Raw genomic sequence first — 115,343 nt, 5'->3', positions numbered from 1 at the left:
ACTAAGGTTCATCTCCTTGTCTTCTAGTCTAGTCATAATTTCTTGAATCACCTCTGTATCTCCACGAACCAACCTTTCAGCAATATCATTGTTACGGTTTGACGGCCAGTGTTTATCTTCATAAGGATGGTGTCTACCGCTGCCAGGTAGATGTTGCAAAATGAACCAAGAGAGAGGAGTAGTACCATGGAATATATGAGAATGGATATCTGCAAATTTTTTCGGGCATGGCTCCACTTCAGAAACAAATATTCCGGCTGCCACGGTTGCAGAACCGCTCCTTAAATCATCCCTAAGCTCAAGGCCATAGGTAAAGTCAAATATCTCACCTCGTAAAGATGCGCTTCGGAGATACGACAGTTCCTGCCTAACAACATCGTCTAATTTTTCAGGTCTTGGGCAATAAAATAAGCATCTAAAAAAATCAGCATCCACAAACTCTTGTAGGCGTTTTATTCTTTCATGTTGTTGTTTGTCAAAAGACTCAAATTTACAATCAGAATCATATACGTTATTTGTACCCTTTGCAGGAAACAAACGTTTAGCCTGGAGCAACCAAGACCATGTATTTGAGAGCATCGGCTCATAATAATTTTGATATTTAACAACTAACCCAAGGTCAGATTGACTGACATATCGCTCCCACTGTTTAGAATACACGTGAGTATCAATTGCCAAATCTATGTAAGTGGGATCACCGTTTTTTGCTAGATCTTCTCTAAGCTCTCCAATCCTGTAGCCTAAACTTTCTTGTTCTTGACACTCCTCATCAAGGGCATCTATTAGAGATTTGGTAATATCCTCTTCATCACGCGGCCTTTTATATAATAGCTTGGCTGAAACAGCTTCATCTATTGAATTAAAATGCTTCAATAAAAGATGAGTTGCATATGGTGACAGCACTGTTTACCCCTTTAAAAACCTAACAGTGATTATTCGGAATGCTGCATAACCTCAATAAACGTGCCCACTCATTCATTGAGGCTATGTAGCCACATCATTTAACTCTATCCCATTGATTCGCTTTGGGGCAAAGAAAATATTGGCAATATGCCCAAAAATCGCGTGTCGATGCGTATTGCTCTACAAAATCATACAGCCCCGAGAGAAGCACTACTCCGCTATGGGAATCAGGCCTTTGACGTTGATGGGTCAGTTAGCAGCCAACAAAGGCAAAGCAGAGATACCCAAAATGGGCAGCAGTCCCAACAAAACAGCCCCTAACTAAGCCCCACACAAACCATCTCCCCACCAAACCACTGCTGCTTAATTCCCCGCTGTTTCTCCAGCAAAAGCGCTAGATAGCCATGCAATGGATCAGAGGCTGACAGCGCGGCAAGGTGCTTACGCAATCGGCGTTGATTGGGAAACTGCTCAGCAGGCACATGCAGCGGCGTGGCGTTTTGGGTGAACCATTCGATGCCGGGCAGGAGTATGTGGGTGGCATTGCTGTCGAGAGCCAGCGTAACGCCTTTAACATCGAAGTCACCGGCGTAGATATGTGTTCGGCGGGTTTTGTGCCAGGCCTCGGCCAGTAAGGCAAAGCCGCCGCCGTAGTGGCTGTCGCCGCGGTAGACGACCAGCGGGTTAACGTAGCCGATTAGCGCTGGTAGTTCCGGCGAGAACTCATAGAAGCTGTCCAGGTTTTCGACCTGGATTAGGGCGCTAAAGGCACTCAGTTTTAGTCCCAGAATATCTACATCGCGAATACCCCGTGACTCACTGGCAAGCCCAGTTGTTGGCTGCGGTGGAAAGCTGACGAGAACCCGCCGCGCACGGGGGCTTTCACGGGTGGCCTTGTCTTCTTCCACGCCTTCCTTTGCTTGTGCGCTGCTGGTCAGGCCGCTGAGGGAGCGACCTAGCGGCGCTATGCGGGCGCTCTCTAGTACGTCATTGATCTGCGCCAGCAACGCGTTATCAAAACGCAGCGCTTTACTGTTGATGCGCGAGGCCAGGTCAATATCGTGCTGGTGGCACCAGGCCACTACGTCGTCTACCCACTGGCGGCGGGGCTTCTCCACCGCGGGCTGGCGGAGAAGTTCGCGGGCGACGCCGTTAAGGCCATTGCGTGCGCGGCTGGGTAGGTTCATACGGCCAGCTGCAGTTCTACATCGTGGATCAGGCGCAGGTGGTTGAATTGACTGGCTTGGCTCTCCTGCTGTTTGAGCCGAAACGCCTTCTGATCGCTTCGCGGCAGACCCTGGTATTCGGAAATCACCTGGAAGAGCCATATCTCATCCGGCCACTCCAGCGGGCTTTCGCGCAGGTACTCAAGGGCGCTGATCGGCTCTGCCTGGGGCTGGTCGATTACGCTTAAATAGAAGTGCTCTACATCCTGCTTAAGTGCCTGCTGGCGGGCGGCAGCCAGGCTGCTTTCCTGGGCTTGGGCCGGGGCCGCTGCTTCAACGGTTTGCGTGGTGTGGCGCGGCTGGGGTAGTTGGTGCAGCAGGTCGGCGAGCAACCGGCTATCCAGATTGCGATCCAGCGCCGGGGCGGCGGCGGCGCTTAGCGGTGCGGCTTGATTGACCAGCCCTGGTACCTCGCTGCGGCGGGCGTAATTGCCCGGCACAAAGCCTGGGTGTTCGCGCATAAAGGCGGCCATGCCGCTGATTAAGCGGCTGCGCGCCTGCTGCTTGCGAAAGCGCGCCATCAGTTCGATCAAGCGCCGCTGCACTTCGCGCAGGCCGGTGTAGTGCTGGCTTAGCTGCTGCTGAAGCTGGCTGATCAACAGTTTGCGCAGGCTGCCATCGCTGCCCACCAGCTCGATCAGTTCGTCGAAGTCGATCAACGCCAAGCCATCCAGCAGCCTCGCGATCTGCTTCTGGGCGCGGTCGTTCTCGCGGATCTTGTCGTTGAGCTGGCTAACAAAACCGAAATCGCTATTCAGCCGCTGCCATAAGCTGTCGATGGCATCGGCGAAACGCCCGTTCAGGTCGTCGACTTCCTGGCGCAGGCGCATCAACTGCTGCTCCAGCCGCCAGTGCTCGCCGCGGCTACGCGCCTCCCGGTAGCTGTGCACCAGGGCGCGAATCAGCTCCAGGGTTTCCGCTACGTCGGCGTTCACATGGCGGCGGGTCTCGTCGGCAAGCATATCGGCGATCAGTTCGCGCACCTTGGGCGCCAGCTTCACACCGCTCTGCTCGTCCGGCCGCCATAGAATGCGCGCCGCCAGCAGTTTGCGTAGCGCGCTATCACTGAGCGATTCCAGCGGCACTTCATCGCGGGTGTAGGCCTGCATCAATGCATCAGCGTGCTTACCGAGCAGCGCCAGCCGTTCACTGCCGGTTTTCAACAAGCGGCTTTCCAGGGCGTATTCTCCGCTCGAACTCACAACAGGGCCTCCTGGGAACCGGAGCCCTCTTCGCTACCCTCTTCAATGGGCAGGTTCTCTTCGTCGCGAATAAAGCGCACCAGATCCACCAGGTAGTCGATCTTGCCGGTAACCACGAATACCTGCCGCTCTGAATGGGGCTGGAGCAGATAGCCGTGCTCTTTCAGGCGCTTGAAGACCTGCTTTACCTGGGCATCGAGCTGGTCACTTTGCGAGCCAAAAAAGCTGTCGGTGGCCAGGCGCTCCAGGCGTTCGCGCAGGCTTTGGTTGTCTTCGCACTTGGCGCTGAACTCGGCAGGTTTGAGCACATCGCCGGGGGCGGCCAGGGTATCCCGGCCCAGCGCTTCTTGTACCAGCTGCAGCCACTCCAGCAGCGGCAGCAGGCTATTGAGGGTATCGCCAAGCTGACGTGACAGTTGATCGCGGGCGTTGTCATTGAGCTGTCGCCAGGCCAGGAAATAGACGCTGCCCTCTTCATTGCTGGCCAAACGGCGGTTAAGCGGCCGCAGGTAGGTATCGATCTCTTCCCGGGTCTCTTCATTGGTGAGATGACGATAGCCGCTCTCATCGCTGATCGGGCAGACAAACTCACCGGCCAGCAGGCGCTCTAGCAGTGGGCCATGTTCGATCATACCGTCACCTCCTGCTGACGTTCCTGGAGCCGCTCGGCCAGGCGGCTTAGCCGTGGTTCGATGCGTTTTAACACCCGCTTGTTGGGGTTGGCCTCATCGCGGTCGATCAGGTAGCGGTTGGCGAACAGCAGCAACACATCGGACTCGGGGTTGGGGAACGCGCCGACGATATGAATGCGGTTGCTGTCGCAGGCGTCGAACAGTTTTTCGACGTTGTGGTACGCCAGGGTGCCAATCTCATCGATGGGCCAGTGAATGGCGATTTCCGCATCGCCGCGCAGCAGGCGGGTAAAGGCGAGCAGGAACTTGCACAGAATCAGATACGCCATGCCGTGGCTGGAGGACTCCAGCAGCTGGCGGTCGTTTTTGATCACCAAATCGGTGCCGCCTTCGTTCAGGTGCAGCTCCAGGCGTAGCAGGCTTTCGAAGCTGTACTGCTGGTCGCTGCGCAGCAAATCGACCACGTCCGCCAGGGCGTTGAGGTAGTCGTCGCTGGGCAGCGTCTGGCCGGATTCGCGCCACTCTTTATAGCGCTGGGCGAACAGCTTCAGCGGCTCCCAGAAGCCCAGTTCATCGATGGTGGACTGGATGCGCACTTCGGCCTTGGTGATGCCTTCCAAGCGCAGGTCATCGGCGACCTCTTCAGAGAGCCGGCGGCTCTGGGCGCTGATGCGGCGGTTCAGATCGCGGAACACGGTGAAGAACTTATCCAGGTCGTCGCTTAGGTTGCGGCCTTCCTGAATCAGCTGCTGCTGTTGATCTTCGAGCAGTTTGAGCATGTCGCGCAGTAGCGGCAGCTGTAGGCGCGGGTTGTCGCTTTGCAGCTTGCTGCGTTCGCTCTCCAGCGCTTCGGCGAAGCCGCTGCTGGCGTCCTTGATCAGTTGGCTTTCGACTTCCAGGCAGCCACGGCGCAGCTGCTCGATGAGCTGGTGGCGATTACCCAGCGCCTGGCGGGCGCGCTCGATGCGCTCGTCCACATCGCCCAGTGGCGTGCCGGGCACCTGGCCGTCGGGCTCAATCGCCAAGCTTTCCAGTTGGGTGAGTAGCGGCTTCAGGGCTTCCAGGCAGGCGTATTCGCTCTCCCGCTGGGTTTTCAGCGTGCTGACCGTGCTTTGGTGGGTTTTACGCGCTGCCTGAAAGTCGTTTTTCAGGTGCTCTTTATCGCGCTGCAGCTTTTGCTCCGCCTGCTCCAGCTCTGCCTCTTGGGCGACCAGCTGCGGCTTGTGCTGCCCCCACTCCACACGCATAAAGCGGGTGTATTCGGTGAGTTCATCCTGGCGGGCGGCGGTGACGCGGATGCGTTCATCCTGGCTGGCCAGCCGCGCCTTGGTCTCTTTTAGCTTGGCGGGGTCGACGCCCTGCTCGGCCAGCTCCTGGCTAAAGGCCTCTTCCAGTTCCTCGCGCTGGCGCTGGTGTTCGGCATTGGCATCGCTCAACTGCTGCTTATACTGGCGCAGCTGGGCCTCCAGGCTATCCACCTGGCTCTGGCCGTCGGCTTTTAGCTCCAGCAACTGGCTTTGGTGGGTCTCGCTGAGGGCGGCGAGCGCCTGCTGCTTCTCTTCGCGCAGCTCGGTTTGCGCCTGCTCCTGGCGGGCTAATGCAGTTTGATGCGCGGCGCGGCGCTCCTGCTGGCGCTTGGTGTGGCGCTCCTGCTGCTGGCGGCGGGCCTCTATCGCAAACTCGACTTCCTGCTCGGCGCGCTTGTGGGCCATGCGGCCCTGATCCTGGGCTTCATCGGCCTGCTGCACCCGCTCGTTATGCTGTTTGAGCGATTTCTCGGCGGCCTGGCTCTCCGTTTGCACCCGCCGTTTGGCGGTGTCCGCTTCTTCGATAGCAGCCAGCAGGCTGGCTTCATCCTGGGCGTAATCCGGCAGGGCAATGGCGGAAAGATCCAGCGCCAGCCCGAACAAGTCATCGCTTGCGCCTTCCGCCAGCTGCGGGGCAAGGTCTCGCCGTTCCAGTAGTTCCGGCGCAATCACCTTACCTAACTGCTGCTCCCAGCCGGGGCGGTGGTAGCGCAGAAAGTGGCGCAGGCTGCCCTGCTCCGGGTCGCGCTGTTGATAGAGTGCGTAGCAGCGCTGCTCGGCGCGCTCCAACTGCTGGCGAAGCTGCACCAGCTGCTGTTCGGCACTGTCGCGCTCGCGTTTGCGGCTTTCAAACTCCCGGCGCAGGCCATCCAGGGTAGCAGCCGATGCGTTGCGCTCCTGCTGGGCCTGATCAAGGCGCGCCTGGGCAAGCTCCGCCTCGGAAGCCTCTTCGGCGGTCTGGGTCGAAAGCGAGAGCTGCGCTTTCAGTTCGGCTAGCTGCTCGACGCCGAGTTCCAGCTGCGCCTGATACTCGCCCTCCAGGCGTTGGCGCTCCTGTTGGTAGCGTTCGTTGAGCTGCTGTTCGGACGCCCACTGCTGTTCACGGCGCAGGGCTTTCTCTTCGACCAGAGCATCGATCAGTTCCTGGGACTCACGGGTCTGGCGGGCCAGCGCCTCGGAAAGCTCGCGCAGCCGACCGTCCAGGCGCGCCTGGCTTTCCTTGAACTTATCCTGAAGAAGCTGCAAATGTTTCTTTAGCTCTTCGTACTGATCCCGCCACTGGGGCAGCGCGTTGATGTCGCGCTCCAGGGCAGGCATATCCGCATCAGCGTATTGCTCGTACTGGGTTTGCAGGTCGTTGAGGCGGCGCTGGGTCTGCTGTAAATCGCTGACCACTTCGCTGTGGCGGTCGTTCAGCTTATCCCGCGCCTCACTATAGTCACTCTCCCGCTGCTGGAATTCTCGCTGGTGGCGGGCCAGTTCGGCATCCAGATCGGCCATTTGGCGCTCGGCCCGCTGGCGGTCATCTTCCAGTTGGGGCTTCAGTTGCCACAGCGTGGCATCCAGATCAGCGAGTTCACGGTCGATACCGGCGAGCCGGGCCAGCGAGGCCTGCAGCGGTTCCAGGCGCATGGATTGGCGCATTTGGGCAATCCACTCCCGCGCCTTGGTGTTGCGAATGCGGGTGACCGGCAGTTCAACGCCGTCCTCTTCGAAAATCGCCGCCAGCATGGTTTTGAGGGTGTCCATCTTGCCCTCTTTGGCGTGCACCGCCGAGACCAGCTTTTCGATATGACGGATGCGCCGCTCGGGTTTAACCAAGCTGAACTGCGCCGCGATCTGGCGCAGCTTCAGGCCGTCGCGGCTGTTGCCGTGCAGTTGGGTAAAGTCGTTCTGGATCACCGAGCGGAATTCAGAGGTCGCGCCCAGCTTGGGCGAGACCGGCGTGCCGTTGCGCCGCAGGCCGCTGGCCCACTGGGTGTAATCCAGCGCCGCCACGCCTGCATCGCTCTCCACCAGATAGTCTTCCGGCTGGTAGGGCGCGCCGACAAAACGGTACTCCACCCCGCCCTCTGCCTTGCGGGTCAGCACTGCCTGGCAGATATTGCCCGCTTCGCGGCGGTACTCGTACACCAGGTAGCTGTTGCGGTGGGGCAGGTAGAATGCATCGAACTTCATGCGCGTCTTGGGCACGACCTTGTTGGGTAATTCGCCGTAGAACACCGGTACCAGACGCTGTAGCGTGGTTTTACCGGAGGCGTTGGTGCCGCAAATATTGGTGTGACCGTCCACACTCAGTTCAACCACCCCTTCCAGGTGGCCGTGAATCATCACGATGCGTAGCAGGTGGGCCATGCCGTGTCCTTTCAATGACGACTTCAAGGGCGATCCGGATCGTTTTGCTGATCGCTGAAAGCAGCCATTTTGCCAGACACCTTGATGGCTTGTCTTACTGATTACCTATTGGTTAGCAGCCCCTCAAAGAAACTCACTGCATTGGCCTCCAGCCCTTCCAGGTAGTAGCCGCCTTCCTGGACCACCAGCGTGGGTACGTTGAGGCCCGCGACCCGGCGGCCCAGCTCACCAAATCCTGGCGTGGAGACAGACACTTTGGCCTGGGGATCGCGCTCGTAGATATCAAACCCCAGCGCCAGCACGATGGCGTCCGGCTCGAATAGGCGGATGGCCTGGCAGGCTTCCTCCATGCGGTCAAAGAACACCGCTTCTTCTGAGCCGTGGGGCATTGGCAGGTTGAGGTTATAGCCCAGCCCAGCGCCCTGCCCGCGCTCGTCTTCAAAGCCGGTTACCGCCGGGTAAAAGTTGGTGGTATCACCATGGATCGAGATATACAGCACGTCGTCGCGCTGGTAGAAAATCTCCTGAATCCCCTGCCCGTGATGCATATCGGGGTCTAACACCACGATGCGCGGATAGCGCGAGGTGAGGTGCTGCGCGGCAATGGCGGCATTATTGAGAAAGCAAAAGCCACCGGCGGAGTCGATGCCCGCGTGATGGCCCGGCGGGCGCGATAATGCATAGGCAAATCGCTCCCCGGCTAACAGAGCCTCAGCCCCGGCGACCGCGCTTTGCGCCGACCAATAAGCGGCTTGCCAGGTATTCTGGCCCACGGGCGCACTACCGTCGGCCAGGTAGCGCCCGGCTTCCGCCAATATGCCGCGCAGGGCGTTGGGCGAACGTACGAAGATATTGGAGATAACCTCTTCCCCCCAATCTTCCCCAAGGGCATGCCAGCGCCGATGGGCACTTTCCAGAAAGCGCAGATAAGCCAGCGAATGCACCGCCCTTAGCGGCGCCACGCCATACTCGATGGGTGCCTGCACATCGAAACCAAGCCGCTTGGCGGCCGCTAGCAGCTGAGTGGCGCGCTCAGGCACTTCCTGGGGAATGCGCATCTTCCCGCGTGAGAAGTAGGTTTGCGGCTGATGAAGCAGTTGGTCAGCGTGGAAGAACGTCTTCATCGGTACTCTATTCATCAGAACTATCCTTCATCAGAACCATCTCCGGTTTCGCCTACACCCTTCACCACGAATTTGCGGGCTACGCCTATGTGGTAGTCAATCGCCTCACGGCAAGCGTCAGGGCTACCACTATCCAGCGCGTCAAGCAGCTTAAAGTGGCTGGTGGCGATGGTATCGGGGGCTTCGTGGGTTTTGGTAATGAGGGTGATGCACAGGCGCAGCTCATGGGTCAGGTCGTCAAAGGCACGCAACAGCCGCTCGTTACCCGCGTAATGCAGCATGAGGCGGTGAAACTGCAGATCTTCTTCAATGCGACGGGTGCCATCGTTACTGGCTGCCGCCTCACATAGCACCTCTACCTGCTGCTTGAGCGCGCGCTGGGCATCGGGCGTATAGCGCTCGGCCAGGCGCTGAATCGCGTGACGTTCCAGGCACAGCCGCAAATCAAATACGTCTTCGAGTTCAACGGCATTCAACGCTCTTACAAAGAAGCCCCGGCGCGGTTTTGAGATCAATAAACCGCGGCTTTCCAACAAACGAGCGGCCTCGCGAACCGGTGCCCGGCTCACACCCAAGTCGCGGGAGAGCTGCACTTCAGAAAGCCGTTCGCCGGGTAAAAAGTGTTGCTGAATAATCGCTTGGGTTAAGAAGTCAGCCACTTGCTCAACGAGATTTTGCTGCTGGATAAAGGCCCTGGGAGCCGCCGTTGGTAAGGCCATCGCATTCACTCATGGGGTATGACGTGTTCTTCCCAGTATGACCAAAAATACTCACTTGTCGACGAACGATTGCCGACTGTCGACAGTTTTACCGTGTGCTGCTATGGTCAAAGTAGGCCTCTAAAAAACCTCACAACAGGGCCTGACGCATCACGCCTCGCTCGCCTAACGACGACGTAACCTCATTACGTGCTAATAACCGAGGAGCAGGAAACATGAAGAAACCTTTAGCGTTGGCTATTTCCGCTGCAGCACTCGCTTTTACCTCCGCCGCCCTGGCCGATGACCCCAAAGAGGGTGGAGTGGTTAACACCATTATCCAGCCGGAACCGCCCGGCCTGGTGCTGGGCATGGTTCAGAACGCACCCACCCGCACTGTAGCGGGCAATATTTACGAAGGCCTGTTGCGCTATACCACCGACCTTGAACCCATGCCACAACTTGCAGAGTCGTGGGACGTTAGTGACGATGGCCGTACCTACACCTTCCATCTGCGTGAAGGCGTTACCTGGCACGATGGCGAGCCCTTTACCGCCGACGATGTGGTGTTCTCCGCCGATGTGTTCCACCGCGAGTTGAACCCCAGCGCCCGGGCGGTGCTGCAGCACGTGGAAAGTATCGAAGCCACCGATGACCATACTGTGGTGTTTACCCTGAAGCAGCCCTTCGGTCCTTTCCTGCTCTCCTTTGAAGCGGGCACCTTCACCATGGTGCCTGAGCACCTGTATGCGGGTACCGATTTCCGCAATAACGAGCACAACGACCACCCTATTGGCACCGGCCCGTTCAAGTTCGACAACTGGGAACGCGGCACCGTCATCGAGCTGGTCAAGAACGAGGAGTACTACGAAGACGGCCTGCCCTATCTGGACGGTGTTAACTGGCACGTCATCCCCGACGGTGCCTCCCGCGCAGTGGCGTTCGAGAACGGCACCATTGATGTATTGCCCAGCGGTACCGTCGAAAACTTCGATATTCCCCGCCTGGCCGAGATGGATAACGTTTGTATGACTGAAGAGGGCCATGAGTACTTCAGCCCCTTCGCCATGCTGTGGATGAACAACCGCGAAGGCCCCACGGCGGATAAACGTTTCCGTCAGGCGGTGATGTACGCCATGGACCGCGAGTTCGCCAAAAATGTACTCTGGAACGGCCTGGGCAATGTCCCGCTCTCCGCCTTTGGCTCCAATGCGCGTTTCCAGAACGATGATCTGGAGCCCTACGATTACAATCCAGACCGCGCCCGCGAGTTGCTGGATGAAATGGGCTACGACGGTGAAGAGATCACCATTCTGCCGCTGCCCTATGGGGAAACCTGGACGCGCTGGGCCGAAGCCGTGCAGCAAAACCTGCGCGAAGTGGGCATTAACGTAGAAACCCAGGCCACCGACGTGGGCGGCTGGAACCAGCGCCTGGGCGATTGGGATTACGACCTCGCCTTTACTTACCTTTACCAGTACGGCGACCCGGCGCTGGGTATTTCACGCACCTACCTTTCCGACAATATTGCCAAGGGCTCGCCCTGGAATAACGTGGAAGGCTACGAAAACGAGCGTGTCGACGAGCTGTTTAACGAAGCCGCCACGGCATTCCCCGATGCAGAGCGCGAAAAACTCTATGGTGAAGTGCAGGAAATCCTGCACGAAGACGTGCCCGTTGGCTGGCTGATGGAGCTGGGCTTCCCGACGCTCTACCGCTGCGATGTGCAAAACCTAGTCACCTCCGGCGTAGGGGTTAACGACGGCTTTAAAGATGCCTGGCTAGACCGCTAGGGCTTAGCCATACCCAGGCGGTCGACACCGCCTGGGTGTTTCAGCTACATCAGGAAGGTGTCTATGGTTTACGCTCGGTTAATTGCCATGCGGCTTTTTAAAGCCGTTATCGTTCTGTTTTTGATCGTTATTTTCAATTTTCTTCTGATTCAAATGGCCCCCGGCGACCCGGCGGCTATTTTGGCTGGGCAAGCGGGCGCTGCCGATCAGGAGTTCCTCAACCAGTTGCGCGAGCGATTCGGCCTTGATCAGCCAATGTACGTGCAGCTGTGGCGCTATGTATCGGGTATTGCCATGCTCGATTTTGGCTACTCCTACCGGCTGGGCGTCCCAGTGTTTGATCTGATCATGGATCGCTTGCCAGCCACTCTACTGCTCACCGGCACCGCTTTTGTGCTTTCGCTGGTACTGGGCATCGTGGCGGGTTCCATGGCCGCAGCCCGGGTTAAAAAACCTTCCGGCTCAATCATTATGGCGCTGGCACTGGTGTTCTACGCTACCCCGCTGTTCTGGGTGGCGCTGATGTCGGTGGTGGTGTTCTCGGTCTACCTGGGCTGGCTGCCCGCCTACGGGCTTTATACCGTCGGGGCCGATCACACCGGGTTTGCGCTGATGCTCGATGTTGCCCAACACCTGGTGCTCCCGGCAACCACGCTGGCGCTGTTCTTTATGGCGATTTACACCCGTATGACGCGTACTTCAATGCTGGATGCCGCCCAGCAGGATTACGTCAAAACCGCCCGCGCCAAAGGCTTGAAGCCCAGCATTATCCAGCGTCGTCATGTGCTGCGTAACGCGCTACTGCCAATTATTACCCTGGCAGGTCTGCAAGCGGGGCAGATGGTCGGCGGGGCCATTCTGACCGAAACCGTGTTTGCCTGGCCGGGCATCGGCCGCTTGATGTTTGAAGCCCTTGAGCAACGTGACTACAACCTGCTGCTGGGTATTTTCTTCTTCTCGGCGGCCTTGGTGATTGTCTTCAACATCATCACCGATTTGGTCTACAGTCTGGCTGATCCACGTATCAAGAAGGGGGCCGCATGAGCTTTTTCGCACGCTTCGCGCAAAACCGTGGTGCCCTCGTCGGCCTGATCATCCTGCTGGTGATTATCGCCATGGCGATACTGGCCCCACTGCTATTTCCTGAGTCGCCCTGGCGCATGGTTCAGCGGCCGTTTTTGCCACCGCTCTCCCAGGATGGCTTCCCCCTGGGCACCGACACCATGGGCCGCAACGTGGCATCCGGCTTGATGCACGGCGCCTGGGTATCGCTGTTGATCGGGCTGGTCTCCACCAGCGTGGCCCTGCTGATTGGCGTTCCCTTGGGGGCGATTGCAGGCTACTACGGCGGCATCATTGATGACGTACTGATGCGCTTTACCGAGTTCTTCCAGACCATCCCCAATTTTGCCCTGGCGATCGTGCTGGTGGCGATTATGCAGCCCAGTATCACTTCGATTGTACTGGCGATTGCGATTGTCAGTTGGCCGCCGGTAGCCCGTTTAGTGCGCGCCGAATTTATGTCGCTGCGCAACCGTGAATATGTGGAAGCGGCGCGTCTGGTCGGCCAGTCCAACACCACGATCATTCTGCGTCAGATTCTGCCCAATACGCTGTCGCCGATTATCGTACTGGCCTCGCTGATGGTCGCCACCGCGATTTTGCTGGAATCGGCGCTGTCGTTTCTGGGTTTGGGCGATCCTAACGTGATGTCCTGGGGCTATATGATCGGCGCAGCGCGCACGGTGATTCGCCAGGCGTGGTGGCTAAGCTTCTTCCCTGGCGTGGCGATTCTGCTCACCGTACTGGCGTTAAACCTGGTGGGTGAAGGGCTAGACGATGCCTTGAACCCCAAACTATCCCGTGAGCGCTAAGGACTTTATATGCCTATTACAGAGAATCAATCGGCTGACACCGTCCTCAGCATTCGCGACCTGAACATTGCGCTTCCTAAAGGGGCGGATCGCGCCCTGGCGGTGGAGGACGTTAGCTACGAGGTTAAGCGCGGGGAGATCATGTGCGTGGTGGGCGAGTCCGGTTCCGGCAAATCGATGGCCGCCAACGCCGTGATGGGGCTGCTGCCCAAGGGCGTGAACGCCACCCATGGCGAGATACTCTTTGAAGGGCAGGATCTACTTGCCCTGTCGGAAAAACAGCACCGCGCCCTGCGCGGGCTAAAAATTGGCATGATCTTTCAGGAGCCGATGACCGCCCTCAATCCGCTGATGCGGGTAGGCGCGCAAATTGCCGAGGTGTTCGAGGCCCACGGCCAGTTCAACGCCAAAGAGCGCCAGGCCCGCGCCCTGGAACTGCTGATCGAAGTGGGCATTCCCCAGCCTGAAAAGGCCATTCGCGCCTATCCGTTTGAGCTTTCCGGTGGCCAGCGCCAGCGGGTCATGATCGCCATGGCGCTAGCGTTAGAGCCCATTTTGTTGATTGCCGACGAGCCCACTACGGCGCTGGATGTAACGACACAGGCGCAGATTCTGGAGCTTATTCGGGACCTTCAGCAGCGGCGCGGCATGTCGGTGATGTTTATCACCCACGACTTTGGCGTGGTAGCCGAAATTGCCACCCGCGTCTGCGTCATGCGCCACGGCAAGATCGTCGAGCTGGGTGACGCCAAGCCGGTGCTTGAGAACCCGCAAGACGCCTATACCCAAGCGCTGATTGCCGCGATTCCCAGTAATGCGGTGCCGCCCCACAGGGAGACCAGCCAAGTCGCCCCGCTGTTGGAAATCAAGCAGCTCAATAAGGTCTTTCGCTCTCGGGGCGGCTGGCTCAAACCTGCTCGCGAAGTGCATGCGCTTAACGATGTTTCGCTCACCCTGGCGCGTGGAGAAACCGTGGGCATCGTAGGCGAATCCGGCTCGGGCAAGTCCACCCTCGGACGCTGCGTGGTGCGCTTGGAGCACCCGGACAGCGGCGAGCTGCTGCTGGATGGGGTGAATCTTTCCCAGCTAAAAGGCGATGCGCTACGCCGGGAACGCCACCGGGTGCAGATGATATTCCAGGACCCTTACGCCTCGCTCAACCCACGCACCAAAGTGGGCATGGCGATAGCCCAGGGGCCAATTGCCAACGGCACGCCCAAAGCAGCGGCGCTTAAACAGGCAGGTGAGCTGCTGGATATGGTGGGCTTGGGCGCCAGCGCCGTGGAGCGTTTCCCCCACGAATTTTCCGGCGGCCAGCGTCAGCGTATCGGCATTGCCCGGGCGCTGGCGCTCAACCCCGAGCTGATCGTTGCAGATGAAGCTGTTTCAGCGTTGGATGTGTCGATTCAGGCCCAGGTACTGGAACTACTGGAGGAGCTAAAACAGCGGCTGTCGCTTTCGCTGCTGTTCATCACCCACGACCTGCGTGTCGCCGCGCATATTTGTGACCGCATCGTGGTGATGCAGCATGGCCGCATTGTCGAACAAGGCAGCGCCGAGCAAATTTTCCTCGCTCCAAAAGAGACGTATACCCAGGACCTGCTCAAGGCGATTCCCGGCCGCGAAGCGCCCGTGGCAGCGACAGCGTGATTTACCGAATGGACAAGATAGGCTAAGGAAAACACATGCAAATAACCCTGGAGGCACTGCGCGCTATTGTGGGCCCACCCAATGTATTGACCGGTGACGATGTGCGCAGCCGCCGCGTGGATTGGATGACCGGCGCGCCCTGCCAAGCTGGAGCGATCGTTCGCCCAGCGGATACTGATCAGGTCGCCGCTGTGATGCAGGCTTGCTACGCCGTGCAGCAGCCGGTGGTCACCCACGGCGGATTAACCGGGTTGGTGCACGGTGCAGAAGCTAGTCCGGATGAGCTGGTGATTTCCCTGGAACGGCTAACCGCGATCGAAGAAATAGATCAAGTCGGCGGCACCCTCACCGTGCAGGCGGGGGCGCCGCTGCAGCGGGTGCAGGAAGCCGCGAAAGAGGTTGGCCTACAGTTCCCGCTCGACCTGGGTGCTCGGGGCAGTTGCACCATTGGCGGCAATATCGCCACCAACGCCGGCGGCGTGCGGGTGATCCGCTACGGTATGATGCGCCAGCAGGTGCTCGGCCTGGAAGCCGTCATGGCCGACGGCCGGGTGGTCAGCTCCATGAACCGTATGCTCAAAAACAACGCAGGTTTCGATTTAAAGCAGCTGTTTATCGGCAGCGAAGGCACGTTGGGGATTGTGACCCGCGCGGTACTGCGCTTGCAGCCACCCACCCCCAGCGAACAAACGGCGATGGTGGCCTGCCCTTCGTTTGAGGCGCTCACTGGGCTGCTCAGCCATATGGGTAAAGCCCTCGGCGGCAGCCTGGGTGCGTTTGAAGTGATGTGGCAAAACCACTACCGGCTGCTCACTGAAACCCTCGGCCGCCACATCCCGCCGATGGCCACCGAGCACCCGTTTTATGTGATCATTGATTCTCTGGGCAGCGACGCCGAGCGCAATGCTACTCAGTTCAGCGAGGCGTTAGAAAGCGCGTTAGAGAGCGAGCTGATCGTGGATGCGGTGATTGCGCAGTCGACTACCCAGCGCGATGGGCTGTGGGCGATTCGTGAAGATATCGAAGGGTTAATCAAAGGCTTGGCACCGCTGTTCACTTTTGATGTCAGCCTGCCGATTGCCGATATGCAGCGCTATACCGATGCCCTGGAAGCGCACCTAACCCAGCGCTGGCCAGAGGCGCGTCTGGTAGTGTTTGGCCATCTGGGCGATGGCAATCTGCATATTTCCGTTAGCGTGGGGAGCGCCGATGTCGAGGTGCGCCGTGACGTGGAAGCCATGGTCTATCAGCCGCTGGCGGCACTCGGCGGTTCGGTCTCCGCCGAACACGGCATTGGCCTTGAGAAGCGGCCCTGGCTGAGCACCTGCCGCTCCAGCGCCGAAATAGAGCTGATGCGCACCCTCAAGCTGGCCCTAGACCCGCTCAATCTATTGAATCGCAGCAAAGTGCTTCAAGAAACGTTTTAAGTTACTCATTAACACTGTTTTTAGGACTTACCATGCCTAGCCAAAGTACGCCCCGTTATCCCAAACACTTAACTGGCGAAGGCCCGCATAACCCCTTCCCAGGTATCAAAGTTTTAGAGCGTCGCATTGGAAAGAAGATCCCCTATCGACTGGGCTCTAATGAAGGCTTGGATATGCCCCACCGCGCCCTGCGCGAACATTTTGGCGATGCTCTGGCTGAACATGTTTACTGCTACGGTGATGCCGAAGCGCTGGGGGTGCGCCAGCGCTTGAGCGCACAGCAAGGTATTCCGCTGGAAACGCTGCTGGTAGATGCCGGTGCCGATAGCTTAATCGCCCTGGCCCTGCGCACCACCTGCGAACCGGGGGAAACCGTAGTGAGCACCGCAGGCACCTACCCCACCTTGGGCTATTTTGCCAAAGGCCAGGGATGCCGCCTGATCGAACCCAGCTATTTTGAGGCGCCTGGCGTGTTAGCCCCCGACCTGGAAGCCTTGGCGTCAACGGCGCATCAGGAAAATGCGCGGCTAGTGTATCTGGCCAACCCCGACAACCCCAGCGGCCACTTACATAGCGACAGCGCCATTCTCAAACTGCGCGAGGCGCTGCCCGATACCTGCTGGCTGCTGCTGGACGAAGCCTATGGGGACTTCCGCGATGATGCCAACAGCGAGTTCGCTGGCAAAGCAATACCGGGCGTAATTCGCCTGCGCACGCTCTCCAAAGCCCACGGCCTGGCGGGTCTGCGCATTGGCTACGCTATCGCCGACCCTGACGTGCTGGCGATGATGATGAAGGTGCGTATTCACTACGCGGTATCGTCATTGACCCTGGCCGCTGCGGAAGTGGTGCTCGACCACCCTGACGAGGTTCACCAACACGTTACCGATGTAAAAGCCCGCCGTGAGCAGTTGGCAGAGCACTTTCGCGCCCTGGGTGCCGACGTGCTCCCCAGCGCCACCAACTTTATCGGCATTCGCCTGCCCAGCGCCGAACTCGCCGCTGAGGTCCATCAGCAACTGCTCGACGAAGGTGTATTAGTCACGCGCCTGACACACCCAGAGCTTGCCAATGTAATACGCATCACGGCGGTACAAGCCGCACTGGAACCGGGAAGATTGGCGGCTCTCGAACAGGCGATTAAAGAAAACGCCTGATTCAATGGGTAAATCTGCTCAGTAGGTGCGAGGGCAGGTTGGAGCGAGGGTCTTTTGTCATGGATGACAAAAGTAGCGCCCATGGACGGGTTCACAGCGCCCTCGCGGAAACCTGCCCTCGCACCGCTACATGCTGATTACCCGCCAGAATACTCCTAAGGCGTTAACCAATGCCTAAAATCATCTAGCTCACCGCGCACCGCCTGACGATATAAGCCCTGCAGTTGAGCAGTGACGCTGTCGGGGCTGATGGGTTCGTTAACGGGCGGTGCGCCCGCGCGACCGCCAATACGACGGCCATCCAGCTCGCGAAGCGGGAGTATTTCGGCGGCGGTGCCGGTTAAAAATGCCTCGTCGGCGGTGTAGAGCTCGTCGCGGGTAATACGCCGCTCCCGCACTTCAATACCCAGCACCTTTTGCGCCAGCTGAATCACGCTATCCCGGGTGATGCCTTGCAAACACGACGTCACTTCCGGGGTATGCAGCACGCCATCGCGCAGCAAGAAGACGTTCGCCGCGGAGGCCTCGGCTACATAGCCTTCCGGGTCGAGCATGATGGTTTCATCAAACCCGGCCTTGATCGCTGTATTCAGTGCCAATATCGAGTTGACGTAGTGGCCGTTGGTTTTTGCCCGACACAGGCTGATATTGACGTGGTGGCGCGCCCAGGAAGAGGTCAGTGCGCGCAAGCCATGGGTCGCGGCCTGGGGGGAAATGTAGGGACCTAAATCCCAGGCAGCGACCATCACATGGGTAGTCAGCCCCTGGGCGCGTAGCCCTAAACCTTCTGCCCCAAAAAACACGGTAGGTTTCAGGTAGGCATTGCTCAGGTTGTTTTTGGTCAAGCACTCGCGCTGGGCATCGATCAGCTCCGCTTCACTAAACGGCAGCGGCATATCCAGCGAGTGAGCACTTTCTGCCAAGCGGCGGGTGTGCTCGGCAGTACGGAATAGATGCGTGCCGCTGGGGCCTGCATAAGCGCGCACGCCCTCAAAACAGCCCATGCCATAGTGAAGCGTATGGGTGAAGACATGCACCTTGGCCTCGCGCCACTCCAGCCATTCACCGTCGTGCCAAATCCAGCCATCGCGGTCATAAAGCGGTGTCATTGTTTGCGTTGCTCCCACTGTTGGCACCAGTCGTCTATCAATGACTGCTGGTGCGGTTGCAGGGCCTGATAGCCCCAAGCGGCAATTTCATCGTTTTGCGGGTCAGGCACGACAATCTGACTATCTGCCAAAGTCTGGATCACTGCGTGACCGCAGAGCGGCACGTAGCCCTCTGAATAACCGCCTTCGTGTACAAACACCAGCTTGCCATCGCAGCAGCGCTCGGCCAGCGTTTTTAGCTGGGCGGTCATGGTGGCGAAGGCCTGGCTGTTGAGCAACATCTTGCCTAAGGGATCTTTGGCGCAGGCGTCGTAACCGCAAGCCACCACGATGAGCTCGGGGTTAAAGGCTTCCAGTGCGGGCAACACCAGTTTTTCCATGGCATACGCGTAGGCGCCCAGGCCGCAGCCTGGCGGTAGCGGCAGGTTGAGATTGGCACCCAGGCCTGCGCCTTCGCCCTGCTCGTCAAAGCTGCCGGTTTCCAGCGGGTAGTTGGCCGCCTGATGGATAGAAACCGTAAAGACTTCAGGCTCGTTATCAAACGCCGCCTGCTGACCGTTGCCGTGGTGAACATCCCAATCAAGTATCGCTACGCGGCTAACCTGCCCCAAGGCCCGGGCGCGCATCACCGCCACGGGGATATTGCCCAGCAGACAGAACCCACGGCCTTGATCGGCTTCGGCATGATGCCCGGGCGGGCGGCATAGGGCGTAGGCGTTGCCCACTTCGCCCAACGCTACGGCTTCCACGGCGGCAATAGCTAAACCGGCGGATTGCGTGGCCGCCGCCCAACTGCCGGGCATGTAGGGGGCGCAGTCGCCTCCATTGCCGCCGCGGGCTTGATCCCCCGCCTGCAGTTCGTCTAAATAGCGCGGGGTGTGAAAACACAGCAGATCATCGAGCGACGCGGCGGATGGTTTCACCACATGAAGCTCGTCAATCAGCCCACTAACTTCGAGAATATTTTTCAGCCGCCGTTTACTCTCCGGGCTTTCCGAAGCGGCCTGGGGCTGCAGGAATTCGCCCGGCGCGGAGAATACCCCAATCGCGCCTTGATCGTGCCAAAAGCAGCGTTCGTGCCAGTAGAAACCGGTTCTGCTCATGCCGTAAAGCCCTGCATAAAGGCGGTCAGGTTGGCGCTTAAGTGCTCAGTGGGGTAGCCACCTTCCTGAACAATCACCATGGGTAGCGAAAGCGCCGCCAGGCGTTTGCCCACCTCGATAAACGCTTCGGTTTCCACCTTGAGCCCCGCGAGCGGGTCATCTTTGTGGGCATCCAAGCCTAGCGCCACCACCACGGCATCGGGCTCGTAGCGCTGCAGGTGATCAATTAACACTGCCAGAGCGTCCAGATAGACCTCGCCGTCGCTACCTACCGGCAAGGGCAAATTAACGTTAGCACCTACGCCTTCTTCGTCGCCCTCTTCATCAGCGCCGCCCCAAAAAAACGGATAGAAATCACTAGGGTCAGCGTGCAGCGACCCCGTCCAGACATCGCTGCGGTGATAAAAAATATCCTGGGTGCCGTTGCCGTGGTGCAGATCCACATCGATGATCGCTACTTTAGCGAAGCGTTCGCGCAGCACCGTGGCGGCCAGCGCTGAATTGTTCAGCAGGCAAAAGCCCCCGGCGCGCTCCGGCCCAGCATGATGACCCGGCGGGCGGCACAGCGCGTAGGCCGTAGGCGCGCCATCAAGCACCTCTTCAGCCGCCGCTTCCGCGCTAGCTGCCGAGGCCAACGCGCCTTGAAAGCTGGTAGCACTCAGCGGGCAGGCCATATCGTGCAGATGCCAGCCCGCCTGCCCAATCGGGTGGCGCGGGTAGTGGTAACCACCGCCGCAGGGGTGAATATTGGGTGCAACAAATTCGGCCGCATTGGGTAGCGCCTGCCAACGGGCGTAAATGGTGTCGAGAAACGTCAGGTAGCGCGGCGTATGGATCTGCTCTAAACGCTTACGCAGCGTTGGCGAATCCGCCTCTTTAGGTGCCGTCAGGGTCAGGCCCGCGCTTGCCAAGCCTTGGGTCAGCAGCTCGGCGCGCACCGGGCCTTCCGGTGAGGGCACGGGTTGACCGCGCAGCAAAAACGTCGGCGGCGCGTGGTAGGCCTGATCGGGGTGGTAAAAGCATTTCATGGTCAAATTCGCAATCCTTGGCAGCCCGTTAAAGTAAAGAAGGAATCCAGGTGGAGAGCGCTGGAAACGCCGCCAGCAACACAATTACTACCAGAAATGATACGTAAAACGGCAGCGAGGCCACAATCGCCCGTTCGTACGGCACGTCGGCTATTCGTGCGGCGGTCATCAGCGTCATCCCCACTGGCGGCGTCACGTTGGAGATATTGAGCACCACGATCATCAGGATCGCGAAGTGAAGCGGGTCAAAACCCAGCTGAATCATCGCCGGTACCAGCACGGGCGCAATGACCACCAAAGCAGGCAGCACATCCATGACAGTACCGATCATCAAGAGTAGCAAACACACCAGCATCAACTGCAAAAAGGCCACATCGCTGAAGGTGGTGATCATGCTGGCTGCATCCCTGGCGATGCCCGAACGGGTAACGAACCAGCCCAATACCGCCGAGGTGGCCAGCAGGAAAAACACCACGCCGGAAAAGCGCACCGTGGTCACCAGCGAATCCCAAATTTTGCGCCAGGTAAGATTACGGTAGAACACCACGCCAATCACAATGGCGTAAACTGCCGCAAAGCCCGAGGCTTCGGTAATCGTGGTGAGCCCCGAGAGAATGCCGCCGAGAATAATCAGCGGCACCACCATGGCGGGTAGCGCCAGCACAAACGACATCACGGCCATCTTAAACGGCGTCGGCGCCTGTTTCGGGTAGTTGCGCTTCCAGGCCAGGAAGAAGCTGACGCCCAGCAGCGCCAGCGCCATCAATAGGCCGGGGATAATGCCACCGGCAAACAGGTCAATCACCGAGATATCCCGCAGCAGCGTGGCGTAGACCACCATCACCACGCTGGGGGGAATAATCGGCCCGATGATAGAGGAGCAGGCGGTAACCGCCGCGGCGTATTCGGCATCGTAGCCCTGCTTTTTCATCTCGGGGATCATGATCTTGCCGATGGCGACGGTATCGGTGACCGCCGCGCCGGTGAGACCCGCAAAGAACACCGAGACCGAGATATTCACGTGGGAGAGTGACCCGCGCACCCGGCCGAACAGCGCATTGTTGAAGGCGATCAATTTATGGGTCAGCCCGCCCTGGTTCATCAGTTCAGCGGTAAAAATAAAGTAGGGCACGGCAATCAGCAGAAAGCCGGAGACGCCGGAGAACATTCGGTCGGCAATGATGCCGAGCATGCGCTCGCCGCCCATGGCAAAGCCACCCGCTAGCCCCGACATGGCCATCACCACGGCTACCGGCGCGCCGATAAACAGCAGCAAGACAAACGCAATAATTGCAGGGATCATGAGCGGCGCTCCCCGTCAGTGGTGTCGATGAGTTCACCAATCACGTCCTGCTCATCGATGAAGTGCTCCAGTAGGGCGAAGCCATGCACCAGATGCAGCAGCATAATCACACCGCTAATGGGTATGACAATGGCGGTGAACTTACTAGGGATTTGGATTTGGGCGGAAACCATATAGACCTGAGTGGCGCTGGTGAAATAGCCCCAGCCATACCAAGTTAGCATTAGTGCAAACAGGCCAATCACCGCCAAACACAGCCCGGCAGCCACTTGCACCATCACGCGGGGCAAGCTGCGAACCAGCAGGGTCATGGCGACGTGTTCGCCATAGCGCAGCGAAATCGTCATGGAGAGAAAGCCGATCCAGGGCAGAAACAGCCGCGCCAGCGAGTAGGTCCAGCTCAGCGTGCTGCCGGTGATCAGCTTATAGAGAAACGCCGTGAACGAGATGCCCAGCATCGCCAGAATACAGCTCACACACACCACGATAGCCACCTGATTGACGAGGTCGCTCACGCGGCGCAAAGGAGTTAGAACGCCCATGGTTTTTCCTCACGCTGGGGCCTCACATCGCCCCAGCGTTTATCGTTCGCTAATCGTTATTGGCCTTGTTTTTTGACCCAGGCTTTATTAGCCCTGCATTTATTGGCCATAGATGCGGTAGTCGTCTTCTGCCAACTGCTGGCCGACACGCTCGACTTCATCAAGCAGCCCTTGTACGCGGGCTTCGTCCATGCCGAAGTCATCGACGATCCACTCTTGCCAAGCGGGCCGGGCAATTTCCGCCATCCGCTCACGCTCGGCGTCGGGCATCAGGTAGCACTCTTCGAAGCGTTCACAGGACTCCACCCAACTCGCGGTAGCCAGGGCGCCCGACATACCGTGGCTCAGTTGAATCGCCTCCCGGGCGGAGCTAATCACCGCCTGCTGATGCTCTTCGGGCAGCGACTGGTACCACGACTCGCTGACCACCCAGGGGGCGCTGTTATACACATGCCCGGTGAGCGTGGTGTAGTCGGTGACCGCATCGAAGTTGAAGGTGGTATTGAGCACCGGCGCATTGAACTGCCCATCGGCAAGACCGGTTTCCAGCGCAGTGATTAGCTCGCCCCAGGGCAGCGGGGTGGCCGAAGCACCTAACGATTGCATGATCGCCACGTGGGCAGGGTTCTCTTCGGTGCGAATATTAAGACCTTCTAAATCTTCGACGGTCTTTATTAGACGCACGTTATTGGTGAAGGCGACAAAACCGCCGCCATCATCGAAGGTGCCCAAGTAACGCAAATCGGCGTCTTCGATGGTGCCGGACATGAAATCCGCGAACCATTCACTGTCAAAGAAGCTCCACGCCTGCCGCCAGTTGGTGAACAGGAACGGTGCCGTGACGACTTGGTAGTCTTCGTAGAAGGAGGACATCGCCCCCGCGGACATAATCGTTGACTGTAGCGTACGCCCGCCCTGCACTTCCGAGCCGTTCTCCACCTCGGAACCTAGCTGGCCGCCGCCGAAGATGGTGACCTCAAGATCCCCGTCGGTGCGCGCCTCTACCAAGTTTTTAAAGTGCACCAGCGCCGGATAGATCTCGTTATTACTCATATCCTCGGGCAACTGCGTGGCAATCACCATTTCATAGGATTGCGCCTGGGCATTGGCGCTGGCAATGGCTAGCGGAAGTGCAGCCAAGGCGGCGAAAAATACTGATTTTTTAGCGTTCATAACACACCTCGTTTTGATTATTGGTCGGTCTTCGTTATGAGTGACGTGGCTACCCACCGGGTATCGATGGTGTTGTTGTTATGGCAATCGTTATGACTGTTCGGGCAGCGACTCCCACACTTCTATCGCAGCGGCTAAATCTTCCAGCGAAGCACCTACCGATTTGAATAGCGTGATGGCCTCCGGTGCAGAACGCCCCGGCTTAACCCCGGTCAGCACTTCAGCAAGCTCCGCTTGAATCTGGTCGAACTGGAACTCGCCCTCTTCAATGGCTTGCAGAATGTCGCCCGCTTCGCCTTTGGCACCGGCGTAGGTATCCACAAACACCTCTGAGCGGCGCAGACACAGCGCATCGGTTTCGCGCATTTGGGGGCGAAACGCGCCGATCAGATCCAAGTGGGTGCCAGGCGTCAGCCACTCACCTTTGATCAGCGGCTGGTTGGAGAGCGTTACGCAGCTGATGATGTCTGCCTCGGCTACCGCTTCTGCGAGTTCTTCCACCACGTGGGTCTCAAAGCGTTCGGCATACTCCTCGGCAATCGCTGCCGCTTTACTGGGATTGCGGCCCCAGATCAGCACACGTTTGATGGGACGCACGCTGGCGTGAGCCTCGATCACCATGGGCGCCAACTTGCCCGTGCCCACCACCAGCAGCGTCTCTGCGTTTTCATTCGCCAAGGCTTGAGCGGCCAGCGCAGAGGCCGCCGCCGTGCGACGTCGGGTTAGCTCGCTGCCATCGATGCAGGCCAGCGGCTGGCCGTGTTTGCCCTCGCTGAGCAAATAAAGCCCAGAGATCGCCGGAATACCATGGTCGGCGTTTTGCGGAAACACATTGACCATTTTGACGCCGATATAGCCCGCCGCTTCCCAGGCGGGCATTAGCAGCATGGTGGCTTCGCCATCTGGCCGGTGCATCGCGTGGTGATGGCGCGGAGGTGACTCCACGCCGTTCACGAATGTTGTATGTAGCCGCTTGATCAAGCCATCCCACGTCAAGTGGCGCGTGACCTCTTCGGCAGAAACAACCCGCATATCAGGCCTCCGGCAGCGCGGCTACCACCATAATCTCAACTTTCCACTCGGGCTTGGCGAGCTGGGCTTCAAGCGCTGCACGCACCGGCGGGCGACCGGGCACGACCCAGGCGTCCCAAGCGGCGTTCATTTGGTCGAACTCCGCCATGCTGGTGACCCAGATTTGTGCTGAGATCAGGTGTTCTTTCGAGGTGCCCGCTTGGGCCAGCAACTGATCGATACGCGCCAGCACCTGCTCGGTTTGGCCACGCATATCCGCCGTGGCATCAGGGGGAACCTGACCTGCGAGATAAACGGTACCGTTGTGAATCGCCACTTGGCTCATACGTGCATTGCTGTCTTGGTAGGTAACGCCCATGGTGTTTTCCTTGAAAGGGGTTGTGTTGATTTAAAAGGGATCATTAGAGACTAGTGCGCTCGCCGACAAATTACTTGCCCGAAGCTGAGGTAGATTTGCCCGCAAGTCATGCAGGCAAGAAAATTTTAGCACTAACGGTTCGGCGAGGGGCTAGCGGTCAGATGAGGGTCTAACGATCTGCAGAAGGGCCTAACGGTCTGAAGAAGGAGCAATCTCGAAATATCGCCGATAGGCGCGGGAAAAGCTGCCTTGATCGCGAAAGCCGACCAGCATAGCGATGTGCCCCAGGCTAAGCGTGCTGTGGCGAACCAAGGTGCGAGCGTGTTCTAAGCGCCTGCGCTGCACATAGGCCAGCGGCGTTACGCCAGTCAGCTCACGAAAGCAGGAGTGAAAGTGCCCTGGGCTTAAGGCACACAAAGCAGCTAACTGCTCCACACGAATCTCATCGGCTAGATGCTGATCCAACCAGGCATCCAAACGGGCAAGATCAAGGCGCTCGCTGATGCAGTGTTGGCCCAACTGTCCAACTGTGGAGGGAGTGGCATCATGCAGATACATGGTCAACGCGCGTAACAGCAGAATCGCGATTTCATTCTGCAGCGCGGGGCACTGCTCAAGCTGATTCGCCAGGGCGTGGGTAAGCTGGTTTAACGCGGGAGGCACGCTGAAAAAGCGCGGCTTATCAAAGAGTCGCTCAATCTCACTGCCCTTTTCAAGCGATGCCAACTGGGCAACGGGTATATCCAGCACTAAGGTACGGTTGTTGCCATCACCCTGGTACTCGTGATGGCGCGACGAAGGGATCAAGCACCCTCGGCGGGCGGTCACCCTTTCCCCCTGGCCCTCCATCGAAAGCTCCGTAACACCACAAGTGGCCAGAATAAGCTGATGGAAGTCGTGGGTATGGGCCACCTGCTCTTGGGCTAAGTTGCGGCTATGTAGCTCAAAAAGGGCCATGGTGGATTACCGTTTTTCGTCGAGTGCTATTGAAGCACTATAAAACGGCTAGACAACAAAAAGCGAGAGCACCGCCCACTGTGCGAAAACGCTCAGCTCGATATGTACAAGCCGGGTGCTGGCTGTCATCCGTCAGTCATGGACTCGGGGTAGCGTGGCAATAAGCTGCCAAAAGAGTCCAAACAACATGCCACAGCGCCGACGCCCCTCTCTCCGCTCTCCTCTCAGTGACCCGGAAGTCGCGATCCTAACCCAATTAGCCAACGGCAATGCCCTGTATCTACAGCGCGAAGCTGATCGCAAGACGCGGCTAACGTCAGCGTTGACGCTGTTCCACTCGACTGCGTCAACGACCAAGACACCGCTGAGCGGTATAAAAATATTGATGATTTCGGATGTCTATTTCCCCCGCGTCAATGGCGTTTCAACCTCCATCGCCAGTTTTCGAGGGGCCCTTGAACGCCTGGGCCACTCGGTTACGCTGATCTGCCCCGACTATCCAGTTGGCCAGGTGGACGAGCCGGGCGTACTGCGCATCCGTTCGCGCCAGGTACCCGGCGACCCGGAGGATCGCATGATGCACTACCGGGACTTGATCGCCCTGAAGCCGCAGCTTGCCGCCGAAGCCTTTGACCTTATTCATGTCCATACTCCCTTTACCGCCCACTATGCCGGTGTAGCCCTGGGGCGTCGGCTCGGGCTTCCAGTGGTAGCGACCTACCACACCCTGTTTGAGGAGTATGTTCAACACTATATCCGTTGGTTTCCACGACGCTGGCTGCGATTTGCCGCACGCCGACTTTCAGTGCACCAGTGTCAGCAGCTCGACGCCTTAGTGGCACCCTCTCAAGCGATGCAGAAAGCACTGACCCACTACGGCGTGACCACTCCCTCCACGGTCATTCCTACCGGTTTGCCGCTTGAGTCGTTCTGCCATCCTCAAGCCCAGGATGATAGCGACTTTCGTGCTCATTACGACCTGCCTACAGATGCGCGCCTGCTGCTTTATGTAGGCCGCGCCGCCTTTGAGAAGAACATCGATTTTCTGATCGATATGCTGCCCAAGGTGTTAGCCGAACACCCCACCACCCGGCTGATTATTACCGGCGAAGGCCCGGCTCATGACTCGCTTGTACGGCGCGCCCAGGAAATTGGCGTGGCAGAATCGGTGCTGTTCCTTGGCTATCTCAACCGCAGCGGCCCACTGCAGGCGGCCTATCGTGCCGCCGACGTTTTTGTGTTTGCATCACGCACAGAAACCCAAGGGCTGGTGCTGCTGGAAGCGATGGCACTCGGCACGCCGGTAGTTTCCACCGCCGCGATGGGCACGATTGATGTATTAAAAGAAGGAGAAGGCTGCCTGATCGCCGAAGATAACCATGACGACTTTGCCACTAAGGTTAACCAGCTATTAAGCGATTACACCCTGCTCCAACAGCTTTCCGAGCGCGCCCAATCCTACGTCGCTAGCTGGCACGAAGATGCCAAAAGCGCCGAGCTGGTTAGTTTCTATAGGACCCTCACGGCCAAGGGTTTTGAGAAGACAGTGAAGTAAGTCTCACAATCTCCGCTGACACCTTGTGGACACATGCAGACATTTAGGAAGGAAAAACTCAAATCGCAGACACAAAAAAGACGCCTAAGCGTCTGATTTTGAATATGGTGCCGGTAGCCAGACTCGAACTGGCACACCCGTAAAGGCGGCGGATTTTGAATCCGCTGCGTCTACCAATTCCGCCATACCGGCAATGGATGCGCATTATACGTAATTAACGAGGTAGGTCAATCACATTGACTGACTTTGTGCTGCCAAAGCGCTATCCTATGCCGCCTGTTTGATCAACGCTAAGAGTTATACGCCATGCAGCGCGCGGATTTTCATTACGAGCTACCCGACGAATTAATTGCTCGCTACCCTTCTGAACAGCGTAGCGACTGCCGTTTGCTGTGCGTGGATGGCCAGAGCGGCGCGTTGGAACACCGCCGCTTTCCTGATTTGCTTGAGCTTTTAGAGCCTGGCGACCTACTGGTGTTTAACGACACCCGGGTAATTCCGGCGCGCCTGCACGGCCATAAGGCCAGTGGCGGCAAAGTGGAGATGCTGTTGGAGCGCCCGCTGGATGCCCACCGCGGTTTGGCGCATATTCGCTCGAGTAAATCCCCGAAGCCCGGCACCGAGCTAATTTTCGAGGGCGATGTTCACGCCATTGTAGAAGGCCGCCGTGATGCGCTGTTCGAGCTGCGCTTTTTAGGCGATACGCCAATGATCGCGCTGCTTGAAGAGCACGGCCATATGCCGCTGCCGCCGTATATTACCCGCGAAGACGAACTCAGCGACCGTGAGCGCTACCAGACCGTCTATGCCCGGCGTGACGGCGCGGTGGCGGCGCCTACCGCCGGGCTGCATTTTGATCAGCCGCTGCTGGATGCCCTTGCCGATAAAGGCATTAACCGTGCCTTTGTAACGCTGCACGTAGGCGCGGGCACCTTTCAGCCGGTGCGGGTCGACAACATCCTTGAACACCATATGCACAGCGAGTGGATTGAGGTCACGGAAGCCACCTGCCAGCAGGTGCGTGAGACCTTGGCAGCCGGTAAGCGCGTGGTAGCGGTCGGCACTACCAGCGTGCGCTGCCTGGAAAGCGCCTGCATGAAAAGTAGCGACGGGCAGATTGCGCCTTATAGTGGCGATACCGACATTTTTATCTACCCCGGTTACCAGTGGCGCTGCGTGGATGCTTTAATCACCAACTTCCATTTGCCCGAATCAACGCTACTGATGCTGGTGTCCTCCTTTGTGGGCTATGACACCATCATGCACGCCTATCAACGGGCAGTGGCCGAACGCTATGCCTTTTTTAGCTACGGCGACGCCATGCTGCTGACCCGCTAGGCATTGCTTTCCCCCTGTACCGTCGCGCCAAACGAACGAGATTAACGAGTTACTTTATATGCGAAACGAATGCTTTATGCGCTTTGAGCGCCTGGCCGACGATGGTCGTGCCCGCCGTGGCCGCCTTCACTTCCCCCGTGGCACGGTGGAGACCCCGGCGTTTATGCCAGTAGGCACTTACGGCACGGTGAAAGGCATGACGCCCGATTCCGTCAAAGAGATCGGCGCCGAGATCATCCTGGGCAACACCTTTCACCTGTGGCTGCGCCCCGGCACCGATGTCATCGAAGCCCACGGCGACCTGCATGACTTCGCCCAGTGGGATAAACCGATTCTGACCGACTCCGGCGGCTTTCAGGTCTTTTCCCTGGGTGAGACACGCAAGATCACCGAGCAGGGCGTGCACTTCCGCTCGCCGGTGGATGGCAGCAAAGTGTTTATGGGCCCGGAAGAGTCCATGGCAGTTCAGCGCTCGCTAGGCTCCGATGTGGTGATGATCTTTGACGAGTGCACGCCCTACCCGGCCACCTTTGACGAAGCCGAGAAATCCATGGAGCTTTCGCTGCGCTGGGCCAAACGTTCGCGGGAAGCCCACGGCGATTCACCTTCCGCGCTGTTCGGCATTATCCAGGGCGGCATGCACCCTGAGCTGCGCGAACGCTCGCTCAAAGGGCTGTTGGAGATCGGCTTTGATGGCCTGGCGATTGGCGGCCTCTCGGTGGGCGAACCTAAAGAAGAGATGATCAAGGTGCTCGACTACCTGCCCACCTGGATGCCGGATGAGAAGCCGCGTTATTTAATGGGCGTCGGCAAACCCGAAGACCTGGTGGAAGGTGTGCGCCGGGGTGTAGATATGTTCGATTGCGTGATGCCTACCCGCAACGCGCGTAATGGCCACCTGTTCACCTCGGATGGCACGGTCAAAATTCGTAACGCCAAGCACCGTTTTGACACCCGCCCGCTTGACGAAGAGTGCGATTGCCATACCTGCAAGAGCTTCTCGCGGGGCTATCTACATCACTTGGACCGCTGCAATGAAATGCTCGGTTCAATGCTCAACACCATCCACAACTTACGTTATTACCAGCGTGTAATGGCTGATTTGCGCGCGGCAATTGAAGCGGGTACATTGACGACCTTTGTGGAAGGCTTCTATGCACGGCGTGGCTTGCCGGTGCCTCCCCTAGCGAATTAATCGCCACACGCCTTGGCGCGTGGTTTAAACTGCGTGGCTATGCTTTTAAAAACCATGCTTTTTACGCTTTATTAAACCAGAGTTTTATTAAACCTAAGCTTTTCTAACCCAGACGTTTTCTAACTCAGGAGTTCTCTGTAATGCTGGATTTCTTCATCTCACCAGCCCATGCCCAAGAAGCCGCCGCTGGCGGTGGTATTGCGCAAATCGTCATGCTGGTCGGCTTCGTACTGATTTTCTACTTCCTGTTGTGGCGCCCGCAGGCCAAGCGCGCTAAGCAGCACAAGCAACTGGTCAGCAACCTGGACAAAGGTGATGAGATCGTCATTGGCGGTGGTTTGGTGGGTCGTATCACGAAGGTGAGCGACGAATTCCTGACCATCGAGATCTCTGAAGGCACCGAAGTTAACGTGCAGAAGAACGCCGTTGCCGCCGTATTGCCTAAAGGCACCATCAAGTCCATCTAAACCCTGTAATACCCCTGCCGAGCCAGTGCCAGCCACCCCGGCAGGGGTGACATGGTATGAATGATGGTGAACTTTGCTGTGCACGGTATGTCCGTGCACAGCATTCCGTTTGTAATTGAAGGCAGGGCTTGCATGCTCAACCGTTACCCCCTGTGGAAGTATCTACTGATACTGGTCGTCCTGGTGGTTGGCCTTATCTACTCGCTTCCCAATCTATTCCCCGAAGACCCCGCCATCCAAATCAGCAGCGCCCAAGGCGATTCGCTGGATGAGCGTCAGATAGACCGCGTCGAAACCGCGCTCAGCGAAAACGATATTGAGGTCAAAGCGCTCGAAGAAGAGAACGGGCAGTGGCTCATTCGTTTACGCCACGACGACGATCAACTCCCCGCACGCGACATTGCCGCCGACCTTTTAGGCGATGATGCAACGGTAGCGCTGAATCTCGCCGAAGCAACGCCCGAGTGGCTGCAGGCGTTTTCCGCCTCGCCCATGACGCTGGGCCTTGATCTGCGCGGTGGTGTCCACTTCCTGCTCGAAGTGGATATGGACGCTGCGCTAACCCAGCGCCTGGAAGTCAACGCCAGCGCGATGCGTGAACTGCTGCGCAGTGAGCGTCTCCGCTACCGCAACACTGAAGTCGGAGAGCGCACGCTGTCGATTGATTTTGCCAGCGCCGAAGACCGCGATACGGCACGTAGCCTGATCAGCCGCGACTTCCCAGAGTTTGAATACAGTAGCGAAGGCGATGGCCGTGCTTCCTCGCTGGTAATGACGCTTAGCGATCAGTCGGTCAGCGAAATTCAGGATTACGCGATCAACCAGAACTTGACCACCTTACGCAACCGGGTCAACGAACTGGGTGTGGCTGAGCCTATGGTGCAGCGCCAAGGACCCAACCAGATCGTCGTGGAACTACCCGGCATCCAGGACACCGTGGCAGCTAAGCGCATTGTTGGCGCAACGGCCAACCTGGAATTCCGTCTGGAAGCTCGCCCCGACACCCCGGAAAACGAAACAGAAACCCTGACGTTTCGTAACGAGCCTGCCCGCACCGCTGAGCTAATGCGCGATGTGATTATTACCGGCGATAGTGTTTCCAGCGCCAGCAACAGCTTTGATGAGAATGGCCGCCCGCAGGTCAATATTGACCTGGATGGCACCGGCGGCACGCTGATGAACCGCGCCACGCGCACCAATATCGGCCGCAACATGGCGGTGCTGTTCATCGAGCATAAGAGCGAAGACACCGTGATCACCGACCCGGAGACGGGTGAAGAGACCATTGAGCGTGAGCCTTACATTGAGCGTGGCCTGATTAGCCTGGCCACGATTCAAAGCGCACTGGGCAACAGCTTCCGGATCACCGGCTTAGACTCGCCAACGGAAGCCGCTGAACTGGCGCTACTGCTGCGTTCTGGTTCCCTTGCTGCTCCCATCTACTTCGTGCAAGAGCGCACGATCGGGCCAAGCCTGGGCGCTGAAAATATAGAGCGGGGCCTGCTCTCGGTACAGATCGGCCTGCTGCTGGTCGTGCTGTTTATGCTGGTGCGCTACAAGGTGTTTGGCGTGTTTGCCAATATCGCCCTGGCGCTGAACTTAACGCTGCTGGTCGCAGTGATGTCGATGCTGGGTGCCACGCTAACGCTGCCGGGTATTGCCGGTATCGTACTGACGCTGGGTATGGCGGTGGACGCCAACGTGCTGATTTTCGAGCGAATACGCGAAGAGCTGCGCAATGGAATGTCGGTTCAGCAGGCGATCCAAGCCGGCTATGAGCGCGCCTTCACTTCCATCGTCGACGCCAACATCACCACGCTGCTGGTCGCCGTTATCCTGTTCTCGATTGGCTCCGGCCCGGTGAAAGGGTTCGCCGTCACACTCTCTATCGGCATTTTGACGTCGCTGTTCACCGCTCTGATGGTGACTCGCGCCATGGTCAACTTGGCCTATGGCAGCAAACCCGTCAAAAAGCTATGGATTTGAAAAGCATGGATCTAATCCACGTGCTTAGCCCAGAACTTAAGAGGTGGTAATGAAACCCCTATCACACCTGCAAATCGACTTTATGGGACGGCGCAACATCGCGTTTGTCGTCTCCGCTGTACTACTTATCGTGTCGATTGGTGCCATCCTGTTCCAGCAGCTCAACCTAGGGCTGGACTTTACTGGCGGTACGCTGATTGAGGTGCGCTACGGCGCTGCGCCGTCCCTGGACGCTATTCGTGTGCTGCTTGAAGAGAGCGGCTTTCAAGATGTCTCGGTGCAAACCTTTGGGGCATCAACCGAAGTCTTGATTCGTCTCCAGCAGGCGTTTGACGCCGATGTAGGCGGCGAGGTCGTTAACCTGCTGCGCTCTAGTGGCGATAGTGTAGATCTTGTTCGCTCTGAGTTTGTGGGCTCCCAGGTAGGCGACCAACTGCGTGATCAAAGCGGCCTGGGCCTGCTGGTAGCACTCGGCGTGGTCATGCTCTATGTCGCCTTCCGCTTTCAGTACAAGTTTGCGATTGGTGCACTGCTGGCATTGCTCCACGACGTGATTATCGTAGTGGGTGTTTTTGCGCTATTTCAGCTCGATTTCGACCTTACCGTGTTGGCAGCGATACTGGCAGTTATCGGCTACTCGTTGAACGATACCATCGTGGTTTATGACCGCGTACGCGAAGCCATCCGCACCTCGCGTATCGACGATATGCCGCAGATCTTCGACGAAGCGATTAACGCCACGCTCTCCCGCACCCTGGCAACCTCGGGCACCACTGTGCTGGTATTGCTCGCGCTGCTACTGCTGGGCGGCGATATGATTGAGAACTTCGCCATTGCGCTGCTGGTCGGCATTGTCGTGGGCACGTTCTCGTCTATCTATATTGCAGCGGCGCTGCTACTACCGCTGAAGTTGTCACGGGAAGATTTGATTCCCACCAAGAAAGAGCTCGATGAAGAAGAGGAAGAGTTGCCTTAACGGCGTATCTTTTTACTCCTCTTATTTAGCCTACAAAAAAGCCCCTGCTGGAAATCCAGCAGGGGCTTTTTTTCATTTTAAAGCTATTGTCTTTAAAAACGATGGCCTTTAAAAACGATGATCTTTAAAAACCTAGCAGTACTGCTTAAAAGTGCGGCGTTAGCTGCTTGATCAGCGCCTTATAGAGACGTGGCCCCGCGGCCATTAACTGCCCTTCCACCTTCACCGTAGGCTGACCGTCCGGCGTTCCCATCAAGGCGCCCGCCTCTTTCAGGAACAGCGTGCCTACCAGCATATCCTGCTCTTCCAGGCCGAGTACAAAAGCGCTATCCACTCGCCCAGTGGCCAGCTCACACAAATCCAGCAACCCACAGCCCGTGGCCAACAGGTTTTCTATCTGCGGGGCAAGCTGCTGTGAAACGGTCAAATAGGCAGGTAAATTGCGCGGGCGCAGCCAAACTTCCGGCAGGCTCATGGCCATACGCGTACCGCTAATGGCGGTAGGCTTACTAACGCGCATGCGCTTGTCGTTGTGCTGGGCGCCGCGGCCGCGGCTAGCGATATATTCGTCGTCGGCGAACGGGCAGATAATCACCGCGTGTTCGGGACGACCTTTGATAAGACACACCACTGAGAGTGCAAAGCCCTTTCCGGCCACGGCTAAATTGGAATAGCCGTGCATCGGTTCAATTTTCCAGACGATATCCGCGCCTTCACCTTCACCCGCGCGGTGCGGGGTAAAGCGGCCAGTAACACCGTGCTGGGGATAACCGCGCTCCAACTGCTGAACAATCGTCGCTTCGGCCTTGCGCGCTGTCTCGTCGAGCAGGCGGTCAAGGTTAAATTCATCGTGTGCGTTTTCTATACGTTCGCGCACGCGCAGAAAGTGTTCAACGGCGCCACGCGCAGCGCGCAGCGTAAATTGGACCATCGGATTCATGGTTGGGCCTTGTCACAGTGATGTTAAAGAACGTGATGCTAATCTTAGAGCAATAAGCAGGCGTAGATGCCGCCTTTGGCGCGCAATTCTAGCAGACCGCTCTCGGGCATACCACCGACTCATGCTAGACTGCGCGCGTTACGCGATAATAATCACCCTCTTTATTGACCGAGCCTTATCATGCTTGAGCGCATTCGCATTGTTCTTATCGGCACCAGCCATCCCGGCAATATCGGCGGCGTGGCACGCGCCATGCACAATATGGGCTTGGCCGATTTGGCCCTTGTCGCCCCCCGCTGTGAAGTGATTACCCAGGACAGCATTTCCCGCGCCTCCGGCGCCGATCACCTGCTTCACCAAGCCAAGGTTCACGCCACTCTTGAAGAAGCGGTAGCTGATTGCACCCTGGCCGTGGGTGCCAGTGCACGTTCACGCACTCTGCCCTGGCCGATGCTCTCACCACGGGAGTTAGCTGACCGGCTGCCCGCTGAGTGCGAGCCGGAAGGCGCTCACGTGGCGCTGGTATTCGGTCGCGAGGACAGCGGCCTGACGAACGCCGAATTGCAACGCTGCCACGCCCACGTGCATATTCCGACCAATGTTGACTTTAGCTCGCTCAATTTGGCCGCAGCGGTTCAGGTGCTTGCCTATGAGTGTCGTATGGCATGGCTAAGCCAAGCAGATGGCCAAGCTGATGCGCCCACAGCCGTAGCAAGTGATGACGATGAGCTGGCAACGCATGCCGAACTTGAGCGCTACTTCGAGCATTTAGAGCGCACGCTGATTGGCATCGATTTCCACGACCCTGATCAGCCACGACAGCTAATGGCGAGACTGCGCCGCCTGTACCTGCGCGCACGCCCAGAGCGTATGGAGATGAATATTTTGCGTGGAATTCTGTCGGCCACTGAAAAGGCTGCCAACACCAAGCCACCCAAGCCGTAACTTATTAGGCTGGAAACGCTAAACTTGAAGTTGACGCGCTACGCCCCAACTTCGCTAATCTTAACGTGACTCCACTATTGATACTCCAAGCACCCATGGTGATATTTCAATAGCTAGACGCCGCCCTTTAACGCCAAGGATCACCTCATGTTTCAACGTTTACGTGAAGACATCAACAGCGTATTTGACCGCGACCCGGCCGCACGTAACTTTCTTGAGGTGCTGACCAACTACCCTGGCCTGCACGCCCTGTTGCTGCACCGCTGCGGCCACTGGCTGTGGAAAAAAAACCTCAAGTGGCTAGCGCGCACGCTGTCGACGTTTTCACGCTGGCTAACCGGTATTGAAATTCATCCGGGCGCCACGATTGGTCGGCGGTTTTTTATTGACCACGGCATGGGGGTGGTCATTGGCGAAACGGCGCTGGTCGGCGATAACGTCACGCTCTATCAAGGTGTCACGCTAGGCGGCACCAGCTGGAGCAAAGGCAAGCGTCACCCCACTTTGGGCGATGGCGTGATAGTGGGTGCGGGCGCCAAAATACTGGGACCTTTTATGGTCGGTGCCGGAGCAAAAATTGGCTCTAATGCCGTGGTCACCAAAGAAGTGCCACCCGGCGCCACGGTGGTTGGCATTCCCGGTAAAATAGTGAAACGTGCCGACCCTGATGAGGAGGAAGCGCTGGACGTCGACCCCGCTCGCCGCGAAGCCATCTGCCAAAAATTTGGCTTTGATGCCTACGGCGTCAGCCAGGATATGCCCGACCCGGTAGCCCGCTCGATGCAGGCCATGCTCGACCATATGCACGCCGTGGATGAGCGTATCGAGCGCATGTGCTCAACCCTGCGCAAGCTAGATGACAACTACCGCGACGGCCAACTGCCAGCGCTGCGCGATGAAGATTTTGCCGACATTCTGGACGAGAACGATACCGGCTGCCCCGGCGTTGGCAAACGCTCGGCTACACCGCCATCAGCTAAGCAAGAGACTGGGCAAGAAGCCGAGCAAGAAACACTGCCGCCGGGTAATGGTTGACCAAAGCACTCAGGCTTTCCCATAATGGCAACACATTTGCCGTTAGTGCGCTGAGCGTTCAGCGTCGAGAGGCTTGCCATGCGCTTGACCACCAAGGGCCGTTACGCCGTTACCGCCATGCTTGATTTAGCCTTGCATGCCCACAACGGCCCGACCAGCCTAAGCGATATCTCTCAGCGCCAAGAGATATCGCTCTCTTATTTAGAGCAGCTTTTTGCTCGTCTGCGCCGTGCAGGCTTGGTCAACAGCGTGCGCGGTCCAGGCGGCGGCTATTTGCTTTCGCAACCTGCGGACGCGATTAGCGTTTCAAAGGTGATTGACGCGGTGAACGAAAGCGTTGATGCCACCCGCTGCCAGGGGCTTTCCGATTGCCAGCAGGGTGACACCTGCTTGACCCACCATTTGTGGTGCGAGCTCTCCGTGCAGATACGCCACTTCCTTGACGATATGACCCTGGCACAACTGATGCTGCGTCCTGATGTCATACGTGTTGCGTCGCGACAGAATCAGCGTGTCGAGGCAGGCATTCTCGCCTCTTCACCCTGACCCCGCGACATAGACCCGTTGACCCTGACCGCTTAACCGCTGGAACGTAACGATGACTACACCCACGCTGCCCATTTACCTGGATTACGCCGCCACCGCGCCGGCGGATGCCCGCGTGGTTGAGGTTATGCAACGCTACCTGACAGTTGACCAGCTATTTGCCAACCCCGCTTCGCGCAGCCATATGCTGGGCTGGCAGGCAGAACAGGTGATTGAGCAGGCGCGCCGTCAGGTGGCCGACACGATTGGCGCCGACCCCAGAGAGATCGTCTGGACCAGCGGCGCCACCGAAGCAGACAACCTGGCGCTGATTGGTTTTATGCGCGCTAACCGCGAACGCGGCCTACACTTGGTGACCTCGACGATTGAGCACAAAGCGATCGTTGACACCGCCCATGCGCTGGAGAAAGAGGGGTTTGAGGTCACTTGGCTAACGCCTGGGCGGGACGGTTGCATTGAACCCCAACAGCTACGCGAAGCGATGCGCGACGACACCGCGCTAGTCTCGCTGATGGCGGTTAACAACGAGCTTGGCAGCATCAACGATATCGCTGCTCTGGCGGCCGTTGCTCATGAGTTTGGCGCGGCTTTTCATACCGATGCCGCCCAGGCGGTGGGGCGTATCCCGTTAGACGTAGTGGCCCAGCAAATTGATCTAATGTCGCTGTCAGGCCATAAAACCTACGGCCCTAAAGGCGTCGGGGCGCTGTATGTAAAGCGCCACCCGGATATCCGCGTTGAGGCGCTGATCCATGGCGGTGGTCATGAGCGCGGCATGCGTTCCGGCACTCTGCCAACACACCAAATTGCGGGCATGGGTGAAGCCTTTGCGCTGATGCAGCAGCAGTACGACGAAGACAACGCCCATATTACGCGCTTGCAGCGGCGTTTTCTGCGCGGCCTTGAAGACGTCGAGGGTGTGCTTCCCAACACGCCATTGGGTCACAAAGAGCCGCGCGCCGTACCCAACATTCTCAACTTGGCGTTTGAAGGCGTCGACGGTGAATCGCTGCTGATGGCGCTGCGCGATGTGGCGGTTTCTACCGGCTCGGCGTGCAACTCGGCCAGCGTCGACCCGTCCTACGTGCTGCTCGGTATCGGCACGCCGCGCTCGCTGGCCCTCTCATCGCTGCGTTTTAGCTTCGGGCGCTTTACCACCGAAGCCGACATTGATCATGCGCTAACGCTCATACGCCATGCGGTGAGCGGTTTACGTACACCGCCCCGTCAAGCGGCTGACTAGCTGACTATTTTCAAGGAGGACGCCTCATGGCAACACTCAATATTACCCCGGCTGCCGCACAACAGATTCGCCACGTGCTCGACGAGCGAGGCCAAGGCCTTGGCCTGCGCGTCTCGGTCAAGCCAAGCGGCTGCTCTGGCTATAGCTACGTGCTCGATTTTGCCGACTCGGTTAGCGACGAAGAAGTCCATTTTGAAGCCCACGGTGCCAGCGTCTATGTCGCCCCCGACGCGGTGGAGATGCTTAATGGCAGCGAAGTGGATTACGTCAGTGAAGGGCTGAACCGCTTTTTCCGCTTCAACAACCCCAACGTCAAAGATGAGTGCGGCTGCGGCGAAAGCTTTACCGTTTAGCCTTTTCGGTCAGGTTTCATCACCGGTATTCATCCCCTGGCTTAAGGGTTATAATCGCGCCCCTAGATATCCAACAACAAGCGCCGACAACGCTCGACGCTTGTTAAAACGCTAGCTGCTTAAACGCTATTAGCCGAATTAATTTCTGGGCCGCCCCGGCTTTCTGGGGCGGCAATTTTGCTTAGCCCCCATTTATGGAGACCATTAACATGGCTACTGAACGCACTCTTTCTATTATCAAGCCTGATGCCGTTGCTAAAAATGCGATCGGTGACATTATCGCCCGCTTCGAAAAAGCTGGCCTGAAGGTCGTTGCCGCGAAGATGGTTCAGCTCTCTGAAGAGAAGGCTGGCGGTTTCTACGCAGAGCACAAAGAGCGTCCCTTCTTTAAAGACCTGGTCGGTTTCATGACCTCTGGCCCGGTCGTTGTTCAAGTGCTGGAAGGTGAAGGCGCTATCGCTAAAAACCGTGATCTGATGGGTGCGACCAACCCGAAAGAAGCGGCACCCGGCACTATTCGCGCCGACTTTGCGGAAACAATCGACGCTAACGCTGTCCATGGTTCTGATTCTCCGGAAAGCGCTGAGCGCGAAATTAGCTACTTCTTTGGCAACGACGAAATCTGCCCGCGCTAAGCCTGTCAGGTAGCGCCGCCGTATCAACTTCCGTTGCCGGCCATTTTGCGGGGGCTAGTCCCCCGCCCCTTTCTATAACGCTGACCGCCATGACCACCAATGTAGCCCAACATACGCCCGCCCCCCATCCAGTCGCCGAAAGCTCAGACGTCGCCCGCACGCCTGCTGCAAAAGCGACGCCGGAGCGCCAAAACCTGCTTGGCATGTCCCGCGAGCAGATGGAAGCCTTCTTTTTGTCGATCGGCGAAAAGAAGTTTCGTGCTGCGCAGCTGATGAAGTGGATTCACCAGGAAGGCAGCGATGACTTTGCTGCCATGACGAATCTCTCCAAACCGCTGCGTGAAAAACTGGCCCGGCTGGCAGAAATTCGTGGCCCAGGGGTGATTTATGAGGGTACTTCCAGCGACGGCACCCGTAAGTGGGTGCTGGAAGTGGAGGACGGTAGCTATGTAGAAACGGTACTGATCCCGGCAGAGAACGGTAAACGCCGCACGCTATGCGTCTCCTCCCAGGTCGGCTGCTCGCTGGACTGCAGCTTCTGCTCCACTGGCAAGCAGGGGTTTCAGCGTAACTTAACCGCTGCTGAAATTATCGGCCAGGTATGGGTCGCCCAGCGCAGCGTTGGCCCGCGCCGTGATACGGCGAACCGCCCGGTGACCAACGTCGTGATGATGGGCATGGGCGAACCGCTGCTCAACTTCGACAACGTTGTGCCCGCCATGAAGCTTATGCTTGATGACAACGGTTATGGCCTGTCCAAGCGCCGCGTGACGCTGTCGACCTCTGGCGTGGTGCCGATGATCGACAAGCTCGGCGATGAAATGGACGTTAGTTTGGCGATTTCGCTGCATGCGTCTACGGACGAATTGCGCAATGAACTGGTGCCCATCAACCGTAAATACAACATTCGCGCGCTGTTGGATGCTTGCCACCGCTACCTTTCCAAGTGCCCGGATAATCGTCAGATAACCATTGAGTACACGCTGATCAAAGACGTCAACGATCAGCAGGAGCACGCCGAACAGCTTGCCGCATTGCTGAAAGAACTGCCGTGTAAGATCAACCTGATCCCGTTCAACCCGTTCCCCAACTCGGGTTACGAAAAACCGTCACGTAACCAGGTTATGCGCTTCCAACAGTGGCTGTATGATTTAGGTTATAACGCCACGGTGAGGACAACCCGAGGTGAGGATATTGATGCCGCCTGCGGCCAACTCGTTGGTCGCGTGAAAGACCGCACCAAACGCAGCGCGCGCTATATCCAGTCAGTACAGCTCGATGCGGACTAAGGTGGAATGTAGAAAACCGGGCTTATCTTGACTTCCGCTTGGCACGGCGCTTTGATGGTCACGGTTTTTATTTAGATTAGCACTGCTGTTTGTGTGTATTGCCTTACTAGCAGTTGGACGTTCACCACACGAGGATTTACATGATCGCTCACCGCAGGCGCCAACACCCATCGCGGGTGCCCATGCTCACCGTGCTTATCGGTAGCTTGTGGCTAGCCGGCTGTGCCTCGTCCAACAACCTTACACCGCCAGCCAACCCCGCGGCGGCAGACGCCTATACCCAGCTTGGCGTCGCCTATCTGGAACGCAACAACCTTCCCCGCGCACTCAACGCACTGGATCGGGCGCTGGAAATTGCCCCACGCCATGCAGAAGCGCTGCAAGCACTGGCATTGGTCTACCAACGCCAAGGCGAAAACGCGCTTGCCGAAGACTATTTTCAACAGGCGGTCAACGCCGAACCTGACTACACTCGCGCCCGCAACAACTATGCGGCGTTCCTGTATGGTCAGGGCCAGTTTGACGCTGCCTGTGAGCAGTTAGAAACCGCATCAGAAGATGCCCAGTACGCCAACCGAGCCCAGCTATTTACCAATTTAGGGCAGTGTTATCTGGCACTGGAAGATTTTGACAAAGCGCGTGCTCGGCTGGAGCGCGCGCAAAGTATTGATCCGCGTAATTCACGCGGCTATTTAATGTTAGCTGAACTCGAATATTCGCAGGGCAATTACTCTCAGGCCTGGGCACCGCTGCAAACTTATTTACAGCTCGCCGACCCCGACCAAGCAGCGCTAAGAATGGCGGTTGATATCGCTCATTCACGCGGCGAGCATAGCGCCGCCGCCGAATATCAGCGCCTGCTTGGCGACGACTGACTGATTGACGCCCTGATCACCGCTTATTTAATCAAGGATGCTCAGCCATGAGCGATACACAGTCACAAGAAAACGTCATTGATAGCTCTAACACAAGCGCCTCCCCTGGCGAACTTCTTGCTCGCCAACGCGAGCAGCTTGGTATTCCGCTCGCCGATGCGGCCCGGGCGTTAAACCTGCGCCCCGCCGTGGTGGGCGGGCTTGAGCAGGATAATTATCAAGAGATTCCCGTCGCCGCTTATCGCCGCGGCTATCTACGCTCTTACGCCAAATACCTGGGCATGGATGACCGGCTGGTGCTTGAGGCTTATCAAGCCCGCAGCGGCGGTACCGACACCGAACGCAAAGTCACCCCGGTCTCCACTGCCAAGCCGCCCTCCCAGGTTGGCGCTTGGCTGTTTAAGCTGGTTACCCTGCTGGTGATTGTGGCGCTTATCGCCGTGACCGTTATGTGGTGGCAGAGCCGGGGCGGCAACGAGCCGCCGGGCTTTGGTTCCACTTCCACGGAAGAGACCGCTCCCGCCACGGCAGAGCCAGCAGATGAACCAGCTGACGCAGAAGAGAACCCTGACTCAAGCTTCACCAGTAGCGATGAAAGCGCGTCGCTGCAAAGTGATGCTGCTCGCGTTACACCTACACAAGACCAGACTCCCAGCGCGCAAGATGACGCTGACGCCATTGCTGGGCTAGATGAGCCATTGCAGGATAGCGACGACAGCGCTACCAATGAAAATGATGAGCTCAGCACGACTGCAGAGACTGCTAGTGAAGAAAGCAGTACTGAGCAAAATGACGCTGATAGCGAGCAAACCGCTGCCGCCGCCCAAAACGCCAGTGCCAATCGGCTTGAGCTGACATTTAACGAGCAGTCTTGGACTGAAATTTTTGATGCGACCAACCAGCGCGTCTTCGTTGGTCTGCAATCGCCCGGCACCTCGACAACCGTCGAAGGCGAGCCACCCTTTCGCTTAACCGTAGGCAATGCCACCGGCGTTGAGCTGCGCTACCAAGGCGAGGAAGTTGATCTTCCCGCTCGCGCAGGCGCCAATAATGTTGCCCGATTCACCTTGGGAGAGTGACACGTCCTATGCACGCCCCTTCTCCGATAAAACGCCGCCACTCCCGCCAGATTCAGGTCGGGAACGTCGCGGTGGGCGGTGATGCCCCCATTGCCGTACAAAGCATGACCAATACCAACACGCTGGATGTCGCCGCGACCGTGGCCCAGATCCAGCAGTTGGAAAAAGCCGGTGCGGATATCGTACGCGTTTCAGTACCCGATATGGACGCCGCCGAAACCTTTGGTCAAATCAAAAAGCTCGTCAATGTACCGCTCGTTGCCGATATCCATTTCGATTACAAAATTGCCTTGCGCGTTGCCGAACTTGGCGTCGACTGCCTACGTATCAACCCAGGCAATATCGGCCGTGAAGACCGGGTACGCGCGGTGGTTAGCGCGGCACGCAACCATGGCATTCCAATCCGGATTGGCGTTAACGCGGGGTCGTTGGAAAAAGACCTGCAGAAGAAGTATGGCGAACCTACTCCGGCGGCGCTGGTGGAGTCTGCCATGCGTCACATCGACTACCTGGATCGTCTCGACTTCCCCGACTTCAAAGTCAGCGTCAAAGCCTCGGATGTATTTATGGCCGTGGCCGCCTATCGCGACCTGGCCGCGCGCATCGAACAGCCGTTGCACTTAGGGATTACCGAAGCAGGCGGCTTGCGCTCGGGTACAGTCAAATCATCGATTGGTCTAGGTATGCTACTGATGGATGGCATCGGCGACACGATCCGCGTCTCGTTGGCGGCAGACCCGGTGGAAGAGATCAAGGTTGGCTTTGACATGCTCCGCAGCCTCAAGCTGCGCTCTAAAGGCATCAACTTTATTGCCTGCCCCAGCTGTTCGCGCCAGAACTTCGACGTCATTGATACCATGAACCAGCTTGAAGAGCGGCTGGAAGACGTGATGACACCGCTCAACGTCTCGGTAATCGGTTGCGTGGTCAATGGTCCCGGCGAAGCCAAAGAGACGGATATTGGCCTGACCGGCGGCAGTCCCGCCAACCTGGTGTATATCGACGGCAAGCCCGCCAGCAAGCTGCGTAACGACCACTTGGTCGACGATCTTGAAAAGTTGATTCGCGATAAAGTACGTGAAAAACAGCAGCAGCAAGACGATATGATTGCCCGCAGCGTTTAATCGCTGGGGCTGGCTGCCAGCCTGGGTGAGCCACGCCTGATGGCAGAATAAGGAGTTTTCTTTGAGCAAGTCCGCCGTTAAAAAGATTCAAGCCATTCGTGGTATGAACGACCTGCTGCCCAGCGAGAGCCCGCGCTGGCAGTTTTTTGAAGCAAAAGTACGCCAGCTAATGCTGCGTTACGGCTTTAATGAAATTCGCACGCCGATCGTTGAGCAAACCGCGCTATTTGCGCGCTCTATCGGTGAAGTTACCGATATCGTCGAAAAAGAGATGTATACCTTCGACGATCGCAACAGCGAGAGTTTGACCCTACGCCCCGAAGGCACCGCAAGCTGCGTGCGCGCGGCCATGGAACACGGCCTGCTGTATAACCAAACCCAGCGACTGTGGTACCAGGGGCCGATGTTTCGCTATGAGCGCCCACAAAAAGGCCGCTACCGCCAGTTTCACCAGATTGGTGTTGAGACCTTTGGTTTTGATGGCCCGGATATCGACGCCGAGGTGATCCTGCTTTCGGCGCGCCTATGGCAAGAACTCGGCTTGATGGAGCACGTCACCCTGGAGCTAAACTCGCTGGGTTCGTCTGAGGCGCGGGCGGCTTACCGCGATACGCTGGTGGCCTACTTCGAGCAGCACCATGACGTCCTCGATGAAGACTCCAAGCGCCGCTTGACCAGCAATCCGCTGCGTATTCTCGACTCCAAAAATCCGGCCATGGCTGAGATGCTCGACGGCGCACCGCAGTTGATGGATCACCTGGATGCCGAGTCCCAGGAACACTTCGAGCAGCTCACCAAGATGCTTGAAGCCGCGGGCATTGCCTATGTAATCAACCCGCGCTTGGTGCGCGGGCTCGACTACTACTGCCGCACCGTGTTCGAGTGGACGACGACTGCGCTGGGCAGCCAGGGCACCGTGTGCGCAGGCGGGCGCTACGACGGGCTGGTCGAGCAGTTGGGTGGCAAACCTACTCCCGCAGTGGGCTTTGCCATGGGCATTGAACGCCTGATCCTGCTGCTCGAGACGCTTGAGCTGATTCCAGAGGACGCCCTTGGCGGCTGTGATGTTTATTTGCTGCCCATGGATGATAGCGCCACCACGGCAGCGATCACTCTGGCCGAGCAACTGCGTAGTCAACTGCCGGAACTGCGTCTGCAGCTTCATTGCGGCGGCGGCAGCTTTAAAAGCCGAATCAAAAAAGCCGATAAGAGCGCTGCTACGATAGCCATACTGATCGGTGAAGATGAAATCGCAGCGCAGTCAGCGACGATCAAATTTTTGCGCGATGGCCGCGAACAGCAAAGCGTTCCTCAAGCCGCATTGGGCCGCACGCTGGGCGAGCTTTTAACGGCTAACGCATAAGCCCTGCAGGCTGCCTGCTTGCATGCGACGGTCTAAACATACGACTTTAGAAGAAAGGAGCCCGCCCGTGGTGGAGCTGAGAAGCGAAGAAGAACAGCTAGACGCCATTAAGCGCTGGTGGAAAGAGAACGGCATGTCGTTGATTGCAGGCGCTGTCCTGGCGGCGGCTGGGGTGTTCGGCTGGAATGCCTGGCAGAACTATCAGCAAGGCCAAGCCGAAGCGGCCTCCATGCGCTATCAACAGCTGGTTAACATGACCGCTGGCAACGAGCTCGACGAAGAGCAGTTGGCAAGCGCACGGGAAATGGTCAGCGAACTGACCGACGAGCATGGCGATACGCTCTACGCCGAACTCGCTCTGCTGCTCGACGCACGCCTAGCGGTTCAGCAAGGTAATTTGGAGGGCGCGCGAACCGCACTGGAAAGCGCAGCCGACTCCTCGCGCCGCTATGTGCAAAGCCTGGCGTGGCTTCGCTTAGCGCGTGTTGAGCTTGCCGACGGCAACCCCACACAGGCGCATGCGCTGCTGGATGAGCCAATTACTGACGCCCTGGCAGCACAGCGTGCTAACGTACGCGGCGATGCGTTCGCCGCTCAAGGCAACACTGATGCAGCCCGCGATGCTTGGGAAACGGCGTTGGAAGTGTCACAAACCCAAGACCAGCCGCTTTACGGCGTGCAGTTCAAGCTTGACGATCTCGGCGCTGAGGAGGCGACACAATGACGTTTGGTATCCCAACAAAACAGCTAGTACGCGCAAGCTTAGGCGCGCTGTCGCTGGCACTGCTAGTCGGTTGCGCTAGTAAAGGCGAGCCAGCTTATACGCCCAAAGAGCTGCGTAGCTTCGACGAAACCTCTTCGCTAGAGACCCAATGGGATCGCAAAGTGGGCGATGGCCTGGGCCATGCCCGTTACCCCATCGCGCCTTCCCGTGAAGGCGACACCGTGTTTGCGGCCGATGTCGAGGGCGTGGTAATGGCGATGGATGCCACTAGCGGCGACGTCAAGTGGGAAATCGACCTTGATACGACTATTTCCAGCGCGCTAACGGCGATTGCCGGTCAGGTCTATCTGGCCACCGGTAACGGCGAAGTGATCGCGTTGGATCAAGGTGACGGCAGCGAAGAGTGGCGTTCGCGGGTATCCAGCGAAGTGCTGGCCGCGCCGCAGGCCAACCAACAACTGCTGGTTGTACAAAGTGTCGATGGCCGTGTGACGGCGTTGGATCGCGCCACGGGTGCAGAACGCTGGGTATACACCAGTTCGCAGCCGTCACTCACCCTACGCGGCACCGGCACGCCAATGGTGATTGATCCAGTCAGCTTTGTTGGCCTGGCCAATGGCCGCCTGGCCACGTTGGATAACCGCAGCGGCCAGCCGCTATGGGAAATGCAGATTGCCACTCCCCAAGGGCGTAGCGAAGTGGAACGCCTGGTCGATCTTTCAGGCCAGCCGATCATCAGCCCCGATGGTCGACTTTTCGTGACCAGCTATAATGGTCGTGTAGTGGCGCTGGAAGCCACCCAAGGCGACGTGCTTTGGGAAGCGGATCTCTCCAGCCGCCATACCCCGATCCTGGTCGGTGACTTTCTGTTTGTGGTCACCGATGACAGCCAAGTCGTCGCCCTCGACGCTAACAGCGGCCGCGAAATTTGGCGCAACGACGATTTAGAAGACCGTTGGTTAACCGCCCCGGCCTTCGCCGATGGCCGTTTAGTATTCGGCGATTTTGAAGGTTATGTTCACCTGATCGACGCTCGCGAAGGCGATATCGTGGGTCGCACTCGCGTGCACAGCTCGGGTATCAGCGTACGCCCGGTCACTGAAGGCAGCACCATTCATGTCCAGGCCAACAATGGTCGCCTGGAAACCCTGGAAGTAACTCCATGACACCCGTCATTGCTTTAGTCGGTCGCCCCAATGTGGGCAAATCGACGCTGTTTAACCGCCTAACGCGCTCGCGTGATGCACTGGTGGCCGACTTTCCTGGCCTCACCCGCGATCGTAAGTACGGCAATGGCATGTTGGGCGATAAGGTCTATACCGTGATTGATACCGGTGGTATCAGCGGTGACGAAGAAGGCATCGATGCCGCCATGGCAGAGCAGTCACTTGCTGCCATTGATGAAGCCGATATTGTGCTGTTTATGGTCGACGCGCGCGCCGGCCTTATCGCCGCGGATCAGGCGATTGCCAACCACCTGCGGGTCAATCAGAAAAAAACCTGGCTGGTGGTGAATAAAACCGATGGGCTGGAAGAGCATTCGGCCATGGGCGACTTCTGGTCGCTCGGCCTCGGCGATCCCTGGCCGATTGCTGCCGCCCACGGGCGCAACGTTTCCACCCTGATCGATGTGGTACTCGAACCCTTTCCCGAGCGTGACGTCAGCATTCCTGCCGACACCGGCAGCAAAGGCGTTCGCATCGGCGTGATAGGCCGCCCCAACGTGGGCAAATCGACCCTGGTCAATCGCCTGCTGGGCGAAGATCGGGTCGTCGTGTTTGATGAAGCGGGCACCACCCGCGATGCCATCGAGATCCCCTTCGAGCGCCGCGGCAAGCCCTATGTACTGATTGACACCGCGGGTATTCGGCGGCGCAAGAACGTGCGCGAAATCGCCGAGAAATTTTCCATCATCAAGACCCTGGATGCGATCAAAGAGTCCCATGTGGTAATCATGGTACTGGATGGCTCCAGCGGCCTGGTGGAGCAGGACTTGCACCTGCTCGACTACGTATTGACCACCGGTCGTGCGCTGGTATTGGCGGTGAATAAGTGGGACGGCCTGGAGACCGAAGCCAAGGATAAAATGCGCACTGAAGTGAAACGCCGCCTGGGCTTTGCGGATTATGCCGAACTGCACTTTATCTCTGCCCTGCACGGCACGGCGGTGGGGGATCTCTACCCCTCGATTGATCGCGCCTTTGACGCCGCTAACGCCCACTGGTCGACCAACCGCCTCACCACCCTGCTACAGGACGCGGTCAGCCAAAACCCACCGCCGATGGTACATGGACGGCGTATCAAGCTGCGTATGGCTCACCAGGGCGGCAGCAATCCGCCGATTATCGTCGTCCACGGCAACCAAACCGAGTCGCTCCCCGAAGCCTACCGTCGCTATTTGACCAACACCTTCCGCAAGGTGCTCAAGGTGCGCGGCACGCCGATTCGCTTTGAGTTTCGCTCGGGCAGTAACCCGTTCGATGACATGGCGGGCGCCAGCGACAAAGAGAAGGCTAAAAAGCGCGAGCTTAACCGCACCAAAGAGGCGCGCAAAAGCCGTCGCTAATCGCTTTATTAGCTGCTATTTGAATTCGCCCGTTTGCACCGACAAGCGGGCGTTTTTGCTTCTAGCCTTCAATAGGCGCCTGAACACGCAAATTGTCTTGACAGAAAATGGCTTCAGCCCTCAAATAGCCGCGCTTGTTAGCCCGAACCTAGTAAGTTTGCATCAGCACCTTACACTTGACGCCATTACCCCACTATTTACGCCCTACTTAAGGGGAGTCTTATGCTTTATATTGCTCGCTACTGGCGACGGCTTACCCTATTTGGCGTTGCCAGCCTACTCACGGGCTGTCTCGCCCTTCCCCAAACAGGCCTGTTTGCGTTTCGTTTGGCGGTGACCTCTCTGGGGGTCGAGGATGTTCGCATTGGCCCTTACAGCATTAATGCAGGGCTGGACACCAGTGATCTAACCAGTCTGATTGCTTCCAGCCTTGGCGCCGGCAGCTTGCCTATACAAGCCACCATCGCCATGGGGCTGGGCTTACCTGCGGGTATGCCCCCAGTGGAAATGTCAGGCTTTCGCTGGGCGCTGGATATGCCTGGGGTTGATCCTGTAGAGGGTAACTATGAGCAGGATGTCACACTGACCTCCGGTGACGATGCCAATTTACGCCTACCGGTAGCCTTTGATGTCCTCGCCACCGATACCCAACGCATGGCCCCCATGCTCGAGCTTGCCAGCCAGTTGGCGTCCCAAGGCGAGCTACCACCCGGCAGTCAACTGGCCATCAAGCCTGGCGATCTGCGCGGTTTAGGTATGCGGTTACCTGCCGGTTTGTTGACGCCCACCATTCGCCTCAATGTAGGCGCGGATGGGCAGTTAGTACCCCAGCGCTGAGGGTTTATTTCTAGGAGCTTGCAGCCCACCGTCTGGTGCCTAGCATTGGGTCAGAGAAGGATGGTTAATTCAGCATCCATACTCACCCTCTAGGTGGGTTATGATGGGGGATTGATTTACTGCTATCAGCGGTTATCTTGTGTCCAAGAAACCCATTCGTCTATAAGGAAACCGTCCCATGCGCTGGCTTCGCCCCCTTGCTATTACCGCGCTATGCGCCTCCATCGCCGCTTGCTCCACCTCGCCTACCGGACGCTCGCAACTGCTGTTGCTCTCCGATAGCGAACTCAATGAGATGGGCCGCCAGGCGTTCACTCAATATCAGCAGAAACTGCCTACCGCCGGCCAAGCCAGTCATCGCTATGTCCAGTGTATTGCCGATGCCATCGTGGCGGAGCTCCCCGCCCAGCAGCAACAGCTAGATTGGCAAATCCGCGTGTTTGAGTCCGAACAACCCAACGCCTTCGCGCTTCCCGGCGGCTATATGGGCGTGAATACCGGTATGCTGGATATTGCTACAAATCAGGATCAGCTTGCTTCCGTTATCGGCCACGAAATTGGTCACGTACTGGCCAACCATGCCAATGAGCGTGCCTCAACCGAGAGCGCTACCTCGTTAGGCCTGTCGGTAATTTCCAGCACCTCGGGCATGCAGTCTGTCGGTGGCCAGCAACTCATGGGCGTGCTCGGCATGGGCGCACAGTATGGCATCGTACTGCCTTTTTCCCGGGCTCATGAGAGCGAAGCTGACGTGATTGGCCTGGATCTTATGGCCCAAGCAGGTTTCAATCCCCGTGAGAGCGTGACCCTTTGGGAAAATATGCAGGCGGCCACAGGCGGCGGTGCGCCCCCCGAGTGGATGTCGACTCACCCTGGCCAAGGCCAGCGCATTGAAGGCCTGCAAGCCAATATGGATCGTGCCCTGGCACGCTACGAACAAGCACGCAGCAATGGCCGCACCCCCAACTGCCCACGCCCTTAACGGCTCTTGAGGTTTAGATGATCAAGTTAGGTTTACTGCTGCTAGTGCTGCCGCTGTTTGTACTAATGGGCGTCTATTTCTGGGAGCTCAACGACGTTCGCGCGTGCCAGCTTAATGGCGGCCATTGGGACTATATCGAGAGTGTCTGTAGCGACACTCAGCAACCGTTCGTCTCCTGGCTGCAGCGCTCGCCGCTGTTAGTCAATGGCGGCATGCTGGTCTCAGTGGCGGGACTGGTAATGAGTATGGTGGGCTTGTACGTTAAACGCGCTAAGTGAAACGCTATTAGCGGAGCGGCATCAATAAAAGAGGGGGCGGATACTGTATCCGCCCCCGCTTTTTAAGTTGTGTTGGTTGGATTCGGCTATGAATAATTGAGCGACTGGCGCAGCATTTCGCGCACGGGTGCGGTTTCGGGGCGCACATTGCGCCATAGAAAGAACGACTCGGCAGCCTGCTCGACCAGCATGCCTAAGCCATCAAGCAACTTCGCACCACGCGGGCCTGCCCACTGTAAAAATACCGTCGGCTCGGGCCCGTACATCATATCGTAGGCCCAGGCGTTGGTATTAAACAACGTATCAGGTAGCGGCGGTAAGTCACCTGAAAGGCTAGCGCTGGTGCCGTTAATCACCACATCAAAGGTACCGTCAATAGTGTCAAAACCGCCGCCAGTAATAGGCCCCAGATCAGCAAAATCGTTGGCCAGTTGATCGGCTTTGGCGGCGGTGCGATTAACCACAACGATTTCGCTGGGTTGCTCCGCAAGCAGGGGCTCGAGAATGCCGCGCACGGCACCGCCAGCGCCTACCACCAAAATACGCTTTCCCGCTAACGCCACGTGGTGATAGGCCAAATCGCGCACTAGGCCAATGCCATCGGTGGTATCGCCGTAGGTACGACCATTGCCCCCCAGGATCAGCGTATTCACCGCCCCTGAACGACGGGCGCGGTGGCTCAGGGTATCGCACAACGCAAAGGCATCGCCCTTGAACGGCACAGTAACATTGGCGCCACGCCCCCCCGCGTCGATAAACGCACGCCAAGCAGCGGCAAAGCCATCCAGCGGCACTTCTTCAGCGGTGTACTCAAGCGCTTGATGGGTTTGATGGGCAAACTCAGCGTGGATCTGCGGTGATTTAGAGTGTTTGACCGGATTACCAAACACGCAGTAGCGATCAGTCATGAGAGCTCTCCGCTTTTTGTTTGACCTGCATCCTCAGCGAATTCGCCGAGCCAGTCGCGGGGGTGTAAGAAATCCTGCAAGCGCGCCTCGGCGCTACCGGGCTCCGGCTCAAAGGCGTACTCCCAGCGCGCCATTGGCGGCATAGACATCAAAATTGATTCCGTGCGCCCGCCGCTCTGCAGTCCAAACAGCGTACCGCGATCCCACACCAGGTTGAACTCCACGTAGCGGCCACGGCGGTAGAGCTGGAAATCGCGCTCGCGCTCCCCCCAGGCGTCGTTTTTACGCCGTTCTACGATGGGCAAATAAGCCGCTAAGAAGCTGTCACCCACTGCCCGTTGCACGGCAAAACAGTCGGCAAACTCACCTTCGTTCAGGTCATCGAAAAACAGCCCACCGACACCGCGGGTTTCATCGCGGTGCTTGAGGTAGAAGTACTCGTCGCACCAAGCTTTATAGCGCGCATAAACATCGTCGCCAAAGGGTGCACAGGCGGCTTTCGCCACTTGGTGCCAGTGAACCACGTCTTCCATCACAGGATAAAACGGCGTTAAGTCAAAGCCACCGCCAAACCACCAAACCGGCGGCTCGCCGACTTTTTCGGCAATAAAGAAGCGTACGTTGCCATGGCTGGTGGGTACATGGGGGTTTTCCGGGTGCAGCACCCAGGAAACGCCCACTGCGTGGAAGCTGCGCCCGGTCAGTTCAGGGCGTGCGGCGGTGGCCGAAGGCGGCAGTTGGGTGCCATAGACATGGGAGAAGTTGACGCCGCCCTTTTCAAACACGCCGCCATGGGTCATTACCCGTGATCGGCCGCCGCCGCCCTCAGCACGCTCCCAACTATCTTCTTGGAACTGGGCAGCCCCATCGGCTTTCGCCAATCCAGCGCAGAGCCGATCCTGCAGATCAAGAAGGTAGCGTTTAACGTCATCAAGGTGCTCGTGGGCCACGGGAACTCCTGGGTGGTGAATAGTGAGTAGAGAATAGTGAGTGGAGAATAGTAAGTAGCTGGAGAGCCGGTTAAGAACGCATGATTTTACCGGTGGCTAGGTCTCTAATAGTACTGGGCTTGGCATTGCCACCTAGCTCGCCCTGCACCACATGGGCCACTTCATCAGCAAAGATTTCCGTGATCTCAGCGGCGCTCATTGCAGGCGGTTCCCCCGAACGGTTGGCCGAGGTTGATACCAACGGGCCACCAAAGGCTTCGCACAGGGCTTTCATCACCGGGTGGTCGGTCACCCGCAGCGCCACGCGCTCATGGGCACCACGCACCAGCCCATGACTGCGGCCATAGTCGGGCACTAGCCAGGTATTGGGTCCCGGCCAGCTTGCCGCCAGGGGAGCGTGCATCGCGAGCGGAAGCTGGCTCAACCAGGGTTGGAACTGGCCAATATTGGCAGCAACAAGGATGACGCCCTTGGCAGGATCGCGCTCTTTCATGCGCATTAGATGGGCCAGGGCTGCGTCGTTTTCGGGGTCACAGCTAAGTCCCCAAACCGCTTCTGTGGGACAGGCAATCACTCCCCCACTACGCAGCGCGCTAATCGCAGGGGCTAGATCGGTCGCCAAACTCATGCTCTCTCCTCACGGTTAACAGGCCTTTAATCGTTTTATCCTATCATGGCCGCGGCAGCCGCACCCAGCCTCCCGCCTGCTGGGCGACCCAGCCCTCTAACTCGAGCATCAGTAGGCGCTGCTGGCAGTCGCTGACCGTCACGCCGGTGGCGTGTACCAAGAGATCAATGGGCGTTGGCGTAGCGGATAAAGACGCTAATAAGGAATCGGGCAATAGCTCTTGCGCGGGTGGTTTCTCCGCCGTCGCCGGTAAAGTTTGCTGCACGGTGTCTTCGGACGGGATAAACGCCTCCGCCCAGTGACCAAGATCGGCGATGATATCGTCGACGCTAAGGGCAAGGTGGGCACTGCCCTGACGCAGTAGTGCCAAGCAGCCGCGGGCCTGTACGTTGTGTAGCGAACCGGGCAGTACAAACAGTTCGCGATTTTGCTCTAAGGTGAGCCGCGCACTGACCAGCGAACCGCTTTTTTCGGTGGCTTCGACCACTAGGGTACCGAGCGAGAGGCCGGTAACGATCCGGTTGCGCCGCGGGAAAAACGCCGGGCGGGCCAGCGTACTTGGTGGATGTTCTGATAGCAGCAGGCCGCCGGGCAGGCGGCTAAGCTGCTCGTGGAGATCACGGTGGGAGGCGGGATAGATCACATCTACACCACAGCCGAGTACGGCGATCGTGCGTCCGCCGGCATTTAGCGCTGCGCGTTGGGCAACGCCGTCAACCCCTAACGCCATGCCGCTGACCACGCACCAGCCGCGACGGGCTAGGTCGCGCGCGAAGGTTTGGGCGTTATGGGTGCCTTCGCCGGTGGGGCGACGAGTGCCTACCATGGCAAGCTTGGGGCCCTCCAGAGCGCTAAGATCCCCCTGGGCCCAGAGCACCACGGGCGGGTCGGGCAACTCATTTAACAGTGCAGGCCAGGCGGGGTGGTCGCGATGCAGCACGTGGCGACTTGGGCCGCTTTGCTGCCACGCCTCGGTTTCATCGATTACTTTTTGCAACGGGCTGCGGGTGGGGTGCTCAAGCCACAGGCGCAACTCGCTGGCAGCACGGCTCGGCAGTGCTGCCAGCCAGCCTTCCGGCCACTGCGGCTGACGGGCGATTAATTGCGCGATTCGCAGCGCGCCCATACCCGGCAACGCATTGACCACCAACCACGCCTGGGCGTCCATACTTCCTCCTTTTAAAGTCTTTGTGTGCCGCCCGTTAGTTCGTCGCTGACGCAACCTCATCGCCCACTTCCAGCACCCGCGATGCCTGCATTACCAGGGCGTAGCTGACGCGATCATAGGGCTTGAACACCATCACACTCCCCGCCTCTGTGCTGGGCAGTTGTACTAGCTCCTGGGTACGTGGGTCGTTGATCAGCTCACCCTGCTGATTGACTCGCAGCACATGACCCGCCTGCAAACCATCCAGGGTGCCGAGATCCAGCGCAACGATCTGAAAACGGCCAATAAAGCGCACGCCACCTGGCACAGCAATAACATGACCTGCGACGGCATTAAGCGGCGCGCGGGGCATAAACTCACGGCTCAGCTCGCGCTCCTCCAGCGGTAAAATAATATCGTTAACTCGCACTTCCTGATGAGAGCTAACGACTTCGAGCTGCGCAATCTCGCCTTCACTGCTGATGTGGCGAGCGATGCCAACGCTGATCAACTCTAAGCCCAGCGGCGTGCCATCCATTGCCAGGTAGGGTTCCGACTGCCGATAGATGCCCAGCTGACCATAGCGTGGCACATCACCACGCACGTATAACCGATCACCCGCACCGCTGATCAAGCGGCGATCGTCTCCCGCCACTACGTAAGCCAGTCCCTGCAACGCCTCGGCATCATCGACAACGCGGTGTTCGCGTAAAAAGGCCTGGGCTTCCTCCAGGGCGATGGGCTCGATCGCTTCACGATGGGGCAATGTACGCACCTGCGGCGAGAGTTTAATCACTGCCTGATCACGCTCCCAAGCGTCGGCATCGATACTCATCAGCATCACTGCACTCAGCAGCAAACCACTTAATGCCCCCCGATAGGGGTGTTGTTTTGCCGCCATCCTGCTCTCCCCAATAAAATGCGTCACTCTTAGTTGCGTCACTCTTAGTTCCATGTCGAAACGCTGCATAAACGCAGTCATTGTGTTGCTGCTGAAACCCTGCGCGTATCAGGCGCCCATGCCCAGAAACGTTGACAGCATGATATAGTGACCCATCATAAAGTACCTAGGTTAGAAGACGCCCGTCACTGCCTAGCTTGACTTAATTTAGACTCAGCATAACGGTGATTGTAACGCCATGGCCAAACTTCCTATTCTTGAATTCCCCGATGAGCGCCTGCGCACCAAGGCCGCTCCGGTGGAAACCGTCGACGATGAGGTACGCCAGCTCGTCGACGATATGCTGGAGACCATGTATGACGCCCGTGGTATCGGTCTAGCCGCGACCCAGATCGATGTCCATCGCCGCGTAGTCGTCATGGACGTCAGCGACGATAACTCCCAGCCGCTGGTGCTCATCAACCCGCGCTATACCCCGATTGGCGACGAGAAAGAGCTGCTTTCGGAGGGCTGCCTGTCGATTCCAGAGCACTACGCCGAAGTGCCGCGCTACCTTAAGGTGCAACTCAACGCGCTGGATCGTAATGGCGAGACCTATGAGTTAGAGGCAGAGGGTCTGCTGGCACACTGTATTCAGCACGAGTACGACCACCTTGAGGGCGTGCTGTTTGTTGACTACTTGTCGCCGCTAAAACGTGACCGTATCCGCAAGAAAATGCAGAAACGCCATAAGCAGATGCAGGACGCCTAACACTTCTCTCATTCAAGCCAGGTAGCCCTCTTTATATGTCACGATTGCGCGTTATTTTTGCTGGCACGCCTGAATTCGCCGCCTCTAGCCTTGCCGCGCTACTGGAAAGCCAGCACGAAGTGGTGGGGGTGTATACCCAACCCGACCGCCCTGCTGGTCGAGGCCGTAAGCTAACGCCCAGCCCGGTCAAACAGCTGGCTCTGGAACACAGCCTGCCTGTCTATCAACCCCAGACGCTAAAACAGCCCGAGGCTCAAGCAGAGCTGGCCGCGCTCAATGCCGACATTATGGTCGTTGTGGCCTACGGGCTGCTGCTTCCCCAGGCCGTATTGGATATACCGCGTTTAGGCTGCGTTAACGTTCACGCCTCGCTGCTGCCCCGTTGGCGCGGCGCTGCCCCTATTCAGCGGGCGATCGAAGCGGGCGATAGCGTATCGGGGGTGACCATCATGCAGATGGATGCTGGCCTGGACACCGGCGCAATGCTTACAGAAGTGCGCACGCCGATTACTACACGCACCACCGGCGGCGATTTGCACGACCGTCTCGCCATTCAAGGTGCCAATGCGCTGATCAACACGCTGGATGCTCTGGCCACCGGCACCGCGCATGCGACGCCTCAGCCCGAAGAGGGCGTTACCTATGCCGCCAAGCTGAGCAAAGCGGAAGCCGAGCTCGACTTTGACCAGCCCGCGCAGCAGCTAGCCAGCAAAATTCGCGCCTTTAACCCCTGGCCAGTGGCCTGGTGCGCGCTGGGCGATGATCGCCTACGTTTGCTAATGGCCAATGTAGAGGAAGGCGAGCATCCTCCCTGCGCCCCCGGCACGCTACTTGAGCATGGCGACGATCACCTGCGCATTGCCTGCGGCACCGGCGGTCGCGACGTGCTGTGCGTGACCAACGCGCAGTTGCCCGGCGGAAAAGCCATGGCCGTGCGTGACTTACTGAATGCACGACACGCGCGTCTGGCTACCGGCACACGGCTTGGCGCTCATCTTGACACTCGTCTTGGTAAACCAGCGGCTCAGGCCAGCGAAGGAGACACACCATGAGCCAAAAGCGCTCCCCTCAAAGTGGCGGCAGTGGCCAGGAAGTCCGCGCTGCGGCGGCTCGCGCGCTGGCCCCGGTGCTCAGCGACCAAGGCTCACTGGCGGGGCTGGATGAGCACAGCGTGGTGGCTCGCGACCGCGGGCTGCTCAAGGAGCTCTGTTTTGGCACCTGCCGCCGTTTACCGCGTCTGGAAGCCTTAGCGGGTGTGCTGCTTAAGCAGCCGTTTAAAAAACGCGATAGCGATGTTCAGGCGCTGCTGCTACTGGGTATTTACCAACTGCTCTACATGCGCATTCCTGCCCACGCGGCGGTAGGTGAAACAGCGGGCGCTGCGCGCTTACTGAATAAGGAGTGGGCCACCCGCGTCTTAAATGGTTGCTTGCGGCGCCTACAGCGCGAATCCGAGGCGCTCCAGGCCCAGGTAGACCGGGATGAGAGCGTAGCGCTAGAGCATCCGCCCTGGCTGCTTAACGCCCTGCGCCAGGCATGGCCAGAGCAGTGGCGCGATATTGTTGAAGCCAACAATCACGCTGGCCCTATGACGTTAAGGGTGAATCAGCGTTACAACGACCGTGAAGCCTATTTAGGTATGCTCACCGAACAGGGGTTGAACGGCCACTTATGCCCCCATGCCCCAGACGCTATCACCCTGGAAACGCCCTGCGATGTCACCGCGCTGCCCGGCTTTGAAGAAGGCCATGTTAGCGTTCAGGATGAGGCCGCCCAGCTTTCTGCCGCACTACTAGGCCCCGCGCTGGCACCGCGTCCAGGTGCCCGTGTGCTTGATGCCTGCTGCGCCCCAGGTGGTAAAACGGCCCACTTGCTCGAGCAGTTTGATATTGCGCTAACGGCTATCGATAGCGACAACCAGCGCCTGGCGCGGGTGGAGGACACCCTCAGCCGCCTCGGCGTTGAGGCGGTGCTTGAGCACGCCGATGCGACCGAGCGCGACTGGTGGAGCGGCACGCCGTTCGATGCCATTCTGCTCGACGCCCCTTGCTCTGGCACCGGCGTTATCCGCCGCCACCCGGATATCAAAAAGCTGCGCCGTAAAGACGATATTCGCCCGCTGGCCAAGCTTCAACGCCAGCTGCTAGATAACCTCTGGCCGATGCTGCGCGAAGGCGGCACACTGCTTTACGCAACTTGCTCCGTACTGCCGGAAGAGAACAGTGAGCAGATTGAAGCGTTTCTCGCCCGCACCCCTGACGCCCATGTCACCACGCCTAACGACGTTGCCTGGGGCATTGCCAACGGCGCAGGTCGCCAGCTGTTTCCGGCCCAGGGCAGTCACGATGGCTTTTTTTATGCCAGACTAGAAAAGCGCACTGCCTAGGCGCCCACTGACGCCGGGGGCAGTGATTTCATGACAAGGAAGGAGATATTATGAGTCATCATACCTATAAGCACGTGGAACTGACCGGCTCTTCCGAGAAGGGTATTGAGGAAGCGGTACAGAACGCTCTGGCCAAGGCTTCAGAGACTATTAAGCACATGCGCTGGCTGGAAGTAATCGATACCCGTGGCCACATTGAAGACGGCCAAGTGGCCCACTGGCAGGTCACGGTTAAAGTCGGCTTTACGCTAGAATAATCCTCACCTGCTTTTCGACGGCGGCTGGTTTACACTGGCCGCCGTCTTTATTGCAGCGCATGATAGACCGTCCCGGTCTTAGGGTATGGTCTCAACAACATCGCGCGCTGGCGCTTTTAATGGAACCGATGCTCAGCAATGAAAATCATCATTCTCGGCGCCGGCCAGGTCGGCGGCACACTGGCTGAACACCTCGCCCGCGAGGAGAACGACATTACGGTCGTGGACACCGACGCCAAAAAACTGCGCGACCTGCACACCAAGCTCGATATCCGCACCGTCACCGGGGCGGGCTCCTACCCCATTGTGCTGCGCCAGGCAGGCTGCGAAGACGCCGATATGTTGATCGCCGTCACCAACAGCGACGAGATCAATATGATCGCCTGCCAGGTCGCCCATACGCTGTTTCGCACCCCGACCAAAATTGCCCGGGTACGCGCCACGGCGTACTTAACCCGCAAAGGCCTGTTCGCCCATGAAGCGATCCCCATTGATGTGCTGATCAGCCCCGAGCAGGTGGTCACCGACCACGTGCGCCGCTTGATCGAGCACCCTGGTGCCCTGCAGGTACTGGAGTTTGCCGGTGGCCTGGTACAGTTGGTCGCGGTGAAAGCGTTTTACGGCGGCCCGCTGGTAGGCCAGGACTTGGCTTTCCTGCGCCGCCATATGCCCAACGTGGATACCCGCGTGGCGGCGATCTACCGCCGCAATCGACCGATTATTCCCCGTGGTGATACGGTCATCGAGGCTGACGACGAAGTGTTCTTCCTCGCCGCCCGCCGGGATATTCGCGCGGTGATGAGCGAGCTACGCCGGGTCGAGCGGGATTTTCGCCGGGTGGTGATCGCCGGGGGTGGCAATATCGGTGAGCGGCTGGCGGAGCATTTGGAGCACAGCCATCAGGTCAAGATCATCGAGCACAGCCTGGAGCGCTGCACCACGCTGTCTGAGCGGCTGGATCGCACCGTGGTGCTCCACGGCAGTGCCACCAGCAAGCGCTTGCTGGAAGAGGAGAATATCGAAGAGTGCGATATCTTCTGCGCGCTGACCAACGACGACGAGGTCAATATCATGTCGTCGCTGCTCGCCAAGCGCTTGGGCGCCAAGAAGGTGCTGACGCTGATTAACAACGCCGCTTACGTGGATTTAGTGCAGGGCGGCGAGATCGATATCGCTATTTCCCCTCAACAGGCGACCATCGGCAGCCTGCTGACCCACGTGCGCCGGGGCGATATTGTCAACGTTCACTCGCTGCGCCGGGGCGCCGCCGAGGCCATTGAAGCCATCGCCCACGGCGACAAGCAGTCGTCTAAGGTGGTCGGCCGCACGATCCGCGAGATTGACCTGCCCGACGGCACCACCATCGGTGCGATTGTGCGCGGCAAGGAAGTCATCATCGCCCACGGCGAGGTGATGGTGGAGAGCGGCGACCACGTGATTCTATTCGTGATCGACAAGCGCCGCATTCGCGATGTGGAGCGCCTGTTCCAAGTCGGTTTAACGTTCTTTTGATAACCTTCGAATCCCTGCCACTGGCTGCTAAAAACAGGAGCATGCGACAACCATGAGTCTGCGGGTTATTTTGCGCATTTTGGGGCTGCTGCTGATGCTCTTCAGCCTTACCATGCTCCCCCCAACGCTAATCTCACTCTGGTTTCGCGACGGCGTGTGGAGTGCCTTTATTAGCGGCATTGCGATTTCGGTGGTGACGGGATTACTGCTTTACTTGCCCAATCGGCACTCGCAAAAAGAGCTGCGTATCCGCGACGGCTTTATTATCGCCGCGATGTTCTGGACGGTGCTGGCGCTGTTTGGTTCGCTGCCGCTGATGCTATTTGGCGAAGGTTCGTTAGGCATTACCGATGCGGTGTTCGAGTCGTTCTCCGGATTGACCACTACCGGCGCCACGGTGATTACCGGCATCGATTTTTTACCCGAATCAATTCTTTACTACCGCCAGCAGCTCCAGTGGCTGGGCGGCATGGGGATCGTTGTTTTGGCCGTTGCCATTTTGCCCACCCTAGGCGTGGGTGGTATGGCGCTCTATCGCACCGAGATCCCTGGGCCACTAAAAGACTCCAAGCTCACACCTCGCATTACCGAAACCGCTAAAGCGCTGTGGTACATCTATGCGACGCTCACCCTCGCCTGCATGATCGCCTATATGCTAGCGGGCATGAGCTGGTTCGATGCCTTAAGCCATAGCTTTTCGACTGTCGCTATCGGTGGTTTCTCCACTTACGACGCCAGCATCGGCTATTTCGATAGCGCCACCATCGAGATGGTATGCGTAGGCTTTATGTTGATTTCAGCGTTCAGCTTTAGCCTGCACTTTATCGCCTGGCGTGAAAAAAGCCTGATGCACTACTTTCACGACCCCGAAGCGCGCTTTTTAATGCTATTTCTGCTCGCCCTGGCCGTGATCACCGTGCTCTCCCTGTGGTTAACCGACACCTACGACACGCTGCGCGGTCTACGGCATGGGGTCTTCCAAGTCGTTTCGGTGGCCACGACCGCGGGTTTTAGTGTCGCCGACTTCTCCATGTGGCCCGGCGCGCTGCCCTTTCTGCTGTTTGTAGCAGCCTTCGTTGGCGGCTGCTCTGGCTCTACCGCTGGCGGTATGAAGGTGATACGGATTATTTTGATCATCAAACAGGGCATGCGCGAAATCATGCGGCTGATCCACCCCAATGCGGTGATTGCAGTCAAAGTCGGCAAGGTCAGCGTTCCCGACAGCATTGCCCAGGCGGTATGGGGGTTCTTTTCGGTCTATGTGATGCTGTTCTTATTAATGCTGGTGGGCGTCATGGCCACCGGGGTTGATCAGGTAACCGCTTGGTCGACCGTGGGATCTGCGCTCAACAACCTTGGCCCTGCGCTAGGAGAAGCCAGCACTAATTATGGCGACATGCCTAGCTTGGCGAAATGGATACTGGTGATAGCCATGCTGCTTGGTCGCCTGGAAATCTTTACGGTACTGGTGCTGTTTACCCCCGCTTTCTGGCGGCGTTAAGCACGTCACGTCTGCCCCCTTATAGACCGATTTGAGAGCTGTTAATGAACCACGAAGCTACATCTCACGAAGAAACCCCGGCTTCTCTGCCGACCACCAGCGGGCCGTTAAAAACGTTCACTATCGGCGAAACCCGCTATACGCTGCTGGGCACGGCACATGTGTCGGCGGAAAGTGCCGACGATGTGCGTGCGCTGTTGGCTAGCGAAGCTTTTGATGCGGTGGCGATTGAGCTCTGCGACGCTCGCCACCACAGCATGTCCAACCCGGATGCCATGGGCGAGCAGGATCTTTTTCAAGTATTCAGAGAAGGCAAGGCAGGCATGGTTGCCGCAAGCTTGGCGCTGGGTGCCTTTCAGCAGCGGATTGCCGACCAGTCTGGCATCCAGCCGGGGGCCGAAATGCGCGCCGCCGTTGAAGAAGCCAGCCGATTAGAACTACCGCTGATGCTGGTCGACCGCGATGTGGGTATAACGCTAAAACGCATTTACAGCAATGTCCCCTGGTGGCAGCGTTTCTCACTGTTTTCAGGCCTTATCGGCAGCGTGCTCTCCCGCCAGGATGTCTCTAAAGAAGATATCGAAAAACTCAAAGAAGGCGATATGCTGGAAGCCACCTTCAGCGAGTTTGCCGCCGAATCCGAAGCGCTGTACACCCCGCTGATTCGCGAGCGCGACCGCTACATGGCGCTACGCTTGGCAGAAGAGGCGCCGCCAGGACGTTACAAGCACGTGCTAGTAGTCATCGGCGCAGGCCACCTTAAAGGCACCGGTGAGCACCTTGAAACCCCTCTGCCCGCCGAACCAAAGGTAGAGCGCGAATTGCTTGAGGCCACCCCGCCGCCTTCCAAGCTTTGGAAAGCGCTGCCGTGGCTGATTACCGCCTTGGTGCTTACCGGCTTTGCGATTGGTTTTTCACGCAATACAGACCTTGGCTGGCAATTGGTGCTTGAGTGGTTCTTGATTAACGGCATTCTATCGGGCGGTGCGACGATTATCGCCCTGGCACACCCCGTTACAGTGATTGCCACCTTCTTTGCCGCGCCGCTCACTTCGCTGAACCCCACCATCGGCGCTGGTTTTGTGGCCGCCGGGGTTGAGCTCTATATGCGCAAACCCAAAGTGCGCGATTTTTCATCGCTGCGCCACGATGTCACGGAGTTGAAAGGCTGGTGGAAAAACCGCGTATCGCGCACCCTGCTGGTGTTTATTCTCGCCACGCTAGGCTCCGCGGTGGGCACCTGGGTGGCTGGATTCAGAATCGCCGGCGCTCTGTTTGGCGGCTAGGCGCCGCATCGCTGCCGTAGGCGGGTCGATTTTGTGATGCAGTCGGCTCGCCGCGTAGCTATCGTTAAATACCTCAAAGTAGTCGTCCAGCACGTCCCCAGCAACCGTATCCCCGCCCTGGCGCAGCAGCTCGATAGCCACTTCCGCCGTGCAAAGGTGCGCTTTTGAGGCCGGCTTGCGCAGCCGGTAGCGCGTCTCGCGCTCGGTTCTCAATGGCAGCACAGGCAACGCATCCAGATAGGCGCTTTTACGGAACATGCGCCGCGCCTGACGCCAAGTGCCATCCAAAATGATAAACACCGGAATGCGCGCCTGCGCTTTCGCCGTGTGAACCGCTTCGATACCCACAACACGATCCGCGTAGTCGGGCTGGTCATCGGGAAAGATCACAAAGGGCGCGTAACGCGGGTCTTTTAGCAACGCAGCCAATTGGGCATCCGGCGCCGTGCGGTACCAGGTAAACACCTGGGTCGTCGTGATCACATCGCGAATCAAACGCCCGGTATTGGTCGGCTTAAAGTGCTCCAGCGGGTGGGTCAACAACCACACCTGGGCATAACTCTCTGCCTTCACCTGATAGGGGCACAGACAGTTCAGCACGGGTAACTGACAGTTATCGCAGCGCGTTACAAAACTGCCCCGCGCTTTAAATTCGCGCCGCGGCAGGCGCGGATGCTCGGCGACTGAATCATGATTAACTAAACCCTCTACAACAGAGCTATCAAAATCAGACATCCGCGCTCCAGAATGTGGAAAAAGGGCGCCGAGTATAAATGAGCACGCCGTCTTTTGACGAATGTTTCCACCACCACCGTAAACCTAAAAAACCACCAACGTTGACACCCAAAGCGCAACGCCGCTAAAGTCTCGTCAACTATTAAAGTTAAAAAGGTTTACACCATGACCGTGCCCCACGAGCGATTTCACGAACAGCGCCACGATTGGACGCTAGAAGAGATCAACGCGCTGTTCGCGCTGCCGTTCAATGATCTGCTGTTTAAAGCCCAGCAGGTTCACCGTGCCCACTTTGATGCTAACGCGGTGCAGGTCTCTACCCTGCTGTCGATCAAGACCGGCGCCTGCCCGGAAGACTGCAAATACTGTCCGCAGTCCGGCCACTACAACACCCAGCTAGAGAAAGAGAAGCTGCTGGAAATTGAAAAAGTGGTCGAACAAGCCAAGGCAGCGAAAGAGGCAGGCGCCAGCCGTTTTTGCATGGGCGCGGCGTGGCGCAGCCCGCGGGATAAGGATTTACTGCTGGTCGAAGAGATGGTTCGTCAGGTGAAAGCGGTAGGTCTGGAAACCTGTATGACGCTGGGGATGGTCGACGGCGAACAGGCCAGCCGACTGGCCACGGCGGGGCTTGATTACTACAACCACAACCTGGATACCTCGCCGGAGTTCTACGGTGAAATCATCACCACCCGCACCTACAGCGACCGGCTTGAAACCCTCTCCAACGTGCGTGATGCGGGCATGAAAGTGTGCTCCGGTGGCATTCTAGGCATGGGCGAAGATGCCAAAGATCGTAGCGCGCTGCTGCAACAGCTGGCTAAGCTCACCCCGCACCCTGAATCCGTACCCATCAATATGCTGGTGAAAGTGCCCGGCACGCCGCTGGAAAATGTCGAAGATCTAGATCCCATTGAGTTTATCCGCGCTATTGCGGTCGCCCGCATCATGATGCCACAAAGCCATGTGCGGCTCTCCGCTGGCCGTGAGCAAATGAACGAATCGACCCAGGCGCTGGCGTTTTTGGCCGGCGCTAATTCGATCTTCTACGGCGACAAACTGCTGACCACTGGCAATCCTCAGGTCGATCGCGACCGAGCTCTATTTGCCAAGCTGGGCCTGCACCCTGAAAAGCGCGAAACCTGCGAAAGCGAAGCTACCCAAGCGGCCCGCCTTGCCCAACAGGCACAGCAGCAGGTGCACGCCGAACGGGTGGCCGAGCTGGCGGTAGACGCCAGTGTCTAAAGCGTGGCAACAGCGTCTGGCCGACGCCCGCGCTGATCGCCAGCAGGCAAATCGTTGGCGAACTCGGCAGGGCGTGGAAAATAGCACTTTGGGCTTTGCCGGTAACGACTACCTGGGTCTTGCCCAAGACCCTCGCGTTTGTGAAGCCCAGGCAGCGGGCGCTCGCCGTTACGGCGCAGGTGCAGGCGCTTCGCATTTGGTCAGCGGTCATCTGACAGTTCACGACGCCCTGGAAGAAGGCTTAGCGCGCTGGACAGGCCGCGAACGTGCATTGTTGTTTTCTACCGGCTATATGGCCAATCTCGGCGTGCTGCAAGCGCTGGCAGATCGCCATACTGCTATTTTCCAAGATCGCCTCAACCACGCGTCGCTAATTGATGGTGCTGCGATGAGCGGTGCCCGCTCGCGGCGTTTCCATCACCGCGATGCCATTGATCTGAAAAGCCTGCTGGCGCGCAGTGAGTGCACTCATAAGCTCGTGGTTAGCGATGGCGTTTTCAGTATGGATGGCGATATCGCCGACATTGCCACGCTTGTCGAAGCCAGTCAGCAGCACAACGCCTGGCTAATGATCGACGACGCCCACGGGGTGGGCGTGCTTGGCGACAATGGCAGCGGCTGCGTGGCCAGCACCTGGAGCAGCACCGAAGTGCCGATTTTAGTCGGAACCCTGGGCAAAGCATTAGGTACCGCCGGGGCTTTTGTAGCCGGAGATGCCGAGCTAATCGAGCACTTGATTCAGTTTTCACGCAGCTATATCTATACCACCGCCCAGCCACCGGCGATTGCCGCCGCTACTTTAAAAGCGCTGGAGATCGTTCAAAGTGAACCGGAACTCCGCGCCCAGCTCAACGCCAATATTGCTTACTTTCGCCGCGAAGCGCTTCTCTTGGGGCTCCCGCTCAGCGATTCGGTCACCCCCATTCAGCCACTGATTTTGGGTGATGAAGTACGCACCCTACGCTGGGCAGCACAACTGCAGCAGCGGGGCATACACGTAGGCGCGATTCGTCCACCTACGGTACCCAGCGGTGAAGCACGCTTGCGTATTACGCTCAGTGCGGGTCATACCCGTGACCATATCGATCAGTTATTAGCAGCGCTAACTACATGTCAGCGTGAGGAGGCCATGTGCCTTACCCACGCCTAGTGCTGCTCTCAGGCTGGGGCATTGACTGCCGTATTTGGCAGTCACTTGAAGCCTACTGGCCGCATGAAACTGAAGCTTTGCCTCTCGATTGGCCGGGTTATAGTGGCGGTGACCGCGATACTCCCGCGCTACCCGCTAATGTAACCATGGCGCAGTTAGCGGAGTCGATGGCCACTGTATTGTCCCACGATACAGTGTGGGTAGGCTGGTCCCTGGGCGGCCTACTGGCGACCGCCCTGCTCGACTACCTCCCCGCCCCGAAGGGGCTTATATTATTAGGCGCAGGCGCCACTTTCTGCGCCGATGATGGCGTTACCACCGCCGAGCTAAAGGCTTTTCAGCGCGCTTTTAAGCGCGACCCCACCGCAACCTGGCAACACTTTTTGTGCTGGCAGGCACAAGGGGAGCCCAGCCCCCGGCAGGCTTACCGGCAACTGCAGGAGTTGCTGGGCGATACACCGCCCGCCGACAGCACCACCTTGGCTACCGGTCTGCAATGGTTGGCGTCGATTGATAATCGCCCGCGCTTAGCGGCTGCCCCTTGCCCGGTTGTACGTCTTGTCGGCGACCATGATCCACTCATCAGCCCCGCCCAGCGCCGCATTAGCGAGACCTTAAGTGGTGTCGGCCACTGCCCGATGCTCTCGCAGCCCCAGCCTCTCGCAGCGGCGATTATCCGTCATGCCACCCAGATGGCTAACGTCAGCACGGCGGTTTTATGAGCGATCTAACGCTGAACAGCGAGGTTAACTGGCAAGCACGGGTCGCCCACGCCTTCTCCCGGGCTGCCCCCCGCTATGATGTGCTCGCCACGGCACAACGCCAAATAGGCGAGATGCTGTGGGGGTCATTACCTTCCCGCGCATTTAACGTGCTGGATATGGGTTGCGGCACCGGCTTCTGGACGCAACGGTTGGCCGAACTTTACCCGAATGCTCGTATAACGGGGTTAGATTTAGCCCCCGGCATGCTGGAACAGGCCCGCCAGCGTTATGGTGAAAGTATCCACTGGCAACCGGGTGACGCTGCGACACTGCCGTTTGGTAAGCATGCCATTGATCTAGTGTTTTCCAACTTGGCGGTCCAGTGGTGCCGCGATATTGGCGCGGTGATGGAGGAGCTTTACCGGGTGCTCACGCCCGGTGGGCAGGCGCATATCACAACGCTGCTACCCGGCACCCTGGAGGAGATCGCCTTTGCCTGGCAGCGCCCCGAAGCGCTGCTGCAAACGCCTGATCGCGCCAGCGTAGAGAGGGCCATCGGTGAAAGCGGTTTAACCATCACCCGCCAGGCGGCCACCGTTGAGCGCTTTTATTACCCTGACTTGAAGGCGGTGATGGCATCTATTAAAGGCGTTGGCGCCCAGATTGCCCGGCCACAAGCCAGCCTTAGCCGAAATGACATCGCCGCCGCACAAGCGCGCTTTGAACAACTCCGCCAGCCGGAAGGCCTACCCGTGAGCTACCACTGCTTAACGCTGCACTTGGGAAAATCGCTATGAATGTCTGGTTTGTGACTGGCACCGATACCGATGCGGGTAAAACCTTGGTGACCAGCGGATTGCTATATGCCGCCCGCCAACAGCATTTGAGCACGCTGGGCTTAAAACCCATCGCCTCAGGCAGCCAAACGACGCCTGAAGGCCTGCAAAACAGCGATGCCCTCGCCCTTCAGCATCAAAGCGTGCCGCCGGTCGACTACGCCACGGTGAATCCTATCGCCTTTGCACCCGCCATTGCGCCTCATCTCGCCGCGCTAGAGGCAGGCAAGCCACTGGAGGTTAGCGCTATTGCTAACTTGCTGCGCGAAACGCTTAGCCAATTGCCCAGAGACGTGAGCCTGATTGAAGGCGCCGGTGGCTGGCGCGTACCGTTAAACGCACAGGAAGATTTCGCCGACCTGGCGATGGCGCTTGAGCTGCCGGTGATTCTGGTGGTCGGCCTAAAGCTGGGCTGCTTGAATCATGCTCGCTTAACAGCGGAAGCCATTCGCGCCGACGGCTTGGTAGTGGCAGGGTGGGCAGGCAGCGTGGTTGACCCCGCCTTTGCGGCTGACACAGCCCGCTTTAAGGCCAATATTGCTCATCTAAACGCCAAACTCGCGGCCCCCTGTTTAGGCATTATTCCCCATCTTGATGCCCCCGACGCCGCGACTGCCGCCCCCTATCTCTCCCTGGAGCCGTTATGAAAACGCCCGTTTGGCACCCCTATGCCCACCTAAAAACCCAGACACCCGCGCCCAAGGTGGTTGGCGGTGATGGCGCTCACTTCGTGCTTGAGCGCGGCGAGCGCCTGCTGGATGCCACCTGCTCCTGGTGGTGCATGATTCACGGCTATGGGCACCCACGCCTTGTAGCGGCCATTCGCGAGCAGGCTGGCGAGCTGTGCCATGTGATGCTTGGCGGCTTGACACATGAGCCCGCCAATCAATTAGCTCGTGAGCTGGTGCGCATTACCCCAGACGGGCTGAATCATGTTTTCTACTCGGACAGCGGCTCGGTGGGCATGGAAGTGGCGATGAAAATGGCCCTCCAATACCAGATACTCACTGGCCACCCCGGCAAGCAAAAGATGCTCTCGCTGATGAAGGCGTACCACGGTGACACCACCGGCTGTATGGCGGTGTGCGACCCGGAAGAAGGCATGCACGGTCTGTTCGCCAGCCTACTGCCCCAGCACCATTTCGCCCCGGCGCCCACGGCCCCTTTTGATGCCACCGCTGAACAGGTCGAACACGACCTTAGCGCCCTGCGTAGCGTACTTGAGCGCCACCATGATGAGATCGCCGCGCTGCTGATGGAGCCGCTTTTACAAGCGGCTGGCGGACTCAATATGACCTCACCGGACTATGTTACTGGCGCCCGTAAGCTGTGCGATGAGTTTGGTGTACTATTGATTTTCGATGAAGTCGCCACCGGCTTTGGCCGCACCGGCAAACTGTTTGCCGCCGACCATGCGGGCGTCACGCCGGATATTATGGTGCTCTCCAAAGGTTTGACCGGCGGTTATTTGGGCCACGCTGCAACCATAGCCACAGATCGCGTCCACGACGCCTTTATCGGCGACACTCCCCTGCACGCCTTTATGCACGGGCCTACCTTTATGGGCAACCCGTTGGCCTGCCGGGTAGCGTTGGAGAGCCTGCGCGTCTTCGAGGACGAGAATTACCTCGGCAAAATTGCGAAGCTCAGCCAGCAGTTGCAGCGTGAGCTACTTGAAGACCAAGCGCTGAACGCACATTCAGCGGTGGCCGACGTTCGAGTACTTGGCGCCACCGCCGTCATTGAAACGCACTCCGCCGAGGAACTAAAAGGCGTGGGAGACTTCGCCCGCGAGCGCGGCGTGTGGATGCGCCCCATTGGCCGCTGGCTCTATACCATGCCCGCTTACATCACTTCGGAAGCAGAAATCAACCAGATTACTGACGTAATGAAGGCTTGGTTTTTGGATTAACAATAAGTGGCTCAAGACAACAGCAAATTACCCTGCTGCTTCCAGCGATTGACCAACGCCGGAACGCCTTCTCCAGCGGTGGTATTGATTGCCAGCACTCCTGGCGGGCTAAGCATATCCGCCTCTGGGTCGACCAATGCACAGGGGGTATCGTAGTCGATGTAGGATAACAGCGATGCCGCAGGCATAACCGCCAGCGACGTGCCCACGACCAGCAGAAAGTCAGCCTGACTGACGAGATCACAGGCCTCGGCAAACAACGGTACCGACTCGCCAAACCAGACCACATCGGGACGCAGCTGGCTGCCTTTATCGCAGACATGACCCAACTCAATACCGCCCTTGGGCAGCGGGTAGCGCATACGCTCATCGATAGAAGAGCGCGCTTTTAGAATCTCACCGTGCAGGTGCAACACCTGACGAGAGCCTGCACGTTCGTGTAGGTCATCAATGTTCTGAGTAATGATACTGACGCTAAAACCGTCTTGCTCCAGTGCAGCCAGCGCTTTATGGGCAGCGTTGGGCTTGGCGCGACGGATCTGTTCACGGCGCTGATTATAAAAATCCAATACCTGTTGCGGGTTGCGCCGCCAGGCCTGAGGGGTAGCGACATCTTCAACCGGGTGGTTCTCCCACAGGCCGTCGCTGGCGCGAAAGGTTTTAATCCCGCTCTCGGCGCTAATCCCCGAGCCGGTAAATACCACCAAATGCGGGCTGGCTGCCATGTTCACCTCGTCGTTTATGTTCCACCGCACCTTAAATAGAGGCCTAATATACTAGTTGGCCGATGTTCCACCGCACCTTAAATAGAGGCCTAATATACTAGTTGGCCGATACTGCCCGCAAAACGCTGCTTGTTACGGTAAGGATAAACATCGATGACGCGGCCATCGATGATGGCCTGCTGCAGCTCCAGCCAGTATTCCGGATCAAATAGCTCGGGGTGCTGCGCCATGAACATATCGCGCAGCGCCTTATTAGCGAACATGAAAGGTCCAAACTCCTCTGGAAAAATATCGTTAGGGCCGATGGACAACGTATCACCTCCCTGGAAGTCATTGCCCTGGGATTTGGGTATATGCCGAAAACGGCATTCGGTGAGGTAGCAGACTTCATCGTAGTCGTAGAAGATCACTCTCCCATGGCGTGTCACGCCAAAATTTTTCAGCAGCATATCACCGGGAAAGATATTCGCCGCAGCCATTTGCTTAATGGCATTGCCGTAATCCTTAAGCACCATCTCCTTTTCTGGGTCGCTGCACTGCTCCAAGTAGATATTCAGCGGTGTCATCATGCGCTCGGTATAGCAGTGTTTGATGATGACTTTGCCGTCTCTAAGCACCACCGTCGAGGGCGCCACTTCCAGCAGATGGGCCAAACACTCGGGGGAGAAGTGATCCTGGCGGACGATAAAATTAGAGAACTCCTGGGTGTCTGCCATGCGCCCTACCCGGTCGTGGCGCTTTACCAGCCGATACTTCTCGCGTACTACGGCGTGGGTCACGTCTTTGGCCGGGTCGAACTTATCTTTAATGATCTTAAAGACGGTGCGAAAGCTGGGCAGTACAAACACCGCCATCACCATGCCGCGCACGCCTGGGGCGATAATAAATTGATCTTCGCGCTTCGCCACCTGACGGTTCAGAGCCCTGAAAAACTCGGTTTTGCCATGCTTGAAGAAGCCGATGGCAGCATAGAGCTCACCTTCTGGCTTATGCGGCATCAACTGCTGCAGGTAATCGACAAACTCTCTGGGCACCGCCACCTCGACCTGAAAGTAGGCGCGGGTGAAGGAGAAGATAATCGACACCTCGTCGGTTTCGATCAGTACCGTATCCAGGTGCAGGCTGGGGTCGCCGCCCTGCTGCTCACCAAATCCCTCGCCATGAAGAACCGGCAGCACCAGCGGTACCTGCTCACCGCCGCCCAGGATTCGCCCGACCAGATAGGCGCCTTTATTGCGATAAAAGACGCTATTCAGTAGCTCAATTTGAGCATCATCGGCGTTCAAAATTGACGGGGGTAAGTGCTGCTGTAAGAAGCTGGCACCTAGGTGGGTATCCTGGTCTATATCGGCAAAGCGATTGTCGAAAGGAGTATCGATAAGCGCCCATTTGAGCGCAGCCTGCCAGTCGCCATTCACCTGTTTGCGACGGCATAGATCAATGCCCGAGCGGTGGGAGGCATCCTCACGGGAGCTATACACAAACATCCACTCGTTGCGGATATGGCGGTGATGGAAAATGGCGCAGAACAGCGAGTTAAAAAAGGTTTCCGCCAGTTCAAAATCGAGCCGATGGCTGATCAGTTCAGCGTAGTGGTTGCGTGCCTCTCGCCAGCACTCACAATGGGACACCACGTCAGGATCGAAAGTACGCTTTAAGCGCCCCAGAGTGACGTCGATTTTTTCCTGATAGAGATTGATGCGCTCCGCCGAAGCCAGTTGGGTATCATGCCACGCCGCATCACGAAAGCGTCGGCTTGCATCCGCCGTGATCTCTTTAAAGCGCGCACGATACTCATCGAAGCCATGCAAAATCGTCGTAGCTAAGCGGTACGCAGGTGCGTGTTTCACGGGCCGGGCTCCTGATTATTTTTACCAGTTTCGCGTAACCGGAAACTACATGCGAGACGACCTTGGTGGGTAGCCAACGTCAAGTTAGCGCAGGAGCTCGATACGGCTAATCTGAAGGCAGAAAGGCCCTGCGGTGCGGTCAGCGATTAAAAAGCCGAGTTGGTGAATCTCGCTTGGCGTTACGGCAGGTGCGTCGCTCAATAACGTTCCTCGCCGCACCGCCTCAAAGGCGCTCCAGGGGAAATGCAGCGTTTCCCAGCGATCCTGAGCAGGCGTAAATTTCACTCGATACGCTGAGGCATGATCCAGGGAGGTACTTTTCAGGCGTAATTGGTAGGTGCGACCATCACCTCGCACGGTTAGCGCTATGCCTTGGGCATCCGCTAGCGTGGGTTCAAAACCGTTGGGGTCGCGGCGAACGGACGCAAAGCCACCGCCATTTTCCAACGACACTTCGCCATGAAACCGGCCTTCACCCTTGATAACGCTAAACCCGCTCTCGGAAACACCGCCCATTACACCATCGTCAACCGCGTACCAGCGCTGCTGTTCGCCAGGATTATTAAAGGTCAGCGTCATAAAGCAACCTCGTAACGATTAATAAAAAAGAAAAAGCCCCTAACGTCTTACCGCCAGGGGCTTATCACAGTAGCCTAATCGTTGGCTCGCTTACAGCTTAGCAGCGGCTACCGGTGCGGGGTCGCTCCCGTCTAGCTCCTCAGGTGAAGCAGACACCAGCGCAAACTCCTCCTCGGCGGTTTTCGCCACCAGATGGTTTTTACTGTAGAAGAAGTAGTAAGCCGCCCCGGCGATAAATAGCACGATGGTGTAGTTAAACGCGCGGGGATCAAAGGCGTAGACCCCGGTTAGTGCGACCAGCGACAGTACCAGCGCAATGCCTGACGTCACCACCCCGCCAGGGGTTTTATACGGGCGTGGCAGATCAGGTTGCTGTACGCGCAGCATAATGTGGCTAAGTGCCATAAGTGCGTAGGAAATGGTGGCACCGACCACGGCCATCCCTAGCATAAGGTCACCTTCACCGCTGAGTGAGACTAAAAAGCCAAATACGCCCGGTACGATCAGCGCCAAATAAGGCACTTTACGCCCGCTGGTCAGCGATAAGCGCTTAGGCAAATAGCCCGCCCGTGAGAGCGCGAACACCAATCGGCTATAGCCATAAATAATCGAAAAGAACGAGGCAATTAGCCCCGCCAAGCCCAGCACGTTAACCAGCGTGGCCAGGGTCGGGTTACCCGCCTCGTTTAGTGCATCCACCAGAGGCACGCCGCTTTGGCCAATCATTTCGGCGCCCGCCGCTCCGGCCAGAAGCACCACGACTAACAGCGCAGTGAATAGCAGAAACAGCATCGCCGCGATAATGCCTTTGGGCATATCACGAGCGGGGTCTTTGGCTTCTTCCGCGGCCAGCGGTACGCCTTCTACCGCCAGGAACAGCCACATACCAAACGGCAGCGCCGCCCAAACGCCGTACCAGCCAAACGGCATAAAGGTGCTGGCGCCCGCTGCATTGGTGGGGGCAATATCAAACAGGTTGGCAGCGTCAAAACTGCCTATCAGCGCGACAGCGGTGGCCAGAATGGCGAACACCGCCAGACCGCTAATCACCATCATGACCTTGAGCGCTTCCCCCACCCCCGCCAGGTGGATACCAATAAACACGGCGTAAAAAATCAGGTACACCAGCGGGCCGTTAATACCGATTAACGCCTCTACGGCGGCACCGATAAAAATCACAATCGCCGCTGGGGCCAGGGCATACTCGATCAATACCGCCAACCCGGTTAAATAACCACCGGCAGGCCCCATTGCCTGACGGGCAAAGCTGTAGCCACCGCCCGCAGCGGGAAGTGCCGCTGACATTTCCGCGAGCGACAGCACCAAGGCTAAGTACATCAGCGCCATCAAACAGGCGGCAATCGCAAAGCCACCCCAGCCCGCTTCAGCGATGCCAAAGTTCCACCCGGCGAAGTCACCGGAAATGACGTAGGAAACCCCCAGTCCCGCCAGCAGTACCCAGCCAGCGGTGCCTTTGCGCAGTTGGCGTTTTGCCAGATACGCCTGATCAATCGATGGTTGTGTCATCTTTTTGCCCTTTCAGTGTGGAACGAAATCGTCGTCAGCGGCGTGCTGTTGTTTACCAACGTTGTTCCATTTTGTTATGTGATCGTTGTTATGGGATATCGCTTTGGGTGACGTTACTCCGCCACCAGGAAGTTACGCGTCGAGCCTGATGCTGAGTCGCCTTCCAACACATCGTCTTCGCTGCGGTCTTTCAACTTAACGCCAGACAATTTGAGCTGGTGGGCCTCTTTTAAGAGTAGGAAAAAGCGTCTGGCGGCCTCCTCTACTTGCAAACCCGCCGGGCGCACGTTGGAAATGCAGTTGCGCCGGTCATCTTTAAGCCCCGTTTCCGGTGCCCAGGTCATATACAGTCCTAAGCTATCCGGCGAGCTTAGCCCTGGCCGTTCGCCGATCATCACCAGCACGGCGTCAGCATTGAGCAGCTCACCAATCTCATCGCCAATCGCTACTCGCCCCTGCTCGACAATCGTTAACGGCGCCAGCGTCCAATCGGCGGCATCACTGCTCAGCATCTGATAAAGCGCACTCAGAAACGGCGCGCTATTCTGCTGCACGGCAAACGCGGAAAGCCCATCGACCACGACCACCGCAAGGTCAAAGCGCTGCTGAGAGGTGGAGGCTTGCTGCAGGTGTTCACGCAGGTATTCACGGCTCTCGTCGTTCAGGCGACGGCCATAGTCGGGCCGCTGCAGATACATAGCGCGATCTTGGGCATGGCTGTGCAGGCGCAGCGGTGCCTCAGACAAATCCAGGGCTTGGGTCAGCTCGGTGGAGAGCGCTTCCACATCCAGCGGACAGTGAACCGCATCCTGGGCTTGGGCGTGAGCTAGCTGAAACGCCAGCAGTTTGCTGGTCGGCAGGCTGACCCCAGCGCGCCCCAAGCCAATGCGCGCGTCGGTAAAGGCATTCAGCCGCTCCCAGGGGTTCTCCACCACGATGGGTGATGACGGATCATGTGCCATGGCGTGGCTCCTTGGGCAGGTGGCGCAGGCTGTTGGCAAAGGCGGCAGGAAGCTGGTCGTTGAGCCGGTGAGTGCTGACATCCTGGAATATCTGCATTTCTTCGAGCCAGCGCTCAAACTCCGGCGCCGCTTTTAGCCCCAGTACTCGCCGTGCATAGAGCGCGTCGTGAAACGAAGTCGTCTGGTAATTGAGCATAATGTCGTCGGAGCCGGGGATGCCCATAATGAAATTGCAGCCCGCCACGCCCAGCAGCGTCAGCAGGTTATCCATATCGTTTTGATCGGCTTCAGCGTGGTTGGTATAGCAAACGTCGCAGCCCATTGGCACGCCCAACAGCTTTCCACAGAAGTGATCCTCAAGCCCCGCGCGAGTGATCTCTTTGCCATCGAACAGGTACTCGGGGCCGATAAAACCCACCACGGTATTGACCAGCAGCGGATTAAACTTGCGCGCCACCGCATAGGCTCGGGCCTCGCAGGTTTGCTGGTCGAGCCCGTGGTGAGCATCGGCGGAGAGCGAGCTGCCCTGGCCGGTTTCGAAATACATCACGTTACGACCCACCGTGCCGCGATTGAGCGACTGCGCCGCCGCCTCGGCTTCGGCGAGAGTGCTCAAGTCAAAACCAAAGCTGCGGTTGGTGGCCTCGGTGCCGCCAATCGATTGGAATACCAGATCCACCGGTGCGCCCTGCTCGATCGCCTCCAGAGTGTTCGTTACGTGGGTAAGCACGCAGGATTGGGTGGGGATTTGATACTTCTGGATTACTTCATCCATCAGGCGCATCAGTTTCACGCTCTGAGCGACGTTGTCTGTCGCGGGATTAATGCCAATCACCGCATCGCCGCTGCCGTATAGCAGCCCATCCAAAATACTAGCGGCAATACCGGTGACATCATCGGTGGGGTGGTTGGGCTGAAGGCGTGTCGAGAGCCGCCCCGGCATGCCAATCGTATTGCGAAAGGCGGTGGTGACCCGGCACTTCTTGGCCACCAGAATCAAGTCCTGATTGCGCATCAGCTTGCTGACGGCAGCGGCCATTTCGGGGGTAATCCCCGCTTTCACTTCCGTTATTACTTCACTGGTAGCATGGTCGGAGAGTAGCCAGTTACGAAAATCGCCCACGGTAAGGTGGCGAATGGGGGCGAAGGCGTCGGCATCATGGTCATCCATAATCAGCCGGGTGATCTCATCCTCTTCGTATGGAATCAGGGCCTCATTCAAAAAAGTGGTCAGCGGGAGTTCGGCAAGAACCATTTGAGCAACCACCCGCTCTTCGGCACTCTCCGCCATTACGCCAGCCAAGCGGTCACCGGAACGAGGCGGTGTGGCTTTGGCCATCAGCTCGGCTAGGCTTGCGAAGCGGTAGCTGCGACTCCCGACCGTGGTGTGATAGGTCTGCGCCATGGAGCTTTCCTTTTTTACGACTGCTCTTTTAATCGCGCTGACTGCGCGTTGAGGTATGAAACTTGCTTGTTTCTACCATAGCGCTATCACTAGAGAGGGAGTATCGAGTTTCGGCAAACCCGTTAATATTTCATAAATTCCAATAGATACAGAAACATAAGGCGTTAACCAAACAATATTGAGCGCTTATAACGCTCCGAGGAGCCTCCCATGACCACGCTTGATAGCGCATTTGCACCAAAAAGATGCATTCAGGAAGCGTTCGATGCCGATGAGCACGCGCAAAACCTGACGCGCTGGCAGCAGGAGTACGACCAGCTTAGCCCAGGAAGCTTCTATGGTCGCCTGGATGAAGTGGCACTTGAGACGATACAGGTGTTTAAGGAGCACACCGGGAAAGCGCTACGACAGCAGTGTCGAGTTTGGCCAGACTCACTGTGGATCGGAATTCCGGCTACGGACCAAGGCGCGCGAATCAATGGTCAAGCGCTGAGCGAGGGCGAGGTCATGTGCCGCCCCGGCGGACGGGATTTTGAACTGGTCACCCCAGAGGCTTTCGATATTTATGGGTTGGTCATTCAGTTGCCTGCGCTAGCTGAGGCGGCCAAACGGCAGGGTGTGAGTTTGGATACATGCTGGCAAATGATGCCGCGTCGCCAAGCGGCTAGCGAAACGATAAACGCCATGTCATTTCTTATCGAACGTTTACTCACCAGCCAAACACTGGCAATCGCTAACCATATTCATCAAGACATTCTACTGATGGCGCTGCTTGAACTGTTGCAAGTCGAGCAGCCTGGAGCAGAGCTGCCACCCAGCTACACTCATCGTAAAGAAGTGGTAGACCGGGTTAAACGCTATGTTGATGAGCACTTGGATGGCCCAGTGACGATGGAGGAGCTTTGTCAGCTCACTCACGTGAGCCGCCGCACCCTGCAGTACAGCTTTACCACCATCCTGGGCATCAGCCCGCTGCAGTTTTTACGCCTGACCCGGTTGAACCGCGTGCGTCGGGCGCTGCGTGCCGCATCACCCGAGCAGTCGGTAACGGAAATAGCCACTTACTGGGGCTTCTGGCATCTAGGACAATTTGCCCACGACTATAAGCAGCAGTTTGGTGAGTGTCCGTCGCAGACGCTCAACCCAAAAGTAACCTTAGTTAAAGGTCGGTAGGTGCGTCGATTCCCGCCCTGGCAGACCCAACTCAAACCAACTGCGATGTGCCTTGCTGTCGACCCACAGGTGGTAGTGCAGTTGCGACATCATCACTGGATCATCTAGAAAATCCAGCCGTTCCAATCGACTCATCCTCTCTGGCCCCATCAACACGGCGCGAGAAACCCGCTCGGCTCGGCGCTGGCGTATGGGTTCGACATCGCGGTGTCGTGATGTGCCTAAAGCAATTGCCAACGCATTAGGCACGGGCTCTACCACCACACGGACAAAGGACGGTGCCGACATTCCTGTGTTCATGCGGGTAAGTAAGCTCACCATGCGCCGCAGCACCCGTGGTGGCTGCGTTTCTTCGGGAATACGGAACAGTCGCTTTTGAAAACTGAGCTGCCCTAGTGAGACACGGCTCGAGAGAGTCGATACCGGGATAGACAGCATCAAAGCAACGACAATGGGCGAGAGCCACCAAAGAAATGTCGGTTCCATAACGTAAACACCCGCTGCCCACACAGCCCCTATTAGCGTTTGGGTCCAGTGCGCGCGAATAGCATCCCGCCACGTCGTGTCGCTGTTTTCCCGCGACGGTGAGCGCCACTGTACTGCCCACCCCATCACTGACGTGAGTACAAAGCGGGTGTGAAACAGCATTCTTACCGGCGCTAATAGCATCGAGAATAGCGACTCAAGAACCATGCTCGCCAACACCTTGAGCGGCCCACCAAATTGGCGGCTGCCCTTTATCCACACCAGCAGTACGCTTAGCAGCTTAGGCAAGAACAGCAGTAACGCCGTTACACCGAACAGCCCCACCGCCAAGGTAGGATTCCATTGTGGCCAAACAGGAAACAGCATTCCCGGCTCAGGAAAGTAGTTGGGGGTGCTAAAGCTGTGCACGGCTAACAGTGCGGTAGAAAGGACTAAGAAAAGGCACCATAGCGGCGCTGAAAGGTAAGACATTAAACCGGTCAGGAAGACGGCACGGTGAACGGGATGAATGCCTTGCGAAAAAAACAGCCGGAAGTTCATCAAATTGCCGTGGCACCAGCGCCTGTCGCGATTGAGCTCATCAAGCAGGTTAGGTGGCATTTCCTCATAGCTGCCTTCCAGTTTGTAGGCAATCCATACTCCCCAACCGGCGCGCCGCATTAGCGCTGCCTCGACAAAATCATGGGACAAAATCTCGCCGGACATTGAGCCTTTACCGGGTAGCGGCGCTAATATGCAGTGCTGCATAAACGGGGCCAGGCGAATAATCGCGTTATGCCCCCAGTAGTGCGACTCGCCCAGTTGCCAAAAATGGAGCCCGGCGGTAAACAACGGCCCGTAAACCCGCGTCGCAAACTGCTGCATGCGTGCATACAAATTGAGGCGCCCAGAAGCGCGTGGTGCTGTTTGGATAATGCCTACCTTGGAGTGCACTTCCATCATTTGCACCAGCCGGGTAAGGCATTTTCCGCTCATGACACTATCGGCATCCAACACCACCATGTAACGATAGAGCGCCCCCCAGCGGCGGCAAAAATCGTCAAGATTACCGCTCTTGCGTTTGACACGGCGCTGTCGACGGCGATAGAAGATCTGGCCGAAAGCATCCAGGTCACGGCACAACGCCAGCCAGGCATAGGTTTCTTGAATGGCAATATCTGGGTCGGACGTATCGCTCAGAATGAAGATGTCGAAATGCTGGCCATTGCCCGTGCTGCGCAGGGACTCCAGGGTGGCGCGCACCCCGGCAAAGACCCTGGCAACATCCTCATTACAGATCGGCACCAGCAGTGCTGTGCGTGCCTCATCATCAATCGGCTCGTCGCCCACTTCGCTGTCAATGGCGTAGCGGTCATGGCTTCGTAATAGCTGAAAGAACCCCATCAACGCGGTCCAAAACCCGGCGGACACCCAGGCGAAGAGCAGCACAAACAGCGATAGGATCGCTATCTCAAGCCACTGCAGACCCTGGCCAGGGAGTACAGTACGCATCTGATTGGCAGCGATAATACTTTGGCCGAAAATCAGCACCAGCAAAATCCAACGACGCCGTCTGGCGACCCACTTCCAGGACGCGGAGGGCGACGCTCTTTTGCGCCGACCAAAATCACCGTTAGCCCAGCGCTTGAAACGTCGACCAATATTCACGAAAGGATTGGTCGACCACTTCTGGGGGGCCAGTGGCGTTCGTTTCATCGGTGGCGCAGTGCGTAGACGCGTAATGCCAGACGCATCCGTTGACAATATCTCTGGCGGCGCTAGCGGCGGCTCTGCATAGGCAAGTGCCAAGCGACGTCCCACTGATAAGGCCGCTGGATCATCACTATTTTCATTCTGCCAATCACCTGCGCCCTCGCTATCTCCACCCAACGCAGTGTGTAGCGCCGCCATATCGTGTTGATCTAGATCACCCACTAATAGCGTGTAGCGCTCCTTTCGATCCTGGGTTTCCAACGCCAATCGCTCTAAATAAAGATCCGTTGGTGCTGTCTGGGAAGGAGATCTTGTTTCAGCCATTAGCGGGCAGCCTATAGTACCAAGTCTCGGACATTTGCTTGCCATCGAGTACTAGCTTGGCCCTGATATCCAAAGGCTGATTGCCATTGTTGCGCTTCACGTTGACGAACACCCGCCAACCGTTGGTCGCTGGGTTATGAACAACACGACTATTGGCTAATTCGCCATTATCGCCAACGCTGGCCTCTACACTCATATTTGCATCACTGGGGATACCGGAAAGCGAGGGCCCGATAAAATCGAGTACGAAAGCGAGCGTACCGTCGGGCTCACGCACCATGTTATCGCGAATCACTTCTCCCCGTGATCGACGCGTCTCTTCAACCCACGCAAGCTGAGGATCAAGGTGACGGCTTTCATCGGTTGTGAACGTAATACGGTAATCGAACGCCAGCGGTGTTTCAGGTTCATGCGTTTCATCAGCCAGCCACATTGATACGATGTTGTCGTTGGTCTCGTTGTCTGTGGGAATCTGGATCAGCTCAACACTACCGGCCCCCCATTCGTTTTGTGGCTCAACCCAGGCGCTTGGGCGCAGATCATAACGTGCGGCAATATCCTGATAATCGCTAAAATTGTGACCTCGTTGCATCAGGCCATACCCGCGTAATTGAGGCGTTGCCTGTCGATTCATCATTAATCTGGCCGGATTGGCTAGCGGGCGCCATGTCCAGCCATTCTGTGCATCATTGATTAATAGGCCATTAGAATCATGGATTGCCGGGATATAGTGTTGTGTCGAAGAGGGCTGCTCTGGGCCGTAAAGGTACATACTGGTGAGTGGTGCTATCCCCAATTTCTCGACCGCCCGGCGCAAATATAGCCGCGACTGTACGTCTACTAAGGTGTCTTCTCCGGGGCGTAACACGAAGCGGTAGGCACCGGTAACGCTAGGCGAGTCAAGCAGGGCGAAAATCGTCAAGTACTGGCTTTCTGAGCTAGGTTCGATGATCCACATTTCGCTAAAGCGAGGGAACTCTTCGCCTGAAGGCAACCCTGTATCAACAGCCAGGCCGCGCCCTGAAAGGCCATAAACCTGCCCTCTGCCAACTGCGCGAAAATAGCTTGCCCCCAGAAAGACCATCATCTCCTCATTGCGATCACCTTCATTGAGCGCATGGTTGATCCTGACACCAGCAATACCAACGCCATCGCTATTCTTCACTTCATCGGAGATACCTAAATCACCGTACGTGAAGTCATCAGGGTTGTAAGCAAAGGCATGCACCTCGCCTTCCTGATCAATGCTGTTTAATTGGATGGCACTGTCATAATGCATCCCTTCATGGATAAAGCTCAGGGTGAAAGGTGCGCCTCTACCGCTCCACACGTCGCGATCTCGCTTGAACTGTATTTGCGCATATTCCGTAAAGCTGAGCTCTCGCAGCTCACTGGGCAACGACGTTTCCGGTGCGCGGTAGCCCTGTTGCGCGAGTTCCTCTGCTTTTTTAACGACATCATCAAAGCCAAACGCAAAAGCCTCAACAGGAAAGCTTCCAATCAGCAGCCCACCTAGAACGGCTAGAGAAAAAAAATCGTTCCGGCGTGAAAATTTACTCTGCGGGGTCGATCCACTCATTTAGCGTAATCCTCCTGTACAATCCTTTGACTGAATTCAAATACGCTTATTTGCCGAATCGACATACGTGATAGACCATTCGATCAGCTAATTGCGTCCTTCTGCTACTGCTCGCCATCGCAAAAACACACGCCATGCGCGCATGTAAAGATTAGATTACATTTTAGGTATAGCATGAGTCTAGACTACTTGGCACCCTGGCTGACCGAGCTTTTTGAAAGGACTGAGACAAAAAATTAGAACTTACTCAATATGTTGAGCAGTGAGGATGGTCGATCTATTAAGCTGGTGGACTACAGGCGTAAGTATTTCTGCTGACAACTGCTGTAAGCTCAGTAACCGCAGAGGCATGCAGAGACTTTCATGGTCTATCTGCCTAGGCTAAATGAGCCAACGTTGGGCAAACTGTGCGGCTGTCAATGGCCGATCAAAGTAGTAGCCCTGCCCCTGAGCACAGCCCATTGCAAGCAATGCTTTGATTTGTTTTTGGTTCTCAATACCTTCCGCAATGGTCTCAAGTCCCAGCGTATTCGCCATGGCAATAATCGTCGCCACAATGACACGGTCATTGTCGCTGGTAAGCATATCGCGGATAAAAGAAATATCGATTTTTATTTTATCGGCGGCAAAGCGTTTTAGGTAGGCAAGCGAGGAATACCCAGTGCCAAAATCATCAATGGAAAGCCCTAACCCTTTGCTCTTTAAAACCTCAGTCATGGCGATCGCCTTTTCAGGATTTTCCATGATGCCGCTTTCGGTAATTTCCAGACTCAGTTGTGACGCCTCAATGCCGAAATAGGCACAACAATGGAGCACGTTGGCGGCCAAGTCGTCCTCTTCAAACTGCTGTGCGGCAATATTAATCGCCAACTGGCCAACCATAGGGTGCCCCTGCTCTCGCCACTCGGCCAGCTGACTGCAGGCTTCTTCAATCACCCAGTTGCCTAGCGCAACAATCATGCCGCGCTCTTCAGCAATAGGTATAAATTTACCCGGCGATACGTCGCCAAGCTCATCATCGTGCCACCTGCACAGCGCCTCAGCGCCAATCAACAAGCCGCTGCGCAAATCCACCTGGGGCTGAAAGTTCAGGCTCAGCTGTTTTTCTGCAATGGCAGACGCCAAGCGTTTGGCAATATGCAGCTGTTCGGCCACAACGCGCCCCATCCAGGACTCGAATACACATACGGAAAGCTTTTGACGTTTGGCTTGATACATAGCAATGTCAGCGTGTTTCAACAGCTCTAAGGGTGTTGCCGCATGCTTGGGATAAAGCGCTAGTCCGATTCCCACAGTGAGTTCGAAAGAGTGTTGCTCAACAATAAACGGCAGCGCGATGCTGTCATACAGCCGCTGAGCGGTGGCTATTGCGCTGTTTTCCTCGTCACCAGGGGACACCACCACAAACTCATCGCCGCCTAAACGTGCTAAATACTGCCCCTCAGTTAGCGACGCTGCAAAGCGTTTGGCAACGTCCTTAAGGACTAAATCACCTAGATCGTGGCCAGCAGTGTCGTTGATCTCTTTGAAATGATTAAGATCCAGTAGCAATAGCGCCAATTCAGTAGTCTGGGTATCGGCAACCACTCGCTCTAAGTGGCGCATAAAGGCAGCACGATTGGGCAATTGAGTGCCGGGATCACAAAAAGCGAGTTGGCGTATGCGGACTTCATCTTGTTGACGTTCAAGCTCTGAAGCTGCCCGTGCGGCAAATATCTGCAATACATTGCGCACAACATCGACATCGGCCAGCGGCTTTTTAAACATTACGCCAATAAGTCCCAACGGCTCACCATGGCTATTATCTAGCCGCCGCCCAACATAACCATTTACCCAGGAAAGCGCCCCGTTGCTTTCAGCGGGTAGCATAATGGCGGCACCCTCATAAACGGTACACTCCTGTTCTAACATCACCTTGTGGCAGGGAACACCGGGGAGGTAGTAGGCAAAATTGCTTTGAACTTGACCATTTACATACAGCGTCAAGGTATGAGCGATATCGGAATCTTGCTCATCCAGCAGTGCAATAAACCCCACTTCGGCGGATAAAGCCTCAGCCATATGGGCGGTCAGTTGGTGCAGAAACGATTCGCCATTTTCAGCCGAAACAGCAGTCGCCACGCTGACAACAGCGTGTTGGAAGCGCTGTTGCTCATTAATGGTATTGATTAAGGCGGAGTTGTGTCGGCCAATGCGCTGCAGCGCCAATTGATTATGCAGCATATGTTCGCGCGCTTGGCCTTCCGCTAACTGACGCGCCAACTCGGCACCAGCCAACGCCGCAGCGATACGTAATACTTCATCGGTATACGGTGGCAGTCTCAAAGCAGAGGAGTGCATTAGCGCAATGACGCCCAAGAAGCCCCCTCCAGGTGCTGCGATAGCGACACCCAAATACCCCTCAACTCTCAAGGCGGCCAAGCGTTGATCATCTGGGAACTGCTGACGAACCTGAGAAGGTACATAAAGTCGCGAGTGTTCGGCGACCTGTTGGCATGGTGTACCTTGTAGCGAATATGGGGCCGTCTCAATGAACTCGCCCTGAGACCATACCGCCAGCGTTGTCAAAATGCCCTGATGGCTATCGACATGTTCAACAACGACATGATTAACTCCAAGGATGTCCGCCAAGGACTTCACAAGGTGTTGAAAAAACCCTTCTTCACTGACGTTAGATAACTTATCCGCCAACTGTCGAAAAATCTCTGGAGCAGAAGTAGGGAGCATGTTATTAAGCGCCTTCGAATTTACACATCAAGCTTCTCACCCGATTTTTTGAAAAGTATTTTTGCAAAAAAAACGCACCCGCTCGCCGCGTAAACATTTTCAGCTGTCGATAAAACATTAAAAATTTATAAAACGAATATTATTTAACACTCAAAAAACTATTACTTTAAAAAATTTTTAATAATTTCAAAAAATCATTAAAAGAACTCAAACATTGCTATTAAAAAACATCATCATCTCGTGTATTTCTCAATCTACGACCAGCTATTCACCTTATAGCTACAGTTTTTTTCATTTCCATACTTAGGGTTGTTTTTTAAATGAACAATTTAATTAACATCGCTCATTATGCATTTCACTAGGTAGCCAAATGAAACAAAAAGTAACCATCAGCATCCAAATCAACCTTAGAAGATGATATTCAACCTAAACAGTCCTTCATGTCAATAGGTCGTTCCTCAACCATCTAGGTCCAATGGAGGGCATTGTGAATAAAACAGAACAGAAGCGGCTGGCGGGCAGTATTGGCCGGGCCATTGCCAAGCAAAGGGTGCGCAGTCAATTGACCCAAGAAGAAGTTGCTGAGCGCTTAGGTGTTGGTAATGAAGCCGTTTCGCGCATTGAGCGCGGGCGGGTGATCCCCAACATTGTGCGTCTAATAGAGCTTGCTGAAATTTTCAACTGCGAAGCAGCGGAGTTGTTTGGGCAAGCAAGTTTTCATATCGATGATCAAACAAGCAGGTTGAAGCATCTTTTAGAGCCTTTAAATCCAAATGATCGCATGCTGGTTATCAACATTGTTGAAAACTTAACCTCACGCCTACAAAAAGGCTAATATTTTATGGCGATAAAAAGCTATCTTTTAAAACATTAAAAAAGATCAATAATCGCAAAAAACCAATTAAAATATCACACAACCTTACTTCCTTATGGATATAAATAAACAAATTTAACAGGGTGAATAGAAATATTTTTACAATTTTTTATAATATTAGCTATACAACAAGGACATACTCCATTGGTTAAATAATTCCTTTCATGCTATAGGTAATTCGATGTAGGTGGTCGACACCTGCTCTTCAGCAATCGCAGCGTTGCGCTGCAAAGAGGCGTTATGTTCAACACCACCGAGTGGAATCGCCTACGCTACAATGTGTACGCTCCTTTCTACGATGCGGTAGTCGCCCGTGCATTTCGCAAACCGCGGCGTATTGCACTTGGCCAAGTGGATTGGGAGCCCGGTATGCGGGTGCTGCTGGTAGGTGCCGGCACAGGACTAGACCTGCCTTTTCTGCCTCATGATATCGAATTGCACGCCACCGATATCGCTCCAGCCATGGTGAAGCGCGCGGCTAAAAGGGCCGAAGCCCTTCGCCGCGATGTTGAGTGTGAAGTAATGGATGCTGAGGCGCTTAGCTACCCAGACGAGCACTTTGATGCCGTCATCATGCATTTGATTATTGCGGTCATGCCAGACCCTCAACAAGGGCTTGCCGAAGCGCACCGTGTACTAAAACCCGGCGGGCAGCTGTGTGTGATGGATAAGTTTCAGCCGGATGAACACCCGGCAGGGCAGGGTCGACGCCTCCTGAACCAGCTAACATCAGCGCTTGCGACCGATATTACTCGTCAAGCGCAGCCACTGCTCACCGAGGCTGGCTTCCAGATTCGTCATGATGAACCGGTACTGATGAGTGGCTTATTCCGTGCACTGCTAGCCTACAAGCCTGTGCCTTCTAAACATTAATCGTGTGACTTTTTACCGCTGCGTGAAGGCTAGCGATCGTTAAGTAAACTATCTAAGCTGTCGCACTACTTTACCGATACCACTCGGATTCAGCGAATGACAGCCCGTTCCCCTAGCCGCACTAGCAAACTGCTTTTTGCCCTGCTTAGCCGCCTCCATTTATATACGGGCCTTTTCATCGGCCCTTTTATTCTCATCGCGGCACTATCCGGTATTGCTTACTTACTGAGCCCACCTCTTGAAGAGTGGCTCTACCATGACACCCTGTATGGCGTTACGCAGGGTGAGCCTCAACCACTTGCTGAACAGATCGCTGCTGCCCAGCGGCACCTGGGCGCCCCAACCATACCCAGCGCAGTGCGCCCTGCACCGACACTAGGCGACACTACCCGGCTAATGTTTAACGAGTCAGGACTGGGGCCTTCTGAACATCGTGCGCTGTTTGTCGACCCTATTTCACTGGAAGTGACTGGTGATACGACGGTTTACGGTACCAGCGGTATTTTACCGCTACGCACAGCGATCGATCATTTTCACCGCCAGCTGTTAATGGGCGAGACGGGGCGTGTCTATAGTGAGCTGGCTGCCTCATGGCTTTGGCTTGCCGCGCTGGGTGGCGTAACGCTGTGGTTTCAGCAACGCCGCGCGCTGAATACTCTCCCAGGGGCCCATACGACCCGCCGCCGACACGCAACGCTAGGGGTAATACTCTCTCTCGGGCTACTGTTCTTTTCGGCAACGGGGCTTACTTGGTCACAGTGGGCAGGGGGTAATATTGCAGAGCTTCGCCATGCCTGGGGCTGGGGCACGCCTAGTGCCTCAACGGCACTGATCGATAGCGATAGCCAAGTAATCGATGAACATGCCGAACATCGCGGCCAGATGGCAATGGTTTCCACAGCCATCGTCTTAGCCGACTTTGACCGGGCACTGAGTGCAGCTCGTGAGGCGGGACTCAGCGCCGCGCGACTTCAACTAACGCCCCCGAGCAGCCCACAGCAAGCGTGGCGGGTAGCAGAAATTGACCGCCAGTGGCCTACGCAGGTAGACCAAGTGGCGCTGCATCCGCGCAGCATGGCGGTGACCGATCAAACAGACTTCGCCAGCTTTCCGCTAGCCGCCAAGCTGACCCGCTGGGGAATTGATCTGCATATGGGAGTGCTATTTGGTATCGCTAATCAAATAGTACTGGCGTTAATCGCCGTCGGGCTGGTGATCCTTATCGCGTGGGGTTATGTCATGGCGTGGCGGCGACTGCGCAAGGCGAGTGGTCAGCGCTTTCCAACGGTAACGGAACCCTGGTTATTGCTCCCACTCCCGGCCAAACTAAGCGTGCTGTTTATCGCTATCGCGCTGGGCCTAGCGCTGCCAGTATGGGGAGTGAGCTTGGCGATTTTCGTCGTGATCGATGCGCTGCGCTGGTATGTTAAAAAGCGCTACACTGTCCGCAACCTGAAACCCCGTCACTCAGATACGTTGAGGTGATCGATGCCAAAAGCCCCCGTTAAGCGCTTTCGCCGCTTACCCGATGATGAGCAGTCGCGCATGATTGAAATGGCTTGGGAGGACCGCACGCCGTTTGAAGCAATCGAAACGCTGTTTGGGCTTGCCGAGCCCGACGTCATTGAGGTGATGCGCCACCAGCTTAAACCCGCCTCGTTTCGTTTATGGCGCAAACGTGTCACCGGCCGCGCCACCAAACACCAGGCCCTGCGCTCGCCAGATGTTCTCCGTGGATACTGCCCGACACAATATAAGCGCTGAGACTCACTAGCAGATAAGACACTGATCCGACCTCCTCCAAAACAGACCCTTCTTTAAACACCCTTATTGTTATATTATCACATAACATAAAATTTAGAGGTGTATTAGTAATGACTGCGTTTTCTCCCCTACCCGTCACCGTTCTATCGGGTTTTTTAGGTGCTGGTAAAACCACCGTGCTCAATCATATTCTCGCCAATCGTGAAGGCCGCCGTGTAGCGGTCATCGTCAACGATATGAGCGAGGTGAATATCGACGGTGCGCTGGTGCGCGGCGGCCCTGGCGAGTCGACTTTGGATGACGAAGTAGCCCTTAATCGTTCCGAGGAACGCTTGGTGGAGATGAGCAATGGCTGCATCTGCTGCACCCTACGCGAAGACTTGCTAATAGAAGTCAGCCAGTTGGCTCGAGAAGGCAAATTCGATTATCTGGTCATTGAGTCCACGGGCATCTCCGAGCCGCTGCCTGTGGCGGAAACCTTCACCTTTGAAGATGAAAGTGGCCAGAGCCTTTCCCATGTAGCACGGTTAGATACGCTAGTGACCGTGGTCGATGGTGCCAACTTTCTTGAACAGTACCGTGAAGCGCAAAGCCTCGCCGAAGCAGGTGAGAGTTTAGGCGAAGACGATGAGCGCAACGTCGCCGATCTGTTGGTCGATCAAATCGAGTTTTGTGATGTGCTACTAATCAGCAAAACTGACTTGATTGATGCAAAAGAGTTGGAGGCGCTCAAGGCTATCCTGCGCTCGCTGACCCCCGACGCGGAGCTGGTGCCAATCACCCAAGGCGGCGTGCCGCTGGATAAAGTACTGGCTACCGGCAAGTTCAATTTCGAGCGCGCCCAGCTGGCACCGGGTTGGCTAAAGGAGATGCGCGGCGAGCATGTGCCAGAGACCGAAGAGTACGGGATTGGCAGCTTTGCCTATCACGCCCGCCGGCCCTTCCATCCGCAAAAATTCCACGACCTGTTGAACCAGGAATGGTTTGGTAAGGGTCTGTTGCGCTCGAAAGGCTTTTTCTGGCTGGCCACTCGCCCTCAAGCCGCAGGTCAATGGAGCCAAGCAGGCGGTATCGCCCACCATGGCCCGGCCGGGGTGTTCTGGAAAGCCATTCCCGAAGAGCGTTGGCCAACAGACCCAGAAACGCGTCAGTTTATTATGGAGAAGTGGCAAGAGCCGTTTGGCGATATGCGCCAGGAACTGGTGTTTATCGGTCAGAACCTGGATAAAGATAAAATGCGTGAAGCGCTGGATGGCTGCCTGCTAAGCGAAGGCGAACTGCTGCTTGGTATGGGCGCGTGGAAGAAACTGCCCGATCCATTTCCGTCCTGGGAATGAGTACCTAGCAGCACTGATTAGGATATCGACTGTTTACTTTGCTTGTTTATCTGGCGTGCAGCCCACTCACGCACCTGGGGATAGGCGCGCTGTTCGAACACAGCAAAGCCATTAAGGCTGCGGGCTTTGAGCGGGGTAAACACCGGCATGGTCAAGCCACACAGAAAATGCGCCACCCGCTGGGCATTGGGCGGCTGGCCGAACTGTTCGGTGTGGCGCTCAATCAGAGGCGTGGCGTAGCGCTGAAAATCGGCCGCCGTTAGCGATGGCTCGGGCGGCGCATCCGGTAGTTTAACCGGGTGGCCATAACACACCGAGCAATGCCCGCAGCGGCCCTGCTCGGCATTGGATGGTGTATCAAAGATGCTATCGCCAAAGGTACTATCGCCAAAGTGCTCGGCTATCCGCCGAGTCAGGCAGCTCTCCGACTCAAACAGCGCCAGCATGGCCTGTAGTCGCTCAATCTCTATCCGCTCCCTATTCAGGCAGTCGTCGTATAGCTGGCTCGCCAGCGTTTCAATGGCAAAATTCGGCTGGCAGATCTCGTAGACATCGGTCATCCGCTTGCCTTCCAGAGTCAGCCAGCCCTTATCCTGAAAATACTCAAGCGCAGCGATCACTCTGTCGCGGGAGGCATCAATGTGCTGCGTCTGCCCCGCCTGGTGCAGGCGGTCAAAATCCACCGTGCCCCAGGTGCGTGCGATGGGAATATTATCGACTAAAAGCCGCACAAAGGCCGCCCGTTCGCCTTCAAAACGGTTTACCAATGCACTAGGATCGAGATGGTAGCGCAGCCGGTACTCAGCTAGAAATGCGAAACGCGGCGCGATAATGCCCTGCATCTCCAGCCGCACCAACAGCGTTTTTAGCGGCAGCGGGCGGATATTGGTATCGCGGGAAAGCGTATTGAGCAGCACCTCCCACTGGCGATCCGGCGCTTGGCCTGCCGCCGCGATCTCTTCCAATAGGCGATAAATGCCCGCATATTCTGGGGTATCGCCATACACAAAGTTTTCCAGCACCCTCAGACCGTCCCGCCCGGCCATGGTCAAGCAGGTGGAAGGCTGGCCATCGCGCCCCGCCCGGCCAATCTCCTGGCTGTAGTTTTCGATGGATTTAGGCAAGTCATAGTGCACCACATTGCGGATATCACCCTTATCGATACCCATGCCAAAGGCAATAGTGGCCACGATGCAGGGCGACTCGCCGCCCATAAACTGGCGCTGAATCTCATCCCGTCGGCTTGAATCCAACCCTGCGTGGTAGGCCTGGGCTGCGATCCCCTGTGCCGCCAGCGCCTTAGCCACCCGCTCGGCGGTTTGTTGCAGGGTGACGTAAATAATCGTCGGCGCTTCGCTACCCGGCTGCATCTGCGGCTTCAGCCAGTTGATCAACTGCTGCTGGCGGTCAGCCATGGCAGGCACCACCAGCAGCTCCAGATTGGAACGGTAAAAACCGGTAGTGATGACGTTGTCCGCTGCGATGGCAAATTTCTCGCCCATATCGGCAATAACGGTAGGCGTTGCCGTGGCAGTGAGCAGCAGGACTTGGGGGATAGCAAAGTCGCGCTGGTAGTCCGGCAGCTTCAAATAATCGGGCCGGAAGTTATGCCCCCATTCAGAGAGGCAGTGAGCTTCGTCGACCACCAGCAGCGATATCTGAACCTGGCGTAGAAAGTGACGGAAGCGCTCGTTCTTGAGCCGCTCCACCGAGACCATCAATATTTTAAGCTCGCCGCTTTTGGCACGCTCCATGACATTCCGGGTGGTGTCGCGGTCTTGGGTAGAGTCAATACTCGCCGCTGCCACGCCGTGGCGGGCCAGAAAAGCGAGCTGATCCTGCATCAGCGCCAGCAACGGCGATACCACCAGGGTTAAGTGCGGCAAATGCAGTGCAGGAAGCTGATAGCAAAGTGACTTTCCCGCGCCGGTGGCGAAAATAGCCGCCGTGGAGTGCCCCGCCAACACCCTGGACACCACCGCCTGCTGGCCGCCACGAAAGTCGTCAAAACCAAATACGTCTTTCAGCGTTTGCTGCGGTGATATAGGGGGCATGAATACTCCTTGATAGCAAAATTCCGGCTTAAAACGCTTTCTCCAGCGCAAAGCGCGGCTGGGTGTGTCCTTCTTTAGTCACCGTTTCAACAAACATGTCGAGCGGGCGCACCCAGAGGCCGTATTCACCGTAAAGGGCGCGGTAGACTACCAAGGGCTCTTCGCTTTCGCTGTGCTGGGCGGTGCCGAGCACTTCGTAAAGGCTGCCTTTGTAGTGGCGGTAAATACCGGGAACGGGGGCGCTCATTGGCTTTCCTCTTGAGTGGCGTTGGAGTCGGCTGGCTGGTTGGCTTTTTTGGCGAGGCGTTCGAGCACCTTTGAAGCGGCGACAAAGCCAAAGGTGCCGGTTAAAAAGGTCGCCGCACCAAAGCCCGAAGCGCAGTCCAGTCGTGTGGTGTCACCGCTACCGGGCTTTTGCAGACACACTTCGCCGTCGGCGCCGGGATAGATCAACTGCTCGTCGGAGTAGACACACTCCACCGAGAAGCGCCGCTTGGGGTTGCGGGAGAAGCCGTAATCCCGACGTAGCCGCGAGCGCACTTTGGATAACAGCGGGTCGTGCTCGGTACGAGTGAGATCCGCGACCTGGATACGCGTGGGGTCGGTTTGCCCACCGGCCGCACCGGTCACCGTGATCGGCATTTTGCGTCGCTTGCACCAGGCGATCAGCGCGGCCTTGGCGATCACGCTGTCGATGGCATCCACCACGTGATCGGCGTCATCGGGGATACGCTCAGCCAGATTGGTGGGCGTCACGAAGGCGGTGTCAGCCACAATCTCGATTTCCGGGGCAATCAAGCGGCAGCGCTCGGCAAGCACTTCCACTTTGGGCTGCCCAATAGTGCCATCCAATGCGTGGAGCTGGCGGTTAACGTTGGAAACGCAGACGTCGTCCAGGTCTATCAGCGTCAGCTTGCCAATGCCCGAACGGGCCAGCGCCTCTACCGTCCAGCTACCCACGCCGCCTACTCCAACCACGACCACATGAGCACGGCGAAATGCCTCTGCAGCGCGCTGACCATACAGGCGGCGAATACCGCCAAAGCGAAATTCATAATCGCTCGACGCATAGCCACTTGAAGCATGGTCGCTCGACTCTGAAACAGGAGAGATAATGGTCTCATTCAATGACATAACGGCAGGCTCACAGTGCTTGCAAGGCGGAAGGCGTGGCAATGGGCGGCGTTCGCGCGCTATCCAGCGGTAAATGCCCTGCCCAGCCAAGCTGATTAAACAGCGCGATCATTGTGTCATCCAAGGCGCAGCTCAATTGTACACGCTTGTCTAACAGGGGATGGTCAAAAGCCAAATAGGTCGCGGCGAGCAGTAAGCGTGGCGCGCCCATCTGGTCGGCAAAAAAGCGGTTGTGGACACTTTTACCGTGCTTGGCATCGCCAATAATCGGATAGCCCCGCCGCGAGAGGTGACGGCGAATTTGATGGCGGCGCCCGGTCATCGGCCGCGCTTCCACCAGCGAATAGCGCGCCACCGGATAGCGGTCGACTTGTACTGGCAGTTCAACGCTATCAAGGAGGCGAATATCGGTCATCGCTGGCATGGCGGGCATTTCCGCCTTGGGGCGTGTGCCATCCTCCTCCCGCAGCGGGTAATCCAAACGTTCGCTTTCCGGCGCTTTACCGCGCACCACCGCCAAATAGCGCTTCTCCACCTGCCGCTCACTAAACGCTTCGCTGAGCAGGCCAGCAACGGCTGAAGATAGCGCAAACACGATCACTCCCGAAGTCGGTCGATCCAGCCGGTGAACGGGATAGACCCGCTTGCCAAGCTGGTCGCGTAGGCGCTGAAGTAGAAATTCGGTTTCACCACGCGCCAACGCCGAGCGATGCACCAAAAGCCCTGCCGGCTTATGCACTGCAACGAGATGCTCATCCTGATAGAGGATGTTGAGTGGCGTCATAACGCTCCCTGGAAAAGCTGGCGACAAAAATGTCGTTCATTATAAAAACAGCCCGCTATTGTCGTGGCTGGGCCGCGAGATGTCATCTTCTCGCTATGCCCTCATCCCCCACCGCTTAGTTATGAGGCGTCTGAATATCAGTCAACACTTGTGGATTTGGTAAAAGCGGTAATTTACCAGGCGGAATGTGCTCTTTAATAAACGCTAAGAAAACCTGAGTGGCACTCGGTAAGGTTCGATTAGCGAGGGTCTGAACCTCGATAAAGCGTGAATCCATGCCCTGGTCACGAATAGGAATAGCGACCACTCGGTGTTGATGAATGCGATAACGAACAGAGATCTCGCCGGCAAGCGCCACCCCTCCTCCCAGCATGGCAAAATTAATTAAAGCCTCGGTGTAGTCACTGCTAAAAATGGATTCAAATGCTAGGTTTTGGCGACTACAGCAGATATCGAACAACTGGCGCAGGGTCGTTTCTGGCGAGGGCAGCGCCAGCGGATAGCGCTGCAGTTGCGCTAACGTTATGTGTTTTTTTGCAGCTAGTTCATGGCCAGGAGAAACCAGTGCCATAATCGGCGCTGGTTGTCTCAAAGAAACAGTAATATCTGCTTCAGGCTTTAGGCTGAAGGTAATGCCGATGTCCGCATCGCCCTCCCTGACATGACGGGTCGCCTGTGCAGGTGATCCCACCATCAAGTGAAAATGAATGCCGCTGTAGCGCTTTCGAAAAGCCGCAATGGCTGCAGGCAAAAAATCCACGGCAAACCCTTCTGAGCTGGCGAGACGCACCTTGCCACGCTGTAATCCCCGCAGTGCCAGGATTTCACTGCCTATTCGGTCGGCTTCCAGCTGCATATGGCGGGCATGTACCGCCAATAGCTCGCCTGCAGCACTCGGTACCATGCCACGCGCTCGGCGTTCGAACAGCAACGTGTCCAATTCACTTTCGAGCCGGGCTATCTGTCGGCTGATCGCCGAGGGCGCCACATTTAACTTGCCCGAGGCTTCACTAATGGAGCCGCAGCGAACCACTTCTAAAAAATAACGTAACGCGGTTTCTTGTAGCACCCGTGGATTCATTGTGCCTCCCTTCTCCATCAGAATTGCCGAAACGGCAATGATAAGTTCTAAACATTGCACTGGTGGCATGACTGATTAATAGCTTAGTTTTAATTCAAGGCGGCGGCTCATCTAAAAAACAAGAAGCCCTGCCAGTACGCCAAACGCTCATAACCTTCTCTTATTAAAAAACGAGGTATGGCATGCAAACATCTAGAACTCTTTGTTGCGTTACGTCACTTGCTTTACTCAGCATCGCGACACCTGCTTTAGCAGGCAAGGCCAACGATACACTGGTCTATGCCTCTGATAGCGAGCCTGAAAACGTTAGCCCCTACCACAATAATCTGCGTGAAGGCGTTATCCTCGCCCATTTGGCTTGGGATACACTGATCTACCGTAACCCGCAAACCAACGAGTATGAGCCGCGTCTGGCCACCGAGTGGGAATGGGCAGATGATAAGACCCTTGATCTTGTGCTGCGCGAAGGCGTGACCTTTCACAACGGCGAGGCCTTCAACGCCGACGATGTGGCATTTACCTTTAACTATGCGGTATCCCCCGAATCACGGGTAGTAACCCGACAAAATGTTGACTGGATCGAAAGCGTTGAGAAGCTTGATGAGTATCACGTTCGCATTCACCTTAAAGAACCTTTCCCCGCCGCCCTTGAGTACCTTTCCGGCCCGATGCCAATTTATCCCGATGAGTATTTCCAGGAAGTGGGTATTGAGGGTTTTAGTCGTGAGCCCGTGGGTACCGGGCCTTACCGGATAACCAACGTCCGCCCTGGGGACGGCGTCAGCCTGACACGCTTTGATGATTACTTTGCCGGCAGCCCGATTGGTCAGCCCGAGATTGGCAATATAGAGTTCAAGGCCATTGCCGATGCAGACTCACGTATGGCGCAATTAATGTCCGGGCAAGTCGACTGGATTTGGCGCGTGCCGTCGGATCAAGCTGAGTCGTTAAGCGGGATGCCACAGCTTAGCGTGCTAGGCGGCGAGACCATGCGGGTCGGCTATATCGGCTTGGATGCGGCCATGCGGGAAGAGTCGCCGTTAAATGATATCCGCGTGCGTCAGGCCATTAACCACGCCATGAACCGGGAAGGCTTGGCTAATGATCTAGTGCGCGGTGGCAGCCAGCCTCTTTATGCCCCCTGTTTTCCCACCCAGTTTGGCTGTGAAACAGAGAACGTCATCGAGTATGAGTACGACCCCGAAAAAGCCCGCGAACTACTCGCCGAGGCCGGTTACGCCGATGGCTTTGACATTGACCTTCATGCCTACCGTGAACGTGAATACGCCGAAGCGATGATTGGCGACCTACGTGCAGTGGGCATTAATGCCAACCTGCGCTTTATGACCTCCCCCGCGCTGTTGGAGCTTCAGCGCAACGGTCAAACCGATATGGCTTTCAAAGCCTGGGGTTCCTTCTCTATTAACGATGTATCGGCTTTCGTTAGCGTCTATTTCACAGGCGGCATTGACGATCTCTGGCAGGACACCCAGGTGCAGGAGTGGCTACAAGTCGCCGATACCTCGGTAGATCCTGATGTGCGCTTAGAGCACTATCAAAAAGCATTCGCCCGCATTTCCGAGCAAGCGTACTGGGCGCCGCTGTTCTCCTACTCCACCTATTACGCTCACACCGCTGATCTCGACTTCACCGCCTACCCTGACGAACTCCCCCGTTTCTACGAGGCGAGCTGGAAGTAACGGCGCCTGATCGACTTAACGGCAGCCGTGGCAATCTCGCCACGGCTCGCTTTCCGCAGCGAGGGAGTGATGCTTTATGTGGGCATTTGTTTTCAAGCGCACGCTGATAGCCCTTAGCGTCGCGCTGACTATTTCGGTGCTCTGCTTTAGTCTGCTGCAGCTCTCAGGGGACTTGGCGCTTTCCATAGGCGGCCCCGAGGCCACCGCTGAACAGGTTGAGCAAATCCGCGTTGAGTACGGTCTGGATCGCCCGGTGCTTGAGCAATTTACCACGTGGCTATGGGGGGCGGTTCAGCTCGATTTTGGGCGCTCTTACTACTATCAGAGCGAGGTCATGGATCTGGTGGTCGAGCGCCTACCGGTAACGATGACCCTAGGAATATTAGCGTTGGCGATTGCACTAGGCGTGTCTATTCCCCTCGGCGTTGTGGCCGCGCTGAAGCGCGGCAGTTGGATAGACCGCACGGCCATGGCGATTGCGGTTACCGGCCAGGCAATGCCCAACTTCTGGTTTGGCTTAACGCTAATCATCCTGTTTGCCGTCAAGTTGCAGTGGTTTCCTGCGGCGGGTAGCGATAGCTGGCAAGGCTTTGTACTGCCCGCCGTAGCGCTGGGCTATTACGCCACCCCCGCCATGATGCGGCTAACCCGCAGCGGCATGCTGGACGTCCTGGAGGCAGACTACATCCGCACCGCACGGGCCAAGGGGCTGCGCACCGGCACGGTGATCTTCAAACACGCGCTACGCAATGCAGTGATTCCGGTGGTGGCGCTGGCCGCTGTGGAGCTGGGATTTATGCTCGGCGGTTCGGTGGTCATCGAGACCGTCTTTTCGCTGCGCGGGCTGGGGCAACTGGCCTGGAACGCGATTTCCCGAAATGACTACCCGGTGGTTCAAGCCATCGTCCTGATCATTGCGCTGTTCTATATCGTGCTGACGCTGCTTGCCGACATTCTCAACGCAGTTTTAGACCCACGCCTACGCGCGCGCTAACGGAGAACACCATGGCACACACCCTTTCCCCGCCGGTGGCGGCAGAGCAACACTTCGTCGGCAGTTGGCAATCGCGTTTACTGCGCAGCACGCTCAATAACCGCAACTTAACCATAGGATTATTGATCATTACTTCACTAGGGTTGGTGGCGCTTCTGGCCCCTTGGCTAGCCCCCCATGATCCCTATTTACAGAACACCGCTAACCGCATGGTGCCACCTATTTGGCACGAAACCGGTAGCTGGACGCACCCATTAGGCACCGACCGCCTCGGCCGTGACTACCTGAGCCGACTGATTTATGGCACCCGGATTTCACTCTTTATCGGGCTGGTGGTTGCGCTGATTTCAGGGCTGATTGGCACCACTCTTGGCGTGCTGGCAGGTTACTTCGGCGGTCGCGTCGATGCCGTAGTGAGTTACCTGCTCACCACTCGCCTGGCCATGCCCGTGGTTTTAGTGGCGCTGGCCATGGCTTCGCTGATGGGGGGATCTATGCTGAGCGTTACGCTGCTACTGGGGCTGCTGCTGTGGGATCGCTTTGCGGTCGTTGCACGCTCGGCGACTCAGCAATTGCGCGATGCTGAGTATGTGCAGGCAGCCCAGGCACTGGGCTGCTCGCTGCCGTATATTTTACTGCGCGAAGTGCTGCCCAATATCGCTGGCGCGTTGATTGTGGTCGCCACGCTTGAGGTCGCCAACGCCATTTTGCTCGAAGCAACGCTGTCGTTTCTGGGCATGGGCGTGCAGCCACCATCCCCCTCCTGGGGGCTGATGATCGCCGAAGGCAAAGCCTATATGCTCTTCCAACCCTGGGTGATTACGATTCCCGGCAGCGCACTATTTATTCTAGTGCTGTCGATTAACTTGCTAGGCGATGGACTGCGTGACCTCAGCGCACCAGGAGGCCGCAATGAGTAATCTCTCCTCAGCTGAGCGCTCAACAGCGCCAGTCTCACCACTACTCACCGTAAAACAGCTACGTGTCGACTTGCCAGTAGCAAAAGGCACGCTTCACGCCGTACGGGGAATCGACTTTCACGTTGAACGGGGTGAAATGCTCTGTCTGGTGGGCGAATCGGGCTGTGGTAAATCCATGACCTCACTGGCATTAATGGGCCTACTGCCACGCAAGGCGCAGGTAAACGCCGACTGTCTCGACTTTGACGGCGTTGATCTGCTGACGGTTTCCGATCGCGAGCGCAGCAACCTGCGCGGTGCGCGCATGGCGATGATTTTCCAAGAGCCCATGACCGCTCTCAACCCCGCCTACACCCTGGGCAATCAGCTATGCGAAGCCTTGCGCCGTCATCAGCGTGTATCGCGTAAAGCGGCCCATGACCGCGCCCTCTATTTACTCGAACGGGTAGGTATCAGCGCCGCCGAAGAGCGTATGCGCCAATACCCCCACCATCTGTCTGGCGGGCTGCGCCAACGGGTCATGATCGCCATGGCGCTAATGTGCGAACCCGATTTGATCATTGCCGATGAGCCCACCACAGCTCTAGACGTCACGATTCAGGCGCAAATCCTGCACCTGCTGCGCGACCTGCAGCAGGAGTTTGGCACGGCGGTTATCTTCATCACCCACGACCTGGGCGTCGTCGCGCGCATCGCCGATCGGGTTGCCGTGATGTATGCCGGTGAAGTGATTGAAACCGCCTCTGCCCAGGCGCTCTTTCAAGCCCCTAGCCACCCCTACACCCAAGGATTACTGCGCTGCATACCGACACCCGGCAAAACGCTGCCGGGCAGCCGCTTACAGGCTATTCCAGGGGTAGTGCCCAACTTGGTAGAGAAAGTTGACGGCTGCGCCTTTTGTAATCGCTGCGACCAAGCGGATGAGCTTTGTCACACCACACCGCCCTTGCAAACTGTCGCAGATGGTCACTTGTCGCGCTGTCACTTTGCCCACCAGTTGGCAAATCCGGCAACGATAAACGCTCAGGAGGTAACGCTATGAGCAGTGCCGCAAACCATTTTGAGCCGCTTGCCCTGGAGCTCTGCGCGCTATCCAAAACATTTAAACTGGGCGGCGGCATGCTGCATAAGAGTCAAACCTTAACAGCCGTCAATAATGTATCGCTGCGCGTTCCCCGCGGTCAGGTGATGGGGCTGGTGGGCGAATCGGGCTGTGGCAAAAGCACCCTAGCCAAAATACTGCTAGGGCTCACGCCCCCAAGCGAAGGTGATGTACTGATCAACGGCAAAGCAATTGTCAATGCTAATCAAAAAGCGCTTGCCCGGCATATACAGCCGATTTTCCAAGACCCTTACTCATCGCTTAACCCGCGCCAACGAATTGCCCAAATCGTTGGCTTGCCGCTGCGCATTCATGGCATTGGCACCCAGAAGGAGCAGGCAGCCAAAGTCGATGAAATGCTGGAGCTGGTTGGCCTGCCCAAACGCGCCGCCCAGCAATACCCAGGGCAGATGTCTGGCGGGCAACGGCAACGGGTGGCGATTGCGCGGGCGCTGATTATGCGCCCTGACCTGGTGATTTGTGACGAACCCACCTCCGCCCTGGATGTGTCGGTTCAGGCGCAGATTCTCAATCTCCTGCTCGACCTTAAGGATGAATTTGGCCTTACCTATCTGTTTATTAGTCACGACCTTGCCGTGGTTGAGCACCTAGCGGATCGGCTGGCGGTGATGTACCTGGGTAAAATTGTCGAAGAGGGCACCCGGGAACAAATTTTCGCGGCCCCGCGCCACCCTTATACCCAAGCGCTGCTGGCTTCTGCGCTGACACCAGAGCCCGGCTTAGGCGTGCCTGATATCGGTCTTGGGGCAGGACAACCCGACCCAACACGACCTCCATCAGGATGCGCTTTCCACCCTCGATGCCCCATAGCACAGCCCCAGTGCTCAGAGCAGTCGCCAAAGCTAACCGACCTTATTCAAAGTGCAGCCCAAGGCACTACTCAGCCTAATCATCCACGCGTCGCCTGCCATTTTGCCTAAACACTCTTACTGAACGCCTAATACTCAGAGGGATATTTATGTCGCGCCAACACGCCTTAGACAATGCCAAAGCTTATTTTGATAGTGGCGAATTTTATGCTCAGCTTGCCCCGCGTATTGCCATCCGCAGCGAAAGCCAGGAAACGAATAGGCAGGAGGAACTGCACGCTTACCTGACGGAACAGATTATCCCAGACATTGAGCAGCTCGGTTTCACATGGGAAATTGTCGATAACCCCGTGCCTGGGTTCGGCCCATTTCTGCTCGCTGAACGTCTTGAGCCTGAAGCCATGTTCAGCGTATTGACCTATGGCCATGGCGATGTAATACGCGGCTATGACGACCAGTGGGCCGAAGGGCTGTCGCCATGGCAAATCACCCAACGGGGAGATCGCTGGTATGGGCGCGGCACCGCTGATAACAAAGGCCAGCACACGATTAATTTAGCTGCGCTCGGCTGTGTGCTGAAAGCCAGCGGCGGGCACCTGGGCTATAACGTCAAGCTGGTGCTGGAGATGGGAGAAGAGACCGGTTCGCCGGGGCTAAAGGAGGTTTGCCACCGCTATCGGGAGCGTTTAGCGGCCGATGTGTTTATTGGTTCGGACGGGCCCCGCCTGGACGCCGAATCGCCGACGCTATTTTTAGGCTCACGGGGATCGTTCAACTTCGACCTTAAACTGCAGGCCCGGGAAGGTGCCCACCACTCGGGCAACTGGGGCGGGGTATTAAAAAACCCGGCGGTGCGATTAACCAATGCCCTGGCCACGCTGGTGGATGCTAATGGTGTGATCCAGATACAGGGATTACGCCCGGCACCTATTCCAGATGCCGTGCGCAACGCCCTAGCCTCACTCGAGGTAGGCGTCGGTGACAATTCTCCGACGATTGACACTGACTGGGGCGAGCCAGGGCTCTCCCCCGCGGAGCGGTTATTCGGTTGGAACACCTTAGAAGTGCTGGCCATGAAGGCCGGCAACCCGGATGCCCCAGCCAATGCAATCCCGCCCTACGCCTACGCCCACTGCCAGCTGCGCTTTGTAGTGGGCAGCGATCAGGATAACTTTCTTGCCCATTTACGCTGCCATCTGGATCAACACGGCTATAGCGATATTGAAGTGAGCGCGGCGCGCATGTCGCAGATGAATGCTACACGGCTTGATCCCGAAGATCCTTGGGTGAGCTGGGCATTAACCTCGATGCAAATGTCGACGAATAAAACGCCCACGCTGTTACCTAACCTAGGCGGTTCATTACCCAACGATGTATTTGCCGAAACGCTGGGCTTGCCTACATTATGGGTTCCCCACTCCTACCCCGCCTGTTCGCAACACGCCCCCGATGAACACCTGCTAGGGAGTATCGCTTCAGAAGCGCTTATATTAATGGCGGGCCTATTTTGGGATTTGAGTGTTCAAGGTGCAGAGATTTACAAGGAGCGAGCGTCATGCAAGAGTCACTAATACAACAAGCCTGTGATTGGCTGGAGGGCCAGCAGCAGGCAATGGTTGACTGCTTAGCGGCCCTGGTCAATATCGACTCCAACAGCTACGACAAAGCGGGTAACGATAAGGTGGCCGACCTGATTAGCCAGTGGCTGGAGCAGGATGACATCACGGTGATACGCCACCCGCGCCCTGACTCAGGCGATATTTTAGAAGCACAGCTGGGGGAAACTGGCCAAGGCCATGTGCTCTTAATGGGCCACCGCGATACGGTTTTTCCCACAGGCACGGTGGCTAGCCGGGGCTATACCCAGCAAGACGACGTTGGCTTTGGCCCTGGCGTGGCCGATATGAAAAGCGGCCTGGTGATGAACTGCTTTGTGCTGCGCGCGTTAAGCCGCCTGCCCAACTGCCCACTGCCCGTTCGCGCCCTGTTTACCGCTGATGAGGAGATTGGCTCGCCAGATGGGCGGGCGTTCATCGAGGCCGCCGTCCAGGGAGCACGTGCCGTCTTGAACGTCGAGCCTGGGCGCGTCAGCGGCAATGTAGTCACGGGCCGAAAAGGAGGTGCTGGTTTTTTGATCAACGTCACCGGCAAAGCCGCCCACTCCGGCGTGAGCCATGCCGATGGCGCCAGCGCCATCGAAACACTGGCCCGCAAGATCATCAAGCTGCATGCACTGACCGATTACGCGGCAGGCATCACCACCAATGTGGGCACTGTCACTGGTGGCGTATCTCGCAACACTGTCGCGCCTTTCGCGTCTGCTCAGTTAGATACTCGCTTTGTCACCACAGCACAGCGTGACCAGCTGTATAGGGCCATTGAGGCGATAATCGCCGAACCCGATATTCCTGGCACCCAGGCAACCATCGAGCAGACATCGGAATTCTATCCGCTCGAAGAGCGTATGAGCAGCGAACTGTTTGCGCTTTACCAATCTCAGGCTAAAAACATTGGTTTTGCTGTTGATGGCGAATTCACCGGCGGCTGTTCCGATGCGGGCTGGACGGCCAGCTTGGGCATTCCCACGCTGTGTGGCCTCGGCCCGGTCGGTGCCAAAATGCACACGGATGAGGAGTACTGCTTACTCAATACGCTTGTGCCACGCACTCAAGCACTCACTGCTACTTTACTGGGCTTAAAGGACTGGGCCTAAAAGACTGGGTTTAAAAGCTTGAATTTAAAAGGATGCTTTTATACAACCTCGCGGTGGCCTATTACTCGCCAGGTGGCAAAGTAGCCGCTCGGCAGCTACCTTAAATAGGCAACGCTACAGACGCGTTTCCATGGATTAGGAAGGAGAGATCAATATGCGCTATACAACTGCCCGCTATTCACTTACCGCTATGGCTGCCTCGCTGCTACTCGCTACCTCGGCGGCGCAAGCGAATGAAACGCTTGATGTGGAGATGCATAAAGTCAGCGCCGAAGGAGTCAAAGAGTCGATTGGTACCGTGTCTTTAGAGCATACGGATCATGGCTTACTGCTGACACCTTCGCTGACGGATCTTGAGCCCGGTGTTTACGGTTTTCACGTCCACCAGAACGACAGCTGCGACCCTGCCGAGAATGATAGTGGCGAAATGACCGCTGCACTGTCTGCAGGGGGGCACTATGACCCCGAAGAAACCGGCACGCACCAAGGCCCTTACGGTGAAGGTCATTTAGGCGACCTGCCGGTGCTCACCGTTAATGAAGAGGGCGAAGCCAATCTACCCGTTCTAGCCCCACGCCTAAGCATGGAAGATATGCCGGGGCGCAGCCTGATGATCCATGAAGGTGGCGACACCTACGAAGATGAGCCCCACCTGGGCGGCGGCGGCACCCGGATGGCTTGCGGCGTCGTTGAGTCTTAAACTTTACCGTTGTTTTAATCGACAAAATGGGCAGCCGTTCGGCTGTCCATTTTTTTGCTTACGGCCCACTAAAGTCTAACTGTGATTTTATAGCGCTTATCTGTACATTCAGTCCTGCTAAAGAAGCGCCTGCTTGCATGCCTTCCGACATGCTCGCCCATCCCCCTCACTGCTCTAGGTACCTTAGATGATCACCTTTATCGTATCGATCCTGCTGCTGATAGCGGGCTACTTTACCTATGGGAAATTCGTTGAGCGTGTATTTGTCACTGACCGCAAGCGTCAGACGCCCGCTTTCAGCATGCGCGACAACATCGACTACGTGCCGATGAACACCACGCGCAATTCGCTTATTCAGTTATTAAACATTGCCGGTGTCGGCCCTATTTTTGGCCCGATTCTCGGTGCCCTGTATGGCCCGGTGGCGTTTGTGTGGATTGTGGTTGGCTGCATCTTTGCCGGTGCTGTTCACGATTACCTGACCGGCATGATATCGATCCGCAACCATGGTGCTCACTTGCCACAACTGGCCGGCAAGTTCCTGGGCAAAGCGATGAAGCATGTGGTCAATGGCTTCGCGATTCTCTTGCTGCTTTTAGTCGGTACGGTCTTCGTCACATCGCCTGCTGCGCTGCTGGCCAATATGACCTCGCTGTCGCTAACGCTGATCATCGTCGCTATCTTTATTTATTACTTGATTGCCACCCTGCTGCCGATCGATAAAGTTATTGGCCGTATCTACCCCTATTTTGGCGCCCTGCTGCTGTTCAGCGCGGCGGGTATCGGTATCGGCTTGATCATCACTGGCGCGCCGATTCCCGAGCTCTCGTTCCAGAACATGCACCCTGACGCCGCACCGATTTTCCCGCTGCTGTTTTTAACCATCTCCTGTGGCGCGCTATCTGGCTTTCACGCCACCCAAACGCCGATTATTTCGCGCACCACGCAAAACGAAACCAATGGCCGCAAAATCTTCTACGGTATGATGATCACCGAAGGCATTATCGCCATGATCTGGGCGGCCGCCGCCATGAGCCTGTTCTATGGCGACCAGTCGCTTTCCGATGTGCTGGCCGCCGGTGGCCCTGCCGCGGTGGTCAGCGAAGTGTCGACCACCATGCTCGGCGCTGTCGGCGGCACCCTGGCAGTACTCGGTGTTATTGTGTTGCCGATCACCTCCGGCGATACCGCTTTCCGCAGCGCGCGGATGATCATTGCCGACTACATCAAAATCGATCAAAAGCCGATTGTGAAGCGTGTCATGGTGGCCCTACCGCTGTTTGTAGTCTCCTACGCCTTAACGCACATGGACTTCACACTGCTGTGGCGCTACTTCTCCTGGGCCAACCAAACCACCGCTGTGATAGCGCTGTGGGTAGGCACCATGTACCTGGTGCTGTCGCGTAAGCCTCACTGGATTACTTCGATCCCCGCCACCTTTATGACCATGGCCACGTTTACCTACTTGGCCTACGCGCCGATCGGTTTTGGTCTGCCACTCCAGCTAAGCTATGTGGTAGCCGCGCTAGGTACGCTGATTTGCATTGCGCTGTTTATGAAGCGTGTACGCCGCTTGAGCCGCACAACCTTTGTGGTTGATGAGCCTGTAACTTCAGCGCTCGCCGCTGGCAAAACAGGGGTTACGCTGACCACCAGTTCGTAGTGCGTAAAGGTTGGGTATCAGCAATAGAAAACGGGCAGCCTTTAAGCTGCCCGTTTTACGTTACGCTAATAGCTGAGCCAAAAGTCAGCTAACAGATTAGCTATAGCGTTTTACTCTTCGCCTGCCATTTGCATCTGGCGCTGCAGGTAGTTCTGAATACCGACCTGCTCAATCAGTTTGAGCTCAGTTTCGATATGGTCGATGTGGCCTTCTTCGTCGGCGAGCAGATCGCGAAGCATATCGCGGGTAACGTAATCTTTAACGCTTTCGCAATACGTGATGGCTTCGATATAGTCGTTGCGGCCATCGTGCTCGATTTTAAGATCACTTTCGAGCATCTCTTTAACGTTTTCGCCGATGTGCAGCTTACCCAGGTCTTGCAGGTTGGGAATGCCTTCCAGAAACAGAATGCGCTCGATGATCTTGTCAGCGTGCTGCATCTCTTCGATGGACTCATCGTATTCCCATTTGGCTAACGCTTTCAGGCCCCAATCTTTGTACATTTTGGCGTGCAAAAAGTACTGATTAATCGCGACCAGTTCGTTACCGAGCGCCTTATTGAGATGCTCGAGAACTTTAGTATCACCTTTCATAACGTCACCTTATCTACTGTAATGCTGATGTATATACCAATGGTTAAGCTGGCCTTTAAATAACGCGATCAAGCAGTTACGTTTGGAGAGAAGTATAGATGAGTATAGCTACACTCCCAGCTTTACAGAGAGTATAGATAAGGTATTCAAAAGTTCAAGCAAATCATATATTTGCTAAAGATAACCCTAACAATAGTGATTCGCGTCACACGGCGTAAGCAAGGCCCATATCGGCTTCTTGGCGTGCTTCATGAACGGCATCGCGGGTAATAGATTTAGCGTAGCACGCACACTTACCGCACTGCGTTGCGCAGCCGGTTGCCTCACGTACTTCTCGCCAGCTGCGCGCTCCGTCGCTAACGTGCTGGCGAATCTGATGGTCGGTTACTCCCTTGCACACGCATACGTACATGGCGACACCTCATAAAAGTCATGAGATGAATGTAAATGATTCGCATACATCTTATCAAGTAGAAATGACTGCTTTTTGTTATCTATTCGTCTTAACCAACAAAAGTACCACCATAAGGTACTGTCTCAGCGCTACTTTTCGGCTCACACCAGTAAGAATTATTTTTTCGGCAAAACCACCGTTTGCGTGTTGGAAGCAATATCCGGCCAGCTACGGCGCTGTTTATCGAACAGCACCCATAAGTAACCCAAACCAAAGGCCAGTAACGAGAGCCACGCCACCGCGCAGCGAATCAGGCACTGCTTCAAATTCAACGAACGGCCATCTGCCGATTGCACCCTCAGCCGCCACGCCTGCATGCCGAGAGTCATGCCACCGCGTGACCAGGAAAAAACAAAAAACAGCGTGACAAAAAACACCAGCATGAGACGCAGACTCCAAACATCACTAGGCGTAGTGCCAATCTCTTCGGGCTGTTGGCCAAGCACATAGCGGAAAAAAACCATATGCGTGACCGTTACTGCGATCCAAATCGCGGTGACTAAGAAGCCGTCGTACAGCATGGCACCCAGTCGTCGCCCAAGGCCCGCTGGCCATACGCTATCTAACTGAGTAAAGCGTCGTGTTTGCATCGTTTTTCTCGGCTCCTGGTTGGCTGTTTTGGATAATCATCGGCCGTATTAGCTGCCCGTTGCGGCATTAACCATTGCGACGCAGGAAGAATATCCCGACCCCGGCACACGCCAGCGTAGGCACCAGCACGGCCCAGACGGGTGAAAAGCCAAAAATCGTCGAGGCGGGCGCCAGCAGATCCTGCACGTACTTAAAGGTAAGCCCGGTGATAACGCCGTAAAACACTCGGGTGCCTGCAGCCACGGTACGCAAGGGGCCAAACACAAAGGAGGCAGCAATTAGCACCAGCGACCCCATGGTGAGTGGCATCAACATCTTCTGCCAAAAATAGAGCAGCGCTTGGTCATTCTGCAGGCCCTGACCTTCAAGGAACTGGGCATAAGCCCAAAGTTCGCTGGGTGCCTGACTCTCGATATCGCGCAGCAGCCTCTCTAATTGGGTGGGCGTAAAGGAGGTTTCCCAGTCCAAGCTTGCTACTTGGTCAGACTCGGTATGATCATCGAAAATGCGCGTGGTAGTGACGTTTTCCAAGCGCCAAGCATCGCCCTCCCATCGAGCACGCTGGGCGTAGGTGGCTTCGACTAGCTGCTGCTCATCAAAACGGTAGCGGGATAATTGAAGCACAACATTATCAGCGCGAATTGCCCCAAAGCGGTAGACGCTGTCGCCCTCAATCTGCCAGCCGCTGCGACTGGTCAACACAGCGCCTTCCCCCTGGAGTTTTTCCAGCCGCCATGCTTCGGCATACTGCTCGGTACGCGGGCTGACATACTCAGCGACTAACAGCACTACAACCACTACGACCAGTACTGGCTTCATCACTCCCCACAAAATCCGCGCCAAGGAGCGGCCAGCGGCGCGCATGACGGTGAGCTCGTTACTGGAGGCCATGCTGCCCAAGCCAATCAGCGCCCCTATCAATACCGCCACCGGGGCGTACTGATAGAAGCGCCAAGGTGTACGCATTAGCAAGTAAAGGAGTGCATCTAAGGCCGTATAGCCTTCCTGCACATCACCTAAATCATCGATATAGGCGATGGTGATATCCAAGCCCAATAGCACGAACTGAACGACGACAATAGCCGCCAGAACATTGCGGGCAATATAACGGTCGAGACGGTCAGCGACTGTTAGCAACGTCAGCATTAGCGCATCCCCTTGTGTTGCGAGCGCCATAGCAATAATAGGCCCAGCCCGAAAAACAGCCCATGCACTGGCCACACGCCCAGCGTAGTGGGCCAAGTACCGCCGCCAATCGCATCAACTACCGCAAGCAGCAGGCTAAGATAGGCGACGTATAAAAACACGGCCGGCAGTAGTTTGCCAAAACGCCCCTGGCGGGGATTAACCCGTGAAAGGGGCTGTGCCAATAAAGCCAATACAAATACCATCAGTGGCAGCCCCGCCCGCCACTGCCACTGGGCTTGGGCACGGGGGCTTGGATTATTCCATAGCGCTGGCGTGGTGGCATACTCCAGTGAATCAAGCTCCTGCCGGTCGCGACTCAACCCCAGGCGCAGCGTATAGCGCTCAAACGTGAGCCGTTCGGCACTCTTCTCGCCAGGCGTCACCCCGTAGCGCTCACCATCATCCAACACCAGAAAACGGCTACCGGTTTCGAGCCGGGTCTCTTGATAGCCCGATACCGCACGGGTAACGAAGTCGTGGGTGCCTTCGTCGCCCGGCTGGTTTTGTTCGTGCACCAGCACGTCTCGCATTTCCGTGCCGTCGCTAGAGAAGCCGCCTATATAGGCAGTACGGCCACCGCCGAACTCTTGAAAGCGCCCTGGGGCCAGTACGGAAACATCCAGGCGACTACGTTGCTCTTCCAACGCAGTTTCGGTTTGCAGCGCCCCAAAAGGCGTCAGCCATAGGCTACAGACACCGACCAGCACCGAGACGACGCTGGCGGGCAGCAGGGTCACTTTCAACAGCCGCGTAGGGCTCATCCCGCAGGCGACCATCACAGTGATTTCGCTGTTCATATAGAGCTGCCCGTAGGCGAGCAGGATGCCTAGAAAAAACGACAGCGGTAGGATCAATTCCATAAAGCCCGGCAGGTGAAACATCATCAGGCTACCTAGCATAGAGACAGGGATATCGCCTTCCGCCGCGTCCGAAAAATAACGGATAAAGCGGCTGCCCATGATCACCAGCAGCAGAATGCCAGCGACCGCCGACATGGTGAGTAACACTTCGCGAGTTAGATACCGAAATAAAATCAACGCGCTCTCCGGCTAGTCGTGCAGGATGCCATGCAATAAGCGCATGGCTTGGGTACACTAATCAAACTATTTACAGTCCCTTTTCAAAATCAAAATCAAAAGCAACGGGGCATTATCCCGAATCCCCCGTTGCTTGTCTTGTTGGAGACGTCATGGAATTTTCCGTTCAGACCGCAAACCCGGCCAAAGCTGAAACACCCTGCCTCTTGGTGCCGGTTTTTAAAGGGGGCGATCTATTGCCCACCGTCGCCAAACTGGACGACGCCAGCGAGCGCCTGATCGGCCAGTTACTGGAGCGCGGCGACTTTGACGCAGCGCTGGGTAACGTGCAAATGGTGCCCTTTGCCCCCGGTCTGGGCACCGAACGCATCTTACTGGTGGGCTTGGGTGAGCGCGAAAAATGCCAGGAAGCGGCCTTTATCAAGGCGCTGGATGCGGCCATGACCGCGCTGGTAAAACTGCCCATCGACGAAGCCAGCGTCGTATTTGCCGATGTTCCGCTGACTGACCGCGATGCGGCCTGGAAAGCACGCAAGGTAATGGAAGCGGCCGAGCGGGCTATTTATCGCTTCGACCAATTCAAATCATCACCTGCACCGGCCCCCAGCCTTGCCAAGCTGACATTAATGATCAGCGATGCTGATGCTGTGCCACAGGTTAAGCAAGGGGCGTTAGTCGGCAACGCTATTGGCCAAGGCATCAACTATACCCGCACCCTTGGCAACCTGCCCGCTAACATCTGCACGCCCCGCTATTTGGCCGATCAGGCGCAGCAATTGGGCCGCGACTCACAAGGCGCACTTGAAGTCGACATTCTCGATGAAGAAGCGCTGGAAGCCCTGGGCGCAGGCTCGCTTCTCTCTGTAGGTCGTGGCAGCAAAGAACCAACACGCCTGATCGTTATGAAGTACCAGGGCGCCGAAGAAAGCGAAGAAGCGCCCCATGTATTGGTAGGCAAAGGCATTACCTTTGATACCGGCGGCATTTCTCTGAAGCCCGGCGAAGGCATGGACGAAATGAAGTTCGACATGTGCGGCGCCGCCAGCGTATTCGGCACCGTCAAAGCGGTATTGGCGATTAAACCTAAGCTCAATCTGGTATTTATCGTTGCCGCTGCGGAAAACATGCCCGACGGCAATGCCACCAAGCCCGGCGATATCATCAAGACCCTTAAAGGCTTGACCGTGGAAGTGCTCAACACCGACGCGGAAGGCCGCTTGGTGTTGTGCGATGCACTCACTTATGCCGAGCGCTTTACCCCGGCCAGCGTGGTGGATATCGCTACTCTCACCGGCGCCGTGATTGTGGGCCTGGGCCACCACGCCACCGGCCTGCTCTCCAACGACGACGACTTGGCGCTGGATCTGTTGGATGCGGGCGAAGCGGCCTGGGATCGCGCTTGGCACCTGCCGTTGTGGGACGAGTATCAAGAGCAACTTGAATCCAACTTTGCCGACCTGGCCAATATTGGCGGCCGCCCCGCGGGCACGATTACCGCCGCATGCTTTTTGTCGCGCTTTGCCGATCATTTCCCCTGGGCGCACCTGGATATCGCCGGTACCGCCTGGCACTCCGGCAAGCAGAAAGGCGCCACCGGACGCCCAGTGGGGCTGCTAACCCAGTACCTGCTTGACCGTGAAACAGACGCACAAGTAGAAAAGAGCGACGCCTAATATCACAACGCGTCATCAACGGTTGCCTTTCTGCACGGCAACCGTTAAACCTGAACGTATTAAGGTGCAGCGGGCTAACACTCGCTGGGCCTCTATCGCTATCAAGTTATCGTCAATAACACCCAACCGCCCTGCTAATAGGGTCGGTTCAAGCGGAGAGTAACAGCCGTGCCCACTGCCAGCTTTGAAACGAGTTTTGAAACTCTGCCATCCAATCAGCCGATGGCCGATGAAATACGTGAAAATATTCTTAAAAACCCCGGTTTTGGTCGTTACTTTACCGATCATATGGCGCATATCCGTTGGACTGGCGACGCTGACTGGCATGGACATCAGGTGCGCCCCTACGGCCCGCTAACTCTTGATCCTGCCGCCTCCGTACTGCACTACGGTCAGGAGATTTTTGAGGGCATCAAAGCCTATCGCCATGCCGACGGCTCTATCTGGACGTTCCGCCCAGAGAAAAACGCCGAGCGTTTTCGCCGCAGTGCCCGCCGCTTGGCACTACCCGAGCTTTCCGATGAAGACTTCATTGGCTCACTGAAAGCACTATTAGCGCAAGACCACGCCTGGGTGCCCACGCCTGCCAGCGCTTCTGACGAGTGCAGCCTCTATCTGCGTCCGTTTATGATCGCCTCGGAAGCGTTTCTCGGCGTGCGCCCGTCGCAGGAAGTCGATTACTACGTGATCGCCTCTCCGGCGGCGGCGTACTTTAAAGGTGGCGTTGCTCCGGTTTCGATATGGCTCTCCTCAAACTATAAGCGCGCTGCTGCAGGCGGCACCGGTTTTGCCAAATGTGGCGGTAACTACGCCGCTTCATTAGCCGCGCAGAAAGAGGCCGAAGCCCACCAGTGTGGTCAGGTAGCGTTTCTTGATGCGGCAGAAAACAAGTGGGTGGAAGAGCTGGGCGGTATGAACCTGTTCTTCGTCTTCAAAGATGGTCGCTTGGTCACACCCCGCCTGACCGACACCATTTTAGAAGGCGTGACGCGCAATTCAGTCCTCACGCTGGCCAAAGATGAAGGTCTGACGCCAGAAGAGCGCGCTATTAGCATTGACGAGTGGCGTGAAGGCGCGGCGTCCGGCGAGATCACCGAAGTATTTGCCTGTGGCACCGCTGCGGTCATCACCCCGGTGGGCGAACTGGTCAGCGAGCACGAGCGTATTCGTCTCACAGCAGATAACAACAGCAATGAAGTCGCCATGCGCATCCGGACCAAGCTGCTCGATCTGCAGTACGGTCGCAGCGAAGATAAGTACGGCTGGCTAACCAAGTTGGTGTAACGCTAGGGCTTACCCCCATACCGCCGCATTTATGCGGCGGTGTTGTTTCTGGAACCAACTTACCTGGAACCGCCATGGCGCGCATTGATTTCTACATTTTGCCCGATACAACCTTAGAAGCGCGTTTGCAGTTTGCCTGCAAGCTCGCCGAAACCATCTGGCGCAAAGGCTACCGGCTGCATCTGCATTGCGAAGATAAAGCCCTCGCTGAGCAGGCCGATAGCGCGCTGTGGAATTTCCGCCCGGACGCTTACCTACCCCACGCATTAGAAGATAACGAGATGGCTGCTAGCGTACCGATCACGCTTGGTTGGCAGCAGTTGCCGGTGCCCACAGAAGAGGCCGCGCTACTTAATCTGCACCCGGAGATTCCCGAGGGCGTAGAGCGCTACGCGCGGGTCGCCGAAATCATTAATCAGCACCAACAAGTGCTGGTCGCCAAACGCGCCTGTTGGCAGCGCTATAAAGAAATGGGGCATGAAGTCGTGCCGCATAAGCTCGGTTAACTCATTATTTAACAACAATAACTTAACAAACGAGAGCGCCGATGCTGTCCCACGCCTTGTTAGCCCGCACCCCATTGGCCGTTATCGTTATCGCCCAACTGTTTGGCACCTCGCTATGGTTTAGCGTTAATGGCGTTGGCTTGGCGCTGCAGGAGGCCGTGGGCCTTAGCGAAAGTGACTTGGGCCTGTTAACCATCGCCGTTCAGGCTGGGTTTATTAGCGGCACGCTGCTGATCGCCACCACCGGCCTTGCTGACCGCATTCGTGCCAGCCACCTGTTTGCGTTTTCTGCCGTTCTTGGCGCACTGATCAACGCCGCCTTTATCGGCGTGGCTGAAAGCGTAACGCTCGCCGCTATTGCGCGCTTTGCGACTGGGCTCTGCCTGGCGGGCATTTACCCGCTGGGTATGAAGCTGGTGGTGAGCTGGACACCCAGCCACGCAGGGGCAGCGCTGGGCTGGTTGGTGGGCATGCTCACCCTGGGTATTGCCTCCCCACATCTGCTGCGCGGTTTAACGCTGCATTTACCCTGGCAGTGGCCACTGCTGCTGGCTTCACTACTGGCATTGGTCGCCGCACTAATGATTTTCAAGCTGGGCGTTGGCCCTCACCTACCGGCGACCGCCAAGAGCGGAAGACCTTGGGCGGGGTTAGCAGCGTTCAGGCAACCCCGTTTTCGTGCCGCTGCGCTGGGTTATTTCGGCCACTGCTGGGAACTGTATGCGCTGTGGGCGCTGGTGCCGTTTCTGGTCGCCCGGGAACTGGAGCGCTTGGGCGCTTCAAACAGCGCCCAGCCGTGGCTAAGCTTTGCGGTGATTGCGTTGGGCCTACCGGGCTGCGTGCTCGCAGGCAAATGGAGCCGTCACATCGGCAGTGCCCGAGTGGCCTGCGTGGCACTGACAACCTCTGGTGCGCTGTGCTTGATTTATCCGCTACTCGGCAGCACCTCGCCCTGGCTGCTGTTAGCGCTTCTCGGCGTGTGGGGCGTCAGCGTGATTGCCGACTCCGCGCAGTTCTCTGCACTGGCCAGCGCCACGGCGCCACCCGAGCGGCTAGGGGCGGCGCTGGCGATGATGAATGCGATCGGCTTTGGACTAACTATTCCCTCCATCGCGCTGGTCACCACGCTCTGGTCGAGCCAGTCGCTGGCGGTGATTTGGTGGCTACTACCAGGGCCTATCCTCGGATTACTCGCCATGCGCGGGTTAAATCGTCACCCGGCAAGGGCCTGACGCCTCACCCCTTATCGCGCTATACTTATCGCCATTTTTCGACCCTATTTATGAATTTCATGCTTCCCTGCGGGAAGCATCGTTGCTGTGAGCCAACTCTCCATGGAAAAGACCTACCAACCCGAACAGATCGAAACACGCTGGTACGAGCGCTGGGAAGCCGACAACCGTTTTGCTCCCTCCGGCCAGGGCACGCCTTTTTCGATCATGATTCCACCGCCCAATGTGACCGGCAGCCTGCACATGGGCCATGCGTTCCAGGACACCATCATGGATACCTTGACGCGTTGGAAGCGGATGCAGGGCAATAACACCCTGTGGCAGGTAGGCACCGACCACGCCGGTATCGCCACACAAATGCTGGTGGAGCGCAAGATTGCGGCCGAAGAGGGCAAGACCCGCCACGACCTCGGCCGTGACGCGTTTATCGATAAAGTATGGGAGTGGAAAGAGGAGTCTGGCGACCATATTACCCGCCAGCTGCGCCGTATGGGCGCCAGCGTCGACTGGTCTCGCGAACGCTTCACCATGGACGACGGCTTCTACAAAGCGGTGCAAGAAGTGTTTGTGCGCCTGCACGAAGAGAAGTTGATCTATCGTGGCAAGCGCTTGGTCAACTGGGATCCGACGCTACACACCGCCATTTCTGATCTGGAAGTGGAAAACAAAGAACAGCAAGGCAGCTTCTGGCACTTCCGCTACCCGCTCGCGGACGGCGTTAAAACCGACGACGGCAAGGATTACCTCGTGGTCGCCACCACCCGCCCGGAAACCCTGCTGGGCGATACCGGTGTGGCGGTGAACCCGGAAGATGCGCGCTACGCCTCCCTGGTCGGCAAGTTTATTGAGCTACCATTGGTCGGTCGCCGCATTCCGATAGTCGCCGACGAGCACGCCGATATGGAGAAAGGCTCGGGCTGCGTCAAGATCACCCCCGCCCACGACTTCAACGACTACGAGGTCGGCAAGCGCCAGAACCACCTGCTGATCAACGTCTTCTCCAAAGACGCGGCGATTCTTGAACAGGCCGAGATTTTCGACCTGAAAGGCCAGTCCCAACCGGACGAAGACGCCACCCTGCCCGCCAAGTACGCAGGCCTCGACCGCTTTGAAGCGCGCAAACAGATCGTGGCCGACATGGACGCCCTGGGCCTGCTGGAGCAAGTCGAAGCCGTTAACAACACCCTGCCCTACGGTGACCGCTCCGGCGATGTGATTGAGCCGCTGCTTACCGACCAATGGTTTGTGGCGGTGGAAAGTCTCGCCAAGCCCGCCATCGAAGCGGTGGAAAACGGCGATATTCAGTTCGTGCCCAAGAACTACGAAAACATGTACTTCGCCTGGATGCGCGACCTGCAGGACTGGTGTATCTCCCGCCAACTGTGGTGGGGCCACCGCATCCCGGCTTGGTACGACGAGGAAGGCAATGTCTACGTTGCTCGTAGCGAAGCCGAGGCTCGCGAGAAGCATGAACTCGGCCCCGATGTCACCTTGACCCAAGACGAAGACGTGCTCGATACCTGGTTCAGCTCGGGCCTGTGGACGTTCGGCACTCTCGGCTGGCCGGAAGAGACGCCGGAGCTGGAGACCTTCCACCCTTCCAGCGTGCTGGTGACCGGCTTTGACATCATCTTCTTCTGGGTTGCCCGGATGATCATGATGACCTTGAAGTTCACCAAGCAGGTACCGTTCAAGACGGTGTACGTACACGGCTTGGTGCGCGACGGTCAGGGGCAGAAGATGTCCAAGTCCAAGGGCAACGTACTCGATCCCATCGACCTGATCGACGGCATTACGCTGGAGGAGCTGCTCGAAAAGCGCACCGGCAATATGATGCAGCCGAAACAGGCCAAGGCGATTGCCAAAGCGACCAAGGACGAGTTCAAAGACGGCATTGAAGCCCACGGCACCGATGCGCTGCGCTTTACGTTCCTCTCCCAAGCCACCACCGGGCGTGATATCAAGTTTGATATGAGCCGCCTGGACGGCTACCGCAACTTCTGCAACAAGCTATGGAACGCCTCGCGCTACGTGCTGATGAACGCCGAAGGCGAAGACTGCGGCACTGGCGGTGAAGAGGTTGAGCTCTCCCTGGCCGACCGCTGGATTATCTCGCAGCTGCAAAAAACCGAAGCCCAGGTCA

104 protein-coding genes and 1 tRNA gene (2 of these 105 running past the window's edge) are annotated in these 115,343 nt (G+C 57.1%); 62 read left to right on the top strand and 43 right to left on the bottom strand.

From position 1 onward, the window contains the following. From QEN58_RS03140 to QEN58_RS03110, 7 genes are all read right to left on the bottom strand, one after another. Window positions 1–903, bottom strand: the 5' portion of a protein-coding gene (locus QEN58_RS03140) for a hypothetical protein (protein WP_280105708.1). Its footprint begins 75 nt before the window's first position; 903 of the gene's 978 nt are visible here — the first part of the coding sequence; its start codon is at window positions 901–903; its stop codon lies beyond the left edge, outside the window. Between the two features lie 317 nt (window positions 904–1,220). Beyond that, on the bottom strand, window positions 1,221–2,090 hold the full coding sequence (locus tag QEN58_RS03135; protein WP_280105707.1) for a DUF7281 domain-containing protein: 870 nt from the start codon (window positions 2,088–2,090) through the stop codon (window positions 1,221–1,223). Then, a complete protein-coding gene (locus tag QEN58_RS03130; RefSeq protein ID WP_280105706.1) occupies window positions 2,087–3,331 on the bottom strand; it encodes a hypothetical protein in 1,245 nt (414 codons plus the stop codon). Before QEN58_RS03130 ends, QEN58_RS03135 begins: the two co-directional genes overlap by 4 nt. Further along, complete coding sequence (locus tag QEN58_RS03125) at window positions 3,328–3,963, bottom strand: condensin complex protein MksE (protein ID WP_280105705.1); 636 nt, start codon at window positions 3,961–3,963, stop codon at window positions 3,328–3,330. The genes QEN58_RS03130 and QEN58_RS03125 overlap by 4 nt, the downstream gene beginning before the upstream one ends. Further along, window positions 3,960–7,625: an ATP-binding protein gene (locus QEN58_RS03120; RefSeq protein ID WP_280105704.1), complete on the bottom strand. Its 3,666-nt coding sequence runs from the start codon at window positions 7,623–7,625 to the stop codon at window positions 3,960–3,962. Before QEN58_RS03120 ends, QEN58_RS03125 begins: the two co-directional genes overlap by 4 nt. A 101-nt stretch (window positions 7,626–7,726) precedes the next feature. Continuing rightward, window positions 7,727–8,749 carry a histone deacetylase family protein gene (locus QEN58_RS03115; protein ID WP_280106890.1) on the bottom strand — a complete coding sequence of 341 codons (1,023 nt, stop codon included), beginning with the start codon at window positions 8,747–8,749 and terminating at the stop codon, window positions 7,727–7,729. A gap of 20 nt (window positions 8,750–8,769) precedes the next feature. Beyond that, on the bottom strand, window positions 8,770–9,468 hold the full coding sequence (locus QEN58_RS03110; RefSeq protein ID WP_280105703.1) for a GntR family transcriptional regulator: 699 nt from the start codon (window positions 9,466–9,468) through the stop codon (window positions 8,770–8,772). 215 nt (window positions 9,469–9,683) lie between these two features. On the opposite strand from QEN58_RS03110, the gene QEN58_RS03105 reads away from it, so the two are divergent. The 6 genes from QEN58_RS03105 (at window position 9,684) to QEN58_RS03080 (ending at window position 17,348) form a co-directional block, all read left to right on the top strand. Continuing rightward, on the top strand, window positions 9,684–11,240 hold the full coding sequence (locus tag QEN58_RS03105) for an ABC transporter substrate-binding protein (RefSeq protein WP_280105702.1): 1,557 nt from the start codon (window positions 9,684–9,686) through the stop codon (window positions 11,238–11,240). A gap of 63 nt (window positions 11,241–11,303) precedes the next feature. Next, the gene (locus tag QEN58_RS03100) at window positions 11,304–12,284 is read left to right on the top strand and encodes an ABC transporter permease (protein ID WP_280105701.1); all 981 of its coding nucleotides are present in this window, start codon (window positions 11,304–11,306) and stop codon (window positions 12,282–12,284) included. Next, window positions 12,281–13,114 (top strand): ABC transporter permease, encoded by an 834-nt coding sequence (locus tag QEN58_RS03095; RefSeq protein ID WP_146876019.1) that lies wholly within the window; start codon window positions 12,281–12,283, stop codon window positions 13,112–13,114. Before QEN58_RS03100 ends, QEN58_RS03095 begins: the two co-directional genes overlap by 4 nt. 9 nt (window positions 13,115–13,123) lie before the next feature. Further along, complete coding sequence (locus QEN58_RS03090) at window positions 13,124–14,764, top strand: ABC transporter ATP-binding protein (protein WP_280105700.1); 1,641 nt, start codon at window positions 13,124–13,126, stop codon at window positions 14,762–14,764. Window positions 14,765–14,799: 35 nt separating this feature from the next. Then, window positions 14,800–16,191, top strand: coding sequence for an FAD-binding oxidoreductase (locus QEN58_RS03085; RefSeq protein ID WP_280105699.1), 1,392 nt, complete (start codon window positions 14,800–14,802; stop codon window positions 16,189–16,191). 32 nt (window positions 16,192–16,223) lie between these two features. Beyond that, entirely contained in the window at window positions 16,224–17,348 is a 1,125-nt protein-coding gene (locus tag QEN58_RS03080) for a pyridoxal phosphate-dependent aminotransferase (protein ID WP_280105698.1), read from the top strand. A gap of 155 nt (window positions 17,349–17,503) precedes the next feature. On the opposite strand, the gene QEN58_RS03075 is transcribed toward QEN58_RS03080, so the two are convergent. The 9 genes from QEN58_RS03075 to QEN58_RS03035 all read right to left on the bottom strand — a co-directional run bounded on the left by QEN58_RS03075 (window position 17,504) and on the right by QEN58_RS03035 (window position 25,953). Then, complete coding sequence (locus tag QEN58_RS03075) at window positions 17,504–18,457, bottom strand: branched-chain amino acid transaminase (protein WP_280105697.1); 954 nt, start codon at window positions 18,455–18,457, stop codon at window positions 17,504–17,506. Next, window positions 18,454–19,560 (bottom strand): class II histone deacetylase, encoded by a 1,107-nt coding sequence (locus tag QEN58_RS03070; protein ID WP_280105696.1) that lies wholly within the window; start codon window positions 19,558–19,560, stop codon window positions 18,454–18,456. The genes QEN58_RS03075 and QEN58_RS03070 overlap by 4 nt, the downstream gene beginning before the upstream one ends. Further along, window positions 19,557–20,588, bottom strand: a complete 1,032-nt coding sequence (locus QEN58_RS03065) for a histone deacetylase family protein (RefSeq protein ID WP_280105695.1) — start codon at window positions 20,586–20,588, stop codon at window positions 19,557–19,559. The genes QEN58_RS03070 and QEN58_RS03065 overlap by 4 nt, the downstream gene beginning before the upstream one ends. Window positions 20,589–20,616: 28 nt before the next feature. Further along, window positions 20,617–21,891 (bottom strand): TRAP transporter large permease, encoded by a 1,275-nt coding sequence (locus QEN58_RS03060; protein ID WP_280105694.1) that lies wholly within the window; start codon window positions 21,889–21,891, stop codon window positions 20,617–20,619. Further along, window positions 21,888–22,433, bottom strand: a complete 546-nt coding sequence (locus QEN58_RS03055; RefSeq protein WP_280105693.1) for a TRAP transporter small permease — start codon at window positions 22,431–22,433, stop codon at window positions 21,888–21,890. The genes QEN58_RS03060 and QEN58_RS03055 overlap by 4 nt, the downstream gene beginning before the upstream one ends. Before the next feature lie 99 nt (window positions 22,434–22,532). After that, entirely contained in the window at window positions 22,533–23,606 is a 1,074-nt protein-coding gene (dctP, locus tag QEN58_RS03050; protein ID WP_280105692.1) for a TRAP transporter substrate-binding protein DctP, read from the bottom strand. 90 nt (window positions 23,607–23,696) lie between these two features. Beyond that, window positions 23,697–24,638 (bottom strand): bifunctional Delta(1)-pyrroline-2-carboxylate/Delta(1)-piperideine-2-carboxylate reductase, encoded by a 942-nt coding sequence (gene lhpI / locus QEN58_RS03045; RefSeq protein WP_280105691.1) that lies wholly within the window; start codon window positions 24,636–24,638, stop codon window positions 23,697–23,699. Window position 24,639: 1 nt separating this feature from the next. Further along, window positions 24,640–24,996, bottom strand: coding sequence for a RidA family protein (locus QEN58_RS03040; RefSeq protein ID WP_008959745.1), 357 nt, complete (start codon window positions 24,994–24,996; stop codon window positions 24,640–24,642). Between the two features lie 189 nt (window positions 24,997–25,185). Continuing rightward, the gene (locus QEN58_RS03035; RefSeq protein ID WP_280105690.1) at window positions 25,186–25,953 is read right to left on the bottom strand and encodes an AraC family transcriptional regulator; all 768 of its coding nucleotides are present in this window, start codon (window positions 25,951–25,953) and stop codon (window positions 25,186–25,188) included. A 187-nt stretch (window positions 25,954–26,140) separates the two neighbouring features. On the opposite strand from QEN58_RS03035, the gene QEN58_RS03030 reads away from it, so the two are divergent. Then, window positions 26,141–27,508: a glycosyltransferase gene (locus QEN58_RS03030; RefSeq protein WP_280105689.1), complete on the top strand. Its 1,368-nt coding sequence runs from the start codon at window positions 26,141–26,143 to the stop codon at window positions 27,506–27,508. A gap of 105 nt (window positions 27,509–27,613) precedes the next feature. On the opposite strand, the gene QEN58_RS03025 is transcribed toward QEN58_RS03030, so the two are convergent. Beyond that, window positions 27,614–27,700: transfer RNA gene (locus QEN58_RS03025), tRNA-Leu, on the bottom strand. Window positions 27,701–27,814: 114 nt separating this feature from the next. Between QEN58_RS03025 and queA the strand changes: the two genes are divergently transcribed. From queA to secF, 5 genes are all read left to right on the top strand, one after another. Beyond that, window positions 27,815–28,846 (top strand): tRNA preQ1(34) S-adenosylmethionine ribosyltransferase-isomerase QueA, encoded by a 1,032-nt coding sequence (queA, locus tag QEN58_RS03020; protein WP_280105687.1) that lies wholly within the window; start codon window positions 27,815–27,817, stop codon window positions 28,844–28,846. A gap of 76 nt (window positions 28,847–28,922) precedes the next feature. Further along, a complete protein-coding gene (tgt, locus tag QEN58_RS03015) occupies window positions 28,923–30,041 on the top strand; it encodes a tRNA guanosine(34) transglycosylase Tgt (RefSeq protein ID WP_425270320.1) in 1,119 nt (372 codons plus the stop codon). Between the two features lie 140 nt (window positions 30,042–30,181). After that, window positions 30,182–30,508: a preprotein translocase subunit YajC gene (gene yajC / locus QEN58_RS03010; RefSeq protein WP_071695382.1), complete on the top strand. Its 327-nt coding sequence runs from the start codon at window positions 30,182–30,184 to the stop codon at window positions 30,506–30,508. 132 nt (window positions 30,509–30,640) lie between these two features. Next, window positions 30,641–32,494: a protein translocase subunit SecD gene (secD, locus tag QEN58_RS03005; protein ID WP_280105685.1), complete on the top strand. Its 1,854-nt coding sequence runs from the start codon at window positions 30,641–30,643 to the stop codon at window positions 32,492–32,494. Window positions 32,495–32,543: 49 nt separating this feature from the next. Beyond that, window positions 32,544–33,470 (top strand): protein translocase subunit SecF, encoded by a 927-nt coding sequence (gene secF, locus QEN58_RS03000; protein ID WP_280105684.1) that lies wholly within the window; start codon window positions 32,544–32,546, stop codon window positions 33,468–33,470. A 145-nt stretch (window positions 33,471–33,615) separates the two neighbouring features. On the opposite strand, the gene QEN58_RS02995 is transcribed toward secF, so the two are convergent. Beyond that, a complete protein-coding gene (locus QEN58_RS02995; RefSeq protein WP_280105683.1) occupies window positions 33,616–34,410 on the bottom strand; it encodes an inositol monophosphatase family protein in 795 nt (264 codons plus the stop codon). 180 nt (window positions 34,411–34,590) lie between these two features. Here QEN58_RS02995 and QEN58_RS02990 point away from each other — a divergent pair, with 180 nt between their 5' ends. From QEN58_RS02990 to QEN58_RS02910, 17 genes are all read left to right on the top strand, one after another. Continuing rightward, window positions 34,591–35,355, top strand: a complete 765-nt coding sequence (locus QEN58_RS02990) for an RNA methyltransferase (protein ID WP_280105682.1) — start codon at window positions 34,591–34,593, stop codon at window positions 35,353–35,355. Window positions 35,356–35,502: 147 nt separating this feature from the next. Next, window positions 35,503–36,390: a serine O-acetyltransferase gene (gene cysE / locus QEN58_RS02985; protein ID WP_280105681.1), complete on the top strand. Its 888-nt coding sequence runs from the start codon at window positions 35,503–35,505 to the stop codon at window positions 36,388–36,390. Between the two features lie 78 nt (window positions 36,391–36,468). Further along, window positions 36,469–36,936 (top strand): Fe-S cluster assembly transcriptional regulator IscR, encoded by a 468-nt coding sequence (iscR, locus tag QEN58_RS02980; RefSeq protein ID WP_280105680.1) that lies wholly within the window; start codon window positions 36,469–36,471, stop codon window positions 36,934–36,936. A gap of 52 nt (window positions 36,937–36,988) precedes the next feature. After that, on the top strand, window positions 36,989–38,179 hold the full coding sequence (locus QEN58_RS02975; protein WP_280105679.1) for an aminotransferase class V-fold PLP-dependent enzyme: 1,191 nt from the start codon (window positions 36,989–36,991) through the stop codon (window positions 38,177–38,179). Between the two features lie 26 nt (window positions 38,180–38,205). Next, the gene (locus QEN58_RS02970) at window positions 38,206–38,532 is read left to right on the top strand and encodes a HesB/IscA family protein (protein ID WP_007111592.1); all 327 of its coding nucleotides are present in this window, start codon (window positions 38,206–38,208) and stop codon (window positions 38,530–38,532) included. Window positions 38,533–38,741: 209 nt separating this feature from the next. Beyond that, window positions 38,742–39,167, top strand: a complete 426-nt coding sequence (gene ndk / locus QEN58_RS02965; protein WP_071695375.1) for a nucleoside-diphosphate kinase — start codon at window positions 38,742–38,744, stop codon at window positions 39,165–39,167. 89 nt (window positions 39,168–39,256) lie between these two features. Continuing rightward, window positions 39,257–40,456 carry a dual-specificity RNA methyltransferase RlmN gene (gene rlmN / locus QEN58_RS02960; RefSeq protein WP_280105678.1) on the top strand — a complete coding sequence of 400 codons (1,200 nt, stop codon included), beginning with the start codon at window positions 39,257–39,259 and terminating at the stop codon, window positions 40,454–40,456. 140 nt (window positions 40,457–40,596) lie between these two features. Then, window positions 40,597–41,331, top strand: a complete 735-nt coding sequence (gene pilW, locus QEN58_RS02955; RefSeq protein WP_280105677.1) for a type IV pilus biogenesis/stability protein PilW — start codon at window positions 40,597–40,599, stop codon at window positions 41,329–41,331. A 47-nt stretch (window positions 41,332–41,378) separates the two neighbouring features. Continuing rightward, window positions 41,379–42,410, top strand: a complete 1,032-nt coding sequence (locus tag QEN58_RS02950) for a RodZ domain-containing protein (RefSeq protein ID WP_280105676.1) — start codon at window positions 41,379–41,381, stop codon at window positions 42,408–42,410. Between the two features lie 8 nt (window positions 42,411–42,418). Continuing rightward, entirely contained in the window at window positions 42,419–43,534 is a 1,116-nt protein-coding gene (gene ispG, locus QEN58_RS02945) for a flavodoxin-dependent (E)-4-hydroxy-3-methylbut-2-enyl-diphosphate synthase (RefSeq protein WP_280105675.1), read from the top strand. Between the two features lie 61 nt (window positions 43,535–43,595). After that, the gene (gene hisS, locus QEN58_RS02940) at window positions 43,596–44,897 is read left to right on the top strand and encodes a histidine--tRNA ligase (RefSeq protein ID WP_280105674.1); all 1,302 of its coding nucleotides are present in this window, start codon (window positions 43,596–43,598) and stop codon (window positions 44,895–44,897) included. A 67-nt stretch (window positions 44,898–44,964) separates the two neighbouring features. After that, window positions 44,965–45,621, top strand: coding sequence for a YfgM family protein (locus tag QEN58_RS02935; protein ID WP_280105673.1), 657 nt, complete (start codon window positions 44,965–44,967; stop codon window positions 45,619–45,621). Then, window positions 45,618–46,787 carry an outer membrane protein assembly factor BamB gene (bamB, locus tag QEN58_RS02930; protein ID WP_280105672.1) on the top strand — a complete coding sequence of 390 codons (1,170 nt, stop codon included), beginning with the start codon at window positions 45,618–45,620 and terminating at the stop codon, window positions 46,785–46,787. The genes QEN58_RS02935 and bamB overlap by 4 nt, the downstream gene beginning before the upstream one ends. Next, entirely contained in the window at window positions 46,784–48,187 is a 1,404-nt protein-coding gene (gene der / locus QEN58_RS02925; protein WP_280105671.1) for a ribosome biogenesis GTPase Der, read from the top strand. The genes bamB and der overlap by 4 nt, the downstream gene beginning before the upstream one ends. Before the next feature lie 222 nt (window positions 48,188–48,409). Further along, window positions 48,410–49,024 (top strand): hypothetical protein, encoded by a 615-nt coding sequence (locus QEN58_RS02920; protein WP_280105670.1) that lies wholly within the window; start codon window positions 48,410–48,412, stop codon window positions 49,022–49,024. A 178-nt stretch (window positions 49,025–49,202) separates the two neighbouring features. Beyond that, window positions 49,203–50,006, top strand: a complete 804-nt coding sequence (locus QEN58_RS02915; RefSeq protein WP_280105669.1) for a M48 family metallopeptidase — start codon at window positions 49,203–49,205, stop codon at window positions 50,004–50,006. A gap of 17 nt (window positions 50,007–50,023) precedes the next feature. Beyond that, the gene (locus QEN58_RS02910; RefSeq protein ID WP_280105668.1) at window positions 50,024–50,284 is read left to right on the top strand and encodes a hypothetical protein; all 261 of its coding nucleotides are present in this window, start codon (window positions 50,024–50,026) and stop codon (window positions 50,282–50,284) included. An 86-nt stretch (window positions 50,285–50,370) separates the two neighbouring features. Here the strand turns inward: QEN58_RS02910 and aroE are convergent, their stop codons facing one another. The 5 genes from aroE to QEN58_RS02885 all read right to left on the bottom strand — a co-directional run bounded on the left by aroE (window position 50,371) and on the right by QEN58_RS02885 (window position 54,818). Further along, window positions 50,371–51,192, bottom strand: a complete 822-nt coding sequence (gene aroE / locus QEN58_RS02905) for a shikimate dehydrogenase (protein WP_280105667.1) — start codon at window positions 51,190–51,192, stop codon at window positions 50,371–50,373. Further along, window positions 51,189–52,142, bottom strand: coding sequence for an oxygen-dependent coproporphyrinogen oxidase (hemF, locus tag QEN58_RS02900; protein ID WP_280105666.1), 954 nt, complete (start codon window positions 52,140–52,142; stop codon window positions 51,189–51,191). The genes aroE and hemF overlap by 4 nt, the downstream gene beginning before the upstream one ends. Before the next feature lie 70 nt (window positions 52,143–52,212). After that, window positions 52,213–52,770, bottom strand: coding sequence for an L-threonylcarbamoyladenylate synthase type 1 TsaC (tsaC, locus tag QEN58_RS02895; protein ID WP_280105665.1), 558 nt, complete (start codon window positions 52,768–52,770; stop codon window positions 52,213–52,215). Between the two features lie 43 nt (window positions 52,771–52,813). Continuing rightward, on the bottom strand, window positions 52,814–53,938 hold the full coding sequence (gene dprA / locus QEN58_RS02890; RefSeq protein WP_280105664.1) for a DNA-processing protein DprA: 1,125 nt from the start codon (window positions 53,936–53,938) through the stop codon (window positions 52,814–52,816). 34 nt (window positions 53,939–53,972) lie between these two features. Continuing rightward, window positions 53,973–54,818, bottom strand: a complete 846-nt coding sequence (locus tag QEN58_RS02885) for a peptidoglycan-binding protein (protein ID WP_280105663.1) — start codon at window positions 54,816–54,818, stop codon at window positions 53,973–53,975. A gap of 238 nt (window positions 54,819–55,056) precedes the next feature. On the opposite strand from QEN58_RS02885, the gene def reads away from it, so the two are divergent. The 7 genes from def (at window position 55,057) to QEN58_RS02850 (ending at window position 62,511) form a co-directional block, all read left to right on the top strand. Then, entirely contained in the window at window positions 55,057–55,569 is a 513-nt protein-coding gene (gene def, locus QEN58_RS02880; protein ID WP_179916889.1) for a peptide deformylase, read from the top strand. Between the two features lie 35 nt (window positions 55,570–55,604). Further along, window positions 55,605–56,621 (top strand): methionyl-tRNA formyltransferase, encoded by a 1,017-nt coding sequence (gene fmt, locus QEN58_RS02875; RefSeq protein ID WP_280105662.1) that lies wholly within the window; start codon window positions 55,605–55,607, stop codon window positions 56,619–56,621. Further along, window positions 56,618–57,955 (top strand): 16S rRNA (cytosine(967)-C(5))-methyltransferase RsmB, encoded by a 1,338-nt coding sequence (gene rsmB, locus QEN58_RS02870; protein ID WP_280105661.1) that lies wholly within the window; start codon window positions 56,618–56,620, stop codon window positions 57,953–57,955. Before fmt ends, rsmB begins: the two co-directional genes overlap by 4 nt. Window positions 57,956–58,005: 50 nt before the next feature. Continuing rightward, window positions 58,006–58,212: a dodecin gene (locus QEN58_RS02865; RefSeq protein WP_179916892.1), complete on the top strand. Its 207-nt coding sequence runs from the start codon at window positions 58,006–58,008 to the stop codon at window positions 58,210–58,212. Window positions 58,213–58,350: 138 nt separating this feature from the next. Next, window positions 58,351–59,724 carry a Trk system potassium transporter TrkA gene (gene trkA / locus QEN58_RS02860; RefSeq protein ID WP_179916893.1) on the top strand — a complete coding sequence of 458 codons (1,374 nt, stop codon included), beginning with the start codon at window positions 58,351–58,353 and terminating at the stop codon, window positions 59,722–59,724. A 52-nt stretch (window positions 59,725–59,776) separates the two neighbouring features. After that, a complete protein-coding gene (locus tag QEN58_RS02855) occupies window positions 59,777–61,225 on the top strand; it encodes a TrkH family potassium uptake protein (RefSeq protein WP_179916894.1) in 1,449 nt (482 codons plus the stop codon). 44 nt (window positions 61,226–61,269) lie between these two features. After that, a complete protein-coding gene (locus QEN58_RS02850) occupies window positions 61,270–62,511 on the top strand; it encodes a TraB/GumN family protein (RefSeq protein WP_280105660.1) in 1,242 nt (413 codons plus the stop codon). Here QEN58_RS02850 and QEN58_RS02845 read toward each other — a convergent pair. Further along, window positions 62,446–63,246, bottom strand: coding sequence for a tRNA-uridine aminocarboxypropyltransferase (locus QEN58_RS02845; protein ID WP_280105659.1), 801 nt, complete (start codon window positions 63,244–63,246; stop codon window positions 62,446–62,448). The two genes, QEN58_RS02850 and QEN58_RS02845, sit on opposite strands and share 66 nt — an antisense overlap. A 165-nt stretch (window positions 63,247–63,411) precedes the next feature. Between QEN58_RS02845 and bioB the strand changes: the two genes are divergently transcribed. The 6 genes from bioB to bioA are packed head-to-tail and all read left to right on the top strand — an operon-like array spanning window position 63,412 to window position 69,090. Next, the gene (bioB, locus tag QEN58_RS02840; protein WP_280105658.1) at window positions 63,412–64,488 is read left to right on the top strand and encodes a biotin synthase BioB; all 1,077 of its coding nucleotides are present in this window, start codon (window positions 63,412–63,414) and stop codon (window positions 64,486–64,488) included. Continuing rightward, window positions 64,481–65,638, top strand: a complete 1,158-nt coding sequence (bioF, locus tag QEN58_RS02835; protein WP_280105657.1) for an 8-amino-7-oxononanoate synthase — start codon at window positions 64,481–64,483, stop codon at window positions 65,636–65,638. Before bioB ends, bioF begins: the two co-directional genes overlap by 8 nt. Beyond that, window positions 65,620–66,360 carry an alpha/beta fold hydrolase gene (locus QEN58_RS02830; protein WP_280105656.1) on the top strand — a complete coding sequence of 247 codons (741 nt, stop codon included), beginning with the start codon at window positions 65,620–65,622 and terminating at the stop codon, window positions 66,358–66,360. Before bioF ends, QEN58_RS02830 begins: the two co-directional genes overlap by 19 nt. Next, window positions 66,357–67,139: a malonyl-ACP O-methyltransferase gene (locus QEN58_RS02825; RefSeq protein ID WP_280105655.1), complete on the top strand. Its 783-nt coding sequence runs from the start codon at window positions 66,357–66,359 to the stop codon at window positions 67,137–67,139. The genes QEN58_RS02830 and QEN58_RS02825 overlap by 4 nt, the downstream gene beginning before the upstream one ends. Beyond that, window positions 67,136–67,825, top strand: coding sequence for a dethiobiotin synthase (gene bioD, locus QEN58_RS02820; RefSeq protein WP_280105654.1), 690 nt, complete (start codon window positions 67,136–67,138; stop codon window positions 67,823–67,825). The genes QEN58_RS02825 and bioD overlap by 4 nt, the downstream gene beginning before the upstream one ends. Further along, window positions 67,822–69,090, top strand: a complete 1,269-nt coding sequence (bioA, locus tag QEN58_RS02815; RefSeq protein ID WP_280105653.1) for an adenosylmethionine--8-amino-7-oxononanoate transaminase — start codon at window positions 67,822–67,824, stop codon at window positions 69,088–69,090. The genes bioD and bioA overlap by 4 nt, the downstream gene beginning before the upstream one ends. A gap of 11 nt (window positions 69,091–69,101) precedes the next feature. On the opposite strand, the gene QEN58_RS02810 is transcribed toward bioA, so the two are convergent. The 6 genes from QEN58_RS02810 to QEN58_RS02785 all read right to left on the bottom strand — a co-directional run bounded on the left by QEN58_RS02810 (window position 69,102) and on the right by QEN58_RS02785 (window position 76,138). Then, the gene (locus QEN58_RS02810) at window positions 69,102–69,815 is read right to left on the bottom strand and encodes an SIR2 family NAD-dependent protein deacylase (protein ID WP_280105652.1); all 714 of its coding nucleotides are present in this window, start codon (window positions 69,813–69,815) and stop codon (window positions 69,102–69,104) included. 89 nt (window positions 69,816–69,904) lie between these two features. Then, window positions 69,905–71,665, bottom strand: a complete 1,761-nt coding sequence (aceK, locus tag QEN58_RS02805) for a bifunctional isocitrate dehydrogenase kinase/phosphatase (RefSeq protein WP_280105651.1) — start codon at window positions 71,663–71,665, stop codon at window positions 69,905–69,907. 84 nt (window positions 71,666–71,749) lie between these two features. Then, window positions 71,750–72,244, bottom strand: coding sequence for a CIA30 family protein (locus QEN58_RS02800; RefSeq protein WP_280105650.1), 495 nt, complete (start codon window positions 72,242–72,244; stop codon window positions 71,750–71,752). Window positions 72,245–72,334: 90 nt separating this feature from the next. Beyond that, window positions 72,335–73,771: an ethanolamine permease gene (gene eat, locus QEN58_RS02795; RefSeq protein ID WP_280105649.1), complete on the bottom strand. Its 1,437-nt coding sequence runs from the start codon at window positions 73,769–73,771 to the stop codon at window positions 72,335–72,337. A gap of 113 nt (window positions 73,772–73,884) precedes the next feature. After that, complete coding sequence (gene eutC, locus QEN58_RS02790) at window positions 73,885–74,733, bottom strand: ethanolamine ammonia-lyase subunit EutC (protein ID WP_280105648.1); 849 nt, start codon at window positions 74,731–74,733, stop codon at window positions 73,885–73,887. Continuing rightward, window positions 74,723–76,138, bottom strand: coding sequence for an ethanolamine ammonia-lyase subunit EutB (locus QEN58_RS02785; RefSeq protein ID WP_280105647.1), 1,416 nt, complete (start codon window positions 76,136–76,138; stop codon window positions 74,723–74,725). Before QEN58_RS02785 ends, eutC begins: the two co-directional genes overlap by 11 nt. 210 nt (window positions 76,139–76,348) lie before the next feature. Between QEN58_RS02785 and QEN58_RS02780 the strand changes: the two genes are divergently transcribed. After that, a complete protein-coding gene (locus tag QEN58_RS02780) occupies window positions 76,349–77,311 on the top strand; it encodes a helix-turn-helix domain-containing protein (RefSeq protein WP_280105646.1) in 963 nt (320 codons plus the stop codon). Here QEN58_RS02780 and mdoH read toward each other — a convergent pair. The 3 genes from mdoH to QEN58_RS02765 all read right to left on the bottom strand — a co-directional run bounded on the left by mdoH (window position 77,294) and on the right by QEN58_RS02765 (window position 84,119). Then, a complete protein-coding gene (gene mdoH / locus QEN58_RS02775) occupies window positions 77,294–79,813 on the bottom strand; it encodes a glucans biosynthesis glucosyltransferase MdoH (protein ID WP_280105645.1) in 2,520 nt (839 codons plus the stop codon). The two genes, QEN58_RS02780 and mdoH, sit on opposite strands and share 18 nt — an antisense overlap. After that, window positions 79,806–81,392: a glucan biosynthesis protein G gene (locus QEN58_RS02770; RefSeq protein ID WP_280105644.1), complete on the bottom strand. Its 1,587-nt coding sequence runs from the start codon at window positions 81,390–81,392 to the stop codon at window positions 79,806–79,808. Before QEN58_RS02770 ends, mdoH begins: the two co-directional genes overlap by 8 nt. A 381-nt stretch (window positions 81,393–81,773) precedes the next feature. Further along, window positions 81,774–84,119 carry a putative bifunctional diguanylate cyclase/phosphodiesterase gene (locus QEN58_RS02765; RefSeq protein WP_280105643.1) on the bottom strand — a complete coding sequence of 782 codons (2,346 nt, stop codon included), beginning with the start codon at window positions 84,117–84,119 and terminating at the stop codon, window positions 81,774–81,776. Window positions 84,120–84,606: 487 nt separating this feature from the next. On the opposite strand from QEN58_RS02765, the gene QEN58_RS02760 reads away from it, so the two are divergent. The 5 genes from QEN58_RS02760 to zigA all read left to right on the top strand — a co-directional run bounded on the left by QEN58_RS02760 (window position 84,607) and on the right by zigA (window position 88,967). Beyond that, complete coding sequence (locus tag QEN58_RS02760; protein WP_280105642.1) at window positions 84,607–84,954, top strand: helix-turn-helix domain-containing protein; 348 nt, start codon at window positions 84,607–84,609, stop codon at window positions 84,952–84,954. Window positions 84,955–85,233: 279 nt separating this feature from the next. Further along, window positions 85,234–85,866, top strand: coding sequence for a class I SAM-dependent methyltransferase (locus QEN58_RS02755; protein ID WP_280105641.1), 633 nt, complete (start codon window positions 85,234–85,236; stop codon window positions 85,864–85,866). A gap of 96 nt (window positions 85,867–85,962) precedes the next feature. Beyond that, the gene (locus QEN58_RS02750; RefSeq protein ID WP_280105640.1) at window positions 85,963–87,351 is read left to right on the top strand and encodes a PepSY-associated TM helix domain-containing protein; all 1,389 of its coding nucleotides are present in this window, start codon (window positions 85,963–85,965) and stop codon (window positions 87,349–87,351) included. A 3-nt stretch (window positions 87,352–87,354) separates the two neighbouring features. Then, entirely contained in the window at window positions 87,355–87,630 is a 276-nt protein-coding gene (locus QEN58_RS02745) for a TIGR03643 family protein (protein WP_071695330.1), read from the top strand. 110 nt (window positions 87,631–87,740) lie between these two features. Further along, the gene (gene zigA / locus QEN58_RS02740; RefSeq protein WP_280105639.1) at window positions 87,741–88,967 is read left to right on the top strand and encodes a zinc metallochaperone GTPase ZigA; all 1,227 of its coding nucleotides are present in this window, start codon (window positions 87,741–87,743) and stop codon (window positions 88,965–88,967) included. A 17-nt stretch (window positions 88,968–88,984) separates the two neighbouring features. Here the strand turns inward: zigA and QEN58_RS02735 are convergent, their stop codons facing one another. From QEN58_RS02735 to QEN58_RS02715, 5 genes are all read right to left on the bottom strand, one after another. Then, entirely contained in the window at window positions 88,985–91,021 is a 2,037-nt protein-coding gene (locus QEN58_RS02735) for a RecQ family ATP-dependent DNA helicase (protein ID WP_280105638.1), read from the bottom strand. A gap of 28 nt (window positions 91,022–91,049) precedes the next feature. Next, entirely contained in the window at window positions 91,050–91,268 is a 219-nt protein-coding gene (locus QEN58_RS02730) for a DUF1653 domain-containing protein (RefSeq protein WP_280105637.1), read from the bottom strand. Then, on the bottom strand, window positions 91,265–92,155 hold the full coding sequence (gene tcdA, locus QEN58_RS02725) for a tRNA cyclic N6-threonylcarbamoyladenosine(37) synthase TcdA (protein WP_280105636.1): 891 nt from the start codon (window positions 92,153–92,155) through the stop codon (window positions 91,265–91,267). Before tcdA ends, QEN58_RS02730 begins: the two co-directional genes overlap by 4 nt. A gap of 10 nt (window positions 92,156–92,165) precedes the next feature. Beyond that, window positions 92,166–92,939: a pseudouridine synthase gene (locus QEN58_RS02720; protein ID WP_280105635.1), complete on the bottom strand. Its 774-nt coding sequence runs from the start codon at window positions 92,937–92,939 to the stop codon at window positions 92,166–92,168. A gap of 115 nt (window positions 92,940–93,054) precedes the next feature. Then, complete coding sequence (locus QEN58_RS02715; RefSeq protein WP_280105634.1) at window positions 93,055–94,020, bottom strand: LysR family transcriptional regulator; 966 nt, start codon at window positions 94,018–94,020, stop codon at window positions 93,055–93,057. A gap of 182 nt (window positions 94,021–94,202) precedes the next feature. Between QEN58_RS02715 and QEN58_RS02710 the strand changes: the two genes are divergently transcribed. The 9 genes from QEN58_RS02710 (at window position 94,203) to QEN58_RS02670 (ending at window position 104,642) form a co-directional block, all read left to right on the top strand. Continuing rightward, window positions 94,203–95,720, top strand: a complete 1,518-nt coding sequence (locus QEN58_RS02710) for an ABC transporter substrate-binding protein (protein WP_280105633.1) — start codon at window positions 94,203–94,205, stop codon at window positions 95,718–95,720. A gap of 76 nt (window positions 95,721–95,796) precedes the next feature. After that, the gene (locus QEN58_RS02705) at window positions 95,797–96,714 is read left to right on the top strand and encodes an ABC transporter permease (protein WP_280105632.1); all 918 of its coding nucleotides are present in this window, start codon (window positions 95,797–95,799) and stop codon (window positions 96,712–96,714) included. Between the two features lie 11 nt (window positions 96,715–96,725). Continuing rightward, window positions 96,726–97,634: an ABC transporter permease gene (locus tag QEN58_RS02700; protein ID WP_280105631.1), complete on the top strand. Its 909-nt coding sequence runs from the start codon at window positions 96,726–96,728 to the stop codon at window positions 97,632–97,634. Beyond that, window positions 97,627–98,676 (top strand): ABC transporter ATP-binding protein, encoded by a 1,050-nt coding sequence (locus tag QEN58_RS02695; RefSeq protein ID WP_280105630.1) that lies wholly within the window; start codon window positions 97,627–97,629, stop codon window positions 98,674–98,676. Before QEN58_RS02700 ends, QEN58_RS02695 begins: the two co-directional genes overlap by 8 nt. Further along, a complete protein-coding gene (locus QEN58_RS02690; protein WP_280105629.1) occupies window positions 98,673–99,677 on the top strand; it encodes an ABC transporter ATP-binding protein in 1,005 nt (334 codons plus the stop codon). Before QEN58_RS02695 ends, QEN58_RS02690 begins: the two co-directional genes overlap by 4 nt. 38 nt (window positions 99,678–99,715) lie before the next feature. After that, a complete protein-coding gene (locus tag QEN58_RS02685; RefSeq protein WP_280105628.1) occupies window positions 99,716–101,137 on the top strand; it encodes a M20 family metallopeptidase in 1,422 nt (473 codons plus the stop codon). Further along, complete coding sequence (locus tag QEN58_RS02680) at window positions 101,122–102,279, top strand: M20 family metallopeptidase (RefSeq protein ID WP_280105627.1); 1,158 nt, start codon at window positions 101,122–101,124, stop codon at window positions 102,277–102,279. The genes QEN58_RS02685 and QEN58_RS02680 overlap by 16 nt, the downstream gene beginning before the upstream one ends. Window positions 102,280–102,433: 154 nt before the next feature. Then, window positions 102,434–102,979: a superoxide dismutase [Cu-Zn] SodC gene (gene sodC, locus QEN58_RS02675; protein WP_280105626.1), complete on the top strand. Its 546-nt coding sequence runs from the start codon at window positions 102,434–102,436 to the stop codon at window positions 102,977–102,979. Between the two features lie 187 nt (window positions 102,980–103,166). Beyond that, window positions 103,167–104,642, top strand: coding sequence for a carbon starvation CstA family protein (locus tag QEN58_RS02670; RefSeq protein WP_280105625.1), 1,476 nt, complete (start codon window positions 103,167–103,169; stop codon window positions 104,640–104,642). A gap of 110 nt (window positions 104,643–104,752) precedes the next feature. On the opposite strand, the gene bfr is transcribed toward QEN58_RS02670, so the two are convergent. From bfr to lptF, 5 genes are all read right to left on the bottom strand, one after another. After that, complete coding sequence (gene bfr / locus QEN58_RS02665) at window positions 104,753–105,235, bottom strand: bacterioferritin (protein WP_008959829.1); 483 nt, start codon at window positions 105,233–105,235, stop codon at window positions 104,753–104,755. Window positions 105,236–105,440: 205 nt separating this feature from the next. Beyond that, window positions 105,441–105,647, bottom strand: a complete 207-nt coding sequence (locus QEN58_RS02660; protein WP_071695321.1) for a bacterioferritin-associated ferredoxin — start codon at window positions 105,645–105,647, stop codon at window positions 105,441–105,443. Between the two features lie 158 nt (window positions 105,648–105,805). Beyond that, complete coding sequence (locus QEN58_RS02655; RefSeq protein WP_280105624.1) at window positions 105,806–106,279, bottom strand: RDD family protein; 474 nt, start codon at window positions 106,277–106,279, stop codon at window positions 105,806–105,808. A 67-nt stretch (window positions 106,280–106,346) separates the two neighbouring features. After that, window positions 106,347–107,426 (bottom strand): LPS export ABC transporter permease LptG, encoded by a 1,080-nt coding sequence (lptG, locus tag QEN58_RS02650; protein WP_280105623.1) that lies wholly within the window; start codon window positions 107,424–107,426, stop codon window positions 106,347–106,349. After that, a complete protein-coding gene (gene lptF, locus QEN58_RS02645) occupies window positions 107,426–108,505 on the bottom strand; it encodes an LPS export ABC transporter permease LptF (protein ID WP_280105622.1) in 1,080 nt (359 codons plus the stop codon). The genes lptG and lptF overlap by 1 nt, the downstream gene beginning before the upstream one ends. Window positions 108,506–108,657: 152 nt before the next feature. Here lptF and QEN58_RS02640 point away from each other — a divergent pair, with 152 nt between their 5' ends. The 5 genes from QEN58_RS02640 to QEN58_RS02620 form a co-directional block, all read left to right on the top strand. Next, window positions 108,658–110,178, top strand: coding sequence for a leucyl aminopeptidase (locus tag QEN58_RS02640; RefSeq protein ID WP_280105621.1), 1,521 nt, complete (start codon window positions 108,658–108,660; stop codon window positions 110,176–110,178). Between the two features lie 168 nt (window positions 110,179–110,346). Continuing rightward, window positions 110,347–111,462, top strand: coding sequence for a branched-chain amino acid aminotransferase (locus QEN58_RS02635; protein ID WP_280105620.1), 1,116 nt, complete (start codon window positions 110,347–110,349; stop codon window positions 111,460–111,462). 74 nt (window positions 111,463–111,536) lie between these two features. Beyond that, window positions 111,537–111,968, top strand: coding sequence for a DNA polymerase III subunit chi (locus QEN58_RS02630; RefSeq protein ID WP_280105619.1), 432 nt, complete (start codon window positions 111,537–111,539; stop codon window positions 111,966–111,968). A 41-nt stretch (window positions 111,969–112,009) separates the two neighbouring features. Next, a complete protein-coding gene (locus tag QEN58_RS02625; RefSeq protein WP_280105618.1) occupies window positions 112,010–113,200 on the top strand; it encodes an MFS transporter in 1,191 nt (396 codons plus the stop codon). A 102-nt stretch (window positions 113,201–113,302) separates the two neighbouring features. After that, window positions 113,303–115,343, top strand: the 5' portion of a protein-coding gene (locus tag QEN58_RS02620) for a valine--tRNA ligase (RefSeq protein WP_280106889.1). 806 nt of this gene lie beyond the right edge of the window; only the first 2,041 of its 2,847 coding nucleotides appear in the window; the start codon lies at window positions 113,303–113,305; its stop codon lies beyond the right edge, outside the window.

This window comes from Halomonas alkaliantarctica (assembly GCF_029854215.1).
Taxonomy (GTDB): Bacteria; Pseudomonadota; Gammaproteobacteria; order Pseudomonadales; family Halomonadaceae; genus Vreelandella; species Vreelandella alkaliantarctica_A.
This window is presented reverse-complemented; position numbering and strand designations above follow the sequence as displayed.

What these genes read in the sequence shown, in the direction of transcription:
- QEN58_RS03135 (WP_280105707.1), bottom strand. Translation starts at nt 2,090, where the DNA reads ATGAACCTACCCAGCCGCGCACGCAATGGCCTTAACGGCGTCGCCCGC.
- QEN58_RS03125 (WP_280105705.1), bottom strand. Translation starts at nt 3,963, where the DNA reads ATGATCGAACATGGCCCACTGCTAGAGCGCCTGCTGGCCGGTGAGTTT.
- QEN58_RS03120 (WP_280105704.1), bottom strand. Translation starts at nt 7,625, where the DNA reads ATGGCCCACCTGCTACGCATCGTGATGATTCACGGCCACCTGGAAGGG.
- QEN58_RS03115 (WP_280106890.1), bottom strand. Translation starts at nt 8,749, where the DNA reads ATGAAGACGTTCTTCCACGCTGACCAACTGCTTCATCAGCCGCAAACC.
- QEN58_RS03110 (WP_280105703.1), bottom strand. Translation starts at nt 9,468, where the DNA reads ATGGCCTTACCAACGGCGGCTCCCAGGGCCTTTATCCAGCAGCAAAAT.
- QEN58_RS03105 (WP_280105702.1), top strand. Translation starts at nt 9,684, where the DNA reads ATGAAGAAACCTTTAGCGTTGGCTATTTCCGCTGCAGCACTCGCTTTT.
- QEN58_RS03100 (WP_280105701.1), top strand. Translation starts at nt 11,304, where the DNA reads ATGGTTTACGCTCGGTTAATTGCCATGCGGCTTTTTAAAGCCGTTATC.
- QEN58_RS03095 (WP_146876019.1), top strand. Translation starts at nt 12,281, where the DNA reads ATGAGCTTTTTCGCACGCTTCGCGCAAAACCGTGGTGCCCTCGTCGGC.
- QEN58_RS03090 (WP_280105700.1), top strand. Translation starts at nt 13,124, where the DNA reads ATGCCTATTACAGAGAATCAATCGGCTGACACCGTCCTCAGCATTCGC.
- QEN58_RS03085 (WP_280105699.1), top strand. Translation starts at nt 14,800, where the DNA reads ATGCAAATAACCCTGGAGGCACTGCGCGCTATTGTGGGCCCACCCAAT.
- QEN58_RS03080 (WP_280105698.1), top strand. Translation starts at nt 16,224, where the DNA reads ATGCCTAGCCAAAGTACGCCCCGTTATCCCAAACACTTAACTGGCGAA.
- QEN58_RS03075 (WP_280105697.1), bottom strand. Translation starts at nt 18,457, where the DNA reads ATGACACCGCTTTATGACCGCGATGGCTGGATTTGGCACGACGGTGAA.
- QEN58_RS03070 (WP_280105696.1), bottom strand. Translation starts at nt 19,560, where the DNA reads ATGAGCAGAACCGGTTTCTACTGGCACGAACGCTGCTTTTGGCACGAT.
- QEN58_RS03065 (WP_280105695.1), bottom strand. Translation starts at nt 20,588, where the DNA reads ATGAAATGCTTTTACCACCCCGATCAGGCCTACCACGCGCCGCCGACG.
- QEN58_RS03060 (WP_280105694.1), bottom strand. Translation starts at nt 21,891, where the DNA reads ATGATCCCTGCAATTATTGCGTTTGTCTTGCTGCTGTTTATCGGCGCG.
- QEN58_RS03055 (WP_280105693.1), bottom strand. Translation starts at nt 22,433, where the DNA reads ATGGGCGTTCTAACTCCTTTGCGCCGCGTGAGCGACCTCGTCAATCAG.
- dctP (WP_280105692.1), bottom strand. Translation starts at nt 23,606, where the DNA reads ATGAACGCTAAAAAATCAGTATTTTTCGCCGCCTTGGCTGCACTTCCG.
- lhpI (WP_280105691.1), bottom strand. Translation starts at nt 24,638, where the DNA reads ATGCGGGTTGTTTCTGCCGAAGAGGTCACGCGCCACTTGACGTGGGAT.
- QEN58_RS03040 (WP_008959745.1), bottom strand. Translation starts at nt 24,996, where the DNA reads ATGGGCGTTACCTACCAAGACAGCAATGCACGTATGAGCCAAGTGGCG.
- QEN58_RS03035 (WP_280105690.1), bottom strand. Translation starts at nt 25,953, where the DNA reads ATGGCCCTTTTTGAGCTACATAGCCGCAACTTAGCCCAAGAGCAGGTG.
- QEN58_RS03030 (WP_280105689.1), top strand. Translation starts at nt 26,141, where the DNA reads ATGCCACAGCGCCGACGCCCCTCTCTCCGCTCTCCTCTCAGTGACCCG.
- queA (WP_280105687.1), top strand. Translation starts at nt 27,815, where the DNA reads ATGCAGCGCGCGGATTTTCATTACGAGCTACCCGACGAATTAATTGCT.
- tgt (WP_425270320.1), top strand. Translation starts at nt 28,923, where the DNA reads ATGCGCTTTGAGCGCCTGGCCGACGATGGTCGTGCCCGCCGTGGCCGC.
- yajC (WP_071695382.1), top strand. Translation starts at nt 30,182, where the DNA reads ATGCTGGATTTCTTCATCTCACCAGCCCATGCCCAAGAAGCCGCCGCT.
- secD (WP_280105685.1), top strand. Translation starts at nt 30,641, where the DNA reads ATGCTCAACCGTTACCCCCTGTGGAAGTATCTACTGATACTGGTCGTC.
- secF (WP_280105684.1), top strand. Translation starts at nt 32,544, where the DNA reads ATGAAACCCCTATCACACCTGCAAATCGACTTTATGGGACGGCGCAAC.
- QEN58_RS02995 (WP_280105683.1), bottom strand. Translation starts at nt 34,410, where the DNA reads ATGAATCCGATGGTCCAATTTACGCTGCGCGCTGCGCGTGGCGCCGTT.
- QEN58_RS02990 (WP_280105682.1), top strand. Translation starts at nt 34,591, where the DNA reads ATGCTTGAGCGCATTCGCATTGTTCTTATCGGCACCAGCCATCCCGGC.
- cysE (WP_280105681.1), top strand. Translation starts at nt 35,503, where the DNA reads ATGTTTCAACGTTTACGTGAAGACATCAACAGCGTATTTGACCGCGAC.
- iscR (WP_280105680.1), top strand. Translation starts at nt 36,469, where the DNA reads ATGCGCTTGACCACCAAGGGCCGTTACGCCGTTACCGCCATGCTTGAT.
- QEN58_RS02975 (WP_280105679.1), top strand. Translation starts at nt 36,989, where the DNA reads ATGACTACACCCACGCTGCCCATTTACCTGGATTACGCCGCCACCGCG.
- QEN58_RS02970 (WP_007111592.1), top strand. Translation starts at nt 38,206, where the DNA reads ATGGCAACACTCAATATTACCCCGGCTGCCGCACAACAGATTCGCCAC.
- ndk (WP_071695375.1), top strand. Translation starts at nt 38,742, where the DNA reads ATGGCTACTGAACGCACTCTTTCTATTATCAAGCCTGATGCCGTTGCT.
- rlmN (WP_280105678.1), top strand. Translation starts at nt 39,257, where the DNA reads ATGACCACCAATGTAGCCCAACATACGCCCGCCCCCCATCCAGTCGCC.
- pilW (WP_280105677.1), top strand. Translation starts at nt 40,597, where the DNA reads ATGATCGCTCACCGCAGGCGCCAACACCCATCGCGGGTGCCCATGCTC.
- QEN58_RS02950 (WP_280105676.1), top strand. Translation starts at nt 41,379, where the DNA reads ATGAGCGATACACAGTCACAAGAAAACGTCATTGATAGCTCTAACACA.
- ispG (WP_280105675.1), top strand. Translation starts at nt 42,419, where the DNA reads ATGCACGCCCCTTCTCCGATAAAACGCCGCCACTCCCGCCAGATTCAG.
- bamB (WP_280105672.1), top strand. Translation starts at nt 45,618, where the DNA reads ATGACGTTTGGTATCCCAACAAAACAGCTAGTACGCGCAAGCTTAGGC.
- der (WP_280105671.1), top strand. Translation starts at nt 46,784, where the DNA reads ATGACACCCGTCATTGCTTTAGTCGGTCGCCCCAATGTGGGCAAATCG.
- QEN58_RS02920 (WP_280105670.1), top strand. Translation starts at nt 48,410, where the DNA reads ATGCTTTATATTGCTCGCTACTGGCGACGGCTTACCCTATTTGGCGTT.
- QEN58_RS02915 (WP_280105669.1), top strand. Translation starts at nt 49,203, where the DNA reads ATGCGCTGGCTTCGCCCCCTTGCTATTACCGCGCTATGCGCCTCCATC.
- QEN58_RS02910 (WP_280105668.1), top strand. Translation starts at nt 50,024, where the DNA reads ATGATCAAGTTAGGTTTACTGCTGCTAGTGCTGCCGCTGTTTGTACTA.
- aroE (WP_280105667.1), bottom strand. Translation starts at nt 51,192, where the DNA reads ATGACTGATCGCTACTGCGTGTTTGGTAATCCGGTCAAACACTCTAAA.
- tsaC (WP_280105665.1), bottom strand. Translation starts at nt 52,770, where the DNA reads ATGAGTTTGGCGACCGATCTAGCCCCTGCGATTAGCGCGCTGCGTAGT.
- dprA (WP_280105664.1), bottom strand. Translation starts at nt 53,938, where the DNA reads ATGGACGCCCAGGCGTGGTTGGTGGTCAATGCGTTGCCGGGTATGGGC.
- QEN58_RS02885 (WP_280105663.1), bottom strand. Translation starts at nt 54,818, where the DNA reads ATGGCGGCAAAACAACACCCCTATCGGGGGGCATTAAGTGGTTTGCTG.
- def (WP_179916889.1), top strand. Translation starts at nt 55,057, where the DNA reads ATGGCCAAACTTCCTATTCTTGAATTCCCCGATGAGCGCCTGCGCACC.
- fmt (WP_280105662.1), top strand. Translation starts at nt 55,605, where the DNA reads ATGTCACGATTGCGCGTTATTTTTGCTGGCACGCCTGAATTCGCCGCC.
- rsmB (WP_280105661.1), top strand. Translation starts at nt 56,618, where the DNA reads ATGAGCCAAAAGCGCTCCCCTCAAAGTGGCGGCAGTGGCCAGGAAGTC.
- QEN58_RS02865 (WP_179916892.1), top strand. Translation starts at nt 58,006, where the DNA reads ATGAGTCATCATACCTATAAGCACGTGGAACTGACCGGCTCTTCCGAG.
- trkA (WP_179916893.1), top strand. Translation starts at nt 58,351, where the DNA reads ATGAAAATCATCATTCTCGGCGCCGGCCAGGTCGGCGGCACACTGGCT.
- QEN58_RS02855 (WP_179916894.1), top strand. Translation starts at nt 59,777, where the DNA reads ATGAGTCTGCGGGTTATTTTGCGCATTTTGGGGCTGCTGCTGATGCTC.
- QEN58_RS02850 (WP_280105660.1), top strand. Translation starts at nt 61,270, where the DNA reads ATGAACCACGAAGCTACATCTCACGAAGAAACCCCGGCTTCTCTGCCG.
- QEN58_RS02845 (WP_280105659.1), bottom strand. Translation starts at nt 63,246, where the DNA reads ATGTCTGATTTTGATAGCTCTGTTGTAGAGGGTTTAGTTAATCATGAT.
- bioB (WP_280105658.1), top strand. Translation starts at nt 63,412, where the DNA reads ATGACCGTGCCCCACGAGCGATTTCACGAACAGCGCCACGATTGGACG.
- QEN58_RS02825 (WP_280105655.1), top strand. Translation starts at nt 66,357, where the DNA reads ATGAGCGATCTAACGCTGAACAGCGAGGTTAACTGGCAAGCACGGGTC.
- bioD (WP_280105654.1), top strand. Translation starts at nt 67,136, where the DNA reads ATGAATGTCTGGTTTGTGACTGGCACCGATACCGATGCGGGTAAAACC.
- bioA (WP_280105653.1), top strand. Translation starts at nt 67,822, where the DNA reads ATGAAAACGCCCGTTTGGCACCCCTATGCCCACCTAAAAACCCAGACA.
- QEN58_RS02810 (WP_280105652.1), bottom strand. Translation starts at nt 69,815, where the DNA reads ATGGCAGCCAGCCCGCATTTGGTGGTATTTACCGGCTCGGGGATTAGC.
- QEN58_RS02800 (WP_280105650.1), bottom strand. Translation starts at nt 72,244, where the DNA reads ATGACGCTGACCTTTAATAATCCTGGCGAACAGCAGCGCTGGTACGCG.
- eat (WP_280105649.1), bottom strand. Translation starts at nt 73,771, where the DNA reads ATGACACAACCATCGATTGATCAGGCGTATCTGGCAAAACGCCAACTG.
- eutC (WP_280105648.1), bottom strand. Translation starts at nt 74,733, where the DNA reads ATGGCACATGATCCGTCATCACCCATCGTGGTGGAGAACCCCTGGGAG.
- QEN58_RS02785 (WP_280105647.1), bottom strand. Translation starts at nt 76,138, where the DNA reads ATGGCGCAGACCTATCACACCACGGTCGGGAGTCGCAGCTACCGCTTC.
- QEN58_RS02780 (WP_280105646.1), top strand. Translation starts at nt 76,349, where the DNA reads ATGACCACGCTTGATAGCGCATTTGCACCAAAAAGATGCATTCAGGAA.
- mdoH (WP_280105645.1), bottom strand. Translation starts at nt 79,813, where the DNA reads ATGGCTGAAACAAGATCTCCTTCCCAGACAGCACCAACGGATCTTTAT.
- QEN58_RS02770 (WP_280105644.1), bottom strand. Translation starts at nt 81,392, where the DNA reads ATGAGTGGATCGACCCCGCAGAGTAAATTTTCACGCCGGAACGATTTT.
- QEN58_RS02765 (WP_280105643.1), bottom strand. Translation starts at nt 84,119, where the DNA reads ATGCTCCCTACTTCTGCTCCAGAGATTTTTCGACAGTTGGCGGATAAG.
- QEN58_RS02755 (WP_280105641.1), top strand. Translation starts at nt 85,234, where the DNA reads ATGTTCAACACCACCGAGTGGAATCGCCTACGCTACAATGTGTACGCT.
- QEN58_RS02750 (WP_280105640.1), top strand. Translation starts at nt 85,963, where the DNA reads ATGACAGCCCGTTCCCCTAGCCGCACTAGCAAACTGCTTTTTGCCCTG.
- QEN58_RS02745 (WP_071695330.1), top strand. Translation starts at nt 87,355, where the DNA reads ATGCCAAAAGCCCCCGTTAAGCGCTTTCGCCGCTTACCCGATGATGAG.
- zigA (WP_280105639.1), top strand. Translation starts at nt 87,741, where the DNA reads ATGACTGCGTTTTCTCCCCTACCCGTCACCGTTCTATCGGGTTTTTTA.
- QEN58_RS02735 (WP_280105638.1), bottom strand. Translation starts at nt 91,021, where the DNA reads ATGCCCCCTATATCACCGCAGCAAACGCTGAAAGACGTATTTGGTTTT.
- QEN58_RS02730 (WP_280105637.1), bottom strand. Translation starts at nt 91,268, where the DNA reads ATGAGCGCCCCCGTTCCCGGTATTTACCGCCACTACAAAGGCAGCCTT.
- tcdA (WP_280105636.1), bottom strand. Translation starts at nt 92,155, where the DNA reads ATGTCATTGAATGAGACCATTATCTCTCCTGTTTCAGAGTCGAGCGAC.
- QEN58_RS02720 (WP_280105635.1), bottom strand. Translation starts at nt 92,939, where the DNA reads ATGACGCCACTCAACATCCTCTATCAGGATGAGCATCTCGTTGCAGTG.
- QEN58_RS02715 (WP_280105634.1), bottom strand. Translation starts at nt 94,020, where the DNA reads ATGAATCCACGGGTGCTACAAGAAACCGCGTTACGTTATTTTTTAGAA.
- QEN58_RS02710 (WP_280105633.1), top strand. Translation starts at nt 94,203, where the DNA reads ATGCAAACATCTAGAACTCTTTGTTGCGTTACGTCACTTGCTTTACTC.
- QEN58_RS02705 (WP_280105632.1), top strand. Translation starts at nt 95,797, where the DNA reads ATGTGGGCATTTGTTTTCAAGCGCACGCTGATAGCCCTTAGCGTCGCG.
- QEN58_RS02700 (WP_280105631.1), top strand. Translation starts at nt 96,726, where the DNA reads ATGGCACACACCCTTTCCCCGCCGGTGGCGGCAGAGCAACACTTCGTC.
- QEN58_RS02695 (WP_280105630.1), top strand. Translation starts at nt 97,627, where the DNA reads ATGAGTAATCTCTCCTCAGCTGAGCGCTCAACAGCGCCAGTCTCACCA.
- QEN58_RS02690 (WP_280105629.1), top strand. Translation starts at nt 98,673, where the DNA reads ATGAGCAGTGCCGCAAACCATTTTGAGCCGCTTGCCCTGGAGCTCTGC.
- QEN58_RS02685 (WP_280105628.1), top strand. Translation starts at nt 99,716, where the DNA reads ATGTCGCGCCAACACGCCTTAGACAATGCCAAAGCTTATTTTGATAGT.
- QEN58_RS02680 (WP_280105627.1), top strand. Translation starts at nt 101,122, where the DNA reads ATGCAAGAGTCACTAATACAACAAGCCTGTGATTGGCTGGAGGGCCAG.
- sodC (WP_280105626.1), top strand. Translation starts at nt 102,434, where the DNA reads ATGCGCTATACAACTGCCCGCTATTCACTTACCGCTATGGCTGCCTCG.
- QEN58_RS02670 (WP_280105625.1), top strand. Translation starts at nt 103,167, where the DNA reads ATGATCACCTTTATCGTATCGATCCTGCTGCTGATAGCGGGCTACTTT.
- bfr (WP_008959829.1), bottom strand. Translation starts at nt 105,235, where the DNA reads ATGAAAGGTGATACTAAAGTTCTCGAGCATCTCAATAAGGCGCTCGGT.
- QEN58_RS02660 (WP_071695321.1), bottom strand. Translation starts at nt 105,647, where the DNA reads ATGTACGTATGCGTGTGCAAGGGAGTAACCGACCATCAGATTCGCCAG.
- QEN58_RS02655 (WP_280105624.1), bottom strand. Translation starts at nt 106,279, where the DNA reads ATGCAAACACGACGCTTTACTCAGTTAGATAGCGTATGGCCAGCGGGC.
- lptG (WP_280105623.1), bottom strand. Translation starts at nt 107,426, where the DNA reads ATGCTGACGTTGCTAACAGTCGCTGACCGTCTCGACCGTTATATTGCC.
- QEN58_RS02640 (WP_280105621.1), top strand. Translation starts at nt 108,658, where the DNA reads ATGGAATTTTCCGTTCAGACCGCAAACCCGGCCAAAGCTGAAACACCC.
- QEN58_RS02630 (WP_280105619.1), top strand. Translation starts at nt 111,537, where the DNA reads ATGGCGCGCATTGATTTCTACATTTTGCCCGATACAACCTTAGAAGCG.
- QEN58_RS02625 (WP_280105618.1), top strand. Translation starts at nt 112,010, where the DNA reads ATGCTGTCCCACGCCTTGTTAGCCCGCACCCCATTGGCCGTTATCGTT.